The organism is Actinacidiphila yanglinensis (assembly GCF_900107965.1).
GTDB lineage: Bacteria > Actinomycetota > Actinomycetes > Streptomycetales > Streptomycetaceae > Actinacidiphila > Actinacidiphila yanglinensis.
Genome location: NZ_FNVU01000010.1, coordinates 115344 through 228740, shown reverse-complemented (window position 1 = coordinate 228740; position 113397 = coordinate 115344). Strand labels below are relative to the sequence as shown.

Annotated in this window: 97 protein-coding genes and 1 pseudogene (2 of these 98 running past the window's edge); 52 read left to right on the top strand and 46 right to left on the bottom strand. The window is 73.6% G+C overall.

Annotation, left to right across the window (positions count from 1 at the left end; genetic code table 11):
• The 3 genes from C4U44_RS23580 to C4U44_RS23570 form a co-directional block, all read right to left on the bottom strand.
• Positions 1 to 380 carry the 5' end (the start) of an RNA polymerase sigma-70 factor gene (locus tag C4U44_RS23580; protein ID WP_103887962.1) on the bottom strand. The gene continues 544 nt to the left of window position 1, outside the view, so only the first 380 of its 924 coding nucleotides appear in the window; the start codon lies at positions 378 to 380; its stop codon lies off the left edge, out of view.
• Positions 377 to 787: an RNA-binding S4 domain-containing protein gene (locus tag C4U44_RS23575; RefSeq protein WP_103887961.1), complete on the bottom strand. Its 411-nt coding sequence runs from the start codon at positions 785 to 787 to the stop codon at positions 377 to 379. Before C4U44_RS23575 ends, C4U44_RS23580 begins: the two co-directional genes overlap by 4 nt.
• A 69-nt stretch (positions 788 to 856) precedes the next feature.
• A complete protein-coding gene (locus C4U44_RS23570) occupies positions 857 to 1411 on the bottom strand; it encodes a nuclear transport factor 2 family protein (RefSeq protein WP_103887960.1) in 555 nt (184 codons plus the stop codon).
• 139 nt (positions 1412 to 1550) lie between these two features.
• Here C4U44_RS23570 and C4U44_RS23565 point away from each other — a divergent pair, with 139 nt between their 5' ends.
• Positions 1551 to 2423 (top strand): LysR family transcriptional regulator, encoded by an 873-nt coding sequence (locus C4U44_RS23565; RefSeq protein WP_235032292.1) that lies wholly within the window; start codon positions 1551 to 1553, stop codon positions 2421 to 2423.
• A 679-nt stretch (positions 2424 to 3102) separates the two neighbouring features.
• Here the strand turns inward: C4U44_RS23565 and C4U44_RS23560 are convergent.
• Entirely contained in the window at positions 3103 to 4380 is a 1278-nt protein-coding gene (locus tag C4U44_RS23560; protein WP_103887958.1) for a phosphodiester glycosidase family protein, read from the bottom strand.
• A gap of 183 nt (positions 4381 to 4563) precedes the next feature.
• Between C4U44_RS23560 and C4U44_RS23555 the strand changes: the two genes are divergently transcribed.
• Positions 4564 to 5553, top strand: a complete 990-nt coding sequence (locus tag C4U44_RS23555; RefSeq protein ID WP_235032291.1) for a phosphotransferase family protein — start codon at positions 4564 to 4566, stop codon at positions 5551 to 5553.
• 241 nt (positions 5554 to 5794) lie between these two features.
• On the opposite strand, the gene C4U44_RS23550 is transcribed toward C4U44_RS23555, so the two are convergent.
• Both C4U44_RS23550 and C4U44_RS23545 read right to left on the bottom strand, forming a co-directional pair.
• Complete coding sequence (locus tag C4U44_RS23550; RefSeq protein ID WP_103887957.1) at positions 5795 to 6796, bottom strand: beta-ketoacyl-ACP synthase III; 1002 nt, start codon at positions 6794 to 6796, stop codon at positions 5795 to 5797.
• A gap of 256 nt (positions 6797 to 7052) precedes the next feature.
• Positions 7053 to 9068 carry an ATP-binding protein gene (locus tag C4U44_RS23545; RefSeq protein WP_103887956.1) on the bottom strand — a complete coding sequence of 672 codons (2016 nt, stop codon included), beginning with the start codon at positions 9066 to 9068 and terminating at the stop codon, positions 7053 to 7055.
• A gap of 381 nt (positions 9069 to 9449) precedes the next feature.
• Between C4U44_RS23545 and C4U44_RS23540 the strand changes: the two genes are divergently transcribed.
• The 3 genes from C4U44_RS23540 (at position 9450) to C4U44_RS23530 (ending at position 12735) form a co-directional block, all read left to right on the top strand.
• Positions 9450 to 10799, top strand: coding sequence for an ABC transporter substrate-binding protein (locus C4U44_RS23540; RefSeq protein ID WP_103887955.1), 1350 nt, complete (start codon positions 9450 to 9452; stop codon positions 10797 to 10799).
• Positions 10799 to 11818, top strand: a complete 1020-nt coding sequence (locus C4U44_RS23535; protein ID WP_103887954.1) for a carbohydrate ABC transporter permease — start codon at positions 10799 to 10801, stop codon at positions 11816 to 11818. The genes C4U44_RS23540 and C4U44_RS23535 overlap by 1 nt, the downstream gene beginning before the upstream one ends.
• A gap of 68 nt (positions 11819 to 11886) precedes the next feature.
• Positions 11887 to 12735 (top strand): carbohydrate ABC transporter permease, encoded by an 849-nt coding sequence (locus C4U44_RS23530; protein WP_235032306.1) that lies wholly within the window; start codon positions 11887 to 11889, stop codon positions 12733 to 12735.
• On the opposite strand, the gene C4U44_RS23525 is transcribed toward C4U44_RS23530, so the two are convergent.
• Positions 12698 to 14011: a PucR family transcriptional regulator gene (locus tag C4U44_RS23525; protein WP_103887952.1), complete on the bottom strand. Its 1314-nt coding sequence runs from the start codon at positions 14009 to 14011 to the stop codon at positions 12698 to 12700. The genes C4U44_RS23530 and C4U44_RS23525 overlap by 38 nt on opposite strands.
• A gap of 303 nt (positions 14012 to 14314) precedes the next feature.
• Between C4U44_RS23525 and C4U44_RS23520 the strand changes: the two genes are divergently transcribed.
• Positions 14315 to 15541, top strand: coding sequence for a lipase family protein (locus tag C4U44_RS23520; protein WP_200823365.1), 1227 nt, complete (start codon positions 14315 to 14317; stop codon positions 15539 to 15541).
• Positions 15542 to 15731: 190 nt separating this feature from the next.
• Here the strand turns inward: C4U44_RS23520 and C4U44_RS23515 are convergent, their stop codons facing one another.
• The gene (locus tag C4U44_RS23515) at positions 15732 to 16706 is read right to left on the bottom strand and encodes a zinc-binding dehydrogenase (RefSeq protein WP_103887951.1); all 975 of its coding nucleotides are present in this window, start codon (positions 16704 to 16706) and stop codon (positions 15732 to 15734) included.
• A gap of 156 nt (positions 16707 to 16862) precedes the next feature.
• Between C4U44_RS23515 and C4U44_RS23510 the strand changes: the two genes are divergently transcribed.
• Positions 16863 to 17513, top strand: a complete 651-nt coding sequence (locus C4U44_RS23510; RefSeq protein WP_103887950.1) for a TetR/AcrR family transcriptional regulator — start codon at positions 16863 to 16865, stop codon at positions 17511 to 17513.
• 30 nt (positions 17514 to 17543) lie between these two features.
• Here C4U44_RS23510 and C4U44_RS23505 read toward each other — a convergent pair whose 3' ends face one another.
• The gene (locus tag C4U44_RS23505) at positions 17544 to 18032 is read right to left on the bottom strand and encodes a MarR family winged helix-turn-helix transcriptional regulator (protein WP_103887949.1); all 489 of its coding nucleotides are present in this window, start codon (positions 18030 to 18032) and stop codon (positions 17544 to 17546) included.
• 82 nt (positions 18033 to 18114) lie between these two features.
• Here C4U44_RS23505 and C4U44_RS23500 point away from each other — a divergent pair, with 82 nt between their 5' ends.
• Both C4U44_RS23500 and C4U44_RS23495 read left to right on the top strand, forming a co-directional pair.
• A complete protein-coding gene (locus C4U44_RS23500) occupies positions 18115 to 19161 on the top strand; it encodes a quinone oxidoreductase family protein (RefSeq protein WP_103887948.1) in 1047 nt (348 codons plus the stop codon).
• A gap of 65 nt (positions 19162 to 19226) precedes the next feature.
• Positions 19227 to 19856 carry a GNAT family N-acetyltransferase gene (locus C4U44_RS23495; protein WP_103887947.1) on the top strand — a complete coding sequence of 210 codons (630 nt, stop codon included), beginning with the start codon at positions 19227 to 19229 and terminating at the stop codon, positions 19854 to 19856.
• On the opposite strand, the gene C4U44_RS23490 is transcribed toward C4U44_RS23495, so the two are convergent.
• Entirely contained in the window at positions 19844 to 20227 is a 384-nt protein-coding gene (locus tag C4U44_RS23490; protein ID WP_103887946.1) for a VOC family protein, read from the bottom strand. The two genes, C4U44_RS23495 and C4U44_RS23490, sit on opposite strands and share 13 nt — an antisense overlap.
• A gap of 366 nt (positions 20228 to 20593) precedes the next feature.
• Here C4U44_RS23490 and C4U44_RS23485 point away from each other — a divergent pair, with 366 nt between their 5' ends.
• Together C4U44_RS23485 and C4U44_RS23480 are read left to right on the top strand one after the other, a co-directional pair.
• Positions 20594 to 21010, top strand: a complete 417-nt coding sequence (locus tag C4U44_RS23485) for an ATP-binding protein (RefSeq protein WP_200823364.1) — start codon at positions 20594 to 20596, stop codon at positions 21008 to 21010.
• Positions 21011 to 21119: 109 nt separating this feature from the next.
• Positions 21120 to 22445, top strand: coding sequence for an amidase (locus C4U44_RS23480; RefSeq protein WP_103887945.1), 1326 nt, complete (start codon positions 21120 to 21122; stop codon positions 22443 to 22445).
• Here the strand turns inward: C4U44_RS23480 and C4U44_RS23475 are convergent.
• Together C4U44_RS23475 and C4U44_RS23470 are read right to left on the bottom strand one after the other, a co-directional pair.
• Positions 22430 to 24862, bottom strand: coding sequence for an ATP-binding cassette domain-containing protein (locus C4U44_RS23475; RefSeq protein WP_103887944.1), 2433 nt, complete (start codon positions 24860 to 24862; stop codon positions 22430 to 22432). The two genes, C4U44_RS23480 and C4U44_RS23475, sit on opposite strands and share 16 nt — an antisense overlap.
• 145 nt (positions 24863 to 25007) lie before the next feature.
• A complete protein-coding gene (locus tag C4U44_RS23470; RefSeq protein ID WP_160145088.1) occupies positions 25008 to 25985 on the bottom strand; it encodes a phosphotransferase family protein in 978 nt (325 codons plus the stop codon).
• Between the two features lie 140 nt (positions 25986 to 26125).
• On the opposite strand from C4U44_RS23470, the gene C4U44_RS23465 reads away from it, so the two are divergent.
• The 7 genes from C4U44_RS23465 to C4U44_RS23435 all read left to right on the top strand — a co-directional run bounded on the left by C4U44_RS23465 (position 26126) and on the right by C4U44_RS23435 (position 34271).
• Positions 26126 to 26974: an aldo/keto reductase gene (locus tag C4U44_RS23465; RefSeq protein WP_103887942.1), complete on the top strand. Its 849-nt coding sequence runs from the start codon at positions 26126 to 26128 to the stop codon at positions 26972 to 26974.
• A 249-nt stretch (positions 26975 to 27223) separates the two neighbouring features.
• Positions 27224 to 27412, top strand: a complete 189-nt coding sequence (locus tag C4U44_RS23460) for a hypothetical protein (RefSeq protein ID WP_103887941.1) — start codon at positions 27224 to 27226, stop codon at positions 27410 to 27412.
• Positions 27413 to 27428: 16 nt separating this feature from the next.
• A complete protein-coding gene (locus C4U44_RS23455) occupies positions 27429 to 28256 on the top strand; it encodes a hypothetical protein (protein WP_407642875.1) in 828 nt (275 codons plus the stop codon).
• Positions 28253 to 29476, top strand: a complete 1224-nt coding sequence (locus tag C4U44_RS23450) for a DUF6895 family protein (RefSeq protein WP_200823363.1) — start codon at positions 28253 to 28255, stop codon at positions 29474 to 29476. The genes C4U44_RS23455 and C4U44_RS23450 overlap by 4 nt, the downstream gene beginning before the upstream one ends.
• On the top strand, positions 29473 to 30396 hold the full coding sequence (locus C4U44_RS23445) for a DUF6895 family protein (protein WP_103887940.1): 924 nt from the start codon (positions 29473 to 29475) through the stop codon (positions 30394 to 30396). Before C4U44_RS23450 ends, C4U44_RS23445 begins: the two co-directional genes overlap by 4 nt.
• Entirely contained in the window at positions 30393 to 31586 is a 1194-nt protein-coding gene (locus tag C4U44_RS23440) for a serine hydrolase domain-containing protein (RefSeq protein ID WP_103887939.1), read from the top strand. Before C4U44_RS23445 ends, C4U44_RS23440 begins: the two co-directional genes overlap by 4 nt.
• A 72-nt stretch (positions 31587 to 31658) precedes the next feature.
• Positions 31659 to 34271, top strand: coding sequence for a bifunctional FO biosynthesis protein CofGH (locus C4U44_RS23435; RefSeq protein WP_103887938.1), 2613 nt, complete (start codon positions 31659 to 31661; stop codon positions 34269 to 34271).
• A gap of 115 nt (positions 34272 to 34386) precedes the next feature.
• Here C4U44_RS23435 and C4U44_RS23430 read toward each other — a convergent pair whose 3' ends face one another.
• From C4U44_RS23430 to C4U44_RS23420, 3 genes are read right to left on the bottom strand one after another with little or no spacing between them, the layout of a single operon-like run.
• Complete coding sequence (locus C4U44_RS23430) at positions 34387 to 34761, bottom strand: UBP-type zinc finger domain-containing protein (protein ID WP_103887937.1); 375 nt, start codon at positions 34759 to 34761, stop codon at positions 34387 to 34389.
• The gene (locus tag C4U44_RS23425) at positions 34758 to 36302 is read right to left on the bottom strand and encodes an ATP-binding protein (protein WP_235032290.1); all 1545 of its coding nucleotides are present in this window, start codon (positions 36300 to 36302) and stop codon (positions 34758 to 34760) included. The genes C4U44_RS23430 and C4U44_RS23425 overlap by 4 nt, the downstream gene beginning before the upstream one ends.
• Positions 36299 to 37981, bottom strand: coding sequence for an FAD-dependent oxidoreductase (locus C4U44_RS23420; RefSeq protein WP_103887936.1), 1683 nt, complete (start codon positions 37979 to 37981; stop codon positions 36299 to 36301). The genes C4U44_RS23425 and C4U44_RS23420 overlap by 4 nt, the downstream gene beginning before the upstream one ends.
• A gap of 314 nt (positions 37982 to 38295) precedes the next feature.
• On the opposite strand from C4U44_RS23420, the gene C4U44_RS23415 reads away from it, so the two are divergent.
• Positions 38296 to 38691: a TOBE domain-containing protein gene (locus C4U44_RS23415; RefSeq protein WP_103887935.1), complete on the top strand. Its 396-nt coding sequence runs from the start codon at positions 38296 to 38298 to the stop codon at positions 38689 to 38691.
• A 40-nt stretch (positions 38692 to 38731) separates the two neighbouring features.
• On the opposite strand, the gene C4U44_RS23410 is transcribed toward C4U44_RS23415, so the two are convergent.
• The 3 genes from C4U44_RS23410 to C4U44_RS23400 form a co-directional block, all read right to left on the bottom strand.
• Positions 38732 to 39544, bottom strand: a complete 813-nt coding sequence (locus C4U44_RS23410) for a class I SAM-dependent methyltransferase (protein WP_103887934.1) — start codon at positions 39542 to 39544, stop codon at positions 38732 to 38734.
• Positions 39545 to 39582: 38 nt separating this feature from the next.
• Positions 39583 to 40734: a sigma-70 family RNA polymerase sigma factor gene (locus C4U44_RS23405; protein WP_265737338.1), complete on the bottom strand. Its 1152-nt coding sequence runs from the start codon at positions 40732 to 40734 to the stop codon at positions 39583 to 39585.
• Positions 40735 to 40813: 79 nt separating this feature from the next.
• Positions 40814 to 42457, bottom strand: coding sequence for a class I adenylate-forming enzyme family protein (locus tag C4U44_RS23400; protein WP_103887933.1), 1644 nt, complete (start codon positions 42455 to 42457; stop codon positions 40814 to 40816).
• 246 nt (positions 42458 to 42703) lie between these two features.
• On the opposite strand from C4U44_RS23400, the gene C4U44_RS23395 reads away from it, so the two are divergent.
• From C4U44_RS23395 to C4U44_RS23370, 6 genes are all read left to right on the top strand, one after another.
• Positions 42704 to 44341 carry an NAD(P)-binding domain-containing protein gene (locus C4U44_RS23395; protein WP_103887932.1) on the top strand — a complete coding sequence of 546 codons (1638 nt, stop codon included), beginning with the start codon at positions 42704 to 42706 and terminating at the stop codon, positions 44339 to 44341.
• 44 nt (positions 44342 to 44385) lie between these two features.
• Entirely contained in the window at positions 44386 to 45465 is a 1080-nt protein-coding gene (locus tag C4U44_RS23390; RefSeq protein WP_103888062.1) for an alpha-hydroxy acid oxidase, read from the top strand.
• A complete protein-coding gene (locus C4U44_RS23385) occupies positions 45462 to 46913 on the top strand; it encodes a cytochrome P450 (RefSeq protein WP_103887931.1) in 1452 nt (483 codons plus the stop codon). Before C4U44_RS23390 ends, C4U44_RS23385 begins: the two co-directional genes overlap by 4 nt.
• Positions 46914 to 46978: 65 nt before the next feature.
• Positions 46979 to 48292: a cation:proton antiporter gene (locus C4U44_RS23380; RefSeq protein ID WP_103887930.1), complete on the top strand. Its 1314-nt coding sequence runs from the start codon at positions 46979 to 46981 to the stop codon at positions 48290 to 48292.
• A gap of 95 nt (positions 48293 to 48387) precedes the next feature.
• Positions 48388 to 49026 (top strand): helix-turn-helix domain-containing protein, encoded by a 639-nt coding sequence (locus C4U44_RS23375; RefSeq protein ID WP_103887929.1) that lies wholly within the window; start codon positions 48388 to 48390, stop codon positions 49024 to 49026.
• On the top strand, positions 49023 to 49250 hold the full coding sequence (locus C4U44_RS23370) for a DUF6126 family protein (RefSeq protein ID WP_103887928.1): 228 nt from the start codon (positions 49023 to 49025) through the stop codon (positions 49248 to 49250). Before C4U44_RS23375 ends, C4U44_RS23370 begins: the two co-directional genes overlap by 4 nt.
• Before the next feature lie 19 nt (positions 49251 to 49269).
• Here C4U44_RS23370 and C4U44_RS23365 read toward each other — a convergent pair whose 3' ends face one another.
• Positions 49270 to 51684, bottom strand: coding sequence for a glycoside hydrolase family 95 protein (locus tag C4U44_RS23365; RefSeq protein WP_103887927.1), 2415 nt, complete (start codon positions 51682 to 51684; stop codon positions 49270 to 49272).
• 157 nt (positions 51685 to 51841) lie between these two features.
• Here C4U44_RS23365 and C4U44_RS23360 point away from each other — a divergent pair, with 157 nt between their 5' ends.
• Positions 51842 to 54208 carry a GH92 family glycosyl hydrolase gene (locus C4U44_RS23360; protein WP_146088323.1) on the top strand — a complete coding sequence of 789 codons (2367 nt, stop codon included), beginning with the start codon at positions 51842 to 51844 and terminating at the stop codon, positions 54206 to 54208.
• A gap of 69 nt (positions 54209 to 54277) precedes the next feature.
• Here the strand turns inward: C4U44_RS23360 and C4U44_RS23355 are convergent, their stop codons facing one another.
• Positions 54278 to 55969 (bottom strand): discoidin domain-containing protein, encoded by a 1692-nt coding sequence (locus C4U44_RS23355; RefSeq protein WP_103887925.1) that lies wholly within the window; start codon positions 55967 to 55969, stop codon positions 54278 to 54280.
• A 415-nt stretch (positions 55970 to 56384) separates the two neighbouring features.
• On the opposite strand from C4U44_RS23355, the gene C4U44_RS23350 reads away from it, so the two are divergent.
• Together C4U44_RS23350 and C4U44_RS23345 are read left to right on the top strand one after the other, a co-directional pair.
• Positions 56385 to 57332, top strand: coding sequence for a N(4)-(beta-N-acetylglucosaminyl)-L-asparaginase (locus C4U44_RS23350; protein ID WP_103887924.1), 948 nt, complete (start codon positions 56385 to 56387; stop codon positions 57330 to 57332).
• Positions 57333 to 57437: 105 nt separating this feature from the next.
• Complete coding sequence (locus C4U44_RS23345; RefSeq protein WP_103887923.1) at positions 57438 to 58268, top strand: M55 family metallopeptidase; 831 nt, start codon at positions 57438 to 57440, stop codon at positions 58266 to 58268.
• Here the strand turns inward: C4U44_RS23345 and C4U44_RS23340 are convergent.
• Complete coding sequence (locus C4U44_RS23340) at positions 58246 to 58812, bottom strand: TetR/AcrR family transcriptional regulator (RefSeq protein WP_103887922.1); 567 nt, start codon at positions 58810 to 58812, stop codon at positions 58246 to 58248. The two genes, C4U44_RS23345 and C4U44_RS23340, sit on opposite strands and share 23 nt — an antisense overlap.
• Before the next feature lie 177 nt (positions 58813 to 58989).
• On the opposite strand from C4U44_RS23340, the gene C4U44_RS23335 reads away from it, so the two are divergent.
• Both C4U44_RS23335 and C4U44_RS23330 read left to right on the top strand, forming a co-directional pair.
• Positions 58990 to 59529, top strand: coding sequence for a pyridoxamine 5'-phosphate oxidase family protein (locus C4U44_RS23335; protein WP_103888061.1), 540 nt, complete (start codon positions 58990 to 58992; stop codon positions 59527 to 59529).
• Between the two features lie 227 nt (positions 59530 to 59756).
• On the top strand, positions 59757 to 61085 hold the full coding sequence (locus C4U44_RS23330) for a methyltransferase domain-containing protein (protein ID WP_103887921.1): 1329 nt from the start codon (positions 59757 to 59759) through the stop codon (positions 61083 to 61085).
• Positions 61086 to 61134: 49 nt separating this feature from the next.
• On the opposite strand, the gene C4U44_RS23325 is transcribed toward C4U44_RS23330, so the two are convergent.
• Positions 61135 to 61575 carry a cold-shock protein gene (locus tag C4U44_RS23325; protein ID WP_103887920.1) on the bottom strand — a complete coding sequence of 147 codons (441 nt, stop codon included), beginning with the start codon at positions 61573 to 61575 and terminating at the stop codon, positions 61135 to 61137.
• A gap of 343 nt (positions 61576 to 61918) precedes the next feature.
• On the opposite strand from C4U44_RS23325, the gene C4U44_RS23320 reads away from it, so the two are divergent.
• The 3 genes from C4U44_RS23320 (at position 61919) to C4U44_RS23310 (ending at position 65802) form a co-directional block, all read left to right on the top strand.
• Positions 61919 to 63481 carry a Re/Si-specific NAD(P)(+) transhydrogenase subunit alpha gene (locus tag C4U44_RS23320; RefSeq protein ID WP_103887919.1) on the top strand — a complete coding sequence of 521 codons (1563 nt, stop codon included), beginning with the start codon at positions 61919 to 61921 and terminating at the stop codon, positions 63479 to 63481.
• Positions 63482 to 63488: 7 nt separating this feature from the next.
• The gene (gene pntB / locus C4U44_RS23315) at positions 63489 to 64895 is read left to right on the top strand and encodes a Re/Si-specific NAD(P)(+) transhydrogenase subunit beta (RefSeq protein WP_103887918.1); all 1407 of its coding nucleotides are present in this window, start codon (positions 63489 to 63491) and stop codon (positions 64893 to 64895) included.
• A 118-nt stretch (positions 64896 to 65013) separates the two neighbouring features.
• Complete coding sequence (locus tag C4U44_RS23310; RefSeq protein WP_103887917.1) at positions 65014 to 65802, top strand: class I SAM-dependent methyltransferase; 789 nt, start codon at positions 65014 to 65016, stop codon at positions 65800 to 65802.
• Positions 65803 to 65822: 20 nt separating this feature from the next.
• Here C4U44_RS23310 and C4U44_RS23305 read toward each other — a convergent pair whose 3' ends face one another.
• A complete protein-coding gene (locus C4U44_RS23305) occupies positions 65823 to 67334 on the bottom strand; it encodes a carotenoid oxygenase family protein (protein ID WP_103887916.1) in 1512 nt (503 codons plus the stop codon).
• Between the two features lie 313 nt (positions 67335 to 67647).
• Between C4U44_RS23305 and C4U44_RS23300 the strand changes: the two genes are divergently transcribed.
• Positions 67648 to 68643, top strand: coding sequence for a L,D-transpeptidase (locus C4U44_RS23300; protein WP_103887915.1), 996 nt, complete (start codon positions 67648 to 67650; stop codon positions 68641 to 68643).
• A gap of 113 nt (positions 68644 to 68756) precedes the next feature.
• Here the strand turns inward: C4U44_RS23300 and C4U44_RS23295 are convergent, their stop codons facing one another.
• The 5 genes from C4U44_RS23295 to C4U44_RS23275 all read right to left on the bottom strand — a co-directional run bounded on the left by C4U44_RS23295 (position 68757) and on the right by C4U44_RS23275 (position 74337).
• Positions 68757 to 70559, bottom strand: a complete 1803-nt coding sequence (locus C4U44_RS23295; protein WP_103887914.1) for a putative PEP-binding protein — start codon at positions 70557 to 70559, stop codon at positions 68757 to 68759.
• Positions 70556 to 71194 (bottom strand): dihydroxyacetone kinase subunit DhaL, encoded by a 639-nt coding sequence (gene dhaL / locus C4U44_RS23290; RefSeq protein ID WP_103887913.1) that lies wholly within the window; start codon positions 71192 to 71194, stop codon positions 70556 to 70558. The genes C4U44_RS23295 and dhaL overlap by 4 nt, the downstream gene beginning before the upstream one ends.
• A 64-nt stretch (positions 71195 to 71258) precedes the next feature.
• The gene (dhaK, locus tag C4U44_RS23285; protein WP_103887912.1) at positions 71259 to 72260 is read right to left on the bottom strand and encodes a dihydroxyacetone kinase subunit DhaK; all 1002 of its coding nucleotides are present in this window, start codon (positions 72258 to 72260) and stop codon (positions 71259 to 71261) included.
• Positions 72257 to 73030, bottom strand: coding sequence for an MIP/aquaporin family protein (locus C4U44_RS23280; protein WP_103887911.1), 774 nt, complete (start codon positions 73028 to 73030; stop codon positions 72257 to 72259). The genes dhaK and C4U44_RS23280 overlap by 4 nt, the downstream gene beginning before the upstream one ends.
• A gap of 530 nt (positions 73031 to 73560) precedes the next feature.
• Positions 73561 to 74337: an IclR family transcriptional regulator gene (locus C4U44_RS23275; protein ID WP_103887910.1), complete on the bottom strand. Its 777-nt coding sequence runs from the start codon at positions 74335 to 74337 to the stop codon at positions 73561 to 73563.
• A gap of 60 nt (positions 74338 to 74397) precedes the next feature.
• On the opposite strand from C4U44_RS23275, the gene dhaM reads away from it, so the two are divergent.
• The 3 genes from dhaM (at position 74398) to C4U44_RS23260 (ending at position 76122) form a co-directional block, all read left to right on the top strand.
• Positions 74398 to 74790, top strand: coding sequence for a dihydroxyacetone kinase phosphoryl donor subunit DhaM (dhaM, locus tag C4U44_RS23270; RefSeq protein ID WP_103887909.1), 393 nt, complete (start codon positions 74398 to 74400; stop codon positions 74788 to 74790).
• A complete protein-coding gene (locus C4U44_RS23265; RefSeq protein ID WP_103887908.1) occupies positions 74774 to 75067 on the top strand; it encodes an HPr family phosphocarrier protein in 294 nt (97 codons plus the stop codon). The genes dhaM and C4U44_RS23265 overlap by 17 nt, the downstream gene beginning before the upstream one ends.
• Before the next feature lie 125 nt (positions 75068 to 75192).
• Positions 75193 to 76122 carry an aldo/keto reductase gene (locus C4U44_RS23260; RefSeq protein ID WP_103888060.1) on the top strand — a complete coding sequence of 310 codons (930 nt, stop codon included), beginning with the start codon at positions 75193 to 75195 and terminating at the stop codon, positions 76120 to 76122.
• Between the two features lie 42 nt (positions 76123 to 76164).
• On the opposite strand, the gene C4U44_RS23255 is transcribed toward C4U44_RS23260, so the two are convergent.
• The gene (locus tag C4U44_RS23255) at positions 76165 to 76746 is read right to left on the bottom strand and encodes a TetR/AcrR family transcriptional regulator (protein WP_103887907.1); all 582 of its coding nucleotides are present in this window, start codon (positions 76744 to 76746) and stop codon (positions 76165 to 76167) included.
• Between the two features lie 80 nt (positions 76747 to 76826).
• Here C4U44_RS23255 and C4U44_RS23250 point away from each other — a divergent pair, with 80 nt between their 5' ends.
• Positions 76827 to 77684 (top strand): NAD(P)H-binding protein, encoded by an 858-nt coding sequence (locus tag C4U44_RS23250; RefSeq protein WP_103887906.1) that lies wholly within the window; start codon positions 76827 to 76829, stop codon positions 77682 to 77684.
• 64 nt (positions 77685 to 77748) lie between these two features.
• On the opposite strand, the gene C4U44_RS23245 is transcribed toward C4U44_RS23250, so the two are convergent.
• Positions 77749 to 78623, bottom strand: a protein-coding gene (locus C4U44_RS23245; protein WP_407642874.1) for an IS5 family transposase whose coding sequence is annotated in 2 segments (ribosomal slippage) — positions 77749 to 78233 and positions 78233 to 78623 — 876 coding nt in all. Because the reading frame shifts where the segments join, the coding sequence is not laid out codon by codon here.
• Between the two features lie 278 nt (positions 78624 to 78901).
• Here C4U44_RS23245 and C4U44_RS43775 point away from each other — a divergent pair.
• Positions 78902 to 79259: pseudogene (locus C4U44_RS43775) on the top strand (transposase); the annotation flags it as partial.
• 108 nt (positions 79260 to 79367) lie between these two features.
• Here the strand turns inward: C4U44_RS43775 and C4U44_RS23235 are convergent.
• Positions 79368 to 80309 (bottom strand): AraC family transcriptional regulator, encoded by a 942-nt coding sequence (locus tag C4U44_RS23235; protein ID WP_103887905.1) that lies wholly within the window; start codon positions 80307 to 80309, stop codon positions 79368 to 79370.
• 198 nt (positions 80310 to 80507) lie between these two features.
• Between C4U44_RS23235 and C4U44_RS23230 the strand changes: the two genes are divergently transcribed.
• The gene (locus tag C4U44_RS23230; protein ID WP_146088322.1) at positions 80508 to 80891 is read left to right on the top strand and encodes a nuclear transport factor 2 family protein; all 384 of its coding nucleotides are present in this window, start codon (positions 80508 to 80510) and stop codon (positions 80889 to 80891) included.
• A gap of 322 nt (positions 80892 to 81213) precedes the next feature.
• Here C4U44_RS23230 and C4U44_RS23225 read toward each other — a convergent pair whose 3' ends face one another.
• From C4U44_RS23225 to C4U44_RS23200, 6 genes are all read right to left on the bottom strand, one after another.
• The gene (locus C4U44_RS23225; RefSeq protein WP_103887903.1) at positions 81214 to 81948 is read right to left on the bottom strand and encodes a glucose 1-dehydrogenase; all 735 of its coding nucleotides are present in this window, start codon (positions 81946 to 81948) and stop codon (positions 81214 to 81216) included.
• A gap of 292 nt (positions 81949 to 82240) precedes the next feature.
• Complete coding sequence (locus tag C4U44_RS41610; protein WP_160145087.1) at positions 82241 to 84409, bottom strand: NEW3 domain-containing protein; 2169 nt, start codon at positions 84407 to 84409, stop codon at positions 82241 to 82243.
• 252 nt (positions 84410 to 84661) lie between these two features.
• Positions 84662 to 85447 (bottom strand): DeoR/GlpR family DNA-binding transcription regulator, encoded by a 786-nt coding sequence (locus C4U44_RS23215; RefSeq protein ID WP_103887902.1) that lies wholly within the window; start codon positions 85445 to 85447, stop codon positions 84662 to 84664.
• Between the two features lie 152 nt (positions 85448 to 85599).
• Positions 85600 to 86631, bottom strand: a complete 1032-nt coding sequence (locus C4U44_RS23210) for a cytochrome d ubiquinol oxidase subunit II (protein WP_103887901.1) — start codon at positions 86629 to 86631, stop codon at positions 85600 to 85602.
• Positions 86628 to 88070 (bottom strand): cytochrome ubiquinol oxidase subunit I, encoded by a 1443-nt coding sequence (locus tag C4U44_RS23205; RefSeq protein ID WP_235032288.1) that lies wholly within the window; start codon positions 88068 to 88070, stop codon positions 86628 to 86630. Before C4U44_RS23205 ends, C4U44_RS23210 begins: the two co-directional genes overlap by 4 nt.
• Before the next feature lie 262 nt (positions 88071 to 88332).
• The gene (locus tag C4U44_RS23200; protein ID WP_103887900.1) at positions 88333 to 89367 is read right to left on the bottom strand and encodes an aldo/keto reductase; all 1035 of its coding nucleotides are present in this window, start codon (positions 89365 to 89367) and stop codon (positions 88333 to 88335) included.
• 129 nt (positions 89368 to 89496) lie between these two features.
• Between C4U44_RS23200 and C4U44_RS23195 the strand changes: the two genes are divergently transcribed.
• Positions 89497 to 90408, top strand: a complete 912-nt coding sequence (locus tag C4U44_RS23195; RefSeq protein ID WP_103887899.1) for a LysR family transcriptional regulator — start codon at positions 89497 to 89499, stop codon at positions 90406 to 90408.
• Positions 90405 to 90887 carry a PaaI family thioesterase gene (locus C4U44_RS23190; protein ID WP_103887898.1) on the top strand — a complete coding sequence of 161 codons (483 nt, stop codon included), beginning with the start codon at positions 90405 to 90407 and terminating at the stop codon, positions 90885 to 90887. Before C4U44_RS23195 ends, C4U44_RS23190 begins: the two co-directional genes overlap by 4 nt.
• A gap of 45 nt (positions 90888 to 90932) precedes the next feature.
• Here the strand turns inward: C4U44_RS23190 and C4U44_RS23185 are convergent, their stop codons facing one another.
• Positions 90933 to 91439, bottom strand: coding sequence for a MarR family winged helix-turn-helix transcriptional regulator (locus C4U44_RS23185; RefSeq protein WP_103887897.1), 507 nt, complete (start codon positions 91437 to 91439; stop codon positions 90933 to 90935).
• Between the two features lie 93 nt (positions 91440 to 91532).
• Here C4U44_RS23185 and C4U44_RS23180 point away from each other — a divergent pair, with 93 nt between their 5' ends.
• The 4 genes from C4U44_RS23180 (at position 91533) to C4U44_RS23165 (ending at position 96832) form a co-directional block, all read left to right on the top strand.
• Entirely contained in the window at positions 91533 to 92411 is an 879-nt protein-coding gene (locus C4U44_RS23180) for a haloalkane dehalogenase (RefSeq protein ID WP_103887896.1), read from the top strand.
• Between the two features lie 30 nt (positions 92412 to 92441).
• A complete protein-coding gene (locus tag C4U44_RS23175) occupies positions 92442 to 93680 on the top strand; it encodes a DUF4032 domain-containing protein (protein ID WP_103887895.1) in 1239 nt (412 codons plus the stop codon).
• 112 nt (positions 93681 to 93792) lie between these two features.
• Positions 93793 to 94578, top strand: coding sequence for an SDR family NAD(P)-dependent oxidoreductase (locus C4U44_RS23170; protein WP_103887894.1), 786 nt, complete (start codon positions 93793 to 93795; stop codon positions 94576 to 94578).
• 373 nt (positions 94579 to 94951) lie between these two features.
• Positions 94952 to 96832 carry an acyltransferase family protein gene (locus C4U44_RS23165; RefSeq protein ID WP_146088321.1) on the top strand — a complete coding sequence of 627 codons (1881 nt, stop codon included), beginning with the start codon at positions 94952 to 94954 and terminating at the stop codon, positions 96830 to 96832.
• 80 nt (positions 96833 to 96912) lie between these two features.
• On the opposite strand, the gene C4U44_RS23160 is transcribed toward C4U44_RS23165, so the two are convergent.
• Together C4U44_RS23160 and C4U44_RS23155 are read right to left on the bottom strand one after the other, a co-directional pair.
• Positions 96913 to 97947 carry an SCO2400 family protein gene (locus C4U44_RS23160; protein WP_103887892.1) on the bottom strand — a complete coding sequence of 345 codons (1035 nt, stop codon included), beginning with the start codon at positions 97945 to 97947 and terminating at the stop codon, positions 96913 to 96915.
• Positions 97948 to 98134: 187 nt separating this feature from the next.
• Entirely contained in the window at positions 98135 to 99478 is a 1344-nt protein-coding gene (locus tag C4U44_RS23155) for an MFS transporter (protein WP_407642877.1), read from the bottom strand.
• A gap of 432 nt (positions 99479 to 99910) precedes the next feature.
• On the opposite strand from C4U44_RS23155, the gene C4U44_RS23150 reads away from it, so the two are divergent.
• Complete coding sequence (locus tag C4U44_RS23150) at positions 99911 to 100543, top strand: MarC family protein (protein ID WP_103887891.1); 633 nt, start codon at positions 99911 to 99913, stop codon at positions 100541 to 100543.
• A 37-nt stretch (positions 100544 to 100580) separates the two neighbouring features.
• Here C4U44_RS23150 and C4U44_RS23145 read toward each other — a convergent pair whose 3' ends face one another.
• Positions 100581 to 101822 (bottom strand): hypothetical protein, encoded by a 1242-nt coding sequence (locus C4U44_RS23145; RefSeq protein WP_200823362.1) that lies wholly within the window; start codon positions 101820 to 101822, stop codon positions 100581 to 100583.
• Between the two features lie 167 nt (positions 101823 to 101989).
• Here C4U44_RS23145 and C4U44_RS23140 point away from each other — a divergent pair, with 167 nt between their 5' ends.
• Positions 101990 to 102907 (top strand): DUF6891 domain-containing protein, encoded by a 918-nt coding sequence (locus tag C4U44_RS23140; protein WP_103887889.1) that lies wholly within the window; start codon positions 101990 to 101992, stop codon positions 102905 to 102907.
• A 118-nt stretch (positions 102908 to 103025) separates the two neighbouring features.
• Here the strand turns inward: C4U44_RS23140 and C4U44_RS23135 are convergent, their stop codons facing one another.
• Positions 103026 to 103571, bottom strand: a complete 546-nt coding sequence (locus tag C4U44_RS23135) for a DinB family protein (RefSeq protein ID WP_103887888.1) — start codon at positions 103569 to 103571, stop codon at positions 103026 to 103028.
• 430 nt (positions 103572 to 104001) lie between these two features.
• Between C4U44_RS23135 and C4U44_RS23130 the strand changes: the two genes are divergently transcribed.
• On the top strand, positions 104002 to 104850 hold the full coding sequence (locus C4U44_RS23130) for a hypothetical protein (RefSeq protein WP_235032287.1): 849 nt from the start codon (positions 104002 to 104004) through the stop codon (positions 104848 to 104850).
• Here C4U44_RS23130 and C4U44_RS23125 read toward each other — a convergent pair.
• Positions 104829 to 105557, bottom strand: coding sequence for a PhzF family phenazine biosynthesis protein (locus C4U44_RS23125; protein ID WP_235032286.1), 729 nt, complete (start codon positions 105555 to 105557; stop codon positions 104829 to 104831). The genes C4U44_RS23130 and C4U44_RS23125 overlap by 22 nt on opposite strands.
• An 86-nt stretch (positions 105558 to 105643) precedes the next feature.
• On the opposite strand from C4U44_RS23125, the gene C4U44_RS23120 reads away from it, so the two are divergent.
• Positions 105644 to 106102 (top strand): nucleoside deaminase, encoded by a 459-nt coding sequence (locus C4U44_RS23120; protein WP_235032285.1) that lies wholly within the window; start codon positions 105644 to 105646, stop codon positions 106100 to 106102.
• A 71-nt stretch (positions 106103 to 106173) separates the two neighbouring features.
• On the opposite strand, the gene C4U44_RS23115 is transcribed toward C4U44_RS23120, so the two are convergent.
• Positions 106174 to 107136 (bottom strand): SDR family NAD(P)-dependent oxidoreductase, encoded by a 963-nt coding sequence (locus C4U44_RS23115; RefSeq protein WP_103887887.1) that lies wholly within the window; start codon positions 107134 to 107136, stop codon positions 106174 to 106176.
• Between the two features lie 112 nt (positions 107137 to 107248).
• Positions 107249 to 108646 (bottom strand): chloride channel protein, encoded by a 1398-nt coding sequence (locus tag C4U44_RS23110; protein ID WP_103887886.1) that lies wholly within the window; start codon positions 108644 to 108646, stop codon positions 107249 to 107251.
• A 304-nt stretch (positions 108647 to 108950) separates the two neighbouring features.
• Between C4U44_RS23110 and C4U44_RS23105 the strand changes: the two genes are divergently transcribed.
• On the top strand, positions 108951 to 110501 hold the full coding sequence (locus C4U44_RS23105; RefSeq protein ID WP_235032284.1) for an SDR family oxidoreductase: 1551 nt from the start codon (positions 108951 to 108953) through the stop codon (positions 110499 to 110501).
• Entirely contained in the window at positions 110498 to 111940 is a 1443-nt protein-coding gene (locus C4U44_RS23100; protein WP_103887884.1) for a cryptochrome/photolyase family protein, read from the top strand. Before C4U44_RS23105 ends, C4U44_RS23100 begins: the two co-directional genes overlap by 4 nt.
• A gap of 75 nt (positions 111941 to 112015) precedes the next feature.
• On the opposite strand, the gene C4U44_RS43275 is transcribed toward C4U44_RS23100, so the two are convergent.
• Positions 112016 to 113397: the 3' portion of a choice-of-anchor D domain-containing protein gene (locus tag C4U44_RS43275; RefSeq protein WP_103887883.1), read on the bottom strand. It continues 2185 nt past the right edge of the window; 1382 of the gene's 3567 nt are visible here — the last part of the coding sequence; the start codon falls outside the window, past its right edge — the gene reads right to left on this strand; its stop codon occupies positions 112016 to 112018.

The window sequence follows — 113397 nt, the reverse complement described above, 5'->3', positions numbered from 1 at the left end:
CGCTCCATGAGGTGGAGGGTGGCGTAGGAGAGGGAGTCGCGCAGTTCGGCGGTGTCGAGCGGGCCGGCCGCGGCGGTGTCGACGGGTTCGGGCAGCCAGGGGCCGACGTAGGACTCGCGGGTGGTGCGGGCGGAGCGGAGCTGGTCGAGGGCGAGCCGGGTGGTGATGGTGACCAGGAAGGCGCGCGGTTCGCGGACGGTGTCGCGGTCGGCGCGGGTCCAGCGCAGGTAGGTCTCCTGGACCACGTCCTCGGCGTCCCACATGCTGCCGAGCATGCGGTAGGCGAGGCCGGTGAGCAGCGGACGGTGGGCTGCGAAGTCGGCGTCCGGACCGGTGGTGGGCCCGGCCGGGCTCCCCTCTCGGCCGGGCGCAGCGGTCACGGGCGGTCCCGCGCACGGCTGCCGAGGCCGTGCAGGCGCTCCAGTTCGCGCCGGTCACGCTTGGTGGGACGCCCTGCGCCGCGGTCGCGCACGCCCAGGGCGAGGGCGTCGGTGCGCGGCGGCGGGGGCGGGCTGTTGTCGACGTAGGCCTCGACGGCGACGGGCGCGCCCACCCGCTTCGCGAGCAGGCGGGAGACGACCACGACGCGCTCGCGGCCGGCGTGCAGCAGGCGCACCTCGTCGCCGACCTTGACCGCCTGGGCGGGCTTGACGCGCTCGCCGTTGACCTTGACGTGCCCGGCCCGGCAGGCGGTCGCCGCCTGCGACCTGCTCTTCGTGAGCCGTACGCACCAGATCCAGGAGTCGACGCGGACCGTGCCGCCGGGCTGCTCGTGTTCTGCCGCCATGTGAGGAAGCCTACGGCGGCCGTCCAGCGGTTTTCACGGCTTCCCCCGCTCCACCCGGTGCCGGGGCGGTCACCCGCCGAAGATCGCCCGCGGGTCGCCGGTGTACCAGATGTTGTCGATACGGAGGGTGCGGATCAGCCACCGGGCGGCGTACGCGCTCTCGGGGGCGCCCGGCTCGGGCTCGGCCTGCGGGGTGGCGGGGACGAGGGTGACGTCGTAGAGGTTCTTCAGCAGGGCGTGCCGGGCGCGGTCGGCGGTGAGGACGTGCTGGGCCTCGACGAGGGCGGTGAGGTGCGCGCCGCCGCGGTCGGCGGCGACGGCGATCCGCGGGTTGGTGACGGTGTGGCTGGTGTCGACGCGGCCCGCGAAGCCGCCGAGGATCGTGTCGACGATGGTGTCGGCACCGGACATGACCGGGCTGCGGCCGCCCCAGTGCGCGGCGGCGGGGCCGAAGTCGAGGGTGGCGTGCGCGGCGAACGCGGAGCGGAACAGCGCCCGGTCGTGGAGGTCCTGGCCGAGGCCGAAGCGGTACAGGGCGTCGGTGATCTCGGTCCGGTCGGCGAGTTCGCGGAGCGACTGCCCGGGGTCGCGGGCGTCCAGGGCACGGGTGCGGGTGAGGTACATGCGTCCAGGCTGCGGGGCGGGCCGGCGGCGATCAATCGCCGTTGGCTCAACGATCGTTAAGTGGGATTTAATACTTCACGGTGGATCATGGGCGTACCCGCGGTGCGGTCGTGGTCGGCACGGGGAACGGAGGCCGGACGTGGAACGGTACGAGATCGAGGCGTTCTTGACGCTGGCCGAGGAGTTGCACTTCGGGCGGACCGCGGTGCGGCTGCGGGTGACCACGGCCCGGGTCAGCCAGGTGATCGGGAAGCTGGAGCGGCGGGTGGGCGCACCGCTGTTCGAACGGACCAGCCGCAGTGTGGCGCTGACCCCGGTGGGGCAGCGGCTGCACGACGACCTGCGTCCCGCCTTCGAGCGGCTGGAGGCGGCGCTGGCCGGCGCGGTGGCGGCCGGCCGCGGGCTGAGCGGGGAACTGCGGGTGGGGTTCGTGGGGGCGGCGGCCGGGCAGTTGATGATCCGCGCCACGGAGGCGTTCCGGACCCGGCACCCGGAGTGCGAGGTGGTGATCCGCGAGGTGCAGATGGGCGAGGCGCTGGAGCGGCTGCGGGCCGACGGGCTGGACGTGCTGATCGCGTGCCTGCCGCTGACCGGGCCCGACCTGGCCAACGGGCCGGTGCTGCTGTCGGAGCCGCGGATGCTGGCGGTACCGGCCGGGCATCCGCTCGCGCGGCGCGGTTCGGTGTCGGTGGAGGACCTGGCGCGGGTGGAGGTGCTCCAGGCGCCGTGCTCGCTGCCGGACCACTGGCGGGAGCCGGGTTCGCCGCGGCTGACGCCGGGTGGGCGGGCGATCACGCCGGGGCGTTCCGCGGCGACGTTCCAGGAGATCCTGACGCTGGTGGGCGCGGGGTTGGGGGTCTTCCCGGTCGGGGCGCACGCCACCCGCTTCCATGCCCGGCCCGACGTTGCGTTCGTGCCGTTCCACGACACGCCGTCGCTGGACTGGGGGCCGGTCTGGCGTACGTCTCGCGTGAACGCGCGGATCCGAGCGTATGTCGCGGCTGCTGGCTAGCGGTCCCTCCGGGGTGCACCTGCCTGCGATTGGCGGGACCTTGCGGTTCGCGGTGGGCCCCTGACCTCCCGGGTGCCCCGGCCCGCCGGCTCCCGGACCTTACGGTCCACGGGGGTTGCCCGCGCAGTTCCTCGCGCCCCCGAACCACCCGGGCGGCCCGGCCCGCCGGCTCCCGGACCTTACGGTCCACGGGGTTTGCTCGCGCAGTTCCTCGCGCCCCCGAACCACCCCGGTGCCCCGTCCCGCCGGGTCCCGGACCTTACGGTCCACGGGGGTTGCCCGCGCAGCTCCTCGCGCCCCCGAACCACCCGGGCGGCCCGTCCTGCCGGGTCCCGGACCTTACGGTCCATGGGGTTTGCTCGCGCAGTTCCTCGCGCCCCCGAACCACCCCGGTGCCCCGGCCCGCCGGGTCCCGGACCTTACGGTCCACGGTGGCTGCTCGCGCCCCTGAACCACCCGGGTGCCCCTGCCCGCCGGGTCCGGGACCTTGCGGTCCGCGGTACTCCGCTGAACCACCTGGGTACCCCTGGACGCTGGGTCCCGGTGCTCGCTGTCCTTTGGGGGCTGGAGGCGGGAGCGCCCGCGCATACCGAGGGGCGCGGGGAACTGCGCGACGAGCCCACCACCGGCAGGTGGTCCCTCGACCGGCGGGACGGGGCGGCCTGGCGGGTCGGCGCGGCTACTGGCGGGCGTAGACCGCTACGAAGTCGCGGGTGGCCTGGACGTAGTAGCGGTCCGGGGGGTCCTCGAAGTCGAGGATGTTGGTGGGTTTGGGGTTGGACGGGTCGTGGGCGGGGTCGTAGGACATGAAGGACGGCCACGCGCGGTTCATGTCGAGCGGCATCGCGCGGACCGCGCCGGCGCGTTGCATGAGGTGGGCGAGGCTCTGCGCGTCGAGGGCCTGGCCGACGACCATGATGATGTCGCCCTGGGCGGTGACGCCGACCCCGGAGCGCGGCACGAACATGCCGCCCTGGTCGCTGACGCCCCACTTGGAGTCGTCGTCGATGTCGGGCACGACCTTCCCGCCGTCGACCATCAGCTCCAGGCACTGGCGCACCCCGACGACGTCGGGGGTCATGTGCACGTCGCGGCCCCAGACGCCGATCCGGATGGAGCCGTCCTTGTAGAAGACCTCGGAGGCGGCGCCGTCGCGCAGCTCGCCGTCGGTCTTGCCGTCGAGGTAGAAGCCGCCGCGGGAGCCGCCGTCGGTGATGCGGAATCCGCCGTTCCAGGTGGCGAGGAGGCCGGTGCGCTGGCCCTTGGGGATGGTGGGGGGCACGTCGAAGGTGCCGCCGGGCTCCATGAAGCCCGGGTGCAGCTGGAAACGGGCGTACTTGGTGCTGATCCAGGCGACGGCCGCCTCGTAGGAGGTGTGCTCGCTGTCGGGCCTGACGTAGGTGCCCTGCACGATCGGCTCGCCGTGGGCGCTGCTGAGGGTGCGGTAGACGCCCTCGCCGGGCAGTGCCGGGTCGACCAGGGGCTTCATCGGGGCGCGCAGCGGGATCAGCGGGTGGGCGGCCGGTGCGTGGGCGGTGCCCTTGCCGCCCGGGCCGGTGCCGGCGGCGGTGGCGCCCGCAGTGGCCTTCATGCGGGCCAGCGCGTCCGGGGACAGGGTGCCGCCGACCTTGGGCGGGTGCATCCGGTACTGGACGTTCTCCAACTCGTCGACCACGAAGCCGAGCTCGTGGTCGCGGGCCCACTCCGCGAGGCGCGCCTGGGTGCTGTCCTTCCCGGGGTAGGTCAGCGCCTTGCCGATCGACCAGCCGAGGGTGCCGGCGCACACCAGGCACACGCCGAGCGTGCTGCGGGTGACGATGCGGCGGCGGCGCAGCTGGGCCGGGGTCAGGTCTCGGCGGTGCTTCCAGGGGAGCAGGCGTCGGCGGCGTCGGCGGCCGGGTCCGCCGCCGGCCGGGTCCGCGGTGTCGCCGTCGGGCTGCTGTTCCGCGATCGTCATGCCGCTCCTTTCGTGTGCCCGCGTGCACATCGATCCGCTTTTCCTACGTGATGACCGCTGGCGGTGCGCGCGTATCGCGGTTCCGCCGAGAAACACCCGCCCGCCGCATGCCGGGGGTGGCTCGGCCCTTAGGGTGGCCGCCGGGTCGCGCGAGGGGCGGGCCGGCGACGAGGGGAGGCGGACGTGGCAGCAGAGGACGAGGTGGCCGCGGTCATGGTGCGGGCCGGGGTGCCCGCGGACCGGATCGCCGCCGCCACCGCGCTCACCGGCGGCACGTACAACGCGCTGCACGCGGTCGACCTCACCGACGGCACCCGCCTGGTGGTCAAGGTCCCCCCGCCCGCGCACCTGCCGCGGCTGCGCTACGAGGCGGGTCTGCTGCACGGCGAGGAGCGGTTCTACGCCTGCGCGGAGGCGGCGCAGGTGCCGGCGCCGCGGGTGGTGCGGGCCGAGCCGGACGAGGGCGGCGGGCAGCCGCCGTACCTGGTGATGACGCACTGCCCGGGGCGGCCCTGGCACGTGGTGGTCGAGGACGGCGGGATCGACGGCGCCGAGCACGCGCGGCTGCGCGGCGAGTTGGGCACCCTGGTGGCGCGGCTGCACGCGGTGCGCGGCCCCGGTTTCGGCTACCCGTCGCACAGCACCGGACCGCTCACCGACCGGTGGGCGCCGGCCTTCGCCGCGATGACCGGCGCGCTGCTGGACGACGCGGAGCGGTACGGCGCGTGGCTGCCGGTCGGGGTGGACGAGGCGCGGGCGGTGTTCGCGGCGGCCGGTCCGGCACTCGCGGAGGTGGCGGTGCCGGCGCTGGTGCACTTCGACCTGTGGCCGGGGAACGTGCTGCTGGACGGGCCGCCCGGTGCCCGCAGGATCGGCGGGCTGATCGACGGGGAGCGGATGTTCTGGGGCGACCCGCTGGCCGACTTCGCCTCGCTGGGGCTCGCGGGCGTCGATCCGGAGGACGATCCGGACTTCCGTGCCGGGTACGCCGCCGCGGGCGGGAGCACCGGGTGGGACGCGGCCGCCCGGCGGCGGATCGCGCTGTACCGGGCGTACCTGTACCTGATCATGCTGGTCGAGGCGGTGCCGCGCCGGTACGAGGGCGAACACCTGTCCTGGGTAAGGGACTTCGCCGGGAGCCGGCTGACCCGGAACCTCGCCGCCGCCGGGTGAGGGCGGGCCGGCCGGAAGCGGCGGACCGGCGACGGATGTGACAGAAGTGGCCGAATCCTTTCGGAGGGCCGGGGTGCTCTGAGAGGATGCCCCTGCGGCTCGCGGCCGCCCTGACACGGCCGTAGGCTGCGCATTTCGCTCCGGCGGATTGCCAGACGAGGAGGCGGTGGTCTGCGGATCACCGCCTCCTCGTGCTGCCGCGCGGCGCCGGCGGCTGGCCGGTACGGCCCTCTTGACGCTGCTACGGCAGGGTCGCGACCACGGCCGCGTAGGACAGACCGGCGCCGTAGCCGAGCAGCAGGGCGGTGTCGCCGGAGGCGGCCTCGCCGGAGGCCAGCACCGCGTCCATCGCCATCGGGATCGACGCCCCCGAGGTGTTGCCGCTGGTCACGATGTCCTTCGCGACGGTCACCCGGGACGGCAGCCCCATGGACCGGGTCATGCTGTCGATGATCCGCTCGTTCGCCTGGTGCGGGATGAACGCGTCGAGGTCCTCCGGCCTGATCCCGGCGGCCTCGATCGCCTGCACGGCGACCTTCGCCATCTCGTAGACCGCCCAGCGGAACACCCGCTGGCCGTCCTGGCGCAGGGCGGGGAAGGGGTGGTCGGGGTGGTCCCGGAGGGTGTTCCAGGGCACGCTCTGCCGGATCGCGTCGGCCTGCGAGCCGTCCGCGCCCCACACCGCGGGCCCGATGCCGGGGGTCTGCGACGGGCCCACCACGATCGCGCCCGCGCCGTCGCCGAAGATGAACGCGGTCGAACGGTCCTTCAGATCTATGATGTCCGACATGCGTTCGACCCCGACCACCAGGACGTAGCCGCCGCGGGCCCGCACCGCGTCGGAGGCGAGCACCACGCCGTGCACGAACCCGGCGCAGCCCGCGGAGATGTCGAAGCCGGCCGCGCGGTCGGCGCCCACCCGGTGGGCGATCTCGGTGGCGATCGCCGGAGTCTGCATCAGGTGGGTGAAGGTGGCGGCGATCACGCACGTCACGTCGTGCGGAGTGATCCCGGCCGCCGCGATCGCCTTGAGCGCCGCCGCCTCGGCCATCACGCCCAGCGTCTCGTCAGGGTCGGCCCAGCGGCGGGTCACGATGCCTGTCCGCGAGCGGATCCACTCGTCGGAGGAGTCGATATGGCGGCACGCCTCGGCGTTGTCCACGACCCGCCGGGGGCGGTACGCGCCCACTCCGAGAATGCGGCTGTGCGGTGCCCCCATGGGCACAGCGATCTCAGCTTTCATGGGAGCCTTTCAGGCCATCGACCGGCCGGGAGGTCCACACCCCCGGCCGCGGCACCCCCAACGGGTGCCTCCTCGATTCTCCCGCGCGCCGGGAGGAGCGGCGCACAGCCACCCCGGCGCCGGCGCACGGCAGATGGCCCGGATGTCCCGTTCGGACGCGGCCGGCGGCCGTGGTCAGGCCGCACCCGGGCACCGTACGGTCCGTGCCGGGCGCCGGGCTGGCGCGCACGGCCCCCGCACCGGGCGGGAAGGTGAGCTACCTCACAGGCACGGCCGCCGAGGAGGCACCCGAGGCGTAGGCGCGGTCGTAGCCGTCGTCGCCGAGCGCGGCGCGGGTGGCGCGCTCGTACTCCTCGCGGACGCCGAGCAGTTCGGGCGTGCCACGCTGCGGGTGGCCCACGCTGCGCCAGTACGTCTCACCGTGTCCGTAGACGCGTACGGCGTGCTCGGCCTCGCCGTCGGCGGCCAGGGCGGCGGCCAGCAGGTCCAGGCCCAGCGCGATCCCGAAGGCGTCGCCGAGTTGCCGCTTGGCGTCGAGCATGGTGCGGGCGCGCGCGGCGGCCTCGCGCGGGCTGCCCTGGAACAGGGCGATCAGGGAGAGCTGGTAGTCCAGGTAGGAGCGGGTCCACACCTCGCCGATCTCCTCGCAGTGGACGCCCAGTTCGAGGGCGTCGCGGCGGGCCCGCTCCAGGTCGCCCAGGCCGGTGCGGGCGAAGACCTCCACCAGGTGGCAGCGCAGCCGCGCCGGGGAGTCGAAGGCGAAACCCGGCGCCGAGGTGAGCGCGCCGACGACGGTGCGGCGGGCGTCCTCGGCCCGGCCGGTGAGCAGGGCCAGCAGGCCCGCGAGGTAGGCGGCGCCGAACCGACCCTCCTTGTCCCCGTCGGCGTCGGCCGCGTGCACCGCCTCGTCGCTGACGCGTAACGCCTCGGTGTACTCGCCCTGCAGGGTCAGGGTGACCCCGAGGGCGGCCAGCGCACGGGTGCGGGCCGGGCCGGGCGGCACCGGGCCGGCCAGGGCGCGTTCCAGGGCGGCGCGTGCCTCCTTGAGCCGGCCGCAGCAGGTCCAGAAGAACACCAGCAGCCCGGCGAGTTCGGCGCCCCGCTCGGGGTCGCTGCCGGCCAGGTGGTCCAGTGCGGTGCGCAGGTCGGTGTTGGCCTCCTCGACGAGGCGGTAGCCGTGGATCTGGTCGCTTCCGGGCCAACTGCGCTCCGCCCAGCGGGCCAGCGCGAGGAAGTGGTCGGTGTGGCGGGCGACCAGGCGCTCCTCCTCGCCGAGCTCGCGCAGCCACTCGCGGCCGTACTCGCGGATGGTGTCGAGCATGCGGTAGCGGGCGCCCTCGCGGCGCACCACGCTCTGGGTGACCAGCCGCTCGACGCAGGCCGCGACGTCGTCGGCGGCCAGCGGGCCGCCGGCGGTGATCGCGCGGGCGGAGGCGAGGTCGAAGGAGCCGCGGAAGACCGTCAACCGCGCCCACAGCAGGCGCTCCAGCGGCGCGCACAGCTCGTGGCTCCAGCCGATGGTGGCGCGCAGGGTCAGGTGGCGGCGCGGCCACACGAAGCCGGTGTCGCGGGCGAGGACCTTCAGGCGGGAGCCGAGGCGGTCCGCGACGTCGGCGACGGAGGTGTCCGGCCCGACCTGGGCGGCCGCCAGCTCGATGGCCAGCGGGATGCCCTCCAGGCGGCGGCAGATTGCCTCGGCGGCCGCGGCGGCACCGTCGGCGGCCGGCGCGCGCGGGTCCTGGTCGGCGACGCGCTGGGTGAACAGGTCCAGCGACTCGGCGCCGGCCGGCAGCGGGGCGACCTCGACGACCTGCTCGGCGTCGCACTCCAGCGGGCGGCGGCTGGTGGCGAGCAGGCTCAGCCCCGGCACGGCGGCGAGCAGTTCGCCGGCGAGCCGGGCGACGGGGGCGACCAGGTGCTCGCAGGAGTCGAGCACCAGCAGCAGCCGCTTGCCGGCCAGCCACGCGCACAGTGCCTCGACCGGCATGCGCGGCGAGTGGTCGGACAGGTCGACGGCGTCGCTGACGGTGGCGAGCAGGAGGTCGTCACCGTCGAGGGCGGCCAGGTCGGCCCACCACACGCCGTCGGGGAAGAGCTCCGGGGCCCGCTCGGCGAGTCGGACCGCCGCGTGCTGTGCCAGCCGGGTCTTGCCGACGCCGCCCGCGCCGGTGAGGGTGAGCAGCCGGCGCGCGGCCAGCAGTCCCTCCAGCCGCGCCAGCTCCGGCCCCCGGCCGACGAAACTCGTTGTCTCCTGCGGAATGAAGCCCTTCATGACGCCAGCCTGGCACCGAACCGGCACGGAAGGGGGCCGATGGGCGGGTTCAGGTCGAACAGGCCGGGAAGGCACATCCGCGCGCGGATGCCGTGCCCTCCGCCGCCCCCGCGGGCATGGCCCGTTCCCGGTGCTCCTCCACCGAGTTGACGGAAGCGAACACGATTCAACACGGTGTGCGCATCACGGTCCGGCAACGCATCGACAGCAGGGCGTTGACGGTCTTGTGCATGTGGCGTAGAACTACCCTGCGATTGCGATGGCGTTTCATCTTGGTGACTTCTGTTGGAAAGGGATCGGCGGAACGAGCCGCCGAGAGGTTCCGCACCCGGGTTCTCGCCAGCCGTCCACCAGTTACGCCCACACACACATGGAGGCACCATGTCGGAGGTCGAGTCGTCGGGTACCACGGGCAGCCCGCTGTCCGCGACCCGCAGGAACCTGCTCAGAGGCGTCGGGGCCGCCGGCCTCGTCGCCGCGGGCAGCGGCCTGCTCGCGGCGTGCGGTGGTTCCAGCGACAAGAAGAAGAGCTCGGGCGGGTCAAAGTCCGTCGCGGGCAGCAGTGTGACATTCGGGTCGAACTACTCCGACCCGGCGCCCAAGGCCGCCTTCGCCGCGCTGACGACCGCCGCGACGGCGTCCAGCAAGGTGAAGGTCAAAATCAACACGGTCGACCACAACACCTTCCAGAACAACATCACGAGTTACCTGCAGGGCACCCCGGACGACCTGTTCACCTGGTTCGCCGGTTACCGCATGCAGTACTTCGCCGCGCAGGGCCTGGTCGAGCCGATCGACGACGTGTGGGAGAAGATAGGCGGCAGCTTCAGCGCCGCCGCGAAGAAGCTGTCGACGGGCCTGGACGGCCACCAGTACCTGGTGCCGATCTACAACTACCCGTGGGTGGTGTTCTACAACAAGAGCGAGTTCGCCAAGCGCCACTACACCGTCCCCACCACCTGGGACCAGTACGTCGCGCTGGCCAAGCAGATGAAGAAGGACGGCCTGATCCCGATCGCGTTCGCGGACAAGGACGGCTGGCCCGCCCTGGGCACCTTCGACATCCTCAACATGCGGATCAACGGGTACGACTACCACACCAAGTTGATGACCCACAAGATCCCGTGGACCGACCAGGGCGTGCACACCGTCTTCCAGCACTGGGCCGAGATCCTCCCCTACATGCAGACCGGTGCCAACGGCCGGCTGTGGCAGGACGCCGCCAAGGCGCTGGAGTCCAAGCAGGCCGGGATGATGTTCCAGGGCACCAACCAGGTCGCCGCGCAGTACGTGACGGACAAGGCGGACCTGGCCGACCTGGACTTCTTCACCTTCCCCGCGGTCAACCCGCAGTGGGGCCAGGACTACATGGACGCGCCCACCGACGGGTTCATGCTGAGCAAGAAGGCGAAGAACTCCGACGCCGGCAAGGCGATCCTGGAGTACATCGGCACCGGCGCCGCCGAGTCGACGTACCTCAAGACCGACCAGTGGGACGTCGGCCTGGTCACCGGCCTGCAGGTGCCGACGTACAACGCGATCCAGAAGAAGTCGGTGGAAGAGATCGCCAAGTGCAAGGCGGTCGCGCAGTTCATGGACCGCGACTCGGACCCGGCGATGGCCAACGCGATGATCGCGATCTGCCAGAAGTTCATCGACGACCCGAGCACCTCCAACATCACCAAGCTCCAGCAGAGCGCGGAGAAGCAGGCGAAGGCGATCTACTCCTGATGAGCGCTACGTCCCAGGGGCGTACCCCGGCGGCGGTGTCGGACAAGCCCGAGGACTCCACGTCCCCGGTCCGGCGCCGCCGTCGGCGGTTGCGCACGATGACCACCCGCGACCGCATCGTGGTCGCGCTGCTGCTCGGTATACCGCTGCTGCTCGACCTGGCCTTCGTGTGGTTCCCGGCGATCGGCACCGTCCTGCTGTCGTTCACCAAGTGGAACGGCGTCGGCAGTCTGCACGAGAAGACCTGCCAGCCGAACATGCCGTCGATCCTCAACAACGGCTGCTGGTACGGCGTGCAGAACTACCACCAGGCCGCCACGATCTACCCCGAGTTCTGGCCCGCGGTCCGTCACAACGTGATCTGGCTGGCGGTCTTCGTGGTGATCGCCACCCCGCTGGGCATGCTCTTCGCGGTCCTGCTCGACCGGGGCCTGCGCGGCACCCGGATCTACCAGAGCCTGCTCTTCCTGCCGGTGATGCTGTCGCTGGCGCTGATCGGCATCATCTGGGAGTTCATCTACTCCCAGAACTACGGCCTGATCAACACCGTGATCGGCAGAAACGGCAACAGCAACGCGATCGACTGGCTCGGCAATCCCCATCTGAACCTGTGGGCGGTGCTGGTCGAGGCGACATGGCGGCAGGCCGGGTACGTGATGATCCTGTACCTGGCCGGACTCAAGGCCGTCGACCCGACCCTGCGTGAGGCCGCGCTGATGGACGGCGCGAACCCGTGGCAGACCTTCTGGCGGGTGATCTTCCCGGTGATGAAGCCGATCAACATCGTCATCATGGTGGTCACCGTCATCGAGAGCCTGCGCGCCTTCGACCTGGTCTACATCACCAACAAGGGCATCAACGGCCTGGAACTGCTGTCGGTGCTGGTGACCTCCAACATCGTCGGCGAGACCCAGCGGGTCGGCTTCGGCTCCGCGCTCGGCGTGGTGCTGCTGGTGATCTCCCTGGTGCCGATCTCGATCTTCCTCTACCAAACGTTCCGCCGGGAGGACACCCCGTGAGCTCCGAGACCCTTTCGCGGCCGCGGACCGAGTCGCCGCGCGTCGGCGGCCCCGGTGCGAAGCCCAAGCTGCGCGGGCAGATCGCCTCCCAGGCGTTCCTGATCATCGCCTCGGTGCTGTGGATCCTGCCGATCCTCTTCGCGCTGTACGTGGCGCTGCGCCCCTACTCCGACACCAGCAAGTACGGCTACGTGTCGCTGCCCCACCACCTGACGCTCCAGAACTTCAAGGACGCGTGGACGCAGTCGGACATGCTCCACTTCTTCTGGAACTCGGTGCTGATCACGGTGCCGGCGGTGGTGATCGTGCTGGCGCTGGCCGCCGGCGTCGCCTTCGTCCTGGTGCGCGTCAACGTGAAGATCAACGTGGCGCTGCTGATCATCTTCACCGCGGGCAACCTGCTGCCGCAGCAGGTCATCATCACCCCGCTGTACCGGATCTACCTGAAGATCACGCTGCCGCACTTCCTGTCCGACAGCGGCCTGATGTACAACTCGATCTTCGGTCTGATCGTCATCAACGTCTCCTTCCAGCTCGGCTTCTGCGTGTTCGTGCTGAGCAACTACATGAAGTCGATCCCCGGTGAGATGTACGAGGCCGCCCTGGTGGACGGCGCCAGCCTGTGGACCCGGTTCTGGCGGCTGACCGTGCCGCTGTGCCGGCCGGCGCTGGCGGCACTCGCGACCCTGCTGACCACCTGGATCTACAACGACTTCTTCTGGGCCATCACCCTGATGTCGTCGGGCGACAAACGTCCGGTGACCTCGGCACTGGCCAACCTGCAGGGGCAGTTCGTGAGCAACCAGAACCTCATCGCCGCGGCGGCGATGATCGCCGCGGTCCCGACACTGGTGGTCTATCTGTGCCTGCAGCGCCAGTTCATCGCGGGTCTGTCGCTGGGGTCGAGCAAGGGCTGAACCACGCGCCGTACGCGGCCAGCGCGGCCTGGAGCCTGGGCAGGTCCGGGCCGTGCGCCGCGTTCAGGCCGGTCAGGGCGCTGGTCCGGCGCAGCCGGTAGTCCACCGTGTTCGGGTGGATGTGCAGCCGCTCGGCGGTGCGCCGCCGGTCCAGGCCGCAGGCCAGGAACGTCCGCAGCGTCTCCAGCAGGTCGGTCCGGCCCTCCAGCGGGCGCAGCAGCGCGGCGAGCCGGTCGCGGGCCGGGCTGGGCAGCGTGAGCTGGTACTCCAGCAGCACGTCGTCCAGCCGGTACAGGCCCGGGCCGCGCCCGCAGCCCTCGGCGACCTGCCGGACCCTGGTGGCCAGGCTCGCCGCGCCCGCGGCCTCCTGCGGCGCCGCGGCGACCGCGGCCGCGGTCAGCTCCGCCCCGCAGGCCCGCGCCATGTCCCGTACCAGGCCGGCCAGCCGCGCGAACCCGGCGTCGGCCGGAGCCGGCGGACGGGCGGTCCCGGTCGCGGTGGCGGGGACGGCCGGGACCAGTGCAATGCCGCCGTCCGGCGACAGGGCCGACAGCGCCTCGCCGTGCGCCTGCCGGTCCAGTTCGGCGCGCATCCGGCGCAGCTTGCGGCCCGCGGCGATGCCCGGGTCGACGCCGGGCGCGTGCTCGTCCGGGTGCGGGGCGGCCGCGACGCTCACCACCCAGTAGCGCTCCGGCAGCCGCATCCCGGCCCGCTCGGCGGCCTGCTGGACCGGACCGCCGTCCAGCAGCGCCGACAGCAGCGCCTGACGGGCGCTCTGCCGCTCACCGAGCGCGGCCTGGCTCTCGGCGATGTACCCCGCGAACACCGACTCGGTGACCGCGTTGAGGTAGCGCAGCAGCAACTTCTGGGCGGCCAGCACGTCCGCCAGGTCGCCGGGCGCCGCGTCGGCGAGCACCTGGTCCAGGCACTCGTGCGCGCCCAGGAAGTACGCCCCGACGACCGCGTCCAGCGGGATGTGCTCCTGCGCCCGGCGCGCCGCCGAACGGTTCATCAGCTCCAACTGCGCGGCGGTGGGCGGCTCCCCGGTGCGCAGCACCTGCGCGAAGCCGCGGATGCCGCGCACCGCGATCGCGGTGATGTCACCGCGCAGCTGCTCGGCCGGCAGCGAGGCGTACACCGGTATCCGCTCGGTGAGCCGGGTGACGACCCGGGCGGCCAGCTCGTGGACCGCGGTGACCAGGCGCTTGTCCAGCGGGGTGCCGCCGATGGTGAGAGGGGCGGCGGGGCGGGGTGCCGCCGCGGGCTGCGTCGTCACAGGGGCACCTCGCGGGTTGCGGGCGCGGGCAGGGACGGGTCGCGGGGCCGTACGCGCCCGGATACGGGACCTTCCACTATTACCTACGGGTAACCCGGATGTGAAGTGCCGCCCCGGGCTTTGTGCGCCGTCACAACGCGGCGGGTGAAAGTCTGCGCCACCGTCCCAGGCTCACCGCGGACCGGCCCGGCCCATGATGACGTGATCCCGTGCGGCACGTTCGCCCCGTGCGGCACGTGCGGCACGTGCGGCACGCGGTCGCCCGACCGCCCCTCCCCCGCACCCGACAACCCGAGGAGAGCCGTGCGCAAGCCCTGCGCCCTGGCCGTGACCGCGGCACTGGCCTGTACCTGCATGTTCCTGCCCGCCGCGGCGAGCGCGTCGGCCGCGGCGCCGGCCGCCACCACCGCGCCCGGCTCGACGGTGCCCGACCAGGACCCGTTCTACGCGGCCCCGGGGAACATCGCCTCCTACGCGCCCGGCGCGGTCGTCGACAGCCGCCCGGTGCCCGGCGTCAACCTGTTCGGCATCGACGTGCCGGTGAACGCCTGGCAGATCTCCTACCGCACCAACGACTCGCACGGGCAGCCGGAGTTGGCCGTCACGACGCTCGTCGTGCCCAAGGCCGCCTGGACCGGGTCCGGGCCGCGGCCGGTGGTCTCGCTGCAGACCCCCGAGGACAGCGTCGGCACCAGCTGCGCTCCGTCGTACCAGATCGCCACCGGCAAGGACGTGCAGGACGCGGCGCTGGGCGCCCAGCTCCTGCTGGCGAACTGGGCGGTGGCGGTGCCGGACTTCGAGGGGCCCAGGTCGGTGTTCCTGGCCGGTCCGCAGGCCGGGCACGCCGTCCTCGACGGCATCCGCGCGGTGAAGGCGTTCGGCACCGCGGGCATCGGCCGGGACAACCCCTGGGCGCTGGACGGCTATTCGGGCGGCGCCGAGGCGACCGGCTGGGCCGCGCAGCTCCAGACGTCCTACGCCCCCGAGGTGAAGCTTGCGGGCGCCGCGATCGGCGGGCTGCCCTCCGACCCGGCCGCGGTGGGGAGTTACATCGACGGCACGGCCTTCGCGGGCTTCGAGTTCGCCGCCGCGTACGGCATCGCCACCGAGTTCCCCGAGGCCGGCATCGACGGGCTGCTCAACTCCCGCGGCCGGCAGGACTTCGCGTCCATCAAGGGCAGTTGCGAGCTCACCATCCTGCCGTCCTACGCCTTCCGCCGGCTGAACGAGGACACGACCGCCGCCGACCCGCTCGCCGTCCCCTCGGTGGCGGCCGTCCTGCGCGCCAACACCCTCGGTGCGGCCGCGCCCGCCACCGCCGTCTACGACTACCACGCCGACACCGACGAGATCGTGCCCGTCGGCCAGGACAACGACGCCGTCAGCGGCTGGTGCGCTGCCGGCGGCACCGTCGAGAAGGTGCGCGACCTGCTCGGCGAGCACGTCGAGGAGGTCGCCGCCCGCGCCGTGTCGGTCGAGCTGTTCCTCGCCGACCGCTTCGCGCACAAGCCGGCGCCCGACAACTGCTGATCCCCCGGGGCCCGTCGTGTGGAACACCGCGGGGATCCACACGACAGGCCCTGGTCGCGGCACCGGCCGTTCGCCCCCACCGGCCGGTGCCGCACGGCCCGTTCCCCGGCACGGCGTCGCCGGGGAACGGGCCGTCCTCACGGGCCGTCCTCACGGGCCGTCCTCACGGGCCGTCCTCACGGGGTGCGCCTCACGGGGTGATCAGCACCGCCCCGACGGTGGCGCGGCCTTCGACGGCCGCGTGCGCCTCGGCGGCGCGTTCGAGCGGGTACCCGGCGTGGACGGCCGGCACCAGGCGGCCCGCGGCGGCCTCGGCGAGGGCGAGCGCGGCGTCGGCGCGCTGTTCCCGGGCGGGCCTGGCGAAGACGATGCCGAGCACGCCGACGACGGACAGCCCGCGCCGCCCGATCGTCAGGTCGTCGAGTTCGGCCCAGCGCCCCGAGGTGAACCCGTACAGGCCGAACCGGCCGCCACCGTCCGCGGTCGCGGCGAGGGCCTGCTGCGCGACCTCACCGCCGACCGCGTCCAGGACGATGTCCGCGCCCCTGCCGCCGAGCGCCTCACGGACCCGCTCGGGCCAGTCGGCGCCGGTGTAGTCGACGACCACGTCGGCCCCGAAGTCACGGGCGGCGGCCGCCTTCCGCTCGCCTCCTACGACGCCGATCACCACGCCCGCGCCGAGCGTCCTGGCCCGCTGCACCAGCAGCGAGCCGATCCGCCCGGCGGCCGCCGTGACGAGCACGCTGTCGCCGGGTCGCAGCCCGATCGCGTCGAGCATGCCGATCGCGAGGGCGCCGGCCTGGAAGACGGCGACGGCCCGGTCGATCGGCAGCCCGTCCGGCACGGCATGGACGCCCGCGGCGTCGGCGAGGGCGAGTTCGGCGTAGCCGCCGCGCATCCCGACCGTGGCGGCGACCACCCGGGAGCCGACCAGCGCCGGGTCGGCGCCCGAGCCGACCGCGACGACCCGCCCACCGACCTCCAGACCCGGCACGTAGGGACGCGGGAACGGGTAGCGGCCCGACCGGACGATGACGTCGCCGTACGACACGCCTGCCGCCTCGACCGCGACCAGCACCTGGCCCTCGGCCGGGTCGGGGGTCGCGGCGTCCTCGACGCGCAGGACGTCCGGCGGGCCGAACGCGTGGACTCGGATGGCTTTCACGAATGGCTCCTCGGGGCTGCTGCGTTGACGGCAGGTGCCGATCGAGACAGCATGTCTCGTGCAGGGCAGCGTGTGTGGAACCAGCCTTGTGTCCGCCCGCTGCGGCGGCAAGCAGCAGATCGTCCGCCCTGTCCCGTTGCAGACAAGGAGCGCGAAGTGTCTCAGCCCGCCGACAACGTTCGGGTCCGGCGCACCCGCAAACTGCTGCGGGACGCGCTGATCGAGCTGATCGACGAGCGCGGCTTCGACCGCCTGACCGTCGGCGAGATCACCGAGCGGGCGATGGTCAGCCGGGCCGCCTTCTACCGGAACTACCGGGACAAGTTCCACCTGGTGGAGCAGATCTTCGACGACGCGATGGCCGATCTGCACGGCTCGATGGCGGACGGAGACGGAGCGGGCGGTGGGACAGGCGGAAGCAGCGGCACCGACGGAGGAAGCGGAAGCAGCGGGGGAAGCGGCGGCGGCCGGACCCGTTCCGACGCCGAGCGCTGGGTCTCCTTCTTCGAGCACGTCGCCCGCTACCACCGCTTCTACGGTGCGCTGCTCGGCCGGCGCGGCAGCACGTGGTTCGCAGCGAGGATGCAGGCGTCGCTCGCGGAGATGACCCGGGCGCATCTGCCGTCGGGGGGCAGCGCGGACGGCCTGGCGGCCACCGTGCTGGGCGCGCTCTTCACGCAGTCGATCACGTGGTGGCTGGACCAGGGCATGCCGTCGCCGCCGCGGGAGATCGCGCGCCAGTCGGCCGAACTCGCCGGCGCGGTCATCTCGGTGGCGAACGGCTGGGCGGAGCCGGCGGCCGGATGAGGGCGGACGAGGAGGCCCTCATCCGCTCGACTACCGCCGACCTCCCGCGTCGGTCCCCTCGGCGGGCTCCCCCTCCGCGTCGCCCGGCTCGATCAACCGGTGCAGCAGCGCGGTGAGTTGACGGCCCTCCTCCGGGGTGAGGGGGGCGAGCAGCGCGTGGTTGGCCTCGTCGCCGAGCCCCTCCAGTCGACCCAACAGATCGCGGCCCGGCGGGGTGAGGGTGAGGGCGTTCTTGCGCGCGTCGCGGGGGTCGCGGGCACGGGTGATCAACTCGCGCGCCTGGAGGTCGTTCAGGACCGCGACCATGTCCTTGGGGTCGATCCGGACGATGCGGGACAACTCCGCCTGCGCCAGCGGCTCGTGCTCGGCGATGCCGCACAACACCGCGTGGTGCGGCATCCGGATGCCCTCGCGCGCCAGATGCTCGGCGACGAGGCGGTGGCCCCGAGCCGCGGCGCGGCCGAGCAGCCAACTCGGCAGGGTCTGCAGCCGGGTGAGCGGTGCGGGGGTCGCGTCCATCCGGCCATCCTAGAGCAATTCATTGGACCTCCCCACGACTTCACTCCTATCATTGGGGCAACCAATGAGTTCGGAGGGGTCGATGCGCAGGATCAGGGTCCGGCCACAGGGCACGGCGGAACGGTTCGTCTGCGAGGAGGTGCCCGAACCGGCTCCGGAACCAGGTCGGCTGGTCGTACGGACCGAGGCGGTGGGGGTCTCGGTCGGCCTGCTGCGGATGCTCGCCTCCGACCCGCTGCCCGAGGCGGGGCCCGGCGGCGAGATGGTCGGGCACGTCACGGCGGTGGGCCCGGGGGTCGAGAGTTACGCGGTGGGCGACCGGGTGGGCGGGGTGGTCTTCGGCGGGCTGTACGCCGAGTACGTCCTCGCCTCGCCCGCGCTCGTCTCGCACGTCCCGCCGGAGCCGTCGGCCGGCGAGGCCCTGGCGCTGGTGCGCGGCGGGCTGATCGCGCTGTCGGCCCTGCGGGCCGGGCGGTTCGCCCCGGGCGAGTCCGTGCTGGTGACGGCCGCGGCGAGCGGGACCGGGCATCTCGCGGTGCAACTCGCCAAGGCGCTGGGAGCGGAGCGGGTGGTCGCCGCGATCGGCGCGGGTCATCCGGCGGGCGCCCGGCACGGGGGCGGGACCGAGGGCGCCGGGGAGGCCGGGGCCACCGGGGAGGCCGGGCCGGCCGCCGGATCGTCGCTCGCGGTCGAGGGCCAGGGCGGCTTCACGGAGAAGGCGGCCTTCGTCCGCGACTGCGGCGCCGACGCGGTGACCGGTTACGCCGACGCGGACTGGGGCGCGCCGGTGGACCTCGTCCTGGACGGCGTGGGCGGGGAGTTGGTGCAGCGCGGCGTGGACGCGCTGGCCCCGTACGGGCGGCTCGTCGCGTTCAGCGCCGGCGGCGGCAGCGTGGACGCGGGCAGCCTGCTCGGCGGGCTCAAGTCGGTGACCGGCTTCTCGATCGGCCTGATCGGCCGCGAGCGGCCCGACCTGCTCGACGAGCGGCGCGCGGAGCTGTGGCGGCTCTGGGCGGCGGGCCTGCTGCGCCCCCGGTACACCGCCCTGCCACTGACCGGCATCGCCCGGGCCACCGCGCTGCTCGCGTCCCGCACGAACCGGGGACGCGTCCTGCTGACCATGGAGTGAGCGCCAAGGTGTCCGGGAGGGTGGGCGGGGGGACCTGCCCACGCGCCGTGCCGCACACTGTCGCCATGCCGCCGCTGATCGACACCCCGCACCCCGACGAGGCCGCCGCCCTCGCCGGCGTGCATCTGCGGACCTGGCTGGAGACGTATCCCCGCCTCGACGCGGGCATCGACGCGGCCTGGATCACCGAGCACATCGGCCCGGTCACCTCGCCGGCCGGCGTCGCGCGCTGGCGCGCGGTGGTCGAGGAGGCCCGGGACCGGCCGGCGCGGATGTTCTGCCGGGCGGTACGCGCGCGGGAGGGCGGTGAGGCGGCGGGGTTCCTCTGCGGGCTGCGTGAACCGGACGGCGACGGGACGCGCGCCACGGCAACGGGGGCGCCGCACTCCGAGGCGGCTGCCGGGCCCGGCGCCTTCGTCGTGACCCTCGGACCCATGTACCTGCTGCGCGAGGTGCGCGACCGCGGCGTCGGCGGCCTTCTGATGGCCGACTTCCTCGCCTGGACCGGGCCCGACCCGGCCCGCCTGTGGGTGACGGCCGCCAACGAGGCGGCGATCCGCTTCTACGCCCGGCACGGCTTCCGGCCCACCGGGGAGCGGGAGATGTGGCGCGGGCGGCTCCCGAACCTCCGGATGGCCCGCGCGCCCCACCCCGGGGGGACCTGGGCCACCGCACGCCCCGCTCAGAGCGGGTAGGTGCTCAGCTCCACGAGGTTGCCGTCCGGGTCCCGGACGTACACGCTCGTGATCGCCCCCGTCGCGCCGGTGCGTTCGACCGGCCCCTCCTCCACCTCGACCCCGTGCGCGGCGAGTTCGGCGACCACCTCGGACAGCGGCTGCTCCACCACCAGGCACAGGTCGGCGCTGCCGGGCGTGGGCCACGCCGCCTTCGGCTCGAACTCCCGCCCCGCCTGGTGCAGGTTGATCTTGCTGGTGCCGAAGGCGAGCGCCTTCCGCCCGCCCCGGAACGTCACCTCCGTCATCCCCAGCGCCCCGGCGTAGAAGCCGATGGACGCGTCGATGTCCCGCACGGTCAGGACGAGGTGGTCGAGCCGGTCGATCCGCATGGCGGCTGCACGGGTCCTTCCGGGGACGGGAGCGGGGGCGGGCCGGGCCGCCCGAGGGGGCACCGGCGCACCCGGCGAGCGTAGCGATCCCGTGGGCGGGGCGACCCGGTGGGCGGGACGACCCGGCAGGCGCGGCGGTCCGGCGGGCGGCGGTCCGCCGCGCCCGGTATTCCGGCGCCGGGCGTGTCCGGTCCTCCCCGGTACGGCCGAATGGTGGTAATTTCTGCGCATTCCGCCGTATCGCTGTGCTATCCGGCCCGACCCGGGGCAGGAGGGGGGCGTCGGCCCGTCCGCCGCCCGCCACCGGGCGACCGTGCGGACGGCACGCACACCCGCACCATCCGCCCCCGGCCCTTCGAGATCCTGATGACCGTCACCACCGTCGCCAACCCCCGCGGCCGCCCCGGCTACGAGGCGACGCTCCCGTGCGCACCGCAGAGCGCGCGGTCCGCGCGGAGCCTGGTCGTCATCGTGCTGAGCGTGTGGGGGCTGGACGACCTCGCGGAGGACACCGCCGCCGTGGTCTCGGAGCTGGTGGCGAACGCGGTCCGGCACACCTCCGGGGCGCGCCTGCGGGTGTCGATCACCCGGCCGAGCGGGCAGGTCGTGCGGGTGGCGGTGACCGACCACTCCCCCGTGCTGCCGGAGGTGCTGCGCCCCGGCCCGCAGGACGAGGACGGGCGCGGCCTGGCACTGGTCGCGGCCCTCGCCGAGACGTGGGGGGCCACCCCGCTGCGCCGGGGCAAGCGGGTGTGGGCGGAACTGCGCGGTTCCCGCCCCTGACCGGCCGCTCCGACTCCACCGTGCGGCGCGGCCCCGCCGGACACCACCCGCCCCAACTCCCGAGGCCCCACCTCCCGTTCGGGGCACCTGCTCTGGCAGGCTGACCGTCGTGGACTCGACGACGTACGAACCGGGCGGTGCGCCGTCCGTGACGGCCGACGTGTTGTGCGACCGGATCGACGCGGCGGACACCGCCGTCCGGGCGTTCGTCACCGACGCGGAGTCACCTGCCGCCCGGCGGGAGCGCGTGCGCGCGGAGGTCGCGGCCGTGCATGCACGCTGGCCGGCGGGCGGAGCGCGACCGGCACTGTTCGGCGTCCCGGTCGCGGTCAAGGACATCGTGCGGGTGGACGGGCTGCCCACCCGCGGCGGATCGCGGCTGCCCGCTGAGGTGTTCGAGGGGCCGCAGGCGTCCGTGGTGGACCGGCTCCGCGCGGCCGGGGCCGTGATCGCGGGGAAGACGGTGACCGCGGAGTTCGCGATCAGCGCCCCGGGGCCGACCCGCAACCCGCACGCCCTCGACCACAGCCCGGGCGGCTCCAGCAGCGGGTCGGCGGCGGCGGTCGCGGCGGGGATGGTGCCGCTGGCGATCGGCACCCAGACCGTCGGGTCGGTGATCCGCCCCGCGGCGTACTGCGGTGTCGTGGGGTTCAAGCCGACCGCCGGGCGCATCCCGATCGACGGTGTCATCCCCAACGCGCCCTCCCTCGACACCCTCGGCGTCTTCGCCGCGACGCCCGCCGCGGCGGCGGTGGCGGCGGCCGTCCTGTGCGACGGCTGGGACCCTGCGCCGGGCGGCGGGCGGCGCACCCCGGTCTTCGGGGTGCCCGACGGCCCCTACCTGGCCGAGGCCGGCCCGCAGGCGCGCGAGGCGTTCGCACGCCAGGTGGCAGCCCTCACGGACGCGGGGCTGCCGGTGCGCAGGGTGCCGATGTTCGCGGAACTCGCCCGCGACACCGACGACATGTTCGCGCTGAACCGCTACGAGGCGGCCCGCACCCACGCCGAGTGGTTCCCCCGCCACGGCGCCCTCTACCGGGAGGAGTCCGTGGCCATCATCCGGCAGGGACTGGCCGTCCCCCGCGCGCGGTACGACGACGCGCTGCGGCGGCGGGACGTCTTCCGCGCGGAGCTCTGGGCCGCGACCGAACGGGCCGGGGTGGACGTCTGGATCTGCCCGGCCGCCACCGGCCCCGCGCCGCGCGGCCTGACCACGACGGGTGACCCGGCGATGTGCCGGCCGTGGAGCTACGCGGGCTGGCCGTCCCTCGCCCTCCCCGCCGACCGGACCCACGCCGGGCTCCCGCTCGGCTGCCAGTGGGTCGCCCGCGCCGGCGCCGACGAGCTCCTGCTCGGCTGGGCGGTCGCCCTGGCCGCGCTGCTCCTGGCGCCGGACCGCGGGACGGCCGGGGCGCCGGGTCAGCCGCCGACGTAGCCGGCGAGGTGCTCGCCGGTGAGGGTGGAGCGGGCGGCCACCAGGTCGGCGGGCGCGCCCTCGTAGACGATCCGGCCGCCGTCGTGGCCCGCGCCGGGTCCGAGGTCGATGATCCAGTCGGCGTGTGCCATGACCGCCTGGTGGTGCTCGACGACGATGACGGACCTGCCGGAGTCGACCAGCCGGTCGAGCAGGCCGAGCAACTGCTCGACGTCGGCGAGGTGGAGGCCGGTGGTGGGCTCGTCGAGCACGAGGACGCCGCCCTTGTCACCCATGCGGGTGGCCAGCTTCAGCCGCTGCCGCTCGCCACCGGACAGCGTGGTGAGCGGCTGGCCGATGCCGAGGTAGCCGAGTCCGACGTCCGAGAGCCGGGTCAGCACGGTGTGCGCGGCGGGGGTGCGCGCCTCGCGCGCGCCGAAGAACTCCTCGGCCTCGGCCACCGGCATGGCGAGCACCTCGCTGATGTCCCGGCCGCCGAGGCGGTACTCGAGCACCGACGCGTCGAACCGCCTGCCCTCGCACACCTCGCACACGCTCGCGACGCCCGCCATCATCGCCAGGTCGGTCCAGACGACGCCGACACCGTTGCAATGGGGGCAGGCGCCCTCGGAGTTGGCGCTGAACAGGGCGGGCTTCACCCCGTTGGCCTTCGCGAACGCCTTGCGGATCGGGTCCAGCAGCCCCGTGTACGTCGCCGGGTTGCTGCGCCGCGAGCCGCGGATCGGGCTCTGGTCGATCGACACCACGCCCACCTCGGCGGCGGCCGGACTCACGGCCAGCGACCCGTGCACGAGCGAGCTCTTGCCGGATCCGGCGACACCGGTCACGACGACGAGCACCCCCAGGGGGACGTCCACGTCGACATCCCGCAGGTTGTTCGCCGTCGCACCCCGGACCTCCAGCACGCCGGTGGGCTTGCGCACGGACTCCTTCAGGGCGGCCCGGTCGTCGAAGTGGCGGCCGGTGACAGTGCCGGCGGCCCGCAGCCCCTCGACGGTGCCCTCGAAGCAGACCGTGCCCCCTTGCGCGCCCGCGCCGGGGCCGAGGTCCACGACGTGGTCGGCGATCGCGATCGTCTCGGGCTTGTGCTCCACCACGAGCAGCGTGTTGCCCTTGTCGCGCAGCCGCAGCAGCAGGCCGTTCATCCGCTGGATGTCGTGGGGGTGCAGGCCGACGGTGGGCTCGTCGAAGACGTAGGTCACGTCGGTGAGCGAGGAGCCGAGCTGGCGGATCATCTTCACGCGCTGCGCCTCACCGCCCGACAGCGTGCCCGAGCCCCGGGCGAGCGAGAGGTAGCCGAGGCCGATCTCGGCGAACGAGTCGAGGGTCCGGCCCAGCGCGGTGAGCAGCGGCGCCACGGACGGCTCGTCGAGACCGCGCACCCAGGCGGCGAGGTCGCTGATCTGCATCGCGCACGCGTCGGCGATGCTGATGCCGTCGATCCGCGACGACCGCGCCTCCTCGCTGAGCCGGGTGCCGTCGCAGGCGGGGCAGGCGGTGAAGGTGACCGCCCGGTCCACGAACGCCCGGATGTGCGGCTGGAGCGACTCCCGGTCCTTGGACAGCATCGACTTCCGGATCTTCGGGATCAGCCCCTCGTAGGTGAGGTTGACCCCTTCGACCTTCACCTTCGTCGGCTCCCCGTACAGGAAGTCGTGCCTCTCCTGCTCGGTGAAGTCCCGGATCGGCTTGTTCGGGTCGAGCAGCCCGGACTCGGCGTAGACCCGCACCGTCCAGAAGCTGTCGGACGTCCAGCCGGGGATGGTGAACGCTCCCCCGGCCAGCGTCTTGGAGTCGTCGTAGAGCTGGGTGAGGTCGATGTCGGAGACGGTGCCCCGCCCCTCGCACCCGGTGCACATGCCGCCGGTGCGGGTGAAGGTCGCCTTCTGGGTCTTCTTGGCGCCGCGCTCGACGGTGATGGCCCCGCTCGCGCGGACCGAGGGCACGTTGAAGGCGTAGGCACCGGGCGGGCCGATGTGCGGCGTGCCGAGCCGGCTGAAGAGGATGCGCAGCATCGCGTTGGCGTCGGTGGCGGTGCCGACGGTGGAGCGCGGGTCGGCGCCCATCCGCTGCTGGTCGACGACGATCGCGGTCGTCAGCCCTTCGAGCACGTCGACCTCGGGCCGGGACAGCGCCGGCATGAAGCCCTGCACGAAGGCGCTGTAGGTCTCGTTGATCAGGCGCTGCGACTCCGCGGCGACGGTGCCGAACACCAGGGAGCTCTTGCCCGAACCGGACACACCGGTGAAGACCGTCAACCGCCGCTTCGGGAGCTCGACGCTGACGTCCTTGAGGTTGTTCACGCGCGCGCCGTGCACCCGGATCAGGTCGTGCGCGTCGGCGACGGGCGCGTCCGGTGACTGCGGGTCGGGTGACTGGGGGCCGGGCGTGTCCCCGGTGCTCCTGGCGGTTGTCATCGCTGCTCCATCTGCTCACCGGGGCCGCGTGCACGGTCCCGGTTTCCCGGTCGGTTCGCCTGGCCCGATCCCGTCGGGTTCCGCACCGTACGTCCCGAGGCCACCGGCGGCGCGGAGGTCACGGCCTCCGCACGCGGATGCCACGCTACGGGGCGGCGGGCGGCTGCGGCTTCTCCGTTCCTGACCGTCTTCCTGACCGTTCCGGCGCGGTGCGGGGCGGCTCCTGCCGCCGGTGCCGCGCCAGGCACCGCGCGGTCCAGCCGGTGTGGCGCTCCCGCAGGTCCTCCGCGGTCAGGTCGGTGCGGCCGAGATCGTGGTAGTTGGGCAGCCAGGTCTCGACGGAGCGGTGGGAGTTGGCGAGGGCGAACAGGTCCCACAGCGCCATGTCCGGCACCTCCTCGCCCGCCGCCTCCTGGTAGGCGTCCAGGAACGCCTCGGCGGTGGCCGGCCCGTGCAGCAGGACCAGGTCGAGCCGGCACCAGCCCACGTCGAAGCCGCGCGGCGCCCGGGACGCCCCGGACCAGTCGACGATGCCGGTCGGCTCCCCCTCGCGCCACAGCACGTTGCCGGACCAGAAGTCGTAGTGCGTCAGGACGGTGGGCTGCCGGGCCAGCCGGTGGCGGTGGGCGGACACGACCGGTCCGGCCGGTCCCCCGCCGGCACCGCCTGCCGCCCGGGACGCCGCCGCCATGCCGTCGCGCAGCCCGGCCAGCCGTTCGCCCGGGACACCGTGGACCAGGGCGAGCGCGCGCCCCAGAGCGGCGGCCGCGCGGTCCGGCCGCGCGGGTTGGATGTCGGCCCGCCCGGGCAGCAGCGTGATCAGGACCGCGGGCCCGCCGCACCGGAGCCCGTCGGGGTCGACCGCGACCAGCCTGGGCGCCCACCCGTCCAACCCCCGCAGCGCGTCCAGCACCCGCGCCTCCGCGGCCGCGGCGCCGTCGCCCGGCGGGAAGCACCGCATCACCACCTGCGACGGCCCGGAGAGCGGCAGGCCCGTGCCGAGCAGGTGCGTGGCGGCGTGGGTCCCGCCGGCGAGCCTGCGCACCACATGCGCGGGGCCGGGGGAACCGACCGCCTCCGCGGCCCAGTCCAGTGCTGCCGCGGGCGGATGCGAGGAGGTCATCGGGCCATGCTGCCCCGTGCGCGCCGCGACGCGAAACGCGATTTCCCCCACCCACCGGCAGGAGGTGTCCTCCCAGGTGGCAGGGTAGGCGGGAGCAACGGGGAGAGCGTCCATCGATCCCAGCGAACGGAGTCGTCCCCATGTCCTCAGTCCCACCCGCCGCCACGGCCCCCGTACGTGAACTTGCCGATGGCACTTCTCTGCCGGTGCTCGGCCTGGGCACGTATCCGATGGACGACGCCGAGGCGGAACGGGCGGTCGCCGAGGCGATCCGGCTCGGCTACCGGCTGGTCGACACCGCGGTCAACTACGGCAACGAGACCGGCACCGGCCGCGGCGTGCGGAACAGCGGGGTGCCCCGCGAGCAGATCGTGGTCACCACGAAGCTGCCCGGCCGTCACCACGGCTACGAGGAGACGCTGGCGTCGTTCGAGGAGTCCCGCAAGCGGCTCGGCCTGGAGTACGTCGACCTGTACCTGATCCACTGGCCGCTGCCGCGGGTGGACGCGTACGTGGACTCGTGGCGGGCGATGATCAAGCTCCGCGAGGAGGGCGCCGTCCGCTCGATCGGCGTGTCCAACTTCACCGGGGGTCACATCGACCGCCTGGAGCGCGAGACGGGCGTGCTGCCGTCCGTCGACCAGATCGAGATGCACCCGCTCTTCCCGCAGGAGGAGCTGCGCGGCTACCTCGCGGGCAAGGGCGTGGCGGTGGAGAGTTGGAGCCCGCTGGGCCGCGGCAGCGACCTGCTGTCCGATCCGGCGGTGACCTCGGCCGCGCAGCGCCACGGGTGCACGCCCGCGCAGGCGGTGCTGCGCTGGCACACGCAGCTCGGCGCGGTGCCGATCCCGAAGTCCGGCGACCCGCAGCGGCAGCGCGACAACCTGGACGTCTTCGGATTCGAGCTGTCCGGCGAGGAGTTGGCGGCGATCGCGGGCGGCGCGCGGCAGCGGCTGGGCGGGGACCCCGAGGAGCACGAGGAGTTCTGAGCGGGCCGCTGCGGGCGAAGCCGGCCGGACGGAACGGGGCGGACGGGGACGGGCTGCGGGCACGCGGCGGGCACGGTGCGGGGCGGGACGGTTCCTCCTGCCGCGAAAGATACGTACGCGATCGCGCGCGTAGCACGTGCCGTCCCGCCCGGCCGCCACGACACGCCCGTGGTATCAATGTCGCGTTTGCGGGCATATACACCGAATGCAATGCTGAAGATCCAAGCCGATCAAGAAGGAGATGGTCCCATGGCTTCGGACCTGTCAGCTCCGGTCGAGACGGCGGCTCTTGCCGCCGAGGTCGAAGGACTGCTGGATTCCGCAGAACCGGAAGGCATCTACCGCGACACCCGCGAGTGCGGCGCCGGTCTGCTGCTCCTCGGCGCGCTCCTGATCTCGCCGCCCACCCCGCGCCCGCCGAAGACGGACGCCCGCTGACGCGGAAGGCGAAACGTTGGCCGAGCAGGCGCAGGAGAACTCCTCACTGAGCGCTGTGGTCGCCGACGTCGCAGCCGGAGTCGCGCTCGCCCTCGACGGCGGGCGCGACTCCTCTGCGCTGTCAGGTGTCCTCGCGCAGGACGACCCGCTCGCACTCGCCGCGATCAGGGTCCTGGGGGCAGATGTGCTCGCGCCGTACGCGCTGCGTGCGGGCGGCGGGCCGGGCACGACCACGGACACCGGTACGGACATGGACTCGGGCATGGCGCACCGCCGTACGGCACGCGCGAGCGGGGTCGGGGCCGGCCCGGCGGCGCGCGGCGCGCGGGCGGACGGGGAGGTCGTCCGCAAGGCGCTGGCCGCCTACCCGCCCGGCGCGGACGCCTCCGAGGTGTCCTTGTGGAGCTACCGGGGTCTGGTGGAGGCGTCCCGCGCCTACCTGCCGGCGGGTCAGGGCGGGCCGGAGAGCCCGGCAGGCGCAGGGGACCGGGCAGCCGGGCCCGCCGCAGTCGCCGGATGGCTGCAGGCCGACCCCTGGCCCCAGCTGGCGCACCGGGCCTCCCAGCTCGCCGCGCTGTCGCTGCCGGGACTCGCGCCCGCGCTCGCGACGGGACTCGCGGCGCGCACCGAGGACCTCTCGCGTGGCTTCGTCCGGGCGGTCCGCCGCCGGGACTGGCTCCAGGCAGCGGGCATCGGGCGCTGGCTGGCGCGCGTGCCGGACGTACCGGACACGCTCGGCCTCGACACCGGGCTGGTCTACGTGCTGCGGATGAGCGGCGGCGACGCCCGGGTGGCGCTGCACACCGCGATCGCCCGGCGCTTCCACGGGCGCGGGGCACGATGAGCGGCGGCGCGGGCCCGGGCCGGGCAGGCGGCGGGGACCCGGACGGGGCCGCGCCGCTCCCGTCGGGCGTGTCGGACCTGCCCGGCGCCGCGCAGAGCGACCCGCCCGGGTCAACAGGGGCGCCGCGCCCGGCGGTTGCCGGGACACCCGCCCGGCCGTCCGCGCCCGGCGGGAGCGACCGCGCGGGCGGGCACGACGGTCCGGCGCACCCGGACGCCGCCCTGCTGGACCGCGTCGCCCTGGGCGCGCTCACCCGGATCGACGCGATGCGGCCGTCCTTCCGGCTGCCGGACGACGTGGCCACCGACGCGAACCCCAACACCACCCTCAAACCGCTCGGCGAGCTGGCCGAGTTGGCCGACGTGGTCCGCACCGCCCACCCGCTGCCCGCCGCCCGCGCGCTCGCCGGTGAGCTGTTCGCCTTCGCGTGGAAGGAGACCCGCGGCGGCGAGCTGTTCGCCGAACTCGTCCGCGGTGAACCCCAGGCGACGTATCCGGTGGAACTGTACGGGGTGTTCGCGCGGGCGGGGCTGCGCAACCCGGCCGTGGAGGAACTGCTCGCCGCCACCACGGGCCTGCGGCTGTGGCAGGTGGCCCGCGAGGACCACACCCGCACCCTCAACGTACTCAACGCGGAGCGCCGTATCGGCCTCCCGCCGCACGCCGACTTCGCCGAGGTGCTGGCCATGACCGGCCTCGGCCGCCGCCCCGAGCCGTGGGCGCTGGACCGGCGCACGGCGTACGGCCTCACGCACGACGTCTTCCACGTGACGGACTGGGGCCGCGTTCCGGGCCTGATGCCCGAACCCCTCGCCGGCTACCTGCGGTTGTGGCTGCCCGCTTGGACCGCGAGCTGGCTGGAGGAGCGGCAGTGGGACCTGGCCGGCGAACTCCTCGCGGTCGCCGCGTGCGTACCCCAGGCGCCCTACGACCCCGCCGCGTGGCGGGAGTTCGCCGCCGCGCAGCGTCGGGACGGCGCCGTGCCGGAGGTCGGCGACGGGCCTCCGGAGGGCGCCCCGCCGCAGGAGCAGTTCATCGGCTGCTACCACTCCACGCTGGTGGCCGCGTTCGCCGCGACACTCGCGCGTGCCGCCGCCGGCTCCGGCGGAGCGCCGGGGACGGCACCGTCGACCCCCGAGGCCACGCCCGCGCCCGCACCCCCCTCCGCTGCCGTAGCCGAACACACCCCCGCCCCCGCCGAAAGCGAGGTCCTGCCGTGACCGCCGCACCCCCCGCGCTCCTGCACCGTGTCGGCGACCGGGCACTGGCGTGGCTGCACTCCAACCGCGAGTACTTCCGGCTCACCGACGACGACCGCGCGACCGGCCGCGGGCTGGTCGAACGCCTCAAGCCGGTCGGCGAGCTGGCGATCAACATGCGGGTGCTGGCCCGCGAGGGCGTGGCCGGTTCGCGGCAACGCGACCTCTCCCGGCAGCTGCTGGACTTCGCCTGGCGGGACCTGCTCGACGGCGGCAATGTCCTGGCCGACCTCCAGGCCGAGGAGCCGCTGTCCCCGGTGCCGCTGGAGATCTACGCGAGCCTGCACGAACTCGGCTACCGCCACCCGGGGTTGGAGGCCGCGATCGACCTGGCGCGGACCACGGCGAGCTGGCGCGCGGTCGAGATGCTGCCCAACCGGCGACTCGGCCTGCTCAACGCCGAGCGCAAGATCGGCCTCGTCCCCAGCGGCGACGCCGAACAAGCCCTCGCCGCCACCTGGTTGGGCCGGACCCCGGAGCCGTGGACGGTGCAGTTCCACCTCGCGTACGACATCACCCACACCGTCTTCCACCTCACCGACTGGGGCGCGGCGCCGGACCGGCTGCCGCCGCGGATCGCCGGCTACCTGGCGCTGTACCTGCCCGCGTGGACGGCGGACTGGGCGGAGTTGGAGCACTGGGACCTGCTCGGCGAGCTGCTCGTGGTGGACGCCTGCCTGCCCGCTCCGACGCTGGACGCCCGGATGTGGGAGCGGTACGCCGCCGCCCAGGCCGCCGACGGCGCGATGCCCGTCCAGGGCGCGATGCCCGCCGGGGACCCGGAGACGGTCTTCGACCTCGTCCACCACCCCACGCTGGTCGCGGCGTTCGCCTCCGCGATGGCGACCTCCCGGGCGCTGTCGTCGGACGTCGCCGCATGACCTGGCCCGCGGTCCGCCGGCGCGCGCCCGGAGGCAGCGGCGCCGCCACCGGCGCGGACGGACCCCGCTCCGGCGGTCCGCTCGACCGGGCCGACCTCGCCGCACGGCTGGAGCGGGCGCTGGCGCAGGTCCGCGCCCCGGACGTGGTGGTGGGCGTCAGCCGCGCGGGCCGCCGTACCGTCGCCACCGGCGGCACGGCCACCCCCCGGCTGCCGCGCACCTCGCTCCACTACGAACTGGGCTCCCTGTCCAAGACGTTCACGGTGCTGCTGCTGGCGGAACTCGCCCGCGAGGGGGCCGTTCGCCTCGACGACCCGCTGGCCGCGTACCTGCCGGGGCTGCGGCTGCCGCACCCCTCCTCCCGCGCGATCACCCTGCGGCACCTGGCCACCCACACCTCCGGCCTGCCCCGGGTGCCGCGCGACCTGATCCCGGGCGCGCTGCTGCGGCCGTACACCAACGGATACGCGGGCTACGACCGCGAGCGGCTGCTGCGGACCTTCGCCCGCACCCGCACCCGGCACGCTCCCGGCACGCGCTGGCGGTACTCCAACTTCGGCCTCGCGCTGCTCGGTCCGGCCCTGGAGAGCGCGACGGGCACCGGCTACCCCGCTCTGCTGACCGAGCGGGTGCTGCGGCCGCTCGGGCTGGACGGGGCGGCGATCGGCCCGGCCCCCGGCAGCGGGCCCGGCGCCGCGACCGCCGCCATCGGCCACCGGCCGGACGGCCGCACTCCGCTGCCGCCCACGGACATGGCGGCCTTCACCCCGGCCGGCGCGATCCGCGCCACCCCCGGCGACCTGCTGCGCTACGCCGAGGCGCACCTGTCCCCCGACGCCGCCGCCGTGCCGGCGCCCCTGCGCGAGGCCCTGCGCGACGTGCAAGTCCCGCTGCTGCGCCGCGGTATGGGCCACCGCCACACGCACACCCTCACCTGGTACCTCCATCCGGCGCCGCGCGGGCCGATCCTCTTCCACGCCGGCGCCACCTTCGGCCATCAGTCCTTCCTCGGTTTCCACCCGGCCGGCGGATCCGCCGTGGTCGGTACCGCCACCCGCCACGACCGCAGTTGCGCGCTGATCCCGGCCTGCTACGAGCTGCTGTCGGAACTGGCCTCGTCCCCGGCGGACAAAGCGCCGGAAGCAGACGGAACGGACGGAGCGGACGGAGGGCGGTCCTCCGGCATGTGATCTGTGTCCGGGTGGTGCTGCTGCCCCCTTCCGGAGGCCCGCCGCTCGGGCGGCTGTGCCTATGCTCGAACAATGACGACGCGTGTACCTGAAGAGCCCGCCGCTGCCGGGCCGGAGAGCCGACCGACCGCCAACGCGATGCGCCGCGCGCTGCACCGCGCGGAGGAGGGGGTCGCCCTGGACACCGCCGAGGCGGCGGTGCTGCTCCAGGCGCGCGACGCGGACCTGGAGCGACTGTCGGCGGTGGCGGGGCGGGTCCGGGACGCGGGGCTCGCCGCGGCCGGCCGGCCGGGCGTCATCACGTACTCGCGGAAGGTCTTCATCCCGCTGACCCGGCTGTGCCGGGACACCTGCCACTACTGCACGTTCGTCACGGTGCCGGGCAAGCTGCGCCGGGCCGGCCACGGCATGTTCCTGTCCCCGGACGAGGTGCTGGACATCGCCCGGCGCGGCGCCGAGATGGGCTGCAAGGAGGCGCTGTTCACGCTGGGCGACCGCCCGGAGGACCGCTGGCCCGACGCCCGCGAATGGCTGGACGCGCACGGTTACGACGACACGCTGGCGTACGTGCGGGCGATGGCGGTGCGGGTGCTGGAGGAGACCGGCCTGCTGCCGCATCTCAACCCGGGCGTGCTGGGCTGGACCGACCTGCAGCGGCTGAAGCCGGTGGCGCCGTCGATGGGCATGATGCTGGAGACCACCGCGACCCGGCTGTGGTCGGAGCCGGGCGGCCCGCACCACGGCTCGCCCGACAAGGAGCCCGCGGTGCGGCTGCGGGTGCTGGAGGACGCGGGCCGCTCCAACGTGCCCTTCACCACGGGGATCCTGATCGGGATCGGGGAGACGTACACCGAGCGGGCCGAGTCGCTGTTCGCGATCCGCCGCACCTCCCGGCAGTACCACGGCATCCAGGAAGTCATCGTGCAGAACTTCCGGGCGAAGCCGGACACCGCGATGCGGGGCATGCCGGACGCCGAACTCGGCGAGCTGGCCGCGGCCATCGCGGTCGCGCGGATCGTGCTCGGACCGGCGGCCCGCATCCAGGCCCCGCCGAACCTGGTCGACGGCGAGTACGCGGGTTTCGTCGCCGCGGGCATCGACGACTGGGGCGGGGTGTCGCCCCTGACCCCCGACCACGTCAACCCCGAGCGCCCGTGGCCGCAGATCGAGGAGCTGGCGGCCCGCACCGCCGACGCCGGTTTCACCCTCAAGGAGCGGCTGACGATCTACCCGGAGTACGTCCGGCGCGGCGAGCCCTGGCTCGATCCGCGGCTGCTGCCCCACGTCACCGCGCTCGCCGACCCGGAGACCGGTCTGGCCCGCGAGGGCGTCCGTCCGCGGGGCCTGCCGTGGCAGGAGCCGGAGGACGCCTTCCCGGCCGCGGGCGGCCGCACCGACCTGCACCGGACGATCGACACGACCGGGCGCACCACCGACCGGCGCGACGACTTCGACGACGTGTACGGCGACTGGGGGCAGCTGCGCGAGCAGGCGGCGCCGGGGATGGTGCCCGACCGGGTGGACGCCGACGTCAAGGAGGCGCTGTCCACGGCCGCCGGCGACCCCACCCGGCTCACCGACGCGCAGGCGCTGGCCCTGCTGCACGCCGACGGCCCGGCGCTCGACGCGCTCTGCCGGATCGCCGACGACGTGCGCAGGGACGCGGTCGGCGACGACGTGACCTACATCGTCACCCGCAACATCAACTTCACCAACGTCTGCTACACCGGCTGCCGGTTCTGCGCCTTCGCCCAGCGCCGCACGGACGCCGACGCGTACACGCTCTCCCTCGACCAGGTCGCGGACCGGGCCGAACAGGCGTGGCAGGTGGGGGCGGTGGAGGTGTGCATGCAGGGCGGCATCCATCCGGACCTGCCCGGCTCGGCCTACTTCGACATCGCCCGCGCGGTCAAGGAGCGGGTGCCGGGCATGCACGTCCACGCCTTCTCGCCCATGGAGGTCGTCAACGGCGCGACCCGTACCGGCATGTCGATCCGGGACTGGCTGTCGGCGGCAAAGGAGGCGGGCCTGGACACCATTCCCGGCACCGCCGCCGAGATCCTGGACGACGAGGTCCGCTGGGTACTCACCAAGGGCAAGCTGCCCGCCGCGACCTGGGTCGAAGTGGTCTCCACCGCCCACGAGTTGGGCATCCGCTCGTCCTCCACGATGATGTACGGGCACGTGGACCAGCCGCACCACTGGCTCGGGCACCTGCGGCTGCTCGCCGAGATCCAGCAACGCACCGGCGGCTTCACGGAGTTCGTGACGCTGCCGTTCATCCACACCAATGCGCCGGTCTACCTCGCGGGCATCGCCCGGCCCGGCCCCACCCTGCGCGACAACCGCGCGGTGACGGCGATGGCGCGGCTGCTGCTGCACCCGCACATCCCCAACATCCAGACCAGCTGGGTGAAGCTCGGCGCCGAGGGCGCGGCGGAGATGCTGCGCTCGGGCGCGAACGACCTGGGCGGCACCCTGATGGAGGAGACCATCTCCCGGATGGCGGGCTCCCGTTACGGGTCGTACCGCTCGGTGCGGGACCTCGTGGCGATCGCCGACGCGGCCGGCCGCCCGTCCCGGCCCCGCTCCACCCTGTACGGCCCGGTGCCGCAGGAGCGGGTCGACGCCGCGCTGGCCTCGGACGGCCACCTGCCGGAACTGCTGCCGGTGCTGGGCGACTGACCCGCCCGGGGCGCCGACCGGGGCACGGGACACCGAAGCGGCGGGCGCGCGGGGCGCCCGCCGCCGGTCGGTGCGGTGGTGGTGCGGTGGTGGTGCGGTTCCGGTCGGCGCCGGCTCAGTTGAGCCGGCTGCGCCAGTCGCTCGGCACCCGCTCCGCCGGGCCGGGTACCGACTGGTCCAGCGGGTGGCTGTGCGGCGCCGCGAGCTCGGGTCCGTCCTCGACGTACCGCTCCTCGGGGTAGTTCCAGAACCACTCCTCGCCCGGCTCGAAGCTGCGGACCACCGGGTGGCCGGTGGCGGCGGCGTGGGCGTCGGCGTGCTGCGCGGGTGAGGAGTCGCAGCAGCCGATGTGGCCGCACGCCGTGCAGCGGCGCAGGTGGAACCACCAGCCGCCGCCGGCGTCGCACTCCGCGCAGCCGGTGCCGCTGGGCGGCACGGCGGGATCGATCGCGGGGGTGCCAGGGCTGCCCTGGCCGTCGGACGTGGTCATACCGCTTCCTCCTCGCTGTCCTGGCCGGTCCCGGGCGCGTCGGTCCGGGACGCGGCGGGCCCCAGGCCCGCCTCGGTGCCGGATGCCGGCGCCGCCTCGACGGTGTCCTCCGCGGTCAGCGGCAGGCATACCTTGAAGCGGGTGTCGCCCGGCTCGGACTCGACCGTCAGGTCGCCGTGGTGCTTGTTGACCACGATCCGCCACGAGATGTCGAGGCCGAGGCCGGTGCCCTGGCCGACCGGTTTGGTGGTGAAGAACGGCTCGAAGATCCGCTGCCGGATCTCCGGCGGAACCCCGGGACCGGTGTCGCGGAACTCCACCAGCAGCCTGCCGGGCTCCTGCCAGGTCCGCACGGTGAGCGTGCCCTCGCCGTCCATCGCGGAGACCGCGTTGTCGACGAGGTTCGTCCACACCTGGTTCAGCTCGCCCGGGTAGGCGGGGATGCGCGGCAGGGTGTGGTCGAACTCCTTGACCACCCGGATGCCGGTGCCGATCTTTCCGGTGAGCATCTGGAGGGTGCTGTCGAGCAGTTCGTGCACGTCGACGACCTGGTAGGGGGCGCGGTCGAGCTGGGAGTACTGCCGGGCGGCGTTGACCAGGCCGGAGATGCGCGAGGTGGAGTCCTCGATCTCGTTCATCAGCAGCTCGGTCTCGACGGTGTAGTTCAGCCACCGCACCGCGCTCTCCAGCACCGGGCCCTCGACGGCCGCGGCGACCTGGTCCAGCCACTCCTCGTCCAGCCCGGCCTGCACGAACGCGGGCGCCAGGTCCCAGCCGCCGGCGATGTCGTGGTCGTCCAGCCAGTCCGCGATCGCGTCCTCCCGGTCGGAGGCATCCATCGGGCTGAGCGTGTCGGCCTTCGCGACCCGCTCCGCGGCGCGCTCCTGCACGCTGACGAGGGTGTCCAGATCGGCCTGCCGGTACGGCCCGCCCGCCAGGATCTTGAGCTTGTGCCGCATCCCGGCGACCCGCTCGCGCAGCGCGGAGGTGGCCCGCAGCGCCGCGGCGGCCGGGTTGTTCAGCTCGTGGGTCAGGCCGGCCGACAGCGACCCCAGCGCGAGCAGCCGCTCGCGCTGGCTGACCACCTGCTGGAAGGACTTGTTGCCGAAGAACAGGCCCTCCAGCAGGTGCACCGCCATCGGGAACCACTCGGTGACGATCCCCGCGAAGTCGTCCGCGGCCATCACGAAGAAGCGCGAGGTCTCGGTCACCCGCATGGAGTTGGAGTACCGCTGGGGCACCCGGTCGCCCAGGTACGCCTGGAACGCGCCGGTGTACACGCCGCGCTGGCCGGTCCTGGCGACCTCCACGTCGTCGTCGCCGACCCGCCGGGACGTCACCAGGGCGCCGTCCAGCAGGACGTAGAAGCAGGTCGCCGGATCGCCCTCGGCGAAGACCGGGCCGGGCTCCATGGTCTCCATCCGGCCGATCCGGCACAGCGTGCCGAGCTGGTCGGGGGTCAGCTTCTCGAACAGGAAGAGGGTGCGCAGCTCGTCCGGGTCGCATGCCTCCGCCGGGCGCTCCGGCGCGTTCTCGCTCACAGCCCCTCCAGGTATCGGTGTACGAGCATGACGGCCATCGCGCCCTCCCCGACCGCGGACGCCACCCGCTTCGCGGACTCCGCCCGCACGTCGCCGGCCGCGAACACCCCCGGCACGCTGGTCTCCAGGTGGAACGGCAGCCGGTCCGGCTGCCAGCCGGCCGGCGAGCGGCCCTCCTCGGTGACGAGGTCGGGGCCGGTCAGCACGAAGCCGTGCGGGTCGCGGTGCACGGTGCCGCCCAGCCAGTCGGTGCGCGGCGCGGCGCCGATGAAGACGAACATCCGCTGCGCCTCGACGAGTTCGCTGCTGCCGGAGGCGGAGTCCTGCAGCGTCAGGCCCTCCAGGTGGTCCTCGCCGTGGGCGGCGGTGACCGAGGTCCGGGTGCGCACCCGGATGGTGGCGATGGCGGCGATCTGCTGGATCAGGTAGTGCGACATGGACGCTTCCAGGGAGGCGCCGCGCACCAGCAGGGTCACCGACTTGGCGTGCCGCGACAGGTACACGGCCGCCTGGCCCGCGGAGTTGGCGCCACCGACGATGTACACGTCCTGGCCCTCGCAGCCGGCCGCCTCGGTCAGCGCGGAGCCGTAGTAGACGCCGCGGCCGGTGAGTTCGGCCACCCCCGGGACGTCCAGCTTGCGGTAGGCGACGCCGGTCGTGAGGATCACGCTCTGCGCGGCGATCGCCGCGCCGTCGGCGAACCGCACGGTGCGCGCCGGGCCGCTGACCTCGAGGGCGTTGACCTCGCAGGCGGTCAGCAGTTCCGCACCGAACCGGGTGGCCTGGCGGCGGGCCCGGTCGGTGAGCTGGGCGCCGGATATCCCGTCGGGGAAGCCGAGGTAGTTCTCGATGCGGGCGCTCTGCCCGGCCTGCCCGCCGGTCGCGGTCCGCTCCACCAGGACGGTGCGCAGCCCCTCCGAGGCGCCGTAGACCGCCGCGCCCAGCCCGGCCGGGCCGCCGCCGATGACCACCAGGTCGTAGAAGTCCTCGGCCGGCGAGGTCGACAGGCCGACCTGCGCGGCGAGGTCCTGGTCGGACGGCTCCACCAGCACGTCGCCGCCCGGCGCGATCACCAGCGGCAGCCGCATGCCGTCGTGCCCGGCGGCCTCCAGCAGCCGCCGGCCCTCGGCCTGGTCGGACTGGTACCAGCGGTAGGGCACCTGGTTGCGGGCGAGGAACTCGCGTACCCCGGAGGAGCGCGCCGACCAGCGGTGCCCGACGACCTTGGTCTCCGGCACCGGGCGGTGGTCGGAGCAGAGCCAGCTCTCCAGCAGGTCGTCGACGACCGGGTAGAGCTTCTCCTCCGGCGGGTCCCAGGGCTTGAGCAGGTAGTGGTCGAGGTCCACCACGTTGATCGCGTCGATGGCCGCGCCGGTGTCCGCGTAGGCGGTGAGCAGCACCCGGCGCGCGCCGGGGTAGACGTCCATGGCCTGCTCGAGGAACTCGATACCCGTCATGTTGGGCATCCGGTAGTCGGCCAGGATCACGGCGACCAGGTCGCCGCGCAGCTTCATCTGCCGCAGCGCGTCCAGTCCGTCCTGTCCCGACTCCGCCCGGACCACCCGGTACCGCTCGCCGTAGCGGCGCCTCAGGTCGCGGGCGACCGCCCGCGAAACCCCCGGATCGTCGTCGACAGTGAGGAGCGCGGGGCGGCGCGTGCCGCCGTCCGGCTCAGTCATGGGCATCCCGTCCCCGTGTCGTCCATGTGTTCGGCCGTCTCTGCCGTTCAGCGTACTGGCAGCGCAGCCCCGGCGCGCGAGGGAAAAGCGGAGCGCCCGGCCGGTGCACCACGAGGGCCGCGACGCGCGGCGGGGACAGCGCACCTCCACCCCGCGCACGGGGAGGGCTCGGAGCGTCCCGCGCGCCCTGTGCGGCGCGTGAACCTCTCCCCCATGGTCCGTCCACGGGTCCGGGGCCGCCACCGGGGCGAAGGGGAGCGCAGCGGGCGGGCGGGCGGCACCGCCGGTGGCCAGGGCGGCCGTAGGGTGGCGGCATGCAGTCCTACACGATCGGGCAGGCGGCGCGGCTGCTGGGCGTCAGCCCCGACACGGCGCGCCGCTGGGCCGACGCGGGCCGGGTCGCCACGCACCGCGACGACGCCGGCCGCCGGCTGATCGACGGCCGCGACCTCGCCGCGTTCTCCGTCGAGCTGGCGCAGCAGCCCGACGCGGAACCGGACACCTCGCGCACCTCGGTCCGCAACGCGTTCCCGGGCATCGTCACGGCCGTCAAGATCGGCGACGTGGCCGCCCAGGTGGAGATCCAGGCGGGCCCGCACCGGCTGGTCTCGCTGGTCACCCGCGAGGCGGTGGAGGAGCTCGGCCTGGAGGTCGGCGCGGAGGCGGTGGCCCGGGTGAAGTCGACAAACGTCCATATCGACCGCGTCTGAACGCACGGCTCCCCGGATCGGCCCGGCGGCCCGGCCGAGGTCAGGGCGCCACCGGATCGGGCATCGACCGGATCAGCACGAGCGACCCGTCGAGGTAGGGCCGCCGGCGCAGTGCGCCGTGCCGCGCGTCCCAGGCGCCGGAGGCGATCGCCGCCCGCAACTCCCCGGTGTACCGCTCGCACACGTCCTGCGGTACGAAGCTCCACGCCGAGCACGCCTGCCGGGCGCCGGGGTCGAGCAGGCGTTCCGGGCGGGCGTAGTACGCCTCGTTGAAGCCGTCGGTGCAGTCGGCCGGGATCGGCACCGGTGTGACCGCGCAACTCCCGCCCAGCGCGGCCGTGATGGCCTCGACCGCGGGGTAGCGGCGCGCCTCGGTGTCCAGGACCAGCGGCGCGTAGTCGTACAGCCAGAAGTCGCGGACCAGGGTGGGGTCGCAGGTCATCACGACGACGGGGCCGCGCGTCACCCGGCGCATCTCGCGCAGCCCGGCGGCGGTGTCGCTCCACTGGTGCACGCTGAAGGTGGTCATCGCGGCATCGAACCGGCCGTCGTCGAACGGGAGTCGCTCGGCGGTGCCGTCGATCGCGGGCGCGAGGTGCACGGGGCGCTGGGCGCGCATCGCCGCCGAGGGCTCCACCGCGGTCACCTGGGCGCCGGCCGGCTCGTACGATCCGGCGCCGGCCCCGACGTTGACCACGGTCCGCGCGCCGCCCAGCGCGTCCTCGACCACCCGCGCGATCCGCGGGTCGGGGCGCCGGTACGTGCTGTAACCGCCGCCTATCACCCCGTAGTCCGCGTCCCCCGCGCTGCCGTCCGCGCTGCCGCCTGCCGTCTGGTCCAGTGCGTCTGTCATGTCCCGAACCTATCGGCCCGCTCCGGGCGGCCGCGGGGTCATGCCCCGGCCGGCGGGAGGACGCCGGGCAGGCCGAAGAGCGGGAAGAGCGTCGGGTCGCGGAAGACGTGGATCGCGGCGACGAGGGGGCCGCGCAGAGTGAGGACCTGGATGGCGTGGGCGTGGTGGCGGCCGTCCTCGGCGATCTCGTAGGTGGCCAGGGCGGGTTGGCCGCCGTTGGCGGTGAGGGGCAGCAGCCGCATCGTCCCGGGACGGGTGAGCACGCGGGCAGCCAGGAAGTGGACGAGGTGCGTGCGGCCGGCGAACCAGACCGGCTCGGGGGGCATCTGGAGGGTGGCGTCCTCGTGCAGCAGCCGGACCAGCGCGTCGACATCGGCCGCCTCGAACGCCTGGGCGTAGCGGTCCAGCAGCGCGCGGTGGTCGCCGTCGAGCGCCGCGGCCAGGTCGCGCTCGACGAGGTCGTCCTCGGTGGCGCCGTGCTCCCGGAGCTGCGCGCGGGCGCGCTGGAGGGCGCTGTTGACCGCGGTGGTGCTGGTGTCGAGGAGTTCGGCGACCTCGGCGGCGCGCCAGGCGAGGACGTCCCGCAGGATGAGCACGGCCCGCTGCCGGGGCGCGAGGTGCTGGAGCGCGACGATCAGGGCCAGCCGGACGCTGCCGCGGGTGGCGACGACGGCGGCGGGGTCGGCGCCGCCCGGGTCGTACGGCGGGTCGGGCAGCGGCTCGATCCAGGAGATCTCCGGCCCGGCCGGGCCGGCCGGCTCCGAGGCGTCGGTCGAGGGCAGGCCGAGGCCGGCGGGCACGACCCGGCGGCTGTGGTGGCCCAGCGCGGTCAGGCAGGCGCTGGTCGCGATCCGGTAGAGCCAGTACCGCAGCGACGAGCGGCCCTCGAAGGAGTCGTACGCCCGCCAGGCCCGCAGGTACGTCTCCTGCACCAGGTCCTCGGCGTCGTGCACGGAGCCGAGCATGCGGTAGCAGTGGGCGAGGAGTTCGGTGCGGAAGGGGGCAGCCAGCCGGACGAACTCGGCCCGGGTGGGGCGCACGGCCGCCCCCGGCGGCGCCGCGGCTCCCGCGGGCGCCCGGGCCGGCGCGGAGGCCGCGGCGCCGCCCGCGGCCGGGCCCGTGGCGTGAATCGCCGTCTCGATCTGGACCTGCGCCGGTCCGGTACGCCGCCGGCTGCTCGCCGTGTTCACCGCGCCTCCTCGGGGCCGCGTGGTTGTCCCCCACCCGGATAAGGACCGGCGGCGGTCCGAAAAGTCATCGGCGGCCGGGCTACGGCGCCTCCACGCGGCCGGCCCCGCCGCGATCCCCCTGCTGCGCGACGACCCTTTCCCGCAGCGCCCTCTTGTCGGGCTTGCCGCTGGGCGCGACCGGGACGGCGGCGAGGACGGTGAGGGTGGCCGGGACGGCGCCGTCTCCGAGTTCGGCCCGTACGGCGGCGCGCAGTGCGGCGGGGTCGGGCACGCGGTCGGGCGAGGCCGGGACGACGAAGGCGTGGGCGGCCTCGCCGGTGTCCTCGTCGGGGGCGGCGACGACGTAGGCCTCGTCGACGTCGGGGTGGGAAGTGAGCGCCGACTCGATGGCGGCGGTGTAGTGGAGGATCGCGTTGACGAAGACGACGTCGCGGGCGCGGCCGGCCAGCCGCAGGAAACCGTCGTCGCGCAGGGTGCCCAGGTCGCGGGTCCTGATCCAGCCGTCGCGCACCACCTCGCGGGTCTCCGCCCGGTCGTGCCAGTAGCCGGACATGGCGCCGCCGGCCCGGACCCATATCTCGCCGGTGGTACCGGCCGGCACGGGCCGCCCCTCGGGGTCGCGGACCGAGACGTCGACGCCGGGCATCGGGCGGCCGACGGAGTCCCGTACCCGGTCGCCTTCCCGGACCTGGTCCTCGGGGGTGAGCAGCGCGAGCATGCCGGTCTCGGTCTGGCCGTAGCCCTGGTGGACGACCGGGCCGAGGCGGTCGGCGGCCTCGGCGAGGCGGTGCGGAGGGAGTGGCGAGCCCGCCACCAGCAGGGCCCGCATCGCGCTGGTGTCGACGTGTTCGGTGCGCAGGGTGGCGAGCACCTCGTAGAGGCGCGGCACCGTGCACAGGCAGGCGGTGACGCGGTGGCGCTGCCAGGTGTGCGGGAAGGAGACGGGGCCGTCGGGGATGACCGCGGTGCCGCCGCTGAGCAGGCACAGCGCGAGGTGTTCGAGCATGACCGCGCTGGTGAGGGTGCCGAAGAGGAGGAACCTGCGGTAGCCGGCGGCGAGTTGGCGGGTGGTGTCGCTCCATCGCAGCGGCTGCCAGGACCAGTGGTCGCCGAGGGCGCGGTAGGTCTGGGCGCAGCCCTTGGGGTTGCCGGTGCTGCCGCTGGTGAGGGTGATCAGGGCGATGTCGTCCGCCCGGCCGCGCGCGACGAGTTCGGGGCCGGGGGCGGTGCCGCCGTCCGGAGCGCGGTCCGGGCCGCTGTCCGTGTCGCCGTCCCGGTTGCCTCCGGGGTCGCCACCGACGTCGCCGCCGTCGAGCAGGTCGCGGGCGAGGTCGAGGACGAGGGCACCTGCTGCCTCGGCCGCAGCGGTGAGTGCCTCCGTGCGGGTGGTGTCGTCGGTGAGGACCGCGTGGACGTCCTGGGCGAGCACGTGGCGGAGTTGACCGGGCGTCAGGCCGGGGCGCAGGCCGGTGACGCGGCAGCCGAGCAGGTGCGCGGCGATCTGGGCGGCGAAGCCGGCGGGGGTCACGTCGGTGGTGACGGCGATGCCGCGGCCGGGGCCGAGTCCCGCGGCGGCGAGGGCGGCGGCGCAGGCGCGGACCATGCCGAGTACCCGGCCGCGGCCGACGGGCCGTGTCCGGAACTCGAAGGCGGGAGTGTCCGGGTCGCGGGTGAATGCGTCGATCAGGGGCTGCGGAAATACCGGTTCGGCCGGATTGTTCATCGTTTCCTCCGCTCCACGCAGGCGGCCACCGGGGGTATTTCGGCCGCGGGCGACCTGCCCGGGGACGTGCGCGACTTTGCCCGGTGTGCCGCTCGCCGAACGGACAGGACCGAGGGCGAAGTTATCCGGCGGCGGCGATTTCCTTGCCCGTGAAGCCCTGTGACATGGATCACATTACGCACTCTGGAAGACTCTTTGAAGCCTCAACTAGGGTGTGCCGCATCCCCATCGGAACCAGGAGGGCATGTGTCCGGAGACGAGCGGATCGATTACCTGGTGGTCGGCGCGGGACCCGCCGGGGTCCAGGCCGGCTATTTCCTCGAACGCGCCGGTCGCGATTACCTGGTGGTGGAGGCGGGCCCGGCGCCGGGCACGTTCTTCACCAGATTCCCCCGGCACCGCACGATGATATCCAGCAACAAGGTGCACACCGGCTGGGACGACCCGGAACTGCGGCTGCGTACCGACTGGAACTCCCTGCTGTCCGACGAGGGCGCCCCGCTGTTCACCGCGGTCACCCCCCGGTATTTCCCGCCGGCCGACGCCATGGTCGACTACCTCGCGGACTTCGCCGCGACCCACCGGCTGCGCATCCGGTACAACACCCGCATCACCCGCATCAGTCGCCCCACCGCCGACGCCGGAACCGGCGACTCCGCCGCCCCTCGCGGGGACTTCGCGGTCCACACCGCCGACGGCACCGTCCTGCGGGCGAAGCGCCTGATCATGGCCACCGGGGTGTCCCGTCCCTACATTCCGCCGATCGACGGCGTGGAACTCGCCGAGCGGTATGACGAGGTGTCGGTCGACCCGGAGGATTTCACCGATCAGCGGGTATTGATCATCGGCCGCGGCAACTCCGCCTTCGAAACCGCCGACAATCTCATCGAGACCACCGCGGTGATTCACATGGTGGGTCCCGGGTCGCTCCGGCTGGCCTGGCAGACCCATTTCGTCGGCCATCTCCGTGCAGTGAACAACAACTTCCTCGACACCTATCAGCTCAAGTCGCAGAATGCCCTGCTGGACGGCGAGGTGCTCTCCATCAGGAGAACAGGAGAGGACGGCCCCTATCGGGTGGCGGTGAAATTCTCCCGGGTCGCGGAAGTGGTCAAGGAGATCAGCTACGACCGGGTGATCCTGGCCACCGGATTCCGATTCGACGCCGGTGTCTTCGCCGAGGAGTGCCGGCCCGAGTTGACGATCAAGGACCGGTTCCCGGCGCAGACCGACGCCTGGGAGTCGACCAACGTCCCCGACCTGTATTTCGCCGGCACCATCACCCAGGTCCGCGACTTCAAGCGGTCGACCAGCGGCTTCATCCACGGCTTCCGGTACGGGGTACGGGCCCTGGACCGCATCCTGGCCCGGCGCTACCACGGCGAGCCGTGGCCGGCCACGCCGCTCGCCGCCGCACCGGAGGCGGTCGCCGACGCCGTGCTCGCGCGGGTCAACCGCTCCTCCGCGCTGTGGCAGTTGTTCGCCTTCCTCGGCGACGCGGTCCTGGTCGGCACCGAAACGCTCGGCTACTACGAGGAGTTGCCGATCGACCACCTGCACCGGGCGCTCGGCGAGGGCGGGTTCGGCCCGGTGGACCGCTACCTGACCGTCACCCTCGAGTACGGCGCCGACCACGACAAGGTGAACCCGTTCGACATCACGGTGAACCGGCTCTCGCAGCAGGACACCGGCGGGCTCGACAGCCGCTACCTGCACCCCGTGGTCCGGCTGTGGCAGGACGGCAAGACCCTCTCCGAGCACCACATCACGGAGAACCTGGAAAACGAGTGGGACAGCGAGCAGGTGCACCGGGCTCCCCTCGTCCGCTTCCTGGCCACGCACCTCTTCCCGGCGTCGCACCCCGCCGCCGCGGGACCGTCGTGACCGACGCCGAGGCCACGTCCGGCGTGCCCGAGGCCACCTCCGGCGTGCTCGGCGAGCTGCGCGGCAAGGCCAGGGCCCGGCTCGAACCCGCGCACTGGGACTTCTTCGAGGGCGGCGCCGGCCGGGAGACCGCGCTCGCCGAGAACGTCCGGGCCTTCGGCCGGCTCGCCCTGCTGCCGCGGGTACTGCGCGGCGCGGGCGAGCCGGACACCGCGGTCGAACTGCCCGGCGCCCGCGCCTCGACGCCGGTCCTGATCGCGCCGACCGCCTTCCACCGGCTCGCCCACCACGAGGGCGAGCGGGCCACCGCCCGTGCGGCCGCGGCCGCCGGCACCGTGCTGATCACCTCGATGGCGTCGACCACCGCGGTCGCCGACGTGGTCGCCGCGGCCCGCGAGGTCCGGGCCGACGCGGCGGTGTGGTTCCAGCTCTACCTGCAACCTCGGGCCGACGTCACCGAGGCCCTGGTCCGCCGGGCCGAGGAGGCGGGCTGCACCGCGCTGGTGGTCACCGCGGACTCCCCCGTCTTCGGCCGGCGCGCCCGCGACGACCGCAACGGCTTCCACGACCTGCCGCCCGGGATGGCGGCGGAGAACATGCGCGGCCTGCCCGGCGCACCGCCGGACGCGCCCCTCGACATCGCGATGAGCCCCGCGCTGTCCTGGGACCACCTGCGCGGGCTGCGGGAGCGCACCGAACTGCCCATCCTGGTCAAGGGGGTGCTGCATCCCGACGACGCGCGCCACGCGATCGGCGAGGGCGCGGCGGGGCTGATCGTGTCCAACCACGGCGGGCGGCAGCTCGACGCCGCGCCCGCCACCGTCGAGGCGCTGCCCCGGATCACCGAGGCGGTGGCCGGCCGCATCCCGGTGCTGCTCGACGGCGGGATACGCTCCGGCGCCGACGTGGTGACCGCGCTCGCGCTGGGCGCGGCGGCCGTCGGCGTGGGCCGGCCGGTGCTGTGGGGGCTGGCCGCGGAGGGCGAGGCCGGGGTGGCCCGGGTGCTGGCCGAGCTGACCGGGCAGACCGCGCACGTGCTCGCCCTGTGCGGGGCCCGGGACTGCGCCGACCTCAACCGGGACCAGGTGGTCCTGCGCGGTGCGCGGGGGGTGGCGGGCGGATGACCGCGAGCCCGGCCCGCACGCTGGCCCGGACCGCCGCCGCCGGCCTCGCGCTGTCCAGCCCGTACTGGCTGCCCAGGGCCCTGGTCTCGCTCCGGGTGCGGGTGTTCGCGAAGGTCAACGGCCCCGAGGGCGTCGTGGTGCCGAACGAGCAGGTCGGGCCGGAGCGGTTCGCCGAGCTGTACGCGCACCCCGCCGCGAACGGCCGCAGCAAGGGAGCGGGGCTGTCGGACCTGTTCTGGTACTGGCTGTCGCCCGGGCCCGAGGTGCACCAGGAGCACCTGGAGCCCGGCCCGCGCTACGACGCGGTGGCCCGCACCACCAGCGCGATCCTCGCCGGGACCAGCGCGGAGCTGTCGGCCGTGGCGGCCCGGTGCGCGGCCCGGGTGCTGGACGAGCGGCTGCCGGTGCGGGGGGCGGGCGGCGGCCGGCCGTCGGGCGGCGTGGCGCTGGTGCGGCTGCGCGACCTGATGATGCCGGTGTGGGCCGAGTTCTTCTACGAGCTGGTGTTCCGCGAGCCGTGCCCGCCGCACGCGCGGCGGCTGATCGTGGACAACGCCGAGGACGTCGTCAACTCCCTGAAGAACACTCGGCTGCGGCACATGCGCCGGCGCACCCGGCTGACCCGCTACCTGCTGCGCCGGCTGGCCGCGGGCGAGGTGCCGCACGAGTTGCCCGCCGCGCTCGGCACCGCCCGGGACCGTGCCCACTACCTGCAGGGCACCTTCTTCAACACCGCCGTCGTGCAGATGTCGGAGGCGATGGCGCATCTGCTGCTGGTGCTCGCCCGGCGCCAGGACATCCAGCGCCGGCTGGCCGAACATCCCGACGACGACGGCTACCTGGGCAACGTCATGAACGAGACGCTGCGGATGTACCCGCTGTTCGGCATCGCGCACCGGATCACCGGCGCCGACATCGACCTCGGCGAGGGTGCCTCCTACCCGGCCGGCACCGTGCTGTGCTTCGACTACCCGGCCTACCATGCCACCGGCCACCAGGACCCGGAGGTCTTCGACCCCGGCCGCTGGGAGCGTCTGTCGACGAAGGACGCGCACCACATCCCGTTCGGGGTGGCGGCCAACCGGCCGTGTCCCGCCTGGCGGTTGTCGCCGCTGGTGATGCGGGCCGTCACCCGCAAGATGCTCGGCCGCTTCACCCTGTACTCGTCGGTGTCCCACACCCGCTCCATCCCGCACCGGGCGCCCTGCCTGCTGGTCCGCCGCGAACGGCCGCTGCCCCGGCACCTGGTGGTCGCCGCGCTGGCCGCGCTGCGGGTGCGCGACCGCTGGGAGGACGTGGGGCGCAGCGTGCTGCAGTTCGTGCTCGGCACCTGGATGGTGGTCGACGCCCGCCGGCTGGGGCTGACCCGGACGTGGTTCGCCACGCACGACACCCAGGGCTGCCCGCTGCCGTCCGCCGAACCGCCGGGGTGTCCCCGGCACCGCTAGACCCGCGCCGCCGACCCGGGTTTCCCCCCTCCCCGCGCCGCTCCCCGCCGAAGGGCAGACCGTCCATGTCCACCACCGCACTGGGCACCGCGTTCCTGCTGGCCGTCGTCGTCATCCTGCTGCTGTGCCGGGGGGTGGCGCTGCTGCTGCGACCGCTCGGGCAGCCACCCGTCGTCGCCGAGATGATCGCCGGGGTACTGCTCGGCCCGTCGGTGCTGGGGCTGGTGCTGCCGTCGGTCGAGCACCACCTCTTCCCCGCCGACCTGCGCCCGATGCTCTACGTGACCGGGCAACTCGGCCTGACCCTCTTCATGTTCCAGTCGGGGTACGAGTTCCGGCTGGAGCGGATCAGGCCGGTGCTGCGGTCCGCGGCGCTGATCTCCGTGGCGGGCAGCACGGTGCCGCTGCTGCTGGGCGCCGGGCTGACCTGGGCGGTGCGCGGCTCGGTCGACACCTCGCCGCCGGGCGTGCCGCTGCACGTGACCGTGCTGTTCGTGGGGGTGACGCTGGCCATCACCGCGTTCCCGATGCTGGCCCGGATCATCACCGAGAACGGGCTGAGCGGCACGTCGTTCGGCACCATCTCGCTGGCGGCCGGCGCGCTGGACGACGTGGCCGCGTGGATCCTGCTGGCCGGCGTGGTCAGCCTGGCGCGGGGCAGCGCGCACACGGTGGTGCTCGCCACCACCGGCGCGGCTGGGCTGGTGGCCGTCCTGGTCGCGCTGGTGCGGCTGCGCGCACCGCTGCTGCGGGCCTGCGAGCGGCTCAGCTCCGAGCAACTGCTGCTCGGCACCCTGCTGTTGCTGTGCCTGTCCGCCTGGTACACCGACCGGATCGGCCTGTACGCGGTGTTCGGCGCGTTCAGCCTGGGGGCCGCGTACCCGCGCTCGCCGCGCATCGACCGGGCGATCGAGCAGACCGCGCCGCTCAGCAGGACGCTGCTGCTGCCGCTGTTCTTCACCTACTCGGGGCTGAACACGGACACCGGGCTGCTGGGCGATCCGCGGCTGCTGCTGTTCGCGGTGGGCTGCACGGCGGCGGCGGTGGTCGGGAAGTTCGGCGCCTGCTGGGCCGCGGCCAGGCTGGCCGGGCAGCCGTCCGGGGTGGCGCTGCGGATCGGCACCCTGATGAACGCGCGCGGCCTGATGCAGCTGATCGCGATCAACGTCGGGCTGTCGGAGGGGATCGTGTCGCCCTCGATGTTCACGGTGCTGGTGATGGTGGCGGTGGTGACCACGGTGATGGCGACGCCGCTGCTGCGGCTGTGGGACCGGTGGGACGGCGGGGTGCGGGAGGAGCAAGAGCCGGCCGGAGCCGGGGCCGCGGACGACGCGTCCTGGCCGGTGGAGGCCGCGGCGGCGGACGGCCGGACGCCCTGACCCGCTCACCTGGGCGTTCACCGGGATCGGGCGGGGCCTTTTGCCTCTGAGGCAAGAACTTTGCCCCTGAGGCACATCTGCTGTTCCATGAAGGCATGGACGACGCGACCGACACCCCGGACGCGGAGCCCGGCGCCTCCACCCCGGTGCTGGCCCCGCGGCTGCGCGACCAGCGCCGCGCGAGCGGCCTCACCCTGGAGGCCGCGGCCCGCCGCACCGGCCTGTCGGCCGCACACCTGTCCCGCCTGGAGTCCGGCCTGCGCCAGCCGTCGCTGCCCGTCCTGCTCGGCCTCGCCCGGTTGTACGGCACCACCGTCTCGGACCTGCTGGGCGAGACGGCCGCCGAACCCGATCCCATCGTACGCGGCGCCTCCATGGCGGCGGTACCCGCCGGCGGCTGGACGTACCGGCGGGCCGGCGGTACCGGGCGGGCCATGCAGGCATTGCGCGTGCACGTGCCCGCCCGGGCCCAGGGCGGCCTGGTCCGGGTGCACCCCGGCGAGGAGTGGCTCTACGTCACCGCCGGGGTGCTCGAACTGACCCTGGGCGAGCGCGCCCACCGCCTGGCCGCGGGAGACTCCGCCCACTTCGACTCGCTCGTGCCGCACCGGCTGGCGGCCGGCGGCCCGGACGGGGTCGACCTGCTCTTCGTCCACACCCTCATGCAGAGCGAGACGTCGGCGCTGTGCGTCGTGCCACGCGAGCCCGTCGACACCCGAGGAGGCCGTTCATGACCACGCACGCCACCCAGGACACCGCCCACCCGCAGCCCGACCCGTCCCCCGCCCAGGGCACCGAGGCGGAGGCCGTACCGCTGCTGGTCGTCCTGCCGGACACCCACAGGAGCGAGAAGTACAAGGAACGCGCGGTGGTGCTGCGGGTCCTGGTGTACGTCGCGGTCGCGCACTTCCTGGTGTTCTTCCTGTGGCTGATGTTCGCGGTCATCGGCAAGAGCTGACCCGGGGCGACCCGCGCGCTCAGAACCGCAGGGTCACCTTCCCGCCGGGCTCGGTGCGCACCGTGCGGACCGAGCCGCCGGCCACGACCTGGGTGCTGCGGCCGCCGACGCTGCGGACCACGGCCTCCCGCACCCGCCCGTCCCGCCAGGACAGGTCGACGGTGAAGCCGCCGCGGGCGCCGACCCCGGTGATGCTGCCGCTGTCCGCCCAGGCGGCCGGGAGCGCGGGCAGCAGCTCGATCCGGCCGGGCCGGGAGTAGACCAGCATCTCCACCATCGCCGACGGCGTGCCGAAGTTGGCGTCGATCTGGAAGATGCTGCGGTTCTCCTCGACCTGGTAGATGTCGAAGAGGTTGAGCGCGGAGCCGTTGCTGTTGCTGGTGGACGGGCGCAGGTTGGTGGTGACCAGCTGGTACGCCTTCTCCGCGTCGTGCAGCCGCGCCCAGCACAGCGCGCGCCAGGCGTTGGCCCAGCCGTAGCTGTTCATGCCGCGCGCGGTGAGCAGGGTGCGGACGGCGGTGACCAGGTCGGCGGGCGAGGAGTCGAGGGTGATGCGGTCGCCGGGGAAGAACCCGATCAGCGGCGACAGGTGCCGGTGCTGGTCCTCGCCGAGGTTGTCCGGCGACATCCACTCCTCCAGCCAGCCGCTGGTGGGGCTGATCTGCGGGAGGTAGAGCCGGTCGCGCAGGTCCCCGAGGGTGCGGGCGAGATCGGCGTCCTTGCCGAGCGCGGCCGCCGCGGTGCGGAAGTTGCCGAACAGCGCCCACACCAGTTCCTGGGAGTAGGTGTTGCCCAGGGCGTCCTGCGGGCCCTGCTCGGGCGACCAGTCCTTGTCGTCGACGAGCACCTCGCGGGCATTCCCGGTGGCGGGGTCGGTGACGGTCATCGACACCAGGCGTGCCTGCCAGAACTCGCAGGCGCCCTTCAGCAGCGGGTAGATCCGCGCGAGCGTGCGGGCGTCCTGCGTGTACTCGTAGTGCGCGAACAGGGTGTTGGAGAGCCAGGCGTTGGCCGCCGGGTGCCACCACCAGCCGGAGCCGCCGTGGATGTTGGTGGAGAAGGCGACGGCCCAGCCGGCCACCTTGCCGGAGGAGTTGCGGAAGCGGTTGCGGGGGTCGTTGAAGAGCTTGAGGGTGTTCTTCTCCCAGGAGGGGAGCTGCGCCAGGCAGTAGTCGGTGAAGGCGTCGAAGCAGCCCGGCAGGGCGGTGCGGTCGGCCATCCAGTAGTTCATCTGGACGTTGATGTCGGTGTGGTAGTCGCCCATCCAGTCCGGGTCGTTGCCGTCCAGCCACAGCGACTGCAGGCCCATCGGGACGCTGTCGCGCGAGCCGCAGATCATCAGGTAGCGGCCGAACTGCAGGTAGGACGCCTCCAGTTCCGGGTCGGGCGCGGCGCCGTCCTGGGCTCGCGCCTGCAGCCGGGTCCAGGTGTCGGCCTGCCTCTGCTGCTCGCTGGAGCTGCCCAGCGACAGGGTCATCGCGTCGAACAGCCGCCGGTAGTCGGCGACATGGGTGCCGCGCAGGGCGGCGGGGCTGTGCCGGGCGGCGGCGCGGGCCTTGGTCCTGGCCAGGGCCAGCGGGTCGAGCGAGGGAGCGCGGTAGCCGCGGTCGGGGTCGGGGGCGTAGTCGGTGCCGCCGCTGAAGACCACGGTCAGGTCGGTGCACCCGGTGAACTCGATGGCGGTGGCGGTGACGTCGATGGTCCCGGTGCTGCTGGTGGCGGTGACGGCGGCGGCGTAGCGCAGGTCGTTGTCGAAGGCGGCGGCGAAGGACAGGGTGCCGTCGGAGGCGTCGCCGGCCGCGGTCTCGCCGTGAGTGCCGGCCAGGGTGATGCGGCCGGTGTGGCTGCCGTGACCGGATGCGGACAGGTGCAGCACGATCGCGTCGTCGGGGTGGCTGGCGTAGACCTCGCGGGTGTACGTGGCACCGCCCTGCTTGTACGTGGCGGTGACCAGGCCGTTGCTGAGGTCGAGGGTGCGGCGGTAGCCGGTCACCGTGTCGCTGGTGTGGGCGGGGATCTCCACGCCGACGTGGGCGAGTTGGGTGAGGGAGCCGAACTCGACCCGCTCGTAGGGGAACTGGCCGTCGTCGTCGAGGACGTCGTTGAGGGTGCCGGTCCACAGCGTGCTGTCGGTGACGTACAGCGCCTCGGCGGCGGGGTCGCCGCTGACGAGGGCGCCGATCCGCCCGTTGCCGACCGGCAGGCCCTGCTGGATCATCGCGTCCGCCGACGCGGGAGCGGTGTACCACAGGCGCACGGCCGCGGCCTGGTCCGTGCGGGGGTCGGCGGCCGGGCGGTCGGGCTCCGCCGCGGCGGCGGTGAAGGCCGGCAGCCCGGCGAAGGCGGCAAGGGAACCGGCGGTCCCGGCACCGGCGAGAGCGAGAAAGCTCCGACGACTGGGACGCTGAGCGGGGCCGGTCTGAGGGGCGGTCATGAGGGCTGTTCCTCCTGTGGTGTTCCTTGTCGCATCAGGGACTTGCCAGAGACGCAGGAGCAACATAAAACTACGAATTATTTCATTCAAGGGTTCTGACGGCAGTCCGATGGCTTCAAGGCCCCACGGGACATCCGATGTATGGAGGATCACGCCCATGACGGAGCACGGTGACGCGTTCAGCAGGAGAGGCTTCCTCATCGCCGGTGGCGGCGCGGCGGCGCTGGCCGCGCTGGGCGGCGCGGCGCCCGCGGTGGCGGCTCCCGCCGGGGCCGCACCCGCCGCGGCGGCCGGCACGGCCGGGACACCCGGGACCACCGGTGCGGGCGGGACCGGCACGGGTGGGAAGGCCGCGGTGGACTGGATCAACCCGCTGACCGGCGCGCTGACCACCTCGCCGGACACCGCGTGCGGCAAGACCTTCCCCGGCGCGGTGGTGCCCTACGGCCTGGTGCAGCTCAGCCCGGACACCGTCAGCGGCGGTGACAACGGCAGTGGCTACTCCGCCGACATGACGACGATCGAGGGCTTCAGCTTCCTGCACCTGAGCGGCATCGGCTGCTACGGCGACCTGGGCCAGCTCCAGGTGCAGCCGCAGACCGGCGAGCTGGTGACCGGCCGCGACGCCGCCAAGAGCCCGTTCGACAAGAGCACGGAGACCGCCGAGGCCGGCTACTACAGCGTCGAACTCGACCGCTACGGCGTGCGGGTGGAGCTGACCGCGGCCGAGCGGGCCGGACTGCTGCGCTGCACCTTCCACGACGCGGGCACCGGCCGGCTCAAGGTGGACCTCTCCCGCCGGATCGGCTTCGACGGCTCGCACACCGTCACCCAGGACCTGCGGCTCACCGACCCGCACACCGTGGAGGGCTCGATGACCGCCGACCGCTCCGGCGGCGGCTGGATCTGCGGCAACGGCCCGTCGTACACGGTCTACTTCTCGATGCGCTTCGCGCTGCCGATCGAGACCTTCGGGACCTGGGACGGCGACACCGTCTCCCGGCAGGCCCGGGAGCAGAGCAGTGCGAGCGACAGCGCGGGGTTCTTCGTGGAGTTCCCCGTGACGGCGGGGCAGCAGGTGCTCGCCAAGGCCGGGATCTCGTTCACCAGCATCGAGGGCGCCCGCGGCAACCTCGCCGACAGCCTGCCCGGTTGGGACTTCGACCGGGCCCGCGCCGACGCCCGCGACGCCTGGTCCGAGGCGGTCGGCAAGGTGCGGGCGACCGGCGGCACCGACGAGCAGCGGGAGATCTTCTACTCCGCGCTCTACCACACCATGATCGACCCGCGGACCTCCAGCGACGCCGACGGGTCGTCCCGGTTCGGCAACGGCCCGATCCGGCACGACCCGTTCACCCAGCGCACCGTCTTCAGCGGCTGGGACGTCTTCCGCGCCCAGTTCCCGCTGCTGACCATCATCGACGAGCGGATCGTCGCCGACGAGATCAACACCCTGCTGGCGCTCACCGACACGGGCGCGGTCAAGGGACTGGCCCGCTGGGAACTGCTGGGCACCGACACCGACACGATGGTCGGCGACCCCGCGGTCAACGTGATCGCCGAGGCGTACCTGAAGGGCGTGCGCGGCTTCGACGCCGGCAAGGCGTACCGCTACTGCCGCGATGTCGCCCTGGGTCCAGCGGAGTTGTCCAACCGCAACGACTTCGAGAACTGGACCACGCTCGGGTACTGCGTCGACACGAGCCTGTCCAAGACCCTGGAGAACAGCTACTCCGACTACGCCCTGGCCCGGTTCGCCGAGGCCACCGGCCACCACGCCGACGCGCGGGCCCTGCACCGCACGTCGCAGAACTACCGCAACGTCTTCGACCCGGACGCCGGCTGGTTCCGGGGCCGGAACGCCGACGGCAGCTGGATGAGCGACCAGGACGGCTGCGTGGAGTCCAACCCGGAGCAGCAGGGCTGGTTCGTGCCGCACGACGTCGAGGGGCTGGCCGAACTCCTCGGCGGCCGGGAGGCGTTCAACACCCGGCTGAACGCGATGTTCGAGCAGACCCCGCCGGACGTGATGATGAAGTGGAACGACACGTACAACCACTCCAACGAGCCGGTGCACCAGATGGCCTTCATGTTCGTCCACACCGGCGCGCCCTGGCTGACCCAGAAGTGGTCGCGCTATGTGTGCGAGTACGCCTACGGCACCGGCCCCGCGGGCCTGGCGGGCAACGACGACTGCGGGCAGATGTCCGCCTGGTACGTCCTGGCCGCGTCGGGCTTCTACCCGGTCGCCCCGGCGAGCGGCGTCTACGCCCTGGGCAGCCCGCTGTTCGACGAGGTCGCCTACACCACCAGCCGCGGCACCCGGTTCACGATCGAGGCCCGGAACAACTCCACCACCAACCTCTACGTGCAGTCCGCCCGGCTCAACGGCCGCCCGCTGCACCGCGCCTGGCTGCGCCACGAGGAGATCACCGCCGGCGGCCGGCTCACCCTGGAGATGGGGCCGGTTCCGAACACGAGCTGGGGCAGCGACCCGAAGTGGGCGCCTCCGGCCGGTCGCTGAGCGGGCCCGGCCGGAGGCGGTTCGGGCGGGCGCGCTGCCAGGGGGCGCCCGCCCGAGCGGTCGGGCCGGTCAGGTGGCGAACACCTGCAGCTCGGAGAGCTGCCCGGCCGGCCAGCCGGTGTTGGCGGTGAAGGTCAGCCGCACGTAGCGGGTGGTGACCGCGGCCGGGAGGGTGACGGTCGCGGTGTTGCCGGTTGCCGGGTCGAAGGTGTGGCCCGCGGAGGCGGCGAGCTGGGTGAAGCTGCCGCCGTCGGTGCTGCCCTGCACGGACAGCGTCTGGGTACGGGCGCCCCAGGCGGTGGCGGGCGGCAGGTCGAGCACGAGGCGCTTGACCGTGGTGGCGGCGCCCAGGTCGACCTGGATCCACTGCGGGAAGGCGTTGTTGGCCGACTCCCAGTAGGAACTGGCGTCCCCGTCGGTGGCGTTGGTCGAGGCGTAGGACTGGGTGTGGCTGCTCTCCGACGTCGACCGGTGCAGCGCGAGGTTCCCGGTCGGGGGCGGGGTGGTGCTCCCGCCCACCACGGGCTGGGTCGGGCGGGTCGCGGTGAGGGCGAGCTGGCCCTTGAGCATGCGCCCGCCGTCGCCGGTCAGCCGCAGGTAGTAGTCCGACGAGCAGGCCGTGCCGTCCTCGTCGAGCGCCAGGAATCCCGAGTTGGTGGGCACCCACGCCTGCGACTCCGCGGTCTTGGCGATCTGGTTGCCCTCGTTGAACTCGTCGAACATCGAGATGTAGACGCTCTGCACGCCGGCCCGGACCATGTTGTAGAACTGCCGCCACATGAAGTCCCCGTGGGCGCGCTGCCGCAGCGTCACCGCGCCCGGCAGCACGCACGGCTGGTAGTCGATGCCGTACGTGGCGCACTCCGCCAGGTCGGGCACCGTCGCCACGTTGTAGAAGTTGTCCGCGTCCGCGACGTTCCCGATCCGGCCCACCATCCACGGCGAGAGCATGTGGAAGGCGTGGTAGACGTCCGAGAAGCCCGGGCGCGAGTCGCGGTCGCCGGTGCGCCACCAGGTGGGCACCCCGCCGATCACGTAACACCCCTGGGACTTGAACCAGTTGACCACGTCCAGGCAGGCGTCGGCGGCGAACGGGCGCTGGTTGTCGTTGAAGCCGAAGCCCCAGATGCACACCACCGGCTTGCCGTTCTGCACGGCGTAGGCCGAACTGGCGGTGTGGGCGTGCATCTTGCTGGTCCAGTCGGTCTTGATCTCCGACTGCATGTTCGTCCAGTCCGAGACGTCGTACATGATGTAGAACTTCCGCCCGTACTTCTCGGCGGAGCTGCGCACCTTCGCCGCCATGGCGTCGCGGGTCGGGCCCTCGCTGCCGTTGGGGTTGAAGCGCTGCAGCGCGGCGACGTCGATGCCGTTCTGCTGGAGCCAGAGGAAGTGCGTGTCGACGGTCTGCTGGTCGTACGACGAGAACAGCGTGGCCGGCTGGCCGTTGCCGAGCGCCGCGTAGCCGGTCTGGTACGTCTTCGCGTAGTCGCGCACGTCGGGCCACGCCACGATGCCGGTGTTGGACGGGGACGGCGGCTGCCCCGCGTTGGCGCTCCAGTGCCACCACGCGTTGATCGGCGCGCCGTCGCCGATGCACGCGAACCAGCCCTGGTACCCGACGGTCACCTTCCCGACCACGTCGCCCGGGCCGCTGGCCGCGGACGCGGTCGCCGCGGTGGCGGTCTGCGCGAGAACGGCGGTACCCGTCGCGGTGGCGGCCACCGCGGCCTGCAGGAAGACCCTGCGTGTGACACCCATCTGGACTCCTCCGATCGGTCGTCAACTCCTGTTGCCACAGGGCTGTTGCGCGGATCGGGACCGGCCCGGCGGCATGGTGCGGGGATCGTAACGACGCGCTCACGCAGACGCAATAGATCGCGCATCAGGCGAAATATTTGACAGAACTCACGCAAGAACACCGGTGTCATCCCGATGTCCCCCGGGGCCGCCGCTCCCTTCCACCCCCCACGCCCCTGCGGCCCCGGCCGTGGCGGGATCGCGGCCCCCACTTGCCCTCCCCCGGCGGCCAGGTGCAAGACTGCGCCCAGCACCTCCGCCGGCGGCCCGCCGGCACCTGCCCGCGCCTCCATCGGCGCAGGTCGGACCGGGCGCGGACCGGGCGCGGACGGGCCGGACAGCACGAGGGCGGGGGCGGACACAGTCAGGAGGAAGCGTGCCGGAAGCGACGATCATCGGCAGTGAACGCAGCGAGGCGGGGCTGGCGACCGGGATGGAGGTGCTGCGCCGGGGCGGCTCGGCACTGGATGCCGTGGAGGCCGCGATGCGGCGCTGCGAGGACAACCCGGCCGACCACTACGTCGGCACCGCCGGCCTGCCCAACGCGCGCGGCGAGGTCGAGCTGGACGCGTCTCTGATGATCGGTTCGGACCGGCGGTTCGGTGCGGTGGGCGCGCTGAAGGGCTACCCGAACCCGATATCGGTGGCCCGCGCGGTGCTGGAGAAGCTGCCCCAGCACAGCCTGCTGGTCGGCGAGGGCGCCGCGCTGTTCGCCGAGGAGTGCGGCTTCACCACGGCGGATCTGATCACCGAGGAGTCCCGCGAGTTGTGGCGCAAGCAGGTCGCCCAGTCCCGCGAGTCGGTCGAGGGCGAGAACACCGCGGCCACCGACGGCGACACCCGCTACCGGGAGAGCGCGCTGGCCCTGATCCGCCGGCTCGCCCCGCACGACGGCCCGTGGGGCACCATCAACATCATCGCCCTGGACGCAACCGGCGAGATGTGCGTGGGCGTGTCCACCTCCGGCTACCCGTACAAGTACCCGGGCCGGGTCGGCGACTCGGCCCTGCCCGGCGCCGGCAACTGGTGCGACCTGCGGGCCGGCGGCGCCGCCTGCACCGGCCGCGGCGAGCTGAGCATGCGCGGCGGCACCGCCCGCACCATCGTGGAACTGATCTCCGCCGGAAAGGACCCGGCCGAGGCGTGCCGGGACGCCCTCGCCGACGCCGCCACCCTGCCGGACGACTTCCGCGCCGAGTTGCGCGCCCTCGCGCTGACCCCCGACGGGCGGCACGGCGGCGCGGCCGGCCAGCAGGGCAGCGTCTACGGCCTGATGACCGACGCGTCCACCGAGCCCGAGTTCCGCCCGCGGGTCGTCCTGTGACCGGCCGGCACGTACGGTCCGTGGCGGCCGTACGTGCCGGAATCACGGCCCCACCGGCCTGTTGTGAGAAGTCCGCCGTGAGAAGTCCGCTGTGAGGAGCGCGCTGTGAAGATCTTCCTGTCCTCCGACATGGAGGGCACCGCCGGTGTCGTCGACTGGTCGCAGTGCCGGCACGGCCAGCCCGAGTACGCGTACTACCGCACGCTGCTCCAGGACGAGGTCAACGCGGCCATCGAGGGCGCGGCGGCCGGCGGCGCCACCGCGTTCCTCGTCAACGACTCGCATTCGACGATGTCCAACCTGCGCCCGGACGCGCTGGCCGGCCGGGCCCGTTACCTGTCCGGACGGCACAAGCCGCTGTACATGATGCAGGGCCTGGACGACACCTTCGACGCGGTCTTCTTCGTCTCCTACCACGGCTCCATGTCGGCCTCGCCCGCCACCTTGTCGCACACCTACAACCCGGCGGCGATCGCCGAGGTGCGGCTCAACGGCGTGGTCGCGGGCGAGAGCGGGATCAACGCCCTGGTCGCGCTCGGCCACGGCGTCCCGGTGGTGCTGATCACCGGCGACGACACCACCGCGGCCGAGCTGCGCCCCTTCTGCCCGGACGCGGTCGGCGCCGTCGTCAAGTCGTCGGTCTCCCGGTTCGCCGCCGACAGCCTGCACCCCGAGGACGCCCGGGAGGTGATCCGCTCCGCCGCCGAGCAGGCCGTGCGGACGCTCCCCGCCGCCTCCCTGCCCGCGATCGAGCTGCCCGCGACGCTCACCGTCCGCATGCGCAACCCCGACCTCGCGGAGATGGCCACCTGGATCACCGGCGTCGAACCCGACCCGGCCGACCCCCTGGTGGTGACCCTCACCGACGACGACCCGGTGCGCCTGTACCGGACGTTCGTGACCGCCGTCCTGCTCACCCGGGGGATCGCCGAGTGAGGCCGTCGAGCGCGGTCCGGAGGATCGGCTCGGTGTAGGAGGCACCGCCGCGGATCCTCGCGACGGCGACGATCAGGTCGAGGACCTGCTCCAGCGTGAGGTCGTCGCGCACCTCGCGGGTGTGCTGCGCGGCGGCGAGGAGCGGCCGGCCGGCGGCGAGCACCCGTGCGCGGCTCTCGCCGAACACCCGGTCGCCGTCCGCGTGCGCGAGCAGTTCGGTGGCGACGTGGTGCTTGGTGGTGGCGAAGTCGGCGAACCGGCGCAGCCAGGCCATCAGCGCCGCCCCGGGCGTCCCGCCGTCCCGGCCGGCCGCCGTGCAGAGGGCGTCGACCTCGCCGGCGAACAGGTCCTCCAGGAGCTCGCGGCGGCCGGGGAAGTTGCGGTAGAGCGTCGCCATTCCGACGCCGGCCCGCCGGGAGATCTCCGCCATCGACACCTCGGACTCGGACTCGGCGAAGGCGGAGCGGGCGGCCGCGAGGATCTTGTCGCGGTTGCGCTCGGCGTCGGCCCGCCGCGGCGGCGCCGGGGAATGGTCCACGGGCATGCGCACTCCAAAGGGGTCGGGCCGACCCGTCTTCCGGCCGCCGGGACCCGCCGATCGCCCGTCGTCGGACCTTTTGCGGCTTTCGCCCTCTCCATGGCTTTTCCCCCGTTGTCCGAGCGATACGCCATGCTGGCGGCAAGGAGTTCGGAACGCACGACGGCGAAGGGTGTGGCCGGCATGAACCAGGAGCACGAGGGCGCGGGCACAGGCGTGGTGGACCGGCGGTTCAGCGAGCCCGAGGCGGAGCCGAGTACGTGGGCCGAGGTCGGCGAGGTGGTGTCCGGGGCCGGCACGTTCTGGCTGACCACGGTCCGCTCCGACGGCCGGCCGCACGTGACGCCGCTGATCGCGGTGTGGCACCACGAGGCGCTCTACTTCTGCACGAGCGAGGGCGAGCAGAAGGCACGCAACCTCGCCGTGCACCCCGAGGTGGTCCTCACCACCGGGGGCAGCGAGCTGAAGGCGGGGCTCGACGTGGTGGTGGAGGGCACCGCCGTGCGCGTGACCGGCCGGGCGCGGCTGGCCGAGCTGGCGGACGCGTGGGTGGGCAAGTACGGCGAGGAGTGGCGGTTCACGGCGCAGGACGACGGCTTCCGGCACGCGGGCGAAGGCGGCGCGGCCAGGGGCGCGGTTCCGGTGTTCGAGGTCCGTCCGGCGACGGTCTTCGCGTTCCGCAAGGGCGGGACGTACGCGCAGACGCGGTTCCGGCGGGGGTGACGCGGAGCGGCCGGAGGATCGGCGGGACGTCGAGGTCGCGCGCCCGGGCCGAACCGGGTGGGCGGCGGCCGGATCGAGCGGCGCCGCCTTCCCGGCCGCGGGAGTCGAGGGGCGCACGGGGAGCGCTCGGGCGCAAGCCGCGGATGCGGCACGAACGGGGCGATTTTCCCGGCGGATATCGTGGAATGACCCTGATACAGGTGGCATCTGCGAGCCGGGGAGTACTGATGGGTGTCCTGGTCGTGCAGTACGGACCGGCGCAACGACCGCCCGCGGTCGGCGCCGCCCTGGAGACGGCCGGTCTGGAGGTGCGGGCCTGCCGGGTGGGGGCCGGCGATCCGCTGCCGTCGTCCCTGGCCGGGGTGCAGGCGGTGGTGGTCGCGGGCGGCCCGGACCCGGCCCGCGGCGAGGCCGAGGGGGGCGAGGGGTTCCCGGGCCGGGCCGACCACGTGGACCTGCTGCGGCAGGCGCTGGCCGCCGAGGTGCCGGTGCTCGGGGTCCGGCTGGGTGCGCGGCTCCTCGCGGAGGCGGCCGGCGGCAGGGCCGGATCGGGCGCCGGACCTGGCGCCGGACCGCGGGCCGGCTGGGGTGCGGTGCGGGTCGCGCCCGCCGCGGGACGCGACCCGCTGTTCGCCTGCCTGCCACGGGAGTTGCGGGTGCCGCACGGCGACACCGGAGCGATCGACCTGCCGGACGGCGCGGTGCTGCTCGCCTCCTGCGACCGGTATCCGGTGCAGGCGTTCCGGGTCGGCGGGGCGGCGTGGGGAGTGCGGTTCGCCCTGGAGGAACCGGAGACGGACGAGGGCGGGGAAGCCGTCGCGGACCCCGTCGCGGTCACAGACCTCGCGGCGAACGGCTCGCCGGTGATACGGGCATCCGCCGCGGCGACCCTCGCGGGCGGCGCACTCGGCCCGCACCGGGAGCGGCTGCTGGGCCGGTTCGCCGCGCTCGTCGCGGGGCGCGCCGCGCACACCGCCACCCGTACGTTCTTCGCGCCGCGCGCCACCGGGTGGGAGCAGCGGTTCGCCGCCGACGGGCCCGCCTATGCCGCCGCCGTCGCCCGCATGGGACTGCGGCCCGGCCAGACCGTGCTCGACCTCGGCTGCGGGACCGGGCGCGCGCTGCCGGAACTGCGGGCCGCCGTCGGGGACAGCGGCCGGGTGCTCGGCATCGACGTCACCGCGGCCATGCTCGCGACCGCCGCCCGGGCCGGCCGCGCGGGCGCGGCCGGGCTGCTGCTCGCGGACTGCCACCGCCTGCCGCTGCCGCCCGCCGCGGTCGACGCCGTCTTCAGCGCCGGCCTGCTGGACCACCTGCCCGTGCCCGCCGCGGGGCTGCGCGAATGGGCCCGCGCCACCGCTCCCGGCGGCACCCTGCTGCTCTTCCACCCCTCCACCCGGGCCGAGCACGCCGCCCGGCACGGCCACGCACCCCGCTCCGACGACCTCCTCGCGCGCCCGCACCTCGCCGCCGCCCTCGCCGCGACCGGTTGGCGGCTGCGGGAGTACGAGGACGCCGCGGGCCGCTTCGTCGCGGCGGCGGTGCGGGTGCCCTGAGCGCGGGCGCCCGGATCCGACCCGCCGTCAGCGGGTGGTCGGACAGGCCCTAGTCCTCGATCCAGCCGTGGTTCTTGCCGAAGCGGGCGAGGTGCTGGCGGATCTGGACGATCTGCTCGCCGGTCATCCAGGGCGCGGCCTTGAGGAGGAGTTCGGTGCACTCGCGGGTGTACTCGAACTCGCTGAGGACGTCGCACATGGGGTCGTCGAGGTCGATACCGGCCGAGGAACGGGCGCTGGAGGACGCGACCGGCGGGCGGGAGGAGACACCGCCGGGGCCGCCGTCGTTGTGGGCGAGCCGTACGGACGACGCCTTGAGCCCCCGGTCACCGTCCTCGACCTCGAACTCGACCGCGACACCCGAGCGCACGAACGACTCCGGGATCAGCAGATCGTTGACGTGCAGGAACACATCCTCACCACCGGTCTCCGGCGCGATGAACCCGTAACCCCGCGCACCGTCGAACCGAACAACCCGACCGGCAACCATGCCAAACCCCCAGCAACCAACCCCGGGCCCCTTGCCCGAATGACCTGCGGCAAATCGTAGCGCTCCCCGCCCGCGCGAGGGCACAGGTCCCGTGCGGCGCGCCCCGCGCCAGCCGCTCGCCCCGGCACCGCACCCCCACCCGCTCGCCCGGCACCGCACCCCCACCCCGCTCACCGTTCGCCACCGCCCGTCGCCGTACACCAGGAACGCCGGGGCGGCGCCCACGCGTTGGTCACGACCCGGTGTGGGAAACCCCTCGGGCCCATTCGCGAATGAACAAAGCCCATCTGGTAATGCATGGCAGGCTGCGTTACCGAACCCGTCCAGGCCAGAAGGGACCAAGATGAGTCAGTCTGCGCAACCTGTGGGTGTCGTGGGTGTCGTGTCGGAGTCGCAACCCGGTGAGTCGCGGGTCGCCGCCACCCCTGCGACGGTGAAGCAACTGCGGGCGCTCGGCTACCAGGTGGTGGTGGAAACCGGGGCCGGGCACGGGGCGAGCCTCTCGGACGAGGCGTTCGAGGAGGCCGGGGCGCGTATCGGCGACCGGGTTCAAGTGTGGGGCGCGGACGTGGTGCTCGCGGTGAACGCCCCCTCCGACGAGGAGATCGCGCTGCTGAGCGACGGGGCCGTACTGGTCGCCCTGCTCGCCCCGGCCACCCGCCCCGACCTGGTCGACGCGCTCGCCGAACGGCCGGTCACCGCGCTGGCGATGGACGCGGTGCCGCGGATCTCCCGGGCCCAGTCGCTGGACGTGCTCAGCTCGATGGCGAACATCGCCGGGTACCGGGCCGTGGTGGAGGCGGCGCACCTGTTCGGCCGGTTCTTCACCGGGCAGGTCACCGCGGCCGGCAAGGTGCCGCCGGCGAAGGTGCTCGTCGCGGGCGCGGGCGTCGCCGGGCTGGCGGCGATCGGCGCCGCGGGCAGTATGGGCGCGGTGGTCCGCGCCACCGACCCGCGCCCGGAGGTCGCCGACCAGGTCAGGTCGCTGGGCGGCGAGTTCCTGTCCGTCGAGTCGGCCGAGGCGCAGGTGAGCGCGACCGGCTACGCAAAGGAGATGTCGGACGACTACAACACCCGTGCGGCGGCGCTCTACGCACAACAGGCCGCCGACGTCGACATCATCATCACCACCGCGCTGATCCCGGGCCGTCCGGCGCCGCTGCTGATCACGGAGGAGATGGTGGCGAGCATGCGGCCGGGCAGCGTCGTCGTCGACATGGCGGCGGTGCAGGGCGGCAACGTGGCGGGCACGGTGGCCGGCGAGGTCGTCGTCACCGCCAACCAGGTGTCGATCATCGGCTACACCGACCTGGCCGGGCGGCTGCCCGCGCAGGCCTCGCAGTTGTACGGCACCAACCTGGTGAACCTGATGAAGCTGCTCACCCCGGAGAAGGACGGGCGGCTGGTGCTGGACTTCGACGACGTGGTGCAGCGCTCGGTCACGGTGGTGCGCGGCGGCGAGAAGACCTGGCCGCCACCGCCGGTGCAGGTCTCCGCGGCGCCCGCGCCGACCGCCGCCGCGCCACCACCGACCCCGGTCACGAAGGAGAAGCGGCCGATCACCCCGGGCCGCCGCTACACCGCGGTCGGTGCGGCGGCGGCCGTGCTGTTCGTGCTCGCCGGGTTCGCCCCGGCCCAGCTGATCGGCAACCTCACGGTGTTCGTGCTGGCGATCGTGATCGGCTACTACGTGATCGGGCACGTGCACCACGCGCTGCACACGCCGCTGATGTCGGTGACCAACGCGATCTCCGGGATCATCGTGGTCGGCGCGCTCCTCCAGATCGGGCACGCGCACACGGCGGTCACGGTGCTGTCGTTCGTGGCGATCCTGCTGGCGTCCATCAACATCTTCGGCGGCTTCGCCGTGACCCGGCGCATGCTCGGCATGTTCTCGAAGGACTGATGCCGCCATGACTGCATCGACCGCCGCGCAGGCGGCCTACATCGTCGCGGCCCTGCTGTTCATCCTGAGCCTGGCCGGGCTGTCCCGGCACGAGACGTCGCGCTCGGGTGTGGTGTTCGGGATCGCCGGCATGGCGATCGCGCTGGCCGCGACCATCGGACTGGCCTCCCGCAGCATCGCCGCCACCGGCATCGCCCTGCTCGCCGTGGCGATGGTGATCGGCGCCGGGATCGGCCTGTGGCGGGCCCGCCGGGTCGAGATGACCGGCATGCCGGAACTCATCGCGATACTGCACAGCTTCGTCGGCCTGGCCGCGGTCCTCGTCGGCTGGAACGGCTACCTCGACGTCGAGGCCAGGGGCAGCGGCCAGACCGAGATCGCCCACGACCTGCTGAACATCCACCACGCCGAGGTCTTCATCGGCATCTTCATCGGCGCGGTCACCTTCACCGGCTCGATCATCGCCTTCCTGAAGCTGTCCGCGCGGATCAAGTCCAGCCCGCTGATGCTGCCGGGGCGCAACTACCTCAACATCGGGGCGCTCGTCGCCTTCGTCGGGCTGACCACGGCCTTCGTGGCGTCACCGAACGTCGGGCTGCTGGTCGCGGTCACCGCGGTGGCCCTCGCACTCGGACTGCACCTGGTCGCGTCCATCGGCGGCGGCGACATGCCGGTGGTGGTCTCGATGCTCAACAGCTACTCGGGCTGGGCGGCGGCCGCGTCCGGCTTCCTGCTCGACAACAACCTGCTGATCGTGACGGGCGCGCTGGTCGGCTCCTCGGGTGCGTACCTGTCCTACATCATGTGCACCGCGATGAACCGGTCCTTCCTCTCGGTGATCGCCGGCGGCTTCGGGATGGAGGCCGCGCCGTCGGACGACAAGGAGTACGGCGAGTACCGGGAGATCAAGGCCGAGGACACCGCGGAACTGCTGCGCGGCGCCACCTCCGTGGTGATCACCCCGGGCTACGGCATGGCGGTCGCGCAGGCGCAGTACCCGGTCGCCGACCTCACCCGCAGGCTGCGCGAGCGCGGGGTGGAGGTCCGCTTCGGCATCCACCCGGTGGCGGGGCGGCTGCCCGGCCACATGAACGTGCTGCTCGCCGAGGCGAAGGTGCCGTACGACATCGTCCTGGAGATGGACGAGATCAACGACGACCTCGCCGCGACCACCGTGGTGCTGGTGATCGGCGCGAACGACACCGTCAACCCGGCCGCGGCCGAGGACCCGTCCAGCCCGATCGCGGGCATGCCGGTGCTGCGGGTGTGGGAGGCGGAGAACGTGGTGGTCTTCAAGCGCTCCATGAACACCGGGTACGCCGGCGTGCAGAACCCGCTGTTCTTCCGGGAGAACAGCCAGATGCTGTTCGGTGACGCGAAGGAGCGGGTGGAGGACATCCTCAAGGTGCTGTGATCCCCCCGGGCGCGGCACGGACGAACCGCGCCGCGCCCGGCCGGACACGGCGCCCTTGATCGCCTACGCTCGTGCGTGTTCCGCACCGCCGTACCGCACGCCGGAGGAGATCCCGGGCATGGCCGACGAGGACGCGACCGAGCGCGCCACCGTGTTCGGTTCGATCGCCGAGGACTACGCGCGCCTGCGACCGGCACCGTGCGCCGGCGCGGTGGACTGGCTGGTGCCCGCAGGAGCCCGGCGGGTACTCGACCTGGCCGCCGGGGCCGGCACCCTGACCGGGATGCTCGCCGCCCGGGTGCCCGAGGTGGTCGCGGTCGAACCGGACCCGCGGATGCGGTCGGTGCTCGCCGCGCGCAACCCGGGGCTGACGGTCCTGGACGGCACCGCCGAGGCGATCCCGCTGCCGGACGGCGGGCTGGACGCGGTCGTGGTCGCCTCGGCCTGGCACTGGTTCGACCCGGTCCGGGCGGTGCCCGAGGTGGCCCGGGTGCTGCGGCCCGGCGGGCGGTTGAGCGTGGTGTGGAACGGCCTGGACGACTCCGTGCCCTGGGTGGACTCCTGGCGTACCGGGCTGCGCGCCGCCCGGGCCGAGCGGGAGCACTTCCCGCGCGGCGAGCGGCTGAGCGAGGAACTCACCGCCCCCGGCTCGCCGTTCGCCCCTCCCGAGCACGACGTCTTCACCTGCACCCACCCCGCCACCCCGGCCGACGCGGCGGCGCTGCTCGGCACGTACAGCCGCCTGCTCCTCCTCCCCGAGGAGGAGCGGCGCGCCCTCGTCGCCCAGGCCGAGCAGGCGCTCCACGACCGCCCCGACCTGCTGTCCCCCGACGGCACCGTGCCGCTTCCCTTCCGCTCCCTGTGCTGGCGCGCGACCCGCACCGGCCCGGCGGTCCCCGCCGCCTAGGGCCTGTCCGGGCCCGCCTTTCAGGCCGGGACCCAGCTGCCGTGGAAGCCGAGCGGGACCGGCCCGGGCAGGTGGACACGGGCCAGCGGCGGGGCCGTGAAGTCCTGCGCGGCGAGGATCACCAGGTCGGCGGCGCCCCGCCGCGGATCGTGCACGTAGGCCAGGGCGTAGCCGTCGTCCTCGGTGCGCCCGCCCTCGGCGGGCACGAACACCGCCTCGCTGGCGGGCGAGTCCTTCGGGAAGCGGTGCACCTCGGTCCCGCCGCGCAGCAGGTCGTGCTTGATCAGGGCGTTGCCGAAGGCGGTGTCCGGCGGCACGCCGTCGACGGTCTCGTAGGCGCTCCACATGGCGGCGGCGGTCGCGGCATACCCGTAGCGGTGCCGGCGGGAGACGAGCGACTCGCGGACGCGGGGGAACTCCTGCGGGCGGTCGTCGATCCGCAGGGTGCGCAGCCGGCCGTGCGCGAGGTCGATCGTCCAGCGGTCCAGGCGGGGCGTACCGAGCGCGAAGGGCCCGTCGCAGCCGCGGCCGGCCGGGTAGAAGGGGGCGGGGAAGCTGGTGAAGTCGACGGTGACGGTCCTCCCGTCGTCGTAGGCGTTGAGGGTGTGCGAGTAGTACGACGCCGGGTCCGCCTCGAACCAGCGGACCGGGCCGCCCGCCCGCGGCAGCAGCCCGACGCGCGCCGGGTGGTGGTCGTTCCAGACGTACGGCACCGGGACGCCTGCCTGCGCGGCGGCGGCGTCGAAGGTCACCGGGGTGTCGAAAACCACCACATAACGCTCGGTCAGGGCGAAATCATGCATCATCGGGCTGTCGGCCACCGGAATCCGGGTGGTGCGCGCGACCCGCCCGGTGTGGTCGATCACCAGGTGCCGCACATGGTCCCAGGTCGGGTAGTACGTGATCGCGTGCAACTCGTCGGCCGCTTCGTCGTACTTCGTGTGGGCGGTGAACGCGCCGCTCAGGGACCCGCCGAAGTCGTACGGCCCGAGGGTCTGGAGCTCCTCGCCGAGCAGGTACGGCATCGGGCCGCTCTCCTGGAGGCTCATCACCCGGCCGCGGTGGGAGATGACATGGGTGTTGTTGGCGAAGTCGTCGGCCGGGGCCTGCCACGGGTAGGGCTCGCCGAGCTTCGCGGCGACGGCAGCCGACCGCACCCACCGGTTGCGGTACCACTCGGCGCGACCGTCGCGCAGCCGCACGCCGTGCACCATGCCCTCGCCGAGCATCCAGTGGTGGGCGCGCGGGTCCTCAAGTCCGAGCACGTTGGGCCCGGTTCGCAGGTAGCGGCCGTCCAGCTCGCGCGGGATGCGGCCGGTGACCGGCAGGTCGAAGGCGGTCACCTCCTCGGTGGCCGGGGTGAACGCGCCGTGCAGGAAGGGGTACGGGTCCCGCCGCCCGCTCCGCTCCGCCGCCACGGCCCGCGGGAGCCGGGACGGCCCGGGGAGCCCCGGGGCGCCCAGCCCGCCGAAGGCACCGACCGCCGCGGCACCCGAGCCGCGCAGCACATTCCGTCGTGTGAGATGCGTCATGATCCGAACTCCCCGCCGCAGCAGTCCCGAAAGGGTCACCGCACCACGCGGGCCCCACCACGACTGTGCCGCCCGCACCCCTCTGACCTCACTACTGTCACCTTGCCTGTGAGGGTGGGGTCAGCATGCCCATGCCCTCCCCCGCCCGCCGGCGGCGCCACCGTGGGTGAGTGCGACGGCCATCTCGTCACGTTCCGGGGTCGATTCGAAATCTTGGGCTCCGCTTTACCGGGAGCCGGAACCGAGCCGATCTCCGGGGAGTCTTAACGTGGTAGTCGCAGCCGATGCAGTGATATGAGCGGAGTACAGGCACATGGGCCGGGTCAGGACCAGCATGGGGATCGCACTGGTGGCGGGTGCGGTGCTCGCGGGCACGAGCGCGTGCGGCGGGAATTCTTCCGCCTCCACGCCGCCGAAGGACGACGCGAAGGCGTCGGCGTCACAACCGGTGGCGACCGCGAGTCCGAAGCCGACCACGCCGAAGCCGCTCGGCCCGCCGATGCTGCTCGACACGATAACCCCGCAGACGGGCAGCACCGTCGGCGTCGCGATGCCGATCTCCGTGGTCTTCAGCAACCCGGTGGCGACCTCGGCGCGGGCCGGCGTCGAGAAGGCGATGAAGATATCGACGTCGGTGCCGACCACCGGTGCCTGGCACTGGTTCAGCAGCACCCGGGTCGACTTCCGCCCGGAGAACTACTGGAAGCCCGGCACCAAGGTCACCCTCGACGCCGAGATGAAGAACGTGCCCAACGGCAACGGCCGTTACGGCACCCACAGCTACACGCACTCCTTCACCATCGGCGACGACAACGAAGCCACCGTGTCGGTGAAGGACCACAGCATGAAGGTCACCCACAACGGCGCCGTGGTGAAGACGATGCCGATCGACGCCGGCAGCTCCACGTGGCCGTCGTGGGACGGCACCATGGCCGTGATCGACAAGTCCAAGGAGGTCCGTATGACCTCCTGCAGCGTCGGCATCAGCTGCAACAAGAGCAGCCCGGACTACTACGACCTGACGCTGCCGTGGGACGTGCACCTGACCACGTCGGGCACGTACATCCACTACTCGACCGGCGACCCCTACCCGGGGCACAGCGTCGGCTCGCACGGCTGCGTGCACCTGTCGATGGCGAACGCCAAGTGGTTCTACAACTACGTCAAGCAGGGCGACCCGGTCACCATCAGCGGCTCCCCGCGCGGCAAGGCGCCCGGTGACAACGGCTACGCCGACTTCAACCTGAGCTGGACCAGCTGGCTCAAGGACAGCGGCGCGGGCCAGATCACCACCGGCCCCGCCGCCTGACACCGCGACTGCCGCAGCGCTGCTCCACCGCCTCCCCGGTGTGCGGCACGGGCGGGCCCGCCGGAATTCCGGCGGGCCCGCCCGTTTTTTCGTCCCCGTTCGGGAGGGCCCCCTCAGGAAGGCGGCGCGGGAAGGCGGCGCCCGACCAGGTGGTGGACCTCTTCCTCGGTCTCCAGCACCAGCGCGTCCGCGGCGACGGCCCGGCATGCCGCGTGGTCGAGGCGGCGGACGGCGGCGCGCACCTCGTCCAGCGCGGCCGGGGCCACCGAGAGCGTGTCGCAGCCGAGACCCAGTAGCAGCGGCAGCACCAGGGGGTGGGCGGCGGCGTCACCGCAGACGGAGAGCGGCAGATGGTGGCTGCGGGCGGCCGCGACGACTCCGGCGACGGCCCGCAGCACGGCGGGGTGGGCGGTGCGCGCGGGTCCGGCGGCCGGATCGCGCCGGTCCAGGCCGAGGACCCGGCTGGTGAGGTCGTTGGTGCCCAGGGACAGGAACGCGGCCTCGCGGGCGAGCGCGCCGATCCGCCCGACGGCCTCGGGCAGCTCGATCATGATCCCCAACGGAGGCGCGGGAACGCCGAGTTCGGCGGCGGCCTGCTCCAGCAGGGCGCGGCAGGCCCGCACTTCGCCGACGTCGGCGACCATCGGGATCATGATCCGCAGGCCGTCGCCCGCTCCTGCCGCCAGGAGCGCCGCGAACTGCTCGGCGAAGGCGTCGGGGCGGGCCAGCATCAGCGGCAGCCCCCGGCCGAGCCGGGCGCCGGGTGGACGGTCCCCGGCCAGGAACGGCGGCAGCTTGTCGTCGGCGAAGTCCAGCGTCCTGACGGTGACATGCTGCCCGGCCAGCGCGGCCAGTACCGGCCTCAGCGCGGCGGCGTGCTGCGCCCGGGTGGGCCACTGCGGCGCGTCGAGGAACGGGAGTTCGGTGCGCAGCAGGCCCACGCCGTCCGCGCCGGCCTGGAGCGCGGAGCGCACCTCGCCGGGCGTCGCCACGTTGGCCCGCAGGGTGACGCGGTGCCCGTCGGCGGTCCGCGCGGGCAGGTGGCGTTCCGCGGCGAGCCGCTCCCGCCGGGCGCGGGCGGCCGCGATCGCGGTCAGGGCGGCGGCGCGTTCGGCCGGGGCCGGGCGGACGACGGTGACGGCGCCGTCGACCAGCGTCTCCACACCGTCGGGCAGGTCCAGCAGCCCGGGGTCGACCCCGAGCAGCAGCGGGATGCCCAACGAGCGGGCCACGATGGCCGCGTGGGAGTTGGGCCCGCCGGTCACCGACAGCGCGGCCGTCACGGTCCGGCCCGGCTCCAGCAGGTCGGCGGCGCCGATCTCGTGCGCGGCGAGCACCACCGGCCGCCCGGGCTCGGGTTCACCGCCGCCGAGCAGCACCGCCAGCACACGGCGGCCCACCTGGCGTACGTCGGCGGCCCGTTCGGCGAGCACCGGGTCGCCGAGCGCGGCGATGGCCGCGGCCTGGTCGTCGACGGCCCGCCGCACCGCGTCGGGCGCCGGGGCGCCGCCCGCGGCCAACTGCCGGGCCTGCTGGCGCAGATCGGGGTCGCGGGCGATGAGGCCGGCGACCTCCATGATCTCCGCCTCCTCGGTACGGCCCTGGGCGCGCAGGGTGGCTCCCACCGCGTCCAGCCGGTCCGCGACACCGTCGAAGGCGGCGGCGATCCGGGCCGCGGGGCCGGCGGCCCCGTTCTCGGCCTCCGGGTCGGGCCCGGGGTCTCCGGTGGGACCGGGGTCCGGGTCCGTTCGCGCGCCGGGGAGGGTGAGGGTGCGAAGGCCGCCGTGCGGAGCTGCGGTTCGCGCGGGCGGGACCGGCCCGGGGCCGGTCAACGGGCGGTCGACGCGGTAGAGATCGCCGAGGGCGGTGCCCTGGGAGGCGGGGCGGCCGGGGTACCGCAGCCGGGTCCCGGTCATGCCGCCTCCCGGGCCGCGGCGGCGGTGTCGGCGAGCGCGCGGAAGATCAGCGCGGTGGAGGTGGCGCCGGGGTCCTGGTGGCCGACGCTGCGCGCCCCGAGGTAGGACGCGCGGCCCTTCCTGGCCTGCATGGGGACCGTCGCCCGCATCCCCTGCTCGGCCGCGTCGGCCGCGGCGGCCGACGCCTCGGCGAGGTCGCCGCCGGACGCGGCGGAGGTGCGGAACGCGGCGAGCGCGGGCGCGTAGGCGTCGATCATGGTCTTGTCGCCCTCGGCGGCGGCGCCCAGCCGGCGTACGCCGTCCAGGCCCTCGGCCAGCGCTTCGGCGAAGGTCGCCGGGTCGGCCCGGGGCGCGTCGAGGGCCTTGCCGAGGGAGCGGAAGGCCGTGCCGTACAGCGGCCCCGACGCTCCTCCGACCACGGAGATCAGCAGCGCGCCGGTGCGGGCGAGTATCCCGCCCGCGGTCTTCGCCTCGAACCGGGGCAGTTCGGCGGCGACCGCCGAGAACCCGCGGTGCATGTTGGCACCGTGGTCGGCATCGCCGATGGCAGAGTCGAGTTGGGTGAGCAGGTCCTTGTGCTTGTCCATGGCCGCGGCGATGGCCTGCACCCAGGTGCGGGCGAGGGCGATGTCCACGGGGTCTCCGTTCTTCAGAGCGTACGTGCGGGGTTCTCGGGGATCGCGATGGAGGCCCTGGCCGTCACATGCCCCAGCGCAGCGCGGCCGTGTGCACGGGGGCGTGCCACAGGTCGAGCAGGTCGGGCGCGGCCTTGCAGACGGTGATCGAGACGCCGGCCATGTCGAGGCTCGTGACGTAGTCGCCGACCAGGTTCGCCGCGATGTGCACGCCGCGTGACTCCAGCACGGCGGCGACCTCGCGGTAGACGACGTACAGCTCGATGAGCGGGGTGCCGCCGAGGCCGTTGACCATGACCAGGGCCTGGTCGCCCGCGGTGAGCGGCTGGTCGGTGAGGAGCGCGGCCATCATGTCCGCGACGATCTCCCGGGCGGGACGCAGCTTCTCGCGGCGGCGGCCGGGCTCGCCGTGGATGCCGACGCCGACCTCGATCTCGTCGTCGGGCAGGTCGAAGCCGGGCTTGCCGGCCGCCGGGGCGGTGCAGGCGGTGAGGGCGACGGCGAAGGAGCGGGTGGCCGCGTTGACCCGGCGGGCGGTGCCGGCCACCTCGGCCAGCGGCGCGCCGCGTTCGGCGAGCGCGCCGGCGATCTTCTCGACGAACACGGTGCCGCCGGTGCCGCGCCGGCCGGCGGTCCAGGTGGAGTCCTGCACGGCCACGTCGTCGTCCACGAGGACGGTCTCCACCGACAGTCCCTCCTCCGCGGCGAGTTCGGCGGCCATCTCGAAGTTGAGCACGTCGCCGGTGTAGTTCTTCACCACGAACAGCGTGCCCGCGCCGCCGTCGACGGCCTTCGCCGCGGCGAGCATCTGGCCGGGCACCGGCGAGGTGAACACCTCGCCCGGGCAGGCCGCGTCCAGCATGCCGGTGCCCACGAAGCCGCCGTGCAGGGGCTCGTGGCCCGATCCGCCGCCGGACACCAGCACCACTTTGCCCGGCCGCGACCCGCCGGCTCGGGTGATCACCCGGTCGACGGGGTCGACGGAGAGCAGGCCGGGGTGGGCGGCGGCGATCCCGGCGAGGGCGTCGTCCAGGACGGTCTCGGGGGCGTTGATGAGCTTCTTCACGACAGGGCTCCCTCGGGGGCGGCGGGCGCGGCCGGAACGGTGGACGCGGCCGGGACGGCGTGCGTGCGGCGGGCGTTGAGGGCGACGTAGCAGCAGCCGGCCAGGACGCCGCCGGCCACTTCGGCGACCACGTAGACGGGCAGCTGCCCCCAGTGCACGGTGCCGTCGTACAGCGCGCCGACCACCATCGGGCCGACGGCGCGGGCCGGGTTGATGGCGGCGCCGGTGGCGGGACCGACCGGGATGATCACCGCGAACACCGCGAGGCCGATGGCGAGTCCGGCGAAGCCGCCGGACGCGCGGCGGTCGACGGCGCCGAAGACCACGAACACCAGGATGAAGGTGCCGACCGCCTCCGCGAAGAACGCCTGGCCGGCGCCGGTCGGCGACGCGTAGGAGGCGATGCCGAGTCCGGCGCCGACGGCCCTGCGGCCGAGGACGCCGACGATGGCGAGGGCACCCAGCACGGCCCCGGCCACCTGCGCGCCGAGGTAACCGGGGACGTCCCGCCAGGGGAACCTGCGGGTGGCGGCCAGTGCGAGGGTGACCGCCGGGTTGATGTGGCAGCCCGATATGTGGCCGACGGCGTACACCATCGCGACCACGACCAGGGCGAACGCGAAGGAGATCATGCCGAGTTCGGCCATGGTGAAGGGGGCGTTCCCGTCGAGCAGGGTCGTGGCGGGCACCGAGCCGACGCCGACGAACACCAGCATCGCGGTGCCCAGCAGCTCGGCGAGCAGTTTCTGCGGGTACGTGTTCTCTTCCATCCTGAGCGCCCGGACGCCGAGCGGCGGCGCGGGCTCTCACCTCCTCCGCGTACGTGCGGGCAGTGGGCGAGCGGCTGGTGGGTCAGCGGCCTGTGGGGGTGAGCCGGCCGGGTGGGTGAGCGGCTGGTGGGGTGAGCGGCACCAGGGGCCGCCAGGCAGGTCAGGGCAGGGGTCCTCGCCTGGCGGCCGACATCCGGTGAGATGGCAATATTCCCGAATGACGTTCATTAATGATGAACGTATGGGGAAGTTAAGTCCGTGTTTCGCCGCTGTCAAGGGGGGCGGCACCAAGTGCGTCAGCCCAACACGCCCTGGTGCCAGGCACGTTGGAGGTCAAGGGCGATGTGGGGCGCACAGGGCACGGCAGCGCACCCGGGGGCGCGCCGCGGGTCGGGCCTGCCGTTCATGCGAGCCTCGCTCCGGCGCGTACGCGGGCGCGGAGCGGGATCGAGGGGGCGGGTCGGGCGGACAGGCGCCCCCCGGGCCCAATCGAAAGCAGCCGGCAGCAGCCGGCGTCGGCGGCGGTGTCCTCAGCCGACCGCGCCGGTCGCCGCCGCACGGGGCGCGCCGAGGTCGCGGGAGAGGTTCCGCGCGGTCTCCCGCACCGCCACCGCCAGTTCCTGGCGGGCGGGTTCGGCGAGCAGCCGCTCGACCGGGCCGACCACGCCGATCGCGCCGACCACCGCGCCGGAACGGTCGAAGACCGGGGCCGCGATCCCCGCGTCGCCGATCGCCGACTCCTGATCCTCCAGCGCGTACCCCTGCGCCCGGACCCGCTCCAACTCCGCGGCCAGCCGGTCGGGCCGGGTGACGCTGGCGCCGGTGAGCACGGTCAGCTCCCCCGCCAGCAGCCGCTCGCGCTCCTCGGCGGGCGCGAACGCCGCCACCGCCTTGCCGAGCGCGCAGGTGTTCCACGGCACCGACGCGCCGACCTCCAGGATCTGCACCGCGCCCTCGGGCCGGAAGGCGTGGTGCACCACGAGCATCCGCCCGTCGGTCGGCACCGCCACCCACACCGCCTCGCCGGCCCGCCGGGCCAGCAGGTCCGCCCAGGTGAGCGAGCGGGAGCGCAACTCCTGCGTGTCCAGGTAGGAGTTGCCCAGGTGCACCAGATACGGCCCGAGCTGGTACTTGGAGCTGTCCCGGTCCTGCACCACCAGCCCCTCGGCCTCCAGGGTGCGCAGCAGCGCGTGCACGGTCGGCTTGGCCACGCCCAGGCGCTCGGCCAGCTCCGTCACCCCCAGGCGGGGGCCGGTGACGGCGAGCTCCCGGAGGATCTGTACGGCGCGCTGCACTGCTTGCACCATGGGAAATTCCTCCGCGTTCGGTATTGCTGAATGCTGTTCCGAGATCTAGCATCGCTGTTCATGACGCAACTTGTCGGCATCGTACTCGTCTCCCACAGCGCCGACCTGGCCGCGGGGCTGGGCCGGCTGCTCGGCCAGATCGGCTCCGACACCGTGCCGGTGGCCACCGCCGGCGGCACCGACGACGGTCGGATCGGCACCAGTTACGACCGGGTCGCCGCCGCGGTCGAGGCGGCCGACCGCGGAGCGGGCGTGCTGGTGCTACCGGATCTCGGCAGCTCCGTGCTCACCGCCCGCGCCGTCCTGGACGAGCGTCCGCGCGCCGACGTGGTGATCGCGGACGCCCCCTTCGTCGAGGGCGCCGTCGCGGCGGCGGTCACCGCCGCGTCCGGCGCCGACCTCACCGCCGTCCTCACCGCCGCCACGGAGGCCCGCCATGTCAGCAAGTTCTGAGACACCCGTCGGCACCGCCGGGGAGATCGTCGAGATCCCCGTGGTGCTGCCCGCCCACCTGCACGCCCGGCCCGCCGGCCGGATCGCCCAGGCCGCGGCGCGCTTCGACAGCACCCTGCTGCTCCAGTACGGGGAACGCAGCGCGAACCCCCGCGGCGTGCTCGCGGTGATGGCCCTGGGGGCGACCGCCGGGCGTACGGTGACCGTGCGGGCTCAGGGACCGGACGCGACCGAAGCCGCCGCCGCGCTCGCGGAGATCCTGGCGACGGCGGAGTGACTGGCGCGGGTCCGGCCCCGGCCGGCCCGCTGTCCGAACGTCCCCGCACCACCGCAGGAGCCGCCCCCGTGGCCACACCGCCCCACTCCCCCGACGGCACCCCGGCGCCCGCCGCCACCTCCCGGATGGGGTTCGGCCTGGCCGCCGTCGGCCGCCCCGGCTACATCGACCTCGGCCGGGACCAGGACCTGCCGCCGGGCCGCGGCGTGGACGCGATGCGCCGCCGTACCCACGAACTGCTCGACCTCGCCTATGCGGACGGGGTGCGCCACTTCGACGCGGCCCGCTCGTACGGACGCTCCGAGGAGTTCCTGGCGCAGTGGCTCGACCAGCGGGAGCGGCCCGGCCTGGTGGTGTCCAGCAAGTGGGGCTACACCTATACCGCGGGCTGGCGAGTCGACGCGGAGACCCACGAGGTCAAGGACCACGGCCTGGGCACCTACGAGCGGCAGGTCGCCGAGACCCGCGCGCTGCTGGGCGACCGGCTCGACGTCTACCAGGTGCACTCGGTCACCCCGGGCAGCCCGGCCCTCACCGACCCTGCCCTGCACCGCGCGCTGGTCGAACTCGGCGCGCAGGGCGTCCTGGTGGGGCTGAGCACCAGCGGTCCGGACCAGGCCGAGGCGATCCGCTCGGCGTTGGCGGTCACCGTGGACGGCGTGCCCCTCTACCGCAGCGTGCAGGCCACTTGGAACCCGCTCGAACCCTCCGCGGGAGCGGCACTGGCCGAGGCGCACGCGGCCGGCTGCCGGGTCATGGTCAAGGAAGCTCTCGCCAACGGGCGGCTCGCCGTGCCCGATCCCCGTCTCGACCCCGTGCTCGGCCCGCTCACCGAGGCCACCGGCGCCGCCCGCGACACCCTCGCCCTGGCCGCGGCGCTGCACCAGCCCTGGGCCGACGTGGTGCTGTCCGGCGCGGCCACCACCGACCAGCTCACCTCCAACCTCCGCGCCACCGCCCTCACCCTCACCGCCGACCAGCTCGCCACCCTGACGGAGCTGGCCGAATCCCCGCCCGCCTACTGGCACCATCGCTCCGAACTGCCCTGGAACTAGAGTCTGTTGCGAAAGTGGATCTTGACTTGCGAGGCCACGCACTCAACCTCTCTTGGCGTCGCTGTCTCCTCTCGGCTGCGCGCTTGTCGGGCGCAGTCCGGCGATCGCGATCTCGAGTCCAAGGCCCCGGCGAGTCGGCGGGAGGCGGCTCTCGGTGGCCAGAACGCCGGCGAGGATGGCGTGTACCTCCAGGGCTGTGACGTCACGGCGCACATCGCCGGAACGCTGCGCCGTACTGAGCAGGGACTGGAGCGCTTCTGCCAGTCGGGCAGTGGATGCTTCGCCCTCGGTTCCGAGGGTGCCGTTCAGCGCTGAGGCGAGGGCCAGGTTGTCGCGGGCGGAGTCGGTGAGTTCGGCGAGGAAGGTAAAGAAGTCCTCGGCGGGGTTGTCGCCGAACTTGGCTGCCCGGTCGGCCAGGTGGTCGAGCCGATCGGCGATGACCGCGGTGACGAGGGCTTCCTTCGTTGGGAAGTGGCGATGCACGGTCCCCGCACCCACGCCGGCCCGCTCCGCGATGGTGTCGAGCGGTATGTCCACCCCGTCGCGCGCGAACGCTTCGCGGGCCGCGGTGAGGATTCGTGCACGGTTGCGGAGCGCGTCCGCGCGGGGTGCCCGCGTTCCCATCTGTCTCTCCTTGCAAAGCGGGTCGTGCGCCCCGTATATTTACCGGGGCAGTGACCCCGTTTATAGTCTAGGAGCAGCGGATGGCCATTGCCGTCACCGGTGGCAACGGCGAGTTCGGCTCGGCCGTCATCGCCCACTTGAGGAACCTCACCGACCAGCCGGTCGTGGCCACGGTGCGCGACGTGACCAAGGGTCGGCAGTCCGCCGGCGTCGACTACCGGCCCGGCGACTTCGACGACCCCGAGTCCCTGCGGATCTCGCTCTCCGGCGTCGACACGGTCCTCGTCAACGCCACGTTCTTCGGCCCGGACCCGGCTCGGCGCCTTCCGCGGGTGAGGGCGGCCATCGGCGCGGCAGCCGACGCGGGCGTAGGGAGGATCGTTCTGACAAGCTGGCCGGATCTGGAGAACGCGACGATGCCCGCTGTTCAGGACTATCGCCGGCTGGAGGCCGCGGCGAAGAGCGCCAGCCCGAGCTGGACCATCCTCCGCTTGGGTGTCGGTCTCGGCGATGCGCTGGCTCGTGATGTCGTATGGGGCCGCAAGGCGGGAGAGCTGGTCGCGCCGGCGAAGAACGCAAGGGTCACTCCCGCGGCCGTCACCGACCTCGCCGAAGCTGCGGCGGCTGTCCTCACGCAGGCCGGGCATGAAGGTGAGATTCTCGAGATGACCGGCCCGGACGCGATCGGATGGGACGACGTGGCGAAGCTGGCCGAGGTCCCCTTCCGTGCCCTCCCCGACGACGAATACGTCGCCTACCTGACGCAGACCTTCAACCTGCCCGAGGCGGCCGCCCGCCAGCTCACCGCCCTCTATGCAGACTTCCGCGGCCCGTGGGCGAGTACGCCGACCACGACAGTCACCAATCTGATCGGCCACCCGGCGCTTCCAGGCACCGAAGCCGTGCAGGGGCGCGTAGCGATGTTCCCAGCCGGCTGATCACTGACGCCGAGTCCACCTCCACCTTCACAACAGGCCTTCGGGTCTGTTGTAAAAGCGCCGGTCAAAGCCACTCGTTGATAGCCGCGACCAGCACTGTCGCCTCATAGCGCACGGCCAACTTGTCGTATCTCGTGGCCACCGCGCGGTGGCGTTTCAGCCGGTTGATCCCGCACTCCACAGCATGGCGCGCCTTGTAGTCCTCCCTGTCGAAGGCCGGCGGCCGTCCGCCTCGGGAGCCGAGCTTCCTGCGATTGCGTGCCTGGTCGGCCTTCTCCGGGATGGTGCATGCGATCCTGCGTCTGCGCAGGTAGGAGCGGTTCGCGCGAGAGCCGTACGCTTTGTCCGCACGGATCCTGTCAGGTCTCGTCCGTGGCCGCCCCAGCCCGACACGCGAGGCGCGGATACGCTCCAGGACCGGCTGGAACTGCGGGCTGTCATGCCGGTGCCCGGCTGTGATCAGTTTCGACAGTGGCTTCTGCCCCTGCTCGGTCGCGAGGTGGATCTTCGTGGTCAGGCCGCCCCGGGAGCGTCCGAGGCCGTGGTCGTCCGGCTCGGTGTCGATCCCGCCGGGCGGCTCGCGCTGCAGATCCCTTTTTTACGCGCGCCGGCGGCGTGCTGGTGGGCACAGCAGACGGTCGAGTCCACACTCGCGTCCCAGGTGATCAGACCCTGCGCGTCGGCTTGGACCTGCAGTTGCTCCAGGATCCGCTTCCAAGTGCCGTCGCGCTGCCACCGGCGGAACAGGTCGTAGACCCGGTCCCACGGGCCGTATCGCTCGGGGACGTCCCGCCACGGGGTACCCGCACGGGTCCGCCACCGTATCCCGTCGATCAGCTGCCGACATGTCCACGTCCGCGGCCTGCCTGCCTTCTTTCCCACCGGTAGCAACGGCTCCAACCGAACCCACTGCCGGTCCGTCAGATCCCCTCGCGCCACACCATAATGATCGCAACTCAAGATCCACTTTCACAACAGACCCTAGTACTCCAGCGGGATTTCGGTGTCAGACCTGGGCTTTCGCCGGGTGCGGCAGCGTAGCGGGACGTTGAGCGGTGCGGGGCGGTCTCACGGGGACCGCCCCTCGAACGTGCGACAACGCCGCAGGTAGTGACAGCGGCTGGGGCAGCATGCCCGGGTGATCACCGAGTACGCCGCCGTGCGGTGGGATCTCGAACTGGATTGATCTCTTCCTGAGCGTCGGCCACCACTTCAGCCGTGTGGAACTACGCCACCGCATGCGTGACTACGTGTGCGGGTTGCTCGCCCCAGTGGCCCGAATGAACAGCCGGCAACGGGCCGAGCAAGCCGGCCACTCCACCCCTGACGGTCTGCAGCACCTGCTCGTCGGTACGAAGTGGCAGCCGGAACTCCACCACTCGCGGCCGTGCCCTGGCCGACCGCGAGCTTTACCTGCCCAAGTCCTGGACGGACGACCGGCCCCACTGCCACGCGGCCAAAGTCCCCGACGAGCGCGAGTTCGCGACCAAGGGCCGGCCGGCCCGGCACGTGGTCCTACGTGCCCCCGCCGCACCGCTGCCCATCGCCTGGGTCACCGCGGATTCCGCCCACGGATTGATGCCCGCCGCCACAGGAGGCGCCGGTACGTGTCGAAGTCCTGGCCCACGGTCGCTCAGAGTCCGGCGGCGGCGGATGATCGGCGCCGCTCTTTGCGGACTGGGCCTACCTGCTCCCGTCCATGGCCGAGGCTTCCGAGGGGATGCAGTAGGTGCGGCGGTAGGAGCCGGGGGCGGTGTCGAATTCGCGCTTGAAAGCGCGGCTGAACGCGTACTCGTTCTGGTAGCCGGACTTGGCGGCGATCACCTGGAGGGGCTGGTTGGTCTCGCGCAGGAGGTGGGAGGCGGCGGTCATCCGCCACCAGGTGAGGTAGGCCACGGGTGGCTGCCCTATGAGGTCGTGGAAGCGGCGGGCGAACACGGCACGGGAGGATCCGGCCTCGCGGGCCAATGTCCCTACGGTCCAGGGATGTTCGGGGTGCTGCTCGATCGCTGCCAGGGCTGCGGAGATGCCGGGGTCGCGCAGGGCCTGAGCCCAGCCGTCGGTCACGTCGGCGCGTTGATACCAGCAGCGCACGATGTAGATGAGCAGCAGGTCAAGCAGGGCGGGGATGGCGGCGGTGACGCCGGGCTGCTGGGACTCCAATTCAGCGCCGAGTAGGTTGACGACATCGCGCAGCGTTTGGGTGGTGCCGATCCGAGACGGCATGTGGACAAATGCCGGCAGGTTGGCGATAAGAGGGTGCGGCCGAATGCTTCGCAGGTGGTAAGTGGCCCCCAGGATGACCGTGGGCGCTACTCCGGGTGGGAGGTCGGCCTCGCTCTGCCAGTACGCCTGCTGCCCTCGGCGGACGTCTTCCAGGGGGGTGTTGGGGTCGTTGGCCAGGCCGTGGGCCTGGTTGAAGGGCACCAGGACCACATCCCCGGCTGTGAGCTGAACGGGGGCGCCCTCGGGGGGCAGGAGCCAGCAGGAGCCCTGCAGCACGATGTGGACGCCGAGACCTCCGGCGGAGTCGAAGCGCAGGCCCCAGGCGCCGGTGAACCGGCCGCGCGCGGAGCGCGGCTCCCCGGCCCGCATCGCGGCGATGGCCGTGCCGACGATATCCACAGGACCTACGGTACGCCGTGCGTCACACATTGCCCGTCACTCTGAGACGATCTGCAAGGCAAATCAGACGCCCGGGCATTGAGAGTCTGTCGTGATGCGACGACAGTGGCTGGTGGAGGCGGGAGTGGCCCGCCGGGCTCTCCTGGGCGTGCGGTGATCGTGCGACCGGGGGTGGCCATCGGAGGAAAGGAGCAGATCGTGAGCAGCAGCACTCAGAGCGTGAGCATCGAGGCTTTCCCGGTGCCGGTGCAGGCGTTCTTCGCCGCCATGAACGACCATGACGCCGACGCCCTGGTCGCACTGTTTCCCGAGGACGGCATGGTCAACGACATCCAGCGCGAGTTTTGGGGCCCGGGGTCGATCAGGCGGTGGGTGGAGAAGGAGATCACCGGCGTCAAGGTAGTCGCGGCCCGGATCACCGAGGCGAAGGAGCACTACGGGGATGTGATCGTCTCCGCGGCCATGGACGGCGAGTACGACAAGACGAAGGTGCCCGACCCGCTGATCCTGACCTACTACTTCACCCTGAGCGGAGACAGGATCGCCCGCCTGTTCATCAGCGGCAACAAGCCCGGGTACTGACCGCCCCGCGATCGTGCGGCGCGACGTCATCGAGGGCGGCACCATCCCACCGTCCAAGCCCTGTCAGGCGCGGGGTCGACCACGGTCCGTACCGCTCCGGGACATCACGCCGGCCACTGTCGCTGCAACTGGTCCCGCACCCGCACCCGCCACGGCAACGGCCCGGTGGCCGCTACCGGCAAAAACCGCTCAATCAAAACCCACTCGGCGTCCGTCACGTCAAAACGCGCCCTACCCGAGTTCCACCAGCCACCGCCCCCAAGCCCACCGGACCTGCCAAGGATCCGAACCCCAAACAGCCCCCAGGGTCCGGCTCGCCCGGTCAGATGCCGCCGGTCGCGCGGAGGTTCTGGCCCGTGAGCCAGCCGCCCTGGGGGCCCACGAGGAATCCGACGACGTCCGCGATGTCGGACGGCCGGCCGAGCCTGCCGAGAGGGGTCACCGCGACGACCCTGTCGAGGCCCTCGGGGGAGTTCGTGCCGCGCAGCAGCTCGGTGTCCGTCGCCCCGGGGGAGACCGTGTTGACGGTGATCCCGCGTGATCCGAGTTCGCGTGCGGCGACGGCCGTCAGTTGCTCGATGGCACCCTTGCTCGCCGCGTACGCGCCGATCCCGGGCACCGGGCGGACGGTGTTGAGCGTGGAGATGTTCACGATCCGGCCGCCCTCGCGCATCGTTCGTGCCGCGTGGCGGATCGTCAGGAAGGCCGACTTCGCGTTGACCCCCATCACGGCGTCGAACGTCGTCTCGTCGGTCTCGGCGAGGGGGGTCGGCTCGAAGGCCATGGCGGCGTTGTTGACGAGGATGTCCAGGCCGCCGAGATGCTCCTCGGCCGCCTCCATCAACCGCTCGGCCTCGCCGGGCCGTGCCAGGTCCGCCTTGAGGGCTCGGCAGCCGGCGCCCTCGGCTCGCATCGCCCGGACCAGATCGGCCGCCGCGTCCTCCCGGGTCGCGTAACCGAACACCACGTCCGCCCCGTCGCGGCACAGGCGTTCCACGATGGCGCGCCCGATTCCGCGGGACCCGCCCGTGACGACCGCTGTCTTCCCCTTGAGCACGGTTCCTCCGTCCGACTGCCGCCTGTGCGCCCTGCCCGGACGCCTGCACCCTCTCCCGCAGAAGCATCCATCGTCGGCCGGGCAGCGCGGGGCGGCGGCCCGGACCGCGTCCGAAACCCGCCACCCGCCGCCATCCGCGGCGAGACCCGGGTCCTCGCGAGGAGCCCGAACCCGCGAACGGGGGAAGGGGCGATCCGGCCGCGCTCTTACGCGCCGGATCGCCCCTCCCCCGCAACCACGCACCGCGACGGCTTGCCGGAGCGGCGTCAACCGCCGGTCGCCTCCTCGCCGGTCACGGCGTGACGGACATCGCGAAGACGTGGATCGCCGCCTGGTTCGGCAGCGTCACCGTCCGCACCGTCTTGCCCGCGTCGAGCGGCACGGTGTTGGTGAACACCCGGTAGCTGGTGCCGAAGTTGGCCGGCCCGGCCTGGGTGTCGCGGTGGTCGGTGGTCAGCGCGATCTTGGCCCCGTAGTCGTCGGTGGTCGAGCAGCACCAGTTGGGGAAGCCGAGCGTGCCCGAGCTGGTGGTGCCGTCGGTGTAGGTGACCGTGACGTCACCGGAGGTGAAGCCCGCCTCCGCACCGAGGAAGGCGAGTTGGCTGCCGGATCCCGACAGGTCGATCGCCTGGCCGGCGGCCGTCGCGTTGTCCGGCGTGCCGGGTGCGGACGCGGGCCAGGTGAAGGTCTGGCCGTTCGCCTGGATCGTGGCGCCCGGCGTGGCACCGACCTCGGCGAGCGCGTCCGCGGAGTAGCTGTTGCCGCCGCCGTCGAAGTCGCCCTTGGAGGTGTCGCTCTCCGGCGTGGTGCCGATGTTGTTGTAGGCGTCGGCGAGCGACGGGTAGGGCACGACCGAGGTGATGGTCAGCGGCCCGCTCGACGTGCCGGGTCCGGCAAGGCCCGCGGTGTACCGGGCGGTCGCGGTGATCGTGGAGACGGTGGTGCCCGGCTTCATGGCCGGTTCGGTCACCTGGACGGTGGCCGAGGCGGTCCCACCCGGCTTCACCAGCAGGCCGAGCGGCGCCGACGACGGCGTGACCTTCCAGCCGGAGGGGGCGCTCAGCGCGACCGAGGCGCCGACGATCGGGGTGGCGCCGTGGTTCGTCAGGCTCACCCGGTACGTGTCCGGCCGGGCGGTGGTGCTGACGTCCTTCCAGCTCACCGTGGTGGCCGGCTGCTGGAGCGGGGTGCCGCCGCGGGCGACCCGGTACAGCACGGTGCCGTGCGGGGGCACGTCCGCGGAGATGGTGCCGGTGGTGACCGTGGTCTTCTTCGTCACCAGGTCCTTGAGCGTGAAGGACGAGCCGCCGCCGAGGCCCGCCGTGGCGGCACTGGTGGTGATCGTCTGCGCCGAGTCGGAGCTGTTGAACAGCGCGACCGCCCGCTGCCCGCCGGCGAGTTGCTTGGAGAGCACGTCGTAGCCGTCGCCCTGCTGCACGATCCGGCCCTGCAGCCCGGTGCGGTCCTGGTCGACCGCGATGACGTCCTTGTTGCCGAGCACCGCCAGCCCGTCGGCGGACAGGTGGGTCAGGTCGGTGCTGGAGATCAGCGGCGCGGCCATCATCGCCCACAGCGACATCTGGCTCTGCATCTCGTCCCGGGTCAGCCCGGAGTCGCCGGCCAGCAGGAAGTCGGGGTCGTTCCAGCGGCCGGGGCTCTGGAGGTCGGCGAGGCCCACGTTGTAGCTGTAGTTGTAGAGCAGCGAGCTCCACTTGGCCGCGCCGCTCTCCTGCCCGAGCGCGATGTCGGCGCCCTCCCGCCACAGGTTGCCCACCTGCGCGGACCAGCCGATCACCTTGTCCCAGTCGTCCGTGCCCTGGAAGTAGGCGGGCGCGGAGACCGAGAAGACCATCGGGCGGCCGGTGTCGAGCATGGCCTGGCTCCACGCGGAGTACGTGTCGTGGTAGCTCTGCTCGTCGGTCTCGCCGGGCTTGGTCGGCACGTTACAGCCGTCCAGCTTGACGTAGTCCACCTTCCACTTGGCGAACAGGTCGGCGTCCTGCTGCCAGTGGTCGAGCGAACCTGGGTAGCCCCCGCAGGTTTCCGTGCCGGCGTCCTCGTAGATGCCGAACCTCAGCCCCAGCTTGTGCAGTTGGCTGCCCACGTAGGCCATGCCGTCGGGGAACTTCACCGGGTCCGGCACCAGGTTGCCGGCGCTGTCGCGGGACGTGGCCATCCAGCAGTCGTCGGTGGTGACGGTGTCGTAGCCCTTCGCGGCGAGCCCGCTGCTCACCAGGGCCCGGGCGTTGCCGAGGATGGTCTGCTCGTCCATGTCGCACTGGTAGTACGACCAGTCGTTCCAGCCCATGGGCGGGGTCGGGGCGTAGTTCGGGTAGGGGGCCGCCGCGGCGGCGCCGGCGGACGCGCCGGGGGCGGTGAACAGCAGTCCGGTGAACGCCAGGGCGAGCGTGCCGCCGCCGGCCACGACGGCGCGGACGCGCCGGGCGAGAGGTGATGTCACAGGGGGCAACCTCACTGATCGGTCGGGCCGCCGCGTGGCGGCCGGTCCAGAACCATGCGAGGACTATCTAGGCAGGCTTGCGCGAAATTGACAAGAGCACGCCCATAACGAGCAGCTCGAATCAATTCCGCGCAGGCGAAGGTGCGCAGGGATGCGGCCGGGACGCGGGCCGAGCGCGGCCGAGCGCGGGCCGAGCGCAGCCTGGGCACGCGGCTCACACCCCACGGGCGAACGGCGAACCGCACCCCACCCTCAGACGCAGGTGACCTCGACGCCCTGGGAGACGAACCGCTCCACCAGCTCCTGCGGGGCGTCCTTGTCCGTGATCAGCACGGAGATCTCCGCCACCTCGCAGACCTGCGCGAAGGACCGCTTGCCGAGCTTGGTGGAGTCGGCCACGACCACCACCGTCTGGGCCCGCTCGGCCATCGCGCGGTTCGCGCTGGCCTCGCCCTCGTCGTGGGTCGCCGCACCGAACCGCGGGTCGACCGTGTTGACGCCGAGGATCGCGTAGTCCAGCGAGATCGCCTGGAGCACCATCGTGGCCAGCGGTCCGGTCAGTTCGTACGAACTCGGCCTGGCGACCCCGCCGGTGACGACGGTCTTCACGTACGGGCGCACCGCCAGCTCGTTGGCGATGTTGATCGCGTTGGTCACCACCGTCAGCGCGGTGGCGCCGCCGCGCTCGGCCAGGTCGGCGCGGGTGGCGAGCTCCCTGGCCACCTCGGAGGTGGTGGTGCCGCCGTTGACGCCGACCACCGCACCGGGCGGGATCAGCGCGGCCGCGGCCCGGGCGATGCGCTGCTTCTCGTCGGCCTGGCGGCCGGTCTTGTAACGCAGCGGCAGCTCGTAGCTCACCCCGCCGAGCACGGCGCCGCCCCGGGTACGGGTCAGCAGTTGCTGGCGGGCCAGTTCCTCCATGTCGCGCCGCACGGTCGCCGCCGAGACGTCCAGCAGTTCGGCCGCCTCGGCCACCCCGACCTGGCCCTTCTCACCCAGGATCTCCAGCAGCCGCGTCCACCGCTCGTGCGTGCCCATCCGATTCCGCCCTCCGTACCGGCTGCCCGGACGGTGAGCGTATCGCGTCACAATCCCGCGGAACCGGCGCAGCTCTGATCCGCGCGATCGTGACGTTTTCGGCACGAACGGATCAGCTTCGCTCACGCGCGCGGGCTCCGCTGGCGCCCGTGTCAGGAGGCCTTGCCGTCGTGCCCGGCGGGCGCGGGGTCGAGGTCGATGCGCGGACGCTCGAACAGGCCGAGCAGCAGGACGATCGAGGGCAGGATGACCGCGCCGGCCACGCAGGCGACGCCGACCAGCACCCATTGGGTGGACCGGGGGGAGGCCGCCTGGTCCAGGGTGAGGTGGGTGCCGAGGAGGTACGGGTACTGCGCGACGCCCCAGCCGAGGACCACCGCGGCGACGGCGGCCGCGGCGGTGGCGCGCAGCAACCGGTGGGTACCGCCGGCGACCAGCATCGCGACGCCGGCGACCCCGCACAGCCCGGCGATGATCAGCAGCGGCAGGCCGCGGTGGCTGAGCCGGCGGAAGAGCCGCGCCGCGTCCGCGTGCAGCACGAAGATGCCGCCGACGGTGACCGCTCCCGTCACGGCCGCGGCCACCAGCGCGCGGTCCCGGAAGTGGACGCGCAGGTCGTCGTCGCCCTCGCGCTGGGCCGCGTCGGTGAGATAGACGGCGGCCAGGTAGGCGCAGACCAGGACGGCGAGCACCCCGCCGAGCACCGACGTGGGGTTGTTCCAGCTGCCGACCTCGTCACCGTTGCCCGCGGTGGGGACCCGGCCGGAGGCGATGCCGCCGGCGATGGCACCGAAGCAGTAGGGCGTCAGGATCGACGAGAAGGCGAACGCCACGCCGTACAGCCGCTGTTCGGGGGTGCGCAGCGAGACCTTGCGGAACGCGAAGCCGCTGCCGCGCACGACGATCCCGAGGACGGCCAGGCCCATCGGGATGTAGAGGGTGGTGGTGATGGCGGTGAACGCGCGGGGGAAACCGCTCCACAGGAAGACCAGGCAGTAGATCAGCCAGGTGTGGTTGGCCTCCCACACCGGGGCGATCTTGGTGTCGATCAGGTGCCGGGGGCCGCGGCCGCGCTCCGCGCCCCCGGCCGTCAGGTCCCACAGCCCGGCGCCGAAGTCGGCGCCGCCGAGGACGGCGTAGGCGATGACGCCGATGAACAGGAAGGCGGCGACGAGGTCGGTCATCGGCTCGGCTCCCGCGGCGTGCCCGCGCGGTCCGGGGGCCCGACCGGCCCGTAGGGCACCTCGCCGCCGGCGTCGTCCGTGGCCCGCCAGCGGCGCTGCATGCCGCGCACCACGAGGAAGGCGCCCACCGCCACCGCGGCGTAGATCGCCAGGGCCGCGGCGAAGAACGGCCACAGGTTGCCCTGGGTGGCGACCGCGTCGCGGGTGAACAGCAGGCCGACCACGGTCCACGGCTGACGGCCCACCTCGGTGACGACCCAGCCGCTCTCCAGGCAGACCACCGCGAGCAGGCCGCTGATCGCCGCGCAGCGCAGGAACCACCGGCCGGTGGGCACCTCGCGCCGCCGCCAGTACAGCCAGCCGAACCACAGGGCCAGGCCGAGCAGCAGGAACGCGGTGCCCACCATGACGTCGAAGGCGAGGTGGACCACGCTGACCGTGGCGTCGTCGGGCCGCTGCCCGGGCGGGATCGCGTCGATTCCCTCGATCCGGGTGGAGGGCCGGAAGCCGGCCAGCAGGGAGGCGCCGTCGGGGATCTTCAGACCGTAGCGGTCCTCGCCGTTCACCATGACCCCGAGCAGGGTCTCGGGCACGTGGGTGCCGGTTCTCGGGAGGAGTTCGAGCGCGGCGAACTTGCGCGGCTCCTCGTCGAAGACCTGCCTTGCGATCAGGTCGCCGACGAAGATCTGCAGCGGCATGGCCACCGCGGCGACACAGAAGCCGGTGAGGAAACCGCTGCGGTGGTACCGGTCGAGCCGCCCGCGCAGCATCCCGGCGGCATAGACGCCGGCGACGGCGAAGCCGGCCACGATGTAGGCCGCGAGCAGCATGTGCAGCGCCTCGTACCAGAAGGCGCCGTTGAAGAAGACGCGCGCCGGGTCGACGTTCACCACCTTGCCGTCCCGCACGGTGATCCCACCGGGCTGGTTCATCCAGCCGTTGGCGGCCACGACGGAGAAGGTGCCGCCGATCCCGGAGAGCGTCACCGGCACCCCGGACCAGAAGTGCGCCCAGGGCGGGAGCCGGTCCCAGCCGTAGATGTAGACGGAGACGAAGATCGCCTCAAGGAAGAAGAACAGGCCCTCGATGGCGAACGGGAACCCGAACGCGGCCCCGTACCGGCGCATCAGGCCCGGCCACAGGATGCCCAGCTCGAAACTGAGGACCGTCCCGGAGACCGCGCCGACCGCGAAGAGCACCGCGGCCACCTTGGACCAGCGGCGGGCCAGCAGCAGAGCGGTCCGGTCGCCGTACCGCAGCGCGCGGTAGTTGGCGATGAGCATGAGCGTGGTCAGCGCGACACCGAACGGCACCAGCACGATGTGGAAGCCGAGGGTGAAGGCCATCTGCTCGCGGGCGGGCAGCAGTTGCGACGGATCGCCGGCGGCTGCCGGTGCAAGGGGGGACGGAAGGACCGGGTCGAGGCGGAGGCAGGGCACACCGGCATCCTCGCCGCGCCGCCCGGTGCGGGCGGGAGGCCGGTGCCGGAACGGGCGTACGTTCACCCGTCCGCCCCCATGCGCGGCACGGCGGAGGGCAGTTGCGACGGGTCGGCCGAGGCGCCGAAAAGGGCTCGCGGCCCCCCGGGGAAGGCTCCCGTGAGGCCGCGAGGTCAGGCTCGCGACACCGCGTCGGATACCGGGCCGCGGGGCCGCGAGGTTCTCAGGGGCCGCCCCGTGGGAGGGGCGGCCGGGTGCCGCGTCAGCGTCCGCCGCGGATCTTGCGGCTGCGCTGCTCGACGCCGGGGCCGCCGTAGGGGTAGTCGGCGGCGCCCGGGTCGCTCGCGGTGTCGAGCCGCTCGACCTGCTCGTCGGTCAGCTTCAGGTCGACCGAGCCGAGGTTGTCCTCCAACTGCTCCAGGGTGCGGGCGCCGAGGATCACCGAGGTGACCGCGGGGCGGCCGAGCAGCCAGGCGAGCGCGACCTGCGCCATGGAGGCGTCCTGCTCCTCGGCGACGGCGCGGACGGCGTCCACGACATCCCAGGTGCGGGCGATCGCGCTGCGCCGGTGGTACGCCTCGACGCCGCGCTCGGGGTTCTCGCCGAGCCGGGTGGCGCCGGTCGGCAGCTCATCCCGGCGGTACTTGCCGGTCAGCCAGCCGCCGCCGAGCGGGCTCCACGGCAGCAGGCCGAGTCCCTCGGACTCGCAGGCGGGGGTGATCTCCCACTCGATCTCCCGGGCCAGCAGGCTGTACTGCGGCTGGAGGGTGACCGGGCGGCTCAGCCCGCGGAAGTCGGCGATGTCCACGGCCTTCTGGAGCTGCCAGCCGGTGAAGTTGGACAGGCCGACGTAGTGGATGCGTCCCTGGCGCACGGCGTCGTCGAGGAACCGCAGCGTCTCCTCGACCGGCGTGTAGGGGTCCCAGGCGTGCACCTGGTAGAGGTCGATGCAGTCGACGCCGAGGCGGCGCAGCGACGCGTTGAGCGCGCGGTCGAGGTGGCGCCGGGACAGGCCGGCGTCGTTGGGCCCGCCGCCCATCGGGAAGCGTCCCTTGCTGGCGATCTCCACCCGGCCGGTGACGTCGGCGGAGCGGGCGGCCAGCCAGCGGCCGACGATCTCCTCGGAGACCCCCGTGCTGTAGACGTCCGCGGTGTCGATGAGGGTGCCGCCGGCATCCACGAACCGGTCCAGCTGGGCAAAGGCGCCCTTCTCGTCGGTCTCGGCGCCGAACGTCATCGTGCCGAGCGCCAGCGTCGAGACGACGGCGCCGCTGCTGCCGAGCGTGCGGTACTCCATGCGGGTTCTCCGGTTCTGCCGGCGGTCCGCCGGCGACGGGGTGCGGGACCGGTGACCATGCTGACCCGGACCGGGAAGAGCCGTCCAATAGAAGAAAGAGAACGGATTCATCGACTAGTCTTCTGAATCATGGAACTGCGCCAGCTGGAGTACTTCGTCGCCGTCGCCGAGGAACGGCACTTCACCAAGGCCGCCCAGCGGCTCCTGGTCTCGCAGTCCGGGCTGTCGGCGTCGGTGCGCGCGCTGGAGCGGGAGTTGGGCTCGGCGCTGTTCGTGCGCACCACCCGCAGCGTCGAACTCACCGGAGCGGGCCGGGCGCTGCTCGGCGAGGCGACCCGCACGCTGGCCGGCGCCCGCGCGGCGAAGGAGGCGGTGGCGGCGGTGCAGGGCCTACTGCGCGGCAGCCTCGCGGTGGGCACCGAGCAGTGCGTGACGGTCGACGTCGGAGCGCTGCTCGCCCGCTTCCGGGCCCGGCACGGCAGCGTCGAGGTGCGGATGCGGCAGGCGGGTTCGGCCGTGCTGGCGCAGGACGTGGCGGACGGGCGGCTGGACCTGGCGTTCGTCTCGCTGCCCGGGCCGCCGCCGGAGGGCGCCCGGCTGCTGCCGCTGACCAGCGAGCCGATGGTGCTGCTGTGCGACCCGGCGCACCCGCTGGCGGGCTGCGCGCAGGTGGACTGGGCGCGGCTGGCGGGCGAGACGTTCGTGGACTGGCACCGGGACTGGGGCGCGCGGCAGTTGACCGACCAGGCGTTCGCGGCCTGCGGCGCGGTGCGGCGGGTGGCGCTGGAGGTGTACGACGTCCACACGCTGATCGACCTGGTCGGGCACGGCCTGGGCATAGCGGTGGTGCCCCGGCCGATCTCCCGCAAGGAGCAGGCGGCGAAGCTGTCGGTGGTGCCGCTGGCGGGACCGGCCGGGCCGGACTGGGAGGTGTCGGTGGCGCTGCCGGACGGCGACCGCCCGAGCCCGGCCGCACGCGAGTTGCTCTCCTACCTGGATCTGAACGGCCCCGAGGACGCGAAGGAGGCGGCCCACCGGTGAGCCCCGAACCCGAGCCGGGCCCCGTCCCGGCGCCCGAGCCGTCGCCCGGGCTGGATCTCGAAACGGCCCGCAGGACGCTCAAGGGCCAGCCGTTCAGCCGGCTGGTGGGCGCCGAGCTGACCGCGTTCGGCTCCGGTGAGGCGGTCCTGGAGATCGCCGTGCGCGAGGAGTTGCGGCAGCAGAACGGCTTCCTGCACGGCGGGGTGCTGGCCTACGCCGCCGACAACGCGATCACCTTCGCGGGCGGTTCCGTCCTGGGCCCGGCGGTACTGACCGGCGGGTTCACCATCCAGTACCTGCGACCGGGCACCGGGACGCGGCTGGTCGCGCGCGCACAGACCGTGCACGGCGGGCGGCGCCAGGCGGTGTGCCGCTGCGACCTGTACGCGGTCGCGGCCGACGGCACGCGGACGCTGTGCGCGGTCGCGCAGGGCACCGTGCTTCGGGTGTCCGCGGCGGGCGAACCGCCGTCCGCCTGACGGCAGTCGGCCGGTCACGACCACCCGGCGCGCGCCGCGGAGTGCTCAGCGCCCGGGCTGCGCGTGCTCGTCCGCGCGCCGCTCGGCGTGGTGGGCGAGCAGCCGGGTGAGCATCGAGGTCAGGTCGTCGCGCTCCTTCGCGGTGAGGGGGGCGAGCAGGTCGTCCTGCGCGGCGTCGAGGATCGCGTCCAGGTGGCGCAGGTGGGCGCGGCCGGCGCCGGTGAGGGTGATGACGTTGCGCCGCCGGTCGTCGGGGTCGGGTGCGCGCTGGACCAGGTCGCGGCCGGCCAGTTCGTTGATGACGGCGACCAGGTCGCTGCGGTAGATGCCGGTGCGGCGGCTCAGGGTGGCCTGGCTGGCCGGGCCGGACTCCTCCAGGGCGGCGAGGACCGCGTAGTGCCACTTGCGGGCGTGCACGGCGGCCAGCCGCCCGCCGACCATGCGCTCGCCCTGCGCCGCGGTGAGGTTGAGCAGCCGGCTGGGCAGGGTTCTGAGCCGCTGCGGGGTGTCCGCCTGGTCGGCCGGGAAGTGCATGTCGTGCGCGGAGTCCATGGCCGCATCGTACCCCGTTGTGTTTGTCGCACTAACGATGTAGCTTCTTCGTTAGCGTCATAAACGTTTGTCATTCCAACGGAAGGCCGTGCCATGCCCACCGTCGACGTGCTCGACTCGTTCCTGCACTACGAGGAAGCCGGACCGCACCAGGCCGACGGCGGCGCCGCGCCGCTGGTCTTCCTGCACGGCAACCCCACCTCCTCGCACCTGTGGCGGCACGTCATGGCGAAGGCCGCCGCGGCCGGACGCCGTTGCCTCGCACCCGACCTGATCGGCATGGGCCGGTCCGGGAAGCCCGACCTCCCGTACGCCTTCGACGACCACGCGCGTTACCTCGACGCCTGGTTCGACGCGCTGGGCCTGGAGCGCGCGGTGCTGGTCGGGCAGGACTGGGGCGGCGCGCTCGCCTTCGACCGGGCCGCCCGGCACCCCGGCACGGTCGCCGGGCTGGCCTTCATGGAGACGATCATCCGGCCCATGACGTGGGCGGAGTACCCGGCCGCCGCGCGCTCGCGCTTCGAGGCGTTCCGCACCCCCGGCACCGGCGAGGAACTGGTCCTCGACCGCAACGTGTTCATCGAGAACAGCTTCGACCAGACCGTCCGCAGCGGCCTGTCCGCGGCCGACCACGACGTCTACCGGGCCCCGTACCCCACCCGCGACTCGCGCCGCCCGCTGTTGCGCTGGGCCCGCTCGATGCCGCTGGACGGCGAACCCGCCGACGTGGTCACCCGCGTCCGCGCGTACGACGACTGGCTCGCCACCAGCCCAGGCACCCCGAAACTGCTGCTGACCTTCGACTCCTCCCCCACCCTGCTCGTCGACGAGGCGATGGCCGCCTGGTGCGCCGAGCACGTCTCCGCGCTGGAGACCGAGTACTGCGGACCGGCCGCCCACCTCGCCCCCGAGGACCAGCCGGACGCGATCGCCGCGGCGGTCACCTCCTGGGCGGCGCGGCACGGGCTGTAGCCTGCGGTCCTACGAGAGGACCGGAGCACCATGCCGTTGCAGATCAGGGCCACCGACGCGGGTCACCCCGCCGACCTTCTCGACCTGCCGTGGAACCTGCCCCTCGAACAGTGGCCGGAGGAGTCGCTGGTCGCCCTGCCGCGCGGCATCTCACGGCACGTGGTGCGCTTCGCCCGGGCCGGCGGGGAGGTCGTGGCGGTCAAGGAGGTCAGCGAGTGGGCCGCCGACCGCGAGTACGAACTCCTGCGCGACCTCGACCGGTTGGCGATCCCCGCGGTCGACCCGATCGCGGTGGTCACCGGCCGGGAGGCGGCCGACGGCACCCCGCTGGAGCCCGCGCTGATCACCCGCCACCTGGACGGGTCGCTGCCCTACCGGTCGATGTTCGAGACCACGATGCGGCCCGGCACGGTCAGCCGGCTGCTCGACGCGCTGGCCGTGCTGCTGGTGCGGCTGCACCTGGTCGGGTTCGCGTGGGGCGACTGCTCGCTGTCCAACACCCTCTTCCGCCGCGACGCCGGCGCCTACGCCGCCTACCTGGTCGACGCCGAGACCGGCCAGATCCAGCCGCGGCTCAGCGCCGGCCAGCGCGACTACGACATCGACCTGGCCCGGGTGAACATCGCCGGCGAGCTGATGGACCTGGAGGCCGGCGGCTCGCTGCACCCCTCCGTGGACCCGGTGACCTTCGCCGAGGCGATCTGCTCCCGCTACACCGACCTGTGGCACGAGCTGACCCGGGAGTCGGTCTACCCGGCGGCCAAACGGCACTACATCGACCGCCGCATACGCCGGCTCAACGACCTCGGCTTCGACGTCGCCGAGATGCAGATCAAGCGCTCGCCCGGCGGCGACACCGTCACCTTCCTGCCGAAGGTGGTCGACGCGGGCCACCACCAGCGCCAGTTGCTGCGGCTGACCGGACTGGACACCGAGGAGAACCAGGCGCGCAGCCTGCTCAACGACCTCGAACAATGGATGACCACCCAGGACGACTACGACCCGGGCGACCCGCTCGGCGCCCGGCCCGAGGTGCTGGCGCACCGCTGGGTCCGCCAGGTCTTCCGCCCGGCCGTCCGCATGGTGCCGCGCGAGCTGCGCGGGAGGATGGACCCCGCGCAGCTCTACCACGAACTCCTGGAACACCGCTGGTACCTGTCGGAGCACGCCCAGCGCGACGTCGGCCTGGAGGCCACCGTCGAGAGCTACCTGCGGGACGTGCTGCCGCTCGTCCCGGACCCGTCGGCCCTGGTGTCCGAGGAGGAGTGAGCCCGGCCGTACGTCCCCTCCCCGCGCCGGTGGCGCGCAGGGGAACAACCGGCCGGCGGCGGTGATTGACCCGGGAGCACAGCGACACCCGACGTACCGGAGGAAACGCACCGTGGATCTCGAACTGACCGGACGCCGCGCCCTTGTCACCGGCGCCAGCCGCGGCATCGGGCTGGCCACCGCCAGGATCCTGGCCGCCGAGGGCGCCGACGTGGCGCTGGTCGCGCGCGGCGCGGACGCGCTCGCCGAGGCGGTCGCGGCGGTGACCGCGCACGCCGGCCCGGGCCGGACGGTGGTCGGCCTGCCCGCCGACACCGGCGACGACGCCTCCGTGGCCGCGCTCGCCGAGGAGGCGGTCCGCGCGCTGGGCGGAGTCGACATCCTGGTCAACGCCGCGGCCACGCCGAGCACGGGCAGCTTCCCCGAGGACGCGCTGGAGGACGAGTTCAACGTCAAGGTGCGCGGCTACCTGCGCACCGCCCGGGCCTTCGCGCCGGGCATGGCCGAGCGCGGCTGGGGCCGGATCATCAACGTCAGCGGGCTCGCCGCACGCCAGACCGGTTCGGTGGTCGGCTCGGTGCGCAACGTGGCGGTGGCCGCGCTGAGCAAGAACCTCGCGGACGAACTCGGCCCGCAGGGCGTGAACGTGGTGGTGGTGCACCCGGCGCTGACCCGTACCGAGGGCACCCCGCGGACCCTGGCCGCGATGGCGACCCACCGGGGCGTCGGCGTCGAGGACGTGGAGCGCGCGGCCGCGGAGGGGATCTCGATCGGGCGGCTCGTCACGGCCGAGGAGGTCGCGTCCGTCATCGCGTTCCTGGCCAGCCCGAAGAGCGTCGCACTCAACGGCGACCCGGTGGTGGCCAGCGGCGGGGTGCGCGGCTCGATCTTCTACTGACACGTCGGTCGTTCGGGTGATGATCTGATGAGCCGTTGGTTCAGTTGGTCCATCAGCTCGGGCGGGGCCGGGAGCGGCATTCCTACGGTGGAGCGTGCCTTCGCCTGCCCCGCTGCCCGAGTCCCGTCCCACCGCCGCCGACGCCACGCCCGGAAACCTTCCACCGAACCTTCCGCCCGATCGCCCGGTTGACCGTCCGAGCGAACGGCCGCCCGACCGCCCGGTTGACCGGCCGGGCCCGCGCTCCGGCTCCCGTGGCCCCGCCACCCACCGCCCCCGCTCCGGCTCCCGCTCCGACGCGAGTTCCTCGGCCCGGCCCGGCCGGCGACCACGGCACCCCGGCCGGGGCCCGGCCCGCGGCTCCGATCGCCCCTTGCGACTGGCCGGCCTCGACGGGCTGCGCGCGCTCGCGGTCGCGGCCGTCATCGCCTACCACGTGGACCCGTCCTGGCTGCCCGGCGGCTACCTCGGGGTCGACGTCTTCTTCGGTATCAGCGGCTTCCTGATCACCCATCTGCTCGTGGCCGAGCACCGTCGGAACGGCCGGATCGGGCTCGGCGGGTTCTGGCGGCGCCGCGCGCTGCGGCTGCTGCCCGAGCTGCTGCTGGTCCTGACCGCCTGCGCGCTGGTCGGCCGGCTCGCCGCGGGCCGCGGCACCGGCATCGGCGACGGCCTGCGGGACGACACACTGGCGTCGCTGGCCTTCGCCAACAACTGGTGGCAGATCCACCAAGGCGCGGACTACTTCCACCACTTCGGCAGCCCGCCGCTGCTCCAGCACCTGTGGTCGCTGAGCGTCGAGGAGCAGTTCTACCTGGCCTGGCCGCTGCTGCTGGCCGCCCTCCTCCCGCTCGCGCGCGGCCGCCGGGCGCGAGCGGCCGTCACGGCGGTGCTCGCGGTGCTCGCCGCCGGGGGCGCCGCCGCGTCGCTGTGGCGGATGCACGCGCTCGGCCCCGGTGCCGCGGGCGGCTCGCGGGCGTACTTCGGCACCGATTCGCACTGCGGCGCGCTGCTGGCGGGCTGCGCGGCGGCGCTGGCCCTGCCCGCGCTGACCCGGGCGGCGGCCCGGCTGCCCCGGCGCGGGCGGGCCGCCGTACGCACCGCGCTCGCGGTCCTGACCGCCTTCGCGGTGCTCGGCCCGGGCAACGGTGTGATGTACGGGTGGGGCTTCGCGGTGGTCGCCGCCGCCACCGCGGTGGTGTGCGCGGGCTGCGCGGCCGGCGCGGCACCGCGGTTGCTGGACACCGCCCCGTTCCGGCTGCTCGGCCGGCACTCCTACGGCCTGTACCTGTGGCACTGGCCGGTCGTCGTCACCGTCAACACGCTGTGGCCGGAGACCACCGCGACGGTGCGGGCGGTGGAACTCCTGGCGCCGCTGCCGCTGGCCGTGGCCGGACAGCGGCTGGTGCAGCGCCCGGTCGCGGCGGCCCTGCGGCGGCGCCGGGCCGCTCCGGAGATGCCCGAGGCAACGGATGCGCCGGCGGCCGTTGCCGCCGTCCCGGACCGGCGGCGGCAACGGCAACGGCAACGGCAACGGCAACGGAGCCTCCTGCCGGTCCTGGCCGGCGCCGCCGTGCTCGCGGCATTTGCGGTACTGGTCAGCCCCGCGTCGGCACCGAGCGCGCTGCAACGCCAGTTGCGGGCCGGCGCGGCGTACGAGGCGACGCTCGCCGGGAAGGGCGGCGACGCCCATGGGGCGCCGCACGGCGCGTCCGCGACGCCGGCCGATCCCGGCGCGTCCCCGGCCGCGCCGCGAACGCCCGCCGCTGGCGGTGTCGACGGCAGCGACATCACGATGATCGGCGACTCGATCACGCTGGGCTCCGCGCAGGACCTGCACCGGGTGCTGCCCGGCATCGACCTCCACGCCGAGGTCGGCCGGATGATGGAGCAGGCGCCGGGCATCTGCGCCCAACTCCTGGCCGAGCACCGGCTGCGCGGCACCGTGGTGCTGGCGCTCGGCACGAATGCGACGTTCGACGCCTGGGACGTGGACCGGGTCCGCGCCGTGGTCGGCGACCGCCGGATCGTACTCACCACCGTGCGCGGCCCGTTCCCGTGGCAGGACAGCGTCAACACCGCGGTGCGCGACTACCACAGCCGGCACCCCGAGGTACTGCTCGACGACTGGTACACCACCGTCGCCTCCCACCTGGACCTACTGTGGATCGACCACATCCACCCGCGCGGGGGCGCCGGCACCTCCCTGTTCGCCACCAGCCTCGCCGACACCCTGGCCACTGGCGGCACCTGACGGAGGACCACTCAGCGGGGGTGGGCCGGATGCCTGGCGCCGGGCCGAGCGCGCCGCCGCGCCTCATGGCAGGGACGGACTCAGCGCAGGCAGATGCCGAGCAGGCAGGGCGTGTGGCTCGACGGGGAAGTGCCGGGCTTCGAGGGGGCGGTGCCGGTGGGTGTGGCGGACCGCGGGGCGGAGGTGACGGTGCTGGGCGTGGTGACGCTGCCGGCTGCCGTGGTGCCAGGCACCTGGGGCGAGGGGGCGACGGAGGAGGCGGGCACGTCGGAACCGCCGGTCGCCGTCGGGGACGCGGCGGAGGCCGGGGGACGCGCGGACGAACCCGGGAGGGAGGGCGAAGTGGCGGCGCCGGTCCCCGGCGCCGACGTGCCCAGCGACGAGGAGCCGTCCGGGACGGACGCGGCGGGCGGGGTCGAGGACGGGCCCGCGGATATCACCGCGGCGGCTATCGCACCGCCGACCAGGGCGAACGCCGCGGCGACGCCGGCCCGCCGGCGGTTCCTGCGGCGGCGCTCGGCGGCGAACTCCGCGTCGGTGGCGGTGTCCACGGTCGCGACGGTTTCCCCAACGGCGGCTTCGGGGACGGCCGCTTGCCCCGGCACGGGCTCCTCCTCCGCCGGGGGGAGGGCGAGCTTTCCGGCCGGCGCGGGCTTTTCGGGCGGGGTGGCGCCGCCGATCGCGCCCGGCTCGCCGACGTCAACGTCCTCGGCGGCGCCCGTGACTTCGCCGGGCTCGGCGGGCTCGGCGGGCTCGGCGGGCTCGGCTGCTTTCGCGGACGGCTGCGGCTCCTCGGACGCCGCGGCCGTCTCGCCGTCCGGTCCGGCCGCCTCGGCCGCCGCCGTGTCCACGGCCTCCGGCTCCGCCGAACTCTCCGAGCCGATCGTGATCCGCAGGGGCGGCGCGGCGGCGCGCCGCGCGGGTTCGGCCGCGTCCTCCGGTTCCGCCGCGTCCTGCGGTTCCGCGGCGGCGTCCACGTCATCGTCCACCCGAGGCGGCTGGGCCGCCGCTCGCCCGGCCGGGCCGTGCGGGTCGATGTCGGGTGCGTAGGCGCCGCAACCCGGGCACATGAACGCCCCGTTGAGGGTACGGCGGCAGGTGGAGCAGTAGTCCATCCGCGGGTTTTTCGGGTCCGTCGCGCGACCCGGCCGCGTCGGCGATGTGCTCATCGACCCCGTGCCTCTCCCCGGACTCCCGTTTCCCATGGGGCGCAAGGCTAGTTCACGTTTCGGCCGTGGCGTGTGCGGGGGCGGCTGCCCGACCCCGGCGGAACCGCTTCCCGTACGGGCCGTGTTCGGCCGCTCACGGCCGACGGTCCCCGCGGTCGGGGTCCGCTTCCCGCCGCTCCGGCAGCGAGCGGCCGAGGCGGGCGAGCGGGGAGCAGGCCAGGTAGATCGGGGAGAGGGTCAGCGCGGCGGCGGCCGCCAGCAGCGCCGGACGCAGCCCGCACCACGCGGCCAGCCCGCCGCCGAGCAGCGAGCCGAGCGGGCCCAGGCCCATCCCCACCATGTTGAGCGTCGCCACGACGCGGCCCTGGAGGTGTACCGGGGTGACGGCCTGCCGGATGGCGTTGGCGGACACGTCGACGAGCTGGCTGAAGGTGCCGTAGAGGAAGTTGACCGCCATCAGCACGCAGATCGTCGCGGCGCCCGAGCCGTGCAGCGCGGGCACGCACAGCATCACGCCGTCGGCGAGCGCGGCCGCGCCGACCAGCACCACGCCGTATCCGAACCGGGCCGGGAGCCGCGCGGACAGCGCCGACCCGACCAGGGCGCCCGGGCCGGTCGCGGCCAGCACCAGGCCGACCGCGCCGCCCGGCAGGTGCAGCGCGCGCGGCAGGAACAGCAGGTAGACCGTCATCAGCGCGGCGAAGGAGAACTGGAAGAAGGCCGAGGCCGTACCGACCGCCCGCAGCGCCGGGTCCCCGGCGACCAGCCGCAGTCCCTCCCGGATCTGCTCCGCCATGCGCATGCCGCGCCCCGACTGCCCTGCCGCGCCTCCCGGTTCCGGCTCGGCGCGCCGGATGCGGCCGATCGACAGCGCGGACAGGACGTGGAAGAGCACGCAGCCCGCGACGGCGAGTGGCGCGGTCAGCAGCGAGACCAGCCCGCCGCCGAGCGCGGGCCCGCCGATCTGCGCGGCGGACCGGGTGCCTTCGAGCGCGCTGTTGCCCTGAGCCAGCCGGTCGTGCGCCACGAGCCGTACCAGGGTGGCGTGGTAGGCCACGTCGAAGCACACCGACAGGAACCCGGAGAGGAACGCGACGCCCAGCAGCAGGGGCATGCCGAGGACGCCGAGGAGGAACGCGATCGGGACCCCGGCCAGGACCGCGGCCCGGCCGAGGTCGGCGACGACCAGGAAGCGGCGGGACCGGCGGCGGTCCACCCACGCGCCGACCAGGAGCGAGAAGAGCAGGATCGGTGCCTGCTCGACCGCGCGCAGCACGCCGAGCCGGCCCGGCCCGCAGTGCAGGGCCACGACGGCGAGCAGCGGCAGGACGGTCCGGGTGGCCTGCTCGCCGAGTTGGGAGGCGGTCTCCCCCGCCCAGAACCAGCGGAAGTCGCGGTCCTGCCACAGTCCGGGCTCGGCGGACCGGCGCGAACGTTCCAGCCCAACCTTGCTGGAGGGGACGGGAGTTGCCGGAATGGTCGCCGGTCGGGTCACCGGTGGACGGGAGGAGGAGGGGGAAGGGTCGGACGGCACAGGTGCCCCTGGGAAAAGCGGAAGGCGGCGCCGGGAACCGGGCGCGGGGAGACCACGCGCCGGGAACCGGGTAGGGAAAGGCTCGCTGTGCCGCTCTTCGACCTCAGGGGCAGCACGCGATGACGGGTCGGACTCGACCTACGGCGTCAACGCGCGCGGTGGTGACCGGGCACCTCAACTCTCCTTCTCCTGAACCTGCTTCCGCATGTCGCGCGCGAGGGGCGGGCCCCTGCGCGGGCGACGGCGCCTCAGCGTACCCGGGGCGGCCGTCGACGCCGTAGCGATTTACGGCCTGGGGCTCACCGAGCGTGGCGGGCCCTGCCGGAGGCGGGTCGCTCCACCACGGCCGGGCACGGCGGGCCGAGGATGCGCCCCATGGTCACCCAGAACTTCGCCGCCGCCTTCATCACGTTCTTCTCCGTCGTGGGCCCGCCCAAGGTGCTGCTCTCCTTCGCGCACCTGGCACGGTTGCACGACCGCGGCCGGCTGCGGCTGATCGCACTGGTGTCCTCGGCGCTGGCGATCGCGGTCGGCATGCTCGCCGGTTTCACCGCGCCGTGGCTGCTGAAGCTCTTCCACATCTCCCCGCCCGCGCTCCAACTCGCGGGCGGGGCCATCTTCTTCATCTACGCCGTCGGCCTCGTGCTCGGCATCCCGCTCGGCTCCGACGGGACGCCGGATGACGACCTCGACGTGATGAACGGCATCAGGGAGCTGCTGATGCCGTTCGTGGTCAGCCCGCTGGCGCTGACCGCGATCCTCATCGAGGCCTCCGAGCGCGACTCGTGGAGCTGGCGCGGCACCGTCGTCGGCGCGTACGACACCGTGATCCTGTTCGACCTCGCCTGCGTGCTCGTCCTCGCGCCGCTCCTGCGCAGGACCCACCACACGACCATCGAACTCCTCGGCCGGCTGCTCGGCCTGCTGCTGGCCGCGGTCGGCGTCGACCTGGTCCTCGACGGCCTCGCGGCACTGGGCGTGCCGGTACTGGGCCGCGGCGGCCACTGAACGGGCGCGAGCAGGGGCCGAGCCGCTGCCGGCGGGATCACTCCTCCGGCATCCCGGCGTAGGCGCGCATCGCCTCGCGCTGGTGGGGCAGCCCCCACCCGCGGACGATCGCGCAGAAGTTCACCCACCTCCAGGTCTCCGTGCCCAGCGAGCCGAGCGTGCGGATCAGCCGCTGCTGCTGCTCCGCCAGCTCGCCGAACTCGGGGAGGCCGTCCGCGATCGGCTCTCCGAAGGCCAGACGTAGCGCCGCCCCGGCAATCGGGAAGCTGCCCGGCCCGGAGGTCGCCGACAGGCCATCCGTCACGGCATCGAGGGCTTCCTTCCGGAACCGGACAGCCAGCAGGGTGAGCGAAGTTGCGGCGTACCCCCGCAGATCACCCTCGTGGAACAGGACCCGGGGCCCGGGCGGCTCCGCCTCGACGGCCGCCAGCTCCGCGAACACCTCGGCGCTCACGGCGCCCTCCGCGCCCGTGGCGCCCAACCGGGCCAAGGCGGTCGCCGCGGCCCACCGTACGAGCGGTTCCCCGGCCGTGAGGAACGACGCCAACCGCTCCACCAGCGGGGCATCTCCCAGGAGCCCGACGGCCACCAACACGGTGGCCACCACCGCCGGCTCCACCTCACCGTCGAGCGCGCCCAGCAGCCGCGGCAGCGAGTCCGCGGCCTCCTCGGGGAACCACGCGAGCAGGTAGGCGGTCGCGGCACGTACGGTCGGATCGCCGTCGCCCAGCAACGCGGACAGGGCGGGAAGCCGGCCCCGCACCGCGTCGTAGGCTCCCAGTTCGGCCTCCGCGGCCGCCAGTTGCGCCTCGTGGTCGAACGTCGCACGCCGCATCTCGCGCACGCGGCGCTCGCCCTCGTCGGTCGCCGCCTCCACCCAGGCGTCGAACTCAGCGCGGATGTCCTGCGGTTGCCGGCACCGGAATTCCGCCAGCTCGCGCCGCCAACCCGCGATGTCCGGGCCGAGGGGCAGATGGGCCTCGTCGTAGCCGATGGCGAGCGCCGCCAGCAGTTCCAGATACTCGTGTCGGTCGGGCAGCGAGACGTCCGCCGCCATACGGGCCAGGAAGGGCACCGCCGCGGCCGAGGCCGGGAAGCGGCTGCCCTGGTGGAAGATGTTGCCGTACAACGCATGCAGTGCCGTGCGGCGTGCCTCGACGTCTTCGGCACACAGGGCGCGCAGTTGCCCGGGGACGTCGTCGGCGGGCCCGTACGCGTGCTCCAGTTCCGCCCAGTCGATCGCGTCCAGACCGGCCAGGGATGTGTTGATCTCCGTCACGTTCCGCAATGTCCCACGCGGCACTGACAACCGGCCCGGCTCACGGCACCGCGAGCCCCCGCGACGCCGCCCGAAGAACCAACGGCCCACCGTCCGGGCCCGGGCCGGACCGCTGAACTCCTGCGACCGTGCGGGCCGCTGTCAGTGGGGTGTGTCAGAGTCTGCGGATGCTCGAGATCGTGGTGAAGACGGAGAACGCGGAGCGGCATGTCCTCGTGTCCGCCGAGGACTTGGCCGAACTGGTCCGGCGCATCGGCGGTGACGGTGACCGGTTCCTGGTCGTCCAGCGGAAACCCGACCTGCCGGACGTCTTCGCCCAGGTGTGGCACGAGTCCGGCGGCGACTACACGCTGGAGCATCGCGACGGCGCCGCCGACCGCCACTTCCAGACGGCAGTCGACGACCCGAACGCCGTGATCGCGGCCATGACCGGCTGGGCCGCCCACACGTCCGGTTGGGACAGCAACCTGACCTGGTCACTGGTCGCCATGGCTCCCGCCGGTGACGTGCCACCACTCGACCTCGACGAAAGCGACCGCCAAGAGCTGGAGAAGCGCGTCCGCCGGACATTGGTCGGCGGCTACGCCTCCCGCGCCGAACTGGCCGAGCTCGCCGAGGACTACCTCGTCACCGAGGACCGCCGGCCGGTCTCCCGCGAACAGGCCGCCGCACTCGCCGACCGGATGTGGCGGGAGCGCGTCGCGGAACAGGCCACGTGGCAGGGCGAGACCGACCCCGAACGGCTGACCCGCGCGTTCACCGCCCTGCAGCAGACCGGTATCACCGCCCGCGAGAACTTCACCTGCTGTCGCAGCTGCGGCCAGGCGGAGATCGGCGGCGAAGCCCACGCCGACGACCGCGGCTTCGTCTACTTCCACACGCAGAGCACGGATTCCGCCGCGGCCGACCACGGACTGACGCTGCACTACGGCGGCTTCGACGGCTCGCCCGAGACCACCACAGCCATCGGCCACGAGGTCGTGGCCGCCCTCGAAGCGGTCGGCCTCCGCGTCGAATGGAACCACGATCCCAACCGGGCCCTGACCGTCACCCCGCTGGACTGGCGCCGCCGCCTCGTCGGATAAGGATCCTCCGCGGAACGTCCGGGAGAGCACCGCCATCGCCGCCCCGGCCACGCGTACGCGGAAGCCGAGGACGACGGATGGCCCGCACATGGCCCTGCACCCGGCTACCAGGGCCGGCTCATTCCTGCTGCTCCCGCTGCTCCTGGGCGAGCAGGTCGAAGGCGACCGCCCCGTCGAGCGACTCGCGGATGATGTCGGCGTGGCCGGCGTGCCGGGCCTGCTCCTCGATCAGGTGCAGCAGGATCCAACGGGCGCTGCGCTTCCCGTCCTTCGGGAACCAGGGGGCCTCCGGGAGCGCGACGGCCACGTCGAGATCGGGCAGTTCGGCGATCGCCGCGCGGGTCGCCCGGCCCACCTCCTCGAGTTCGGCGAGCACCCCGGCGAGGGTCTCCCCCGGCAGCAGCTGGAACTCCGCGGCCCAGTCGTCGGACTGCCGTGCCCCGCTCCCGGGCCGGCCCATCAGGATCTCCTGGATCCAGCCCTGCTCGCAGTGCGCCGCGTGCTTGACGAGCCCGCCCAGCGCCATCGTGCTCGCACTCGGGTGCGCGGCCGCCTGCTGGTCCGTCAGCCCGCGCACCGCCCGCCGCAGCCCGCCGCGCTGCGCGTCCAGGAAGGCCAGCAGGGCGTCCCGCTCGTCGGTCTCCGCGTTCACCAGGCTCGGCATGGTGCCACCTCTTCCCTATCCGTCTCGGTTCCGTCCGTCGCGACACTTCGACTCTAGGAAGCGATGCGGTCAGGTTCGGTCCGCGAGGGCAGGACGGACATGCGGCGGTGCCGGTACGGCGCGGAGGCCCGTACGGAACCGTTCAGCGCGGGCGGTCCGTGCGGTGGAACCCGCCCTCCAGGATGCGGGGGGGGCGAGGCCGCCGCGGTCCGCGACCGGGCTGCCGTCCTCCTCCGCCGCGCCGGCCCGCCCCCGCACCCGCCATGCACCCGCCAACAGCGCGACGTTCAGGGCGTGTTGTCCGGCGCGTGGTGGTGCCCGTGATACCGGTGGGGCTAGGGTCGTGCCAGCCCGAGCCCGCCACCGCGGAACCGCGCACGTGGCCGGGGTCGGTCCGCCGAGCCGCGATCCGACCACCCTGGGGGTTCCGTTGAACACCACCGCACTGCGCCGCCGCAGCACCGCGCTGCTGATCGCCACCGCCGCCGCCACCGCGCTGGGCTCCGCGACCGCCCACGCCGACGACTCCCCCGGCGGCTGGGTGCAGTCGGGCAGTTCGACGGTGAGCTCGCTCACCGGCGGCGAGGGCATCGCCACCCGGGCGGACGGCTCGCTGCTGACCCGGGGCCTGGGCTCGGTGCCGCTGCGGCTGCGGGTGCAGGGCTGGAACCACGTCGGGGACCCGGACATCTCCGGCGGCTACGTCTTCGACGACTACCAGGGCGGCGACGACGCCACCTCCAAGCTCTTCGAGGTCACCACGCCGGCCGGGAAGACGTACGACTACACCCACCCGCTGGACTCCGGCGAACTGCTCAACAACTCCTTCGCCGCGGTCTCCCCGGACTCCCAGTGGCTGGTGGCCGGCGAGTGGAACACCGTCAACCGGCTCCAGGTCTTCCCCGCGCCGCTGACCAACCCCAGCACCCCGAGCACCGGCGGCACCCTCGCCCAGGCCGGGCAGATCACCCTCGACCACAGCGTCGAGGACATCCAGGGCTGCGACTTCGTCTCCGCCACCCGCCTGGTCTGCGCCTCCGACGACGCCGCGAAGGACGTCATCCAGGTCGACCTGCCGCACGCGCTGGACGGCACGCCGGTCACCGGGCAGGTCAGCACGCTGTTCCAGGTCCCGCAGAGCAGCATCTGCTCGGGCACCTTCGAGAGCGAGGGCGTCGACTACGACCCGTCCGCCAAGGTGCTCCGGGTGGAGATCGTGCCGCCGAGCGTCTGCGAGGTCACCACGACGGTCTACTCCTACCGTCCGACCACCGGCTGAGCGCTCGCGCCGGGCGCGGGACCGCCCCGGTCACCGCCGGGTTCGCCCTGCCGGGCGGGGTCGAGCAGCACCCGGCCGCCGATCTCGATGCTGCCGTCGGCGCCGGGCGCGCAGAGGATCTGCGCGCCCGGCGACTCGCTGACGTTCAGGGCCCGTTGCAGGTGGTGGGCGAGCAGGAGCGCGCCCGCACCGGTGGCACCGGAGGCCGCCCCGCGTTCGGCGCCGACGACCCGGCCGGCCGCCTCGTCGGACCAGGCCCACGCGTAGCAGCGCTCCTCGTCGCGGAGGGCCGCCGGGTCCTCGACCTCCGCCGCGTCCGCGTACTGGCGCAGCGCGCGCGGCCGGGCCCAGCCGGCCTGCACGGTGACCCAGCCGAACTCCCCGTCGTGCCGGGCGAACACCTCGCCCACCGAGGGGATCTCCAGGATCTCCAGGTCCAGCAGCCAGGCCGCCGCGATCAGCACGTGCGGGGCCAGCTCCGCGTCCTGGCCGGCGATCCGGCCGGGCCGGTGCACGTCGATCGCGCCGCGCTCCGGGTCGTCCACGAACACGGTGTGCGGGCTGTCCAGCCGTACGGCCAGATCCTGGCGCGAGCGGTGGTCGGGGAAGTGCCGCCCGTCGCGCACGACGGCGACCGCGCTGCCGTGGCGGCGGTCGGGGCCGCACAGCACGGTCAGCCGGTCGACGCTGATACGGGCGGGGCGCACGCCAGCATTCAACCAGGCCGGGCCGCGACCCGGTCACCGGGCATGTCGCCTGGCACGCGGCGCGCGGGAGCGGGACAGTGGACCGCATGACGCGGACGGCGGAACGGGACCCGGCGGCGATGCTGGCGGTGGCGGTCCAGGAGGCGCGGGCCGGGCTCGCCGAGGGCGGGATCCCGATCGGCGCGGCACTGTTCGGCCCGGAGGGCGACCTGCTCGGCAACGGCCGCAACCGCCGTGTGCAGGACGGCGATCCGTCGGCGCACGCCGAGACCTCGGCGTTCCGCGCGGCGGGTCGGCTGCGCGGCTACGGGCGCACCACCATGGTCACCACGCTCTCGCCGTGCTGGTACTGCTCCGGCCTGGTACGGCAGTTCGGCATCGGCCACGTGCTGATCGGCGAGGCGCGCACCTTCCTCGGGGGCCACCGGTGGCTCACCCGGCACGGCGTGCGGGTGAGCGTGCTGGACGACGCCGAATGCGTCGCGCTGATGCGGGACTTCGTGGAGGCGCGCCCCGACCTGTGGTCGGAGGACATCGGCCGGTGACCCCGCCGGGCCGCCGCGTTGGGCGCGGCGGCCCGGCGGGCGCCTCGGTCCGGCGTACCCGCGGCGGACCGTCAGGCGAAGGCGTTCACGCCGGTCAGCCGCGCCGACAGGTCCCACAGCCGGGCCGCCTGCTCGGGGTCGATCGCGTAGTCCCTGACGCCGACCCGGGGGCCGCCGGGCACGAAGGGCGAGGCGATGTCGCAGTCCTCCAGGTAGACCCCGCCCTTACCGTCGAGCTGGGGGGAGGTGGCGGCGAACACCTGGGTCGCGGCGCCCTGTTCGGGGGACTTGAAGCCGGCCGGGTTCAGCGGGTTGCCGTCCTCGTCGATCCAGCCGCGGTCGACCATCTCCTGCTTGGGCAGGTGCCGCTGCAGCGGGGTGAGGATGCCGCCGGGGTGGAGGGCGAAGGCGCGCACGCCGTGGTCGCGGGCGAGGGCGTCGAGCTGGACGGCGAAGAGCACGTTGGCGGTCTTGGCCTGGCCGTACGCCTCCCACTTGTCGTAGTGGCCCTGGTCGAACTGGAGGTCGTCCCAGCGGATCGGGGAGTTGTGGTGACCGCCGGAGGAGACCGCGACGACCCGGCCGCGGCCCCGCTCGATCGCCGGCCACAGCCGGTTGACCAGGGCGTAGTGGCCGAGGTGGTTGGTGGCGAACTGCGCCTCCCAGCCGGGGCCGACCCGGGTCTCGGGGCAGGCCATGACGGCGGCGCTGTTGATGACGAAGTCGATGTCGCGGCCGGAGGCGAGGAACCGCTCGGCGAACTTCTCGACGCTGTCGAGGTCCGCCAGGTCCAGTTCGTCCAGCTCGACGCCGTCGATGCCGGCCAGCGCCTCCCGTGCGGTGTCGGGGCGGCGGGCCGGCACGACGACGTGCGCGCCGGCCGCGGCCAGCGCGCGGGTGGTCTCCAGGCCGAGCCCGGAGTAGCCGCCGGTGACGACCGCGAGCTTCCCCGACAGGTCGATTCCGCGCAGGACCTCGGCCGCGGTGCTGTCGGCGCCGAATCCGGATGCGATGGGCTGCTGTGGTGTGGTCATGGTCCCGAGGCTAGGAGCTGGAGCGCACTCCAACGCAAGTGGCCGCGCGGTACGTCGCCTCCCGCGGGAGCGGGGCGCGGCCCGGCCACCCGCCACGTCGCGTCACGCCGCATCACGCCGGCGCGGCGTGCGCGTCGCCCGGCGCCGCTTCGGCCGGGCGCGACAGCAGGGCGGTGACCACGTACGAAACGACGACGGACACGATCACCAGCGGCATCACCGTCACGCCGTCCTTGCCGAGCAGGAGGGTGGCCAGCAGCACGCACGTGAGCGGCAGCCGCAGCATCGCGACGCTCATCGCGCCCATGCCGGTGGCGAACCCGGCGTCCAGCGGCATCCCGGGCAGGTGCGACATGAAGGTGCCGACGGCCGCGCCGATGAAGAGGGACGGGAAGATCGGCCCGCCCCGGAAGGCGCTCAGCGAGGCGGAGTACGCCAGCGACTTGCACGCCACCAGCAGCACGAGCGCGCCGAGGGAGTACGTCGAGGCGCCGCTGAGCAGCGGGCCCATCGCGCTCTCCCCCGAGTACAGCACGTCCTTGGCGGACTTGCCCGAGCCCTGCGCGTAGGCGATGGCCAGGCCCGCGACGAGCAGGCCGAGCACCACGGTGAGCAGCAGCCGTTGGCGCTCGACGTACCGCAGCAGCCACCGCGCGAGCCACCGCACCCCGGCGGCGAGCAGGGCCGCGACCAGCCCGACCAGCAGCGCCCAGCCGAACTCCGCGGCGGTGGGATCGGCCGCCTTCGGCACGCTGGGCAGCTTGAGCGAGTACGTTCCCAGGCCCGTCCACGAGCCCATCCCGATGAAGATGAGCGAGCCGATCCCGGAGGCGAGCAGGCCCGGCACCAGCACCGGGCCGAGCATCGGGCCGCCCAGCCCGGCCGCCTCCATCAGCAGGAACGCGCCCAGCAGCGGCGATCCGAGCAGCGAGCTCACCGCGGCGAAGCTGCCGGTAGCGCCGAGCACCGCGTAAGTCTGCTCGGGCAGGCCGGGTTTGAGCAGCCGGAACGGTCCGGCGGCCAGCCCGCCGCCCAGAGCGAGCAGCGGCGCCTCCGGGCCGAGCACGGCGCCGAAGGCGAGCGTGGCCAGCGCGGCGAGCACGATGCTCGGCAGCGCGGCCAATGCGGGTGAACCGGACGGCGAGAAGCCCTTGGTCGGCTCGTGGCCGCCGGCGCCGGGCAGGAAGAGGACGCACAGCGCGGTCACCACCGCGCCGACCGCGAGCAGCGGCAGCGGCCACCACGGCGGGGTCTCGTGGAACCCGAGCGAGCGGGGCAGGTCGTGGTAGAGCAGCGGCTCCAGCTTGTTCGCCAGCGCGAGGAAGGCGAAGGAGGCCACGGAGATCGGCACGCCGAGCAGGACCGCCAGCACGAGCAGGTTCAGGTAACCCCGGCTGCGCAGCAGGGAGTCCGCCTGGGCCGCCGCCCCCTTGCCGGATCCGTCCGAGCCGCCCGATCCGTCCTGCCCGTGCGCACCCTCCGCGCCCGCGCCCGCCGCCCCTCCGGCCATGACCCACCGCCTCACCGCCGACCGCGTTCGCGTGTCCCGACCAGCCGACCCAAGCACCGGCGGACGCTCCGCCGGCGGCCGACACCTGCCGGGTCCCCCGACGGAGCGGCCGGAGCGGTCCGAATGCCGCAAGGCGCGGCCCCCGCTCGGCAACGTCCGCCACCGCCCGGCTGCCTCCGGCCGCTGCCGTTCCCCTCTCCCCGCTTGCCGGCTCCCCCGCTGCCCCCGTTTCCCCGAACCGCCGCACCTTCTCGGACACGCTCGGTCACTGATCGGGCACGATCGGTCGGGTACGGTGAGGCACGTGACAGCCCAACCCGCACCCCGGTGCCTGGTGACCGGGGCGACCGGGTACATCGGCGGCCGGCTCGTCCCGCAACTCCTCGACGCCGGGTACGCGGTGCGCTGCCTCGCCCGCACTCCCGTGAAGCTGCGCGACCACCCCTGGGTGGACCAGGTGGAGGTGGCACCCGGCGACGTACTGGACGCGGACGCGGTGGGAGCGGCGATGCGCGACGTCGAGGTGGCCTACTACCTGGTGCACGCGCTGGGCACCGGGGCCGGGTTCGAGCGGACCGACCGTGCGGCGGCGCGGACCTTCGCCGAGCAGGCCCGGGCGGCCGGGGTGCGCCGGATCGTGTACCTCGGCGGCCTCACCCCGCAGGGTGTCCCGGTCGACCGGCTCTCGCCGCACCTGCGCTCGCGTGCCGAGGTCGGACGGATCCTGCTCGACTCGGGCGTGCCGACCACGGTGCTGCGGGCCGCGGTCATCATCGGCTCCGGCTCCGCGTCGTTCGAGATGCTGCGCTACCTCACCGAGCGGCTGCCGGCCATGGTGACGCCGAGCTGGGTGCGCACCCGCCTCCAGCCGATCGCCGTACGGGACGTGCTGCGCTACCTGGTGGGCAGCGCCGCGATGCCGCCCGAGGTGAACCGCTCCTTCGACATCGGCGGCACCGGCGTGGTGACGTACCGGGACATGATGCAGCGCTACGCCGCCGTGGCCGGGCTGCCGAAACGGGTGATCGTGCCGGTGCCGGTGCTGACCCCGCGGTTGTCCAGCCACTGGGTCGGGCTGGTCACGCCGGTGCCGGCGAGCGTGGCCCGCCCGCTCGCCGAGTCGCTGCGGCACGAAGTGGTGTGCCACGAGCACGACATCGCCGCCTACGTGCCGGACCCGCCGGGCGGCCCGCTCGACGTCGACACCGCACTGCGGCTGGCGCTGCAACGGGTGCGGGACGCGCAGGTGACCACCCGCTGGACCTCGGCGTCCGTACCGGGCGCGCCCAGCGACCCGCTGCCCACCGACCCGGACTGGGCCGGCGGCAGCCTCTACACCGACGAGCGGGAGGCGGCCGTCGACGCCTCACCGGCCGACCTGTGGAAGGTGATCGAGGGGATCGGCGGCGAGCACGGCTGGTACTCCTTCCCGCTGGCGTGGGCGGTGCGCGGCTGGCTGGACCGGCTGGTGGGCGGGGTCGGCCTGCGGCGCGGGCGGCGGGACGCCGAACGGCTGCGGATCGGCGACTCGCTGGACTTCTGGCGGGTGGAGGAGATCGACCGGGGCAGGCTGCTGCGCCTGCGGGCCGAGATGCGGCTGCCAGGCCCGGCCTGGCTGGAGATGCGCGCCGACACCGACGACTCCGGCCGCACCCGCTACCGCCAGCGTGCCGTCTTCCACCCCCGGGGGCTGCTCGGGCACGCCTACTGGTGGTCCATCTCCCCCTTCCACAGCACGGTGTTCGGCGGGATGGCCCGGAACATCGCGCAGGCGGCGAACCGGGCGGGCGGGACCGGCGGCACCTCGGCAGGCGGTACGTCCTCGCACGACGGCGGGAAGGGGCGTGCCTCATGAACGGGAAGACGCCGAACACGGCATCCGGCTCGGCCGGCTCGGGCTCGGCAGCGGCTTCGGGTGAACACCGGTGCGCGGTCGTGCTGTTCACCTCCGATCTGCGCCTGCACGACCATCCGCCGCTGCGGGCTGCCCTGGCCGCCGCGGACGAGGTGGTGCCCCTCTTCGTCCGCGACCCGGCGGTGGACGGCGCCGGGTTCGCCGCGCCCAACCGGCGGGCGTTCCTTGCCGACTGCCTGGAGTCGCTGGACGCGGCGCTGCGCGAGCGCGGCGGGCGGCTGGTGGTGCGCGAGGGCGACCCGGCCGCCGAGGTGCGCGCGGTGGCGCGCGAGGCGGGCGCGGACGAGGTGCACCTCGCCGCCGGGTACAGCGCGTTCGCGCAGCACCGCGAGGAACGGCTGCGCGACGCCCTGGCCGCCGACGGTCGGCGGCTGCACGTCCACGACGCCGTGGTCACCGCGGTACCGCCGGGCTGGGTCACCCCGCAGAACTCCACCCACTTCGCGGTGTTCACGCCGTACTTCCGGCGCTGGCAGCAGGAGTCGCTGCGCGACCCGCTCGCCGCACCCCGCACCGTCCGCGTACCGGGCTCGTTGCGCTCGGCGCTGATCGCGGCACGCGGGTCGATCGGCTCGGTGTCGCCCGAACTGGCCGCCGGCGGCGAGGCCGAGGGACGCCGGCTGCTCGCCGGGTGGCTGCGCCGCGGCGTCGACGACTACGGCGAGCGACACGACGACCTGCCCGGCGACGCGACCTCGCGGATCTCCCCGCACCTGCACTTCGGCACCCTGTCCCCCGTCGAGGTGGTGCGCAGGTCGCTGGCGAAGGGCGGGCCCGGCGCGGAGGCGTTCGTCCGGCAGCTGTGCTGGCGTGACTTCCACCAGCAGGTGCTCGCCGCGCGTCCGGCCGTCGCGACGGCCGACTACCGCACCCGGCAGGACCGTTGGCGGACCGGGGCGGCCGCGGACGCCGACGCGGAGGCGTGGCGGCAGGGCCGGACCGGCTACCCCGTGGTGGACGCGGCGATGCGCCAGCTGAGCGCGCAGGGCTGGATGCACAACCGGGGCCGGCTGCTGGCGGCGAGCTTCCTCGCCAAGACGCTCTACCTGGACTGGCGGGTCGGCGCCCGCCACTTCCTGGACCTGCTGGTCGACGGCGACATCGCCGAGAACCAGCTCAACTGGCAGTGGGTGGCCGGCACCGGCACCGACTCGCGTCCCAACCGGGTGCTGAACCCGCTGCTCCAGGCGAAGCGGTACGACCCGGACGGCGACTACGTGCGCCGCTGGGTGCCGGAGCTGGCCGGGGTGGCGGGCGCGGCGGTGCACGAGCCGTGGCGGCTGCCGGCCAAGGAGCGGGCGGACTCCGGCTACCCGGACCCGATCGTCGACCTGTCCGAGGGGCTGGCCCGTTTCCGGCAGGGCAGGGGCCTGGACTAGGGCCTGTCGTTCGGCGCCGGCATGGCGGTGCCGCCGGGCGGGAGTTCGCCCGGCGGCACCGTGGTGCGGGTCAGGTCAGATGTTCCAGACCTGGAACTCCGAGAGCTGGCCGGCCGGCCAGCCCGTGTTGGCCGTGACGTTCAGCCGGAAGTAGCGCTGGCTGGTCGCGGCGAACGACAGGGTGACCGTGTTGCCGCTCGTCGGGTCGAAGCTGTAACTCGCCGACGCCTTCAGGGTGGTGAAGGTGCTGCCGTCGTTGCTCGCCGACAGCGACAGCGTCTGGCTGCGGGCGCCCCAGCTCGCCGGGAGCTGGAGCACGACGCGGCTGGCGCTCTGCGCGGAGCCGAGGTCCACCTGGACCCACTGCGGGAACGCGTTGTTGGCGCTCTCCCAGTAGGTGTCCTGGTTGCCGTCCGTCACGTTGGACGAGGGGTACACGTCGGTGTGGCTGGACTCGCTGGTGGACTTGTGCAGGGCGAGGTTGGCGCTCACCGTGCCGGTTCCGGTGCCGGACAGCGGGATGGTGGTCGGGCTGTTCGACGCGTTGCCCGCGACGGTGAGCGTGCCGGTGCGGGTGCCGGCCACGGTGGGCTTGAAGGTGACGCTCACCGTGCAGGAGCCGCCCGCCGCGATCGAGGTGCCGCAGGTGTTGGTCTGCGCGAAGTCCCCGGAGGTGCTGACCGAGGAGATCGACGCGGCCGCGGTGCCGGTGTTGCTGAGGGTGACCGTCTGCGGGCTGCTGCTGATGCCGGGCGCCACGCTGCCGAAGGTCAGCGTGGACGGGCTGGCCGCAAGGGTCGCCGAGGAGGGCGGCGTGCTGCCGCCGGCGCTCGGGAAGACCTCGAGGTCGGACAGTTGGGCCTGCGTCCAGCCGGTGTTGGCGGTGATGTTGATCCGGACGTACCGCGCGGTGGCGGCGTTGAAGGTGATGGTCACCGTGTTGCCGGTGGCCGGGTCGAAGGTGCGGGCCGCCGAGGCCGCCAGCGTGGAGAAGCTGGAGCCGTCCGTGGAGCCCTGCACCGAGAGGGTCTGGCTGCGGGCCGCCCACGCGGTGGACGGCGGGAGCTTCAGCACGACCTTGCCGACGCTGTAGCTCGCGCCGAGGTCGACCTGCGCCCACTGCGGGAAGGCCCCGTTGCTCTCCCAGTACGTCGACGCGTCGGCGTCGGTCACGTTCGCCACGGGGTAGAGGGAGTTGCTACTGCTCGCGGAGGTGGGCTTGCCGGCCGCGATGTTGGTGTTGCTGTCGATGCCGCTGCCGGTCAGGCCGACGGTGGTCGGGCTGTTGTTGGCGTTGCTGGTGACGGTGAGGGTGCCGCTGCGGGACCCGCCGGTGGTGGGCTTGAAGGTGACGTTGACGGTGCAGGAGGCGCCGACCGCGACGGTGGAGCAGTTGTTGGTCTGCGCGAAGTCGCCGGTCACCGAGACACCGGAGACGCTCGCGGAGGTGGTGCCCG

Excerpts from the sequence above, each read along its gene's own strand:
- C4U44_RS23180 (WP_103887896.1), top strand. The coding sequence starts at position 91,533 with ATGCCCACCGTCGACGTGCTCGACTCGTTCCTGCACTACGAGGAAGCC.
- C4U44_RS23160 (WP_103887892.1), bottom strand. The coding sequence starts at position 97,947 with ATGGACTACTGCTCCACCTGCCGCCGTACCCTCAACGGGGCGTTCATG.
- C4U44_RS23305 (WP_103887916.1), bottom strand. The coding sequence starts at position 67,334 with ATGACGCATCTCACACGACGGAATGTGCTGCGCGGCTCGGGTGCCGCG.
- C4U44_RS23320 (WP_103887919.1), top strand. The coding sequence starts at position 61,919 with ATGAGTCAGTCTGCGCAACCTGTGGGTGTCGTGGGTGTCGTGTCGGAG.
- C4U44_RS23475 (WP_103887944.1), bottom strand. The coding sequence starts at position 24,862 with ATGACAACCGCCAGGAGCACCGGGGACACGCCCGGCCCCCAGTCACCC.
- C4U44_RS23280 (WP_103887911.1), bottom strand. The coding sequence starts at position 73,030 with ATGGAAGAGAACACGTACCCGCAGAAACTGCTCGCCGAGCTGCTGGGC.
- C4U44_RS23135 (WP_103887888.1), bottom strand. The coding sequence starts at position 103,571 with ATGCCGAGCCTGGTGAACGCGGAGACCGACGAGCGGGACGCCCTGCTG.
- C4U44_RS23450 (WP_200823363.1), top strand. The coding sequence starts at position 28,253 with ATGAGCGGCGGCGCGGGCCCGGGCCGGGCAGGCGGCGGGGACCCGGAC.
- C4U44_RS23380 (WP_103887930.1), top strand. The coding sequence starts at position 46,979 with ATGTCCACCACCGCACTGGGCACCGCGTTCCTGCTGGCCGTCGTCGTC.
- C4U44_RS23550 (WP_103887957.1), bottom strand. The coding sequence starts at position 6,796 with ATGAAAGCTGAGATCGCTGTGCCCATGGGGGCACCGCACAGCCGCATT.
- C4U44_RS23540 (WP_103887955.1), top strand. The coding sequence starts at position 9,450 with ATGTCGGAGGTCGAGTCGTCGGGTACCACGGGCAGCCCGCTGTCCGCG.
- dhaM (WP_103887909.1), top strand. The coding sequence starts at position 74,398 with ATGACGCAACTTGTCGGCATCGTACTCGTCTCCCACAGCGCCGACCTG.
- C4U44_RS23490 (WP_103887946.1), bottom strand. The coding sequence starts at position 20,227 with ATGCGGATCGACCGGCTCGACCACCTCGTCCTGACCGTGCGGGACATC.
- C4U44_RS23500 (WP_103887948.1), top strand. The coding sequence starts at position 18,115 with ATGCGCAGGATCAGGGTCCGGCCACAGGGCACGGCGGAACGGTTCGTC.
- C4U44_RS23265 (WP_103887908.1), top strand. The coding sequence starts at position 74,774 with ATGTCAGCAAGTTCTGAGACACCCGTCGGCACCGCCGGGGAGATCGTC.
- C4U44_RS23370 (WP_103887928.1), top strand. The coding sequence starts at position 49,023 with ATGACCACGCACGCCACCCAGGACACCGCCCACCCGCAGCCCGACCCG.
- C4U44_RS23175 (WP_103887895.1), top strand. The coding sequence starts at position 92,442 with ATGCCGTTGCAGATCAGGGCCACCGACGCGGGTCACCCCGCCGACCTT.
- C4U44_RS23195 (WP_103887899.1), top strand. The coding sequence starts at position 89,497 with ATGGAACTGCGCCAGCTGGAGTACTTCGTCGCCGTCGCCGAGGAACGG.
- C4U44_RS23200 (WP_103887900.1), bottom strand. The coding sequence starts at position 89,367 with ATGGAGTACCGCACGCTCGGCAGCAGCGGCGCCGTCGTCTCGACGCTG.
- C4U44_RS23435 (WP_103887938.1), top strand. The coding sequence starts at position 31,659 with ATGACGACGCGTGTACCTGAAGAGCCCGCCGCTGCCGGGCCGGAGAGC.
- C4U44_RS23110 (WP_103887886.1), bottom strand. The coding sequence starts at position 108,646 with ATGGCCGGAGGGGCGGCGGGCGCGGGCGCGGAGGGTGCGCACGGGCAG.
- C4U44_RS23185 (WP_103887897.1), bottom strand. The coding sequence starts at position 91,439 with ATGGACTCCGCGCACGACATGCACTTCCCGGCCGACCAGGCGGACACC.
- C4U44_RS23215 (WP_103887902.1), bottom strand. The coding sequence starts at position 85,447 with ATGGGCACGCACGAGCGGTGGACGCGGCTGCTGGAGATCCTGGGTGAG.
- C4U44_RS23260 (WP_103888060.1), top strand. The coding sequence starts at position 75,193 with ATGGGGTTCGGCCTGGCCGCCGTCGGCCGCCCCGGCTACATCGACCTC.
- C4U44_RS23115 (WP_103887887.1), bottom strand. The coding sequence starts at position 107,136 with ATGACCACACCACAGCAGCCCATCGCATCCGGATTCGGCGCCGACAGC.
- pntB (WP_103887918.1), top strand. The coding sequence starts at position 63,489 with ATGACTGCATCGACCGCCGCGCAGGCGGCCTACATCGTCGCGGCCCTG.
- C4U44_RS23545 (WP_103887956.1), bottom strand. The coding sequence starts at position 9,068 with ATGAAGGGCTTCATTCCGCAGGAGACAACGAGTTTCGTCGGCCGGGGG.
- C4U44_RS23365 (WP_103887927.1), bottom strand. The coding sequence starts at position 51,684 with ATGACCGCCCCTCAGACCGGCCCCGCTCAGCGTCCCAGTCGTCGGAGC.
- C4U44_RS23385 (WP_103887931.1), top strand. The coding sequence starts at position 45,462 with ATGACCGCGAGCCCGGCCCGCACGCTGGCCCGGACCGCCGCCGCCGGC.
- C4U44_RS23335 (WP_103888061.1), top strand. The coding sequence starts at position 58,990 with ATGAACCAGGAGCACGAGGGCGCGGGCACAGGCGTGGTGGACCGGCGG.
- C4U44_RS23570 (WP_103887960.1), bottom strand. The coding sequence starts at position 1,411 with ATGTACCTCACCCGCACCCGTGCCCTGGACGCCCGCGACCCCGGGCAG.
- C4U44_RS23460 (WP_103887941.1), top strand. The coding sequence starts at position 27,224 with ATGGCTTCGGACCTGTCAGCTCCGGTCGAGACGGCGGCTCTTGCCGCC.
- C4U44_RS23440 (WP_103887939.1), top strand. The coding sequence starts at position 30,393 with ATGACCTGGCCCGCGGTCCGCCGGCGCGCGCCCGGAGGCAGCGGCGCC.
- C4U44_RS23465 (WP_103887942.1), top strand. The coding sequence starts at position 26,126 with ATGTCCTCAGTCCCACCCGCCGCCACGGCCCCCGTACGTGAACTTGCC.
- C4U44_RS23140 (WP_103887889.1), top strand. The coding sequence starts at position 101,990 with ATGCTCGAGATCGTGGTGAAGACGGAGAACGCGGAGCGGCATGTCCTC.
- C4U44_RS23340 (WP_103887922.1), bottom strand. The coding sequence starts at position 58,812 with ATGCCCGTGGACCATTCCCCGGCGCCGCCGCGGCGGGCCGACGCCGAG.
- C4U44_RS23150 (WP_103887891.1), top strand. The coding sequence starts at position 99,911 with ATGGTCACCCAGAACTTCGCCGCCGCCTTCATCACGTTCTTCTCCGTC.
- C4U44_RS23275 (WP_103887910.1), bottom strand. The coding sequence starts at position 74,337 with ATGGTGCAAGCAGTGCAGCGCGCCGTACAGATCCTCCGGGAGCTCGCC.
- C4U44_RS23420 (WP_103887936.1), bottom strand. The coding sequence starts at position 37,981 with ATGACTGAGCCGGACGGCGGCACGCGCCGCCCCGCGCTCCTCACTGTC.
- C4U44_RS23300 (WP_103887915.1), top strand. The coding sequence starts at position 67,648 with ATGGGCCGGGTCAGGACCAGCATGGGGATCGCACTGGTGGCGGGTGCG.
- C4U44_RS23100 (WP_103887884.1), top strand. The coding sequence starts at position 110,498 with ATGAACGGGAAGACGCCGAACACGGCATCCGGCTCGGCCGGCTCGGGC.
- C4U44_RS23210 (WP_103887901.1), bottom strand. The coding sequence starts at position 86,631 with ATGACCGACCTCGTCGCCGCCTTCCTGTTCATCGGCGTCATCGCCTAC.
- C4U44_RS23330 (WP_103887921.1), top strand. The coding sequence starts at position 59,757 with ATGGGTGTCCTGGTCGTGCAGTACGGACCGGCGCAACGACCGCCCGCG.
- C4U44_RS23430 (WP_103887937.1), bottom strand. The coding sequence starts at position 34,761 with ATGACCACGTCCGACGGCCAGGGCAGCCCTGGCACCCCCGCGATCGAT.
- C4U44_RS23355 (WP_103887925.1), bottom strand. The coding sequence starts at position 55,969 with ATGGGTGTCACACGCAGGGTCTTCCTGCAGGCCGCGGTGGCCGCCACC.
- C4U44_RS23295 (WP_103887914.1), bottom strand. The coding sequence starts at position 70,559 with ATGACCGGGACCCGGCTGCGGTACCCCGGCCGCCCCGCCTCCCAGGGC.
- C4U44_RS23535 (WP_103887954.1), top strand. The coding sequence starts at position 10,799 with ATGAGCGCTACGTCCCAGGGGCGTACCCCGGCGGCGGTGTCGGACAAG.
- C4U44_RS23250 (WP_103887906.1), top strand. The coding sequence starts at position 76,827 with ATGGCCATTGCCGTCACCGGTGGCAACGGCGAGTTCGGCTCGGCCGTC.
- C4U44_RS23255 (WP_103887907.1), bottom strand. The coding sequence starts at position 76,746 with ATGGGAACGCGGGCACCCCGCGCGGACGCGCTCCGCAACCGTGCACGA.
- C4U44_RS23400 (WP_103887933.1), bottom strand. The coding sequence starts at position 42,457 with ATGAACAATCCGGCCGAACCGGTATTTCCGCAGCCCCTGATCGACGCA.
- C4U44_RS23360 (WP_146088323.1), top strand. The coding sequence starts at position 51,842 with ATGACGGAGCACGGTGACGCGTTCAGCAGGAGAGGCTTCCTCATCGCC.
- C4U44_RS23485 (WP_200823364.1), top strand. The coding sequence starts at position 20,594 with ATGACCGTCACCACCGTCGCCAACCCCCGCGGCCGCCCCGGCTACGAG.
- C4U44_RS23415 (WP_103887935.1), top strand. The coding sequence starts at position 38,296 with ATGCAGTCCTACACGATCGGGCAGGCGGCGCGGCTGCTGGGCGTCAGC.
- C4U44_RS23310 (WP_103887917.1), top strand. The coding sequence starts at position 65,014 with ATGGCCGACGAGGACGCGACCGAGCGCGCCACCGTGTTCGGTTCGATC.
- C4U44_RS23470 (WP_160145088.1), bottom strand. The coding sequence starts at position 25,985 with ATGACCTCCTCGCATCCGCCCGCGGCAGCACTGGACTGGGCCGCGGAG.
- C4U44_RS23495 (WP_103887947.1), top strand. The coding sequence starts at position 19,227 with ATGCCGCCGCTGATCGACACCCCGCACCCCGACGAGGCCGCCGCCCTC.
- C4U44_RS23575 (WP_103887961.1), bottom strand. The coding sequence starts at position 787 with ATGGCGGCAGAACACGAGCAGCCCGGCGGCACGGTCCGCGTCGACTCC.
- C4U44_RS23325 (WP_103887920.1), bottom strand. The coding sequence starts at position 61,575 with ATGGTTGCCGGTCGGGTTGTTCGGTTCGACGGTGCGCGGGGTTACGGG.
- C4U44_RS23120 (WP_235032285.1), top strand. The coding sequence starts at position 105,644 with ATGACGCGGACGGCGGAACGGGACCCGGCGGCGATGCTGGCGGTGGCG.
- C4U44_RS23505 (WP_103887949.1), bottom strand. The coding sequence starts at position 18,032 with ATGGACGCGACCCCCGCACCGCTCACCCGGCTGCAGACCCTGCCGAGT.
- C4U44_RS23410 (WP_103887934.1), bottom strand. The coding sequence starts at position 39,544 with ATGACAGACGCACTGGACCAGACGGCAGGCGGCAGCGCGGACGGCAGC.
- C4U44_RS23560 (WP_103887958.1), bottom strand. The coding sequence starts at position 4,380 with ATGACGATCGCGGAACAGCAGCCCGACGGCGACACCGCGGACCCGGCC.
- C4U44_RS23375 (WP_103887929.1), top strand. The coding sequence starts at position 48,388 with ATGGACGACGCGACCGACACCCCGGACGCGGAGCCCGGCGCCTCCACC.